This is a genomic window from Pseudomonas lundensis, from assembly GCF_001042985.1.
Classification (GTDB): Bacteria; Pseudomonadota; Gammaproteobacteria; order Pseudomonadales; family Pseudomonadaceae; genus Aquipseudomonas; species Aquipseudomonas lundensis.
In genome coordinates, this window is the sequence record NZ_JYKY01000019.1 from 1 (window position 1) to 104,525 (window position 104,525).

A 104,525-nucleotide genomic window follows, 5' to 3' on the forward strand; every position below is an offset into this window, starting at 1 on the left:
TTGGTTGGTCAATGAAGTCGCAGATGACCAGCGACGTAGCCATTGATGCACTGCTGATGGCGGTTTGGAGACGTAAGCCGAAGCAAGAGGTGATGATCCACTCGGATCAAGGCAGTCAGTACAGCAGTTCGGACTGGCGAAGCTTCTTGAAAGCTAACAACCTGGTGGCCAGCATGAGTCGTCGAGGTAACTGCCACGACAACGCTGTGGCGGAGAGCTTTTTCCAGTTGCTAAAGCGGGAACGGATCAAGCGTAAAATCTACACTACACGCCAGGATGCTCGGGATGATGTGTTCGATTACATCGAGATGTTTTACAACCCAAAACGACGCCACAGTTTCAACAATCAGCTGTCACCGGTAGAGTTTGAAAAGCGTTACGCAGCGAGCCTGGAGAGTGTCTAGAAAACCCGGGGCGATTCAATGCGTTGTTATAAGGCATAGGGTCAAGGCCGGGTTGTTGTCTGGCCATCTTACTTGCAAAGCTGAGATTACTTTGTAGAATTGCGCCACTTTTGATCTTCTTCAAGCCCACACCTGTTCAAAGAGGTTGGGTGTTGTTGCACGTCTGCTTAATATTGCCCCGTGCGTATTAAGTGTATGTGCGGTGAGCCTTGGGGTTGTTCTGTTCTTACATGGCGCGCCTGTGCGTGCTATCCACAGGTGGAGTTTTACCGTGCGCATTAACCTTCCCGTGACCGGTGTCGAACAAACATTTCCCGAGCATCAGCGGTTGATCTCAGCCACGGATGTCCACAGCCATATCACTTACTGCAATGCCGAATTCGCCGCCATGAGCGGTTTTACTCAGGATGAGTTGATCGGCAGTACGCACAATCTGGTTCGCCACCCCGACATGCCTGCCTCAGTTTTCGAATTGATGTGGCGCTACCTCAAGGCCGGTAAAAGCTGGATGGGGGTGGTCAAGAATCGCTGCAAGAACGGCAACTATTACTGGGTCAGCGCGTATGTCACGCCGATTCTGGAAGGCGGTCGTGTGGTCGGGTACGAGTCGGTGCGGGTCAAGCCCACCCGTGAGCAGGTGGCCCGCGCTGAGGCGCTCTATGCGCGCTTGCGTGAAGGCAAACCTGCGGTGTCGGCGTTGCACCGCGTCACTCAAGCCGCGGGCGCCCTGTTACTGCCGGTCACCGCGGCCATCGTGTCGGTTGCCAGTGCTTATGTGCTCCCGACGCTGGCCGCACAAAGTCTCACGGCCGCGCTGTTTATCGGGGTGGGGGTGTGGGGGCACCGGCGCGTGGGCCAGCAATTCCAGCACATCCTCAACGCTTCTGCGGATTCATTTTCGGACCCGATCAGCGCCAGGGTGTACAGCGACGCCGACGGTGCTGTCGCCCGGTTACACATGATTTTGATCAGCGAAGAAGCGCGTCTGAAGACCGCACTGACCCGCTTGCTGGATTTGGCCAACCAGATGGCCGAAGCGGCGGCGGACTCCAGTCAGTTGTCCAGCGACACGGAAAGCGCCTTGTTGCAACAGCGTGCCGAGACTGACATGACCGCGGCCGCCATGACCGAAATGGCCGCGTCGATCTCCGAAGTGGCGATGCATGTTCAGCACACGGCGGTAGAGGCCAAAACCGCGAACCAGTTGGCCCAAGAGGGCAGTCTGGTGGCCGGTACCACCCGTGATGCCATTCAATTGCTGGCCAATACGGTGAATCAAATCAATGGCGCGGTGGGCAATCTGGCCGGCCAAACCCAAGAAATCATGCTGGCTGCCAGCATGATTCGCGCGATTGCCGATCAAACCAACCTGTTGGCACTCAATGCTGCGATCGAGGCCGCACGCGCAGGCGAGCAAGGGCGCGGGTTTGCCGTGGTGGCGGATGAAGTGCGGGCGCTGGCGGGCAAGACCCGGGAGTCGACCGAGCAGATCCAGGGCATCATCGAAAACCTGCAAACGGGCGCCGAGGAGGCGGTCAATATTGCCAGTCTGGGCATTCAGGAGGCTGAGCAGGGCGTGCGTCAGGTACTGCAAGCGCAGGAAGCGCTGCAGGGCATTCGTCAGGCCGTAGAGCGCATCACTGACATGAGCCAGCAGATGGCCGCTGCGTCGCAAGAACAGTCCTCGGTGGCCGAAGATGTTTCACGCCAAATCAACAATGTTGCTCAAACCGTGCAAAATACCGCGCAAAACGCCAATGCGGCAGTCGTGCGTGGTGGCGAACTCAAACGAATCTCTACAGGGCTTCGGGCCCTGGTGGATCGTTTCAATCGGTAATTGGCAAGGCGTGAAGTGAATCATGGACGATATGTACCGCAAAGCTGTAGATGCTGCGGCGATCTTTTCTGAAACCGATTTAAGTGGGCGCATCACCTACGTCAACGAGCAGTTCTGTGACGTGTCGGGTTACCCGCGTGAGGAATTGTTGGGGGCCAACCATCGCATCCTGAACTCGGGTTTTCATCCGCCCGAGTTCTTTGTCGGCATGTGGCGCACCATTTCCCGGGGGCAGGTCTGGAAAGGCGAAATCTGCAACCGGGGTAAAGACGGCACGGTGTACTGGGTGGACAGCACCATGGTGCCGCTGGTGGATGAATCGACGGGGCAAGTGCGCAAGTATTTGTCGATCCGTTTTGATGTCAGCGAAAAGCGTCAGTTGCTGCACACCCTGCAATGGCGCGTGGGGCACGATGTGCTGACTGGCTTGCCAAACCGCGCCTACCTCTCCGACCTGTTGAATCAGGCCCTCGAATCTTCGCGCGCCGATGGCATTCCGCTGGCGGTGTGCATGCTCGATCTGGACGGCTTCAAGGCAGTCAATGACGGTTACGGCCATGCCAGCGGCGACTTGCTGCTGATCGAGGTGGCCAAGCGTTTAAAAAGCATCATGCGCGGTGAAGATGTCGTGGCGCGTCTGGCCGGGGACGAATTTGTCCTGATCCTGCGCCATGTGCGCGATGCGGATGAGCTGCACGGGGCCATGCAGCGGGTGTTGACCGCCATTTCCCGGCCCTACACGGTGGGTGAAAACAGCCTGAGTGTGTGTGCCAGCATTGGCGTCACGCTTTACCCGCTCGACAACGAAGATGCCGACACGCTGTTGCGCCATGCCGATCAGGCCATGTACGTGGCCAAGCAAAGCGGACGCAACCGCTATTACGTGTTCGATGTGCTCAAGGGGCGCGAGATCAAGGCCACCCACGAACAGGTCGAGCGTGTACGCCAGGCCTTGGCAGCGGGTGAGTTGTGTTTGCACTACCAGCCCAAGGTCAACATGCGTACCGGCGAGGTGTTGGGTTTTGAAGGCCTGTGGCGTTGGCATCATCCGAAGAAAGGGCTGATGGAACCCTGCGATTTTTTACCGGTGGTCGAGCAGACCGACTTGATTATCGACATCGGGGAATGGGTGATCGATCAGGCGATCCGGCAAATGCACGAATGGCAAAGGGCCGGGGCGCACTGGTCGATCAGTGTCAACATTGCGGCCCGGCACTTTCAGCGCGCGGATTTTGTGGCGCGGCTTAAGGTGTTGCTGGGGCGGTATGCGGAGGTGGCGCCCGAAAAGCTGGACCTCGAAATCATTGAGTCGGCGGCCATTGAGAACATGCAGCATGTCAGTCAATGCCTTAAAGCCTGTCAGGCTTTAGGCGTGCGTTTTTCGCTGGACGATTTCGGTACGGGCTATTCCTCGCTGAGCTACCTCAAACGCTTGCCGACTGAAACCATCAAGATCGACAAATCCTTTGTGCGTGACATCCTCCACGATCAGGATGACCTGGCCCTGACCACGGCGGTGGTCGGGTTGGCACGCGCGTTTGGGCGCAATGTGATTGCCGAGGGACTAGAGAGCGAAGCGCAGGGTTGCCTGCTGATGGAGCTGGGCTGCGAAGTGGCGCAGGGCTATTTCATTGCGCGGCCCATGCCGATTCGCGAAGTGGCCAATTGGGTGGCCGGTTTCGAACCGCCCGGGGCATGGTTGCAGGCCGCTTGCGCCTGAGCGGTCACAGCGGCGCGGGTGCGGTGTAACGCGAAATGATGCGCTCTATTTCCCCGGACTGGCGCATGGCAGACAGGGTGCTGAGGATTTTTCCCGTGGGCAGCTGCGGGTCGTTACGCACCATGCAGCTGAGCATTTGTTCCTGCACCAGCGCCACGTCGTGCAGTTGGTCTGCCGGTTCGAGGTCTTTATTGATCCAGTCCACTGCCCATTGATTACTGACCGCATAGTTGAAGCGTCCGATGATCAGCATTTGCAGGACTTGTTCCTGGCTGCGGGCGTCATCGCGCTGCAGCCTGCCCGCATCGAACAACGGTTGCAGGGAGGGATAGGTGTAGCTGAGCACTGTACCGACCGACTGTCGCTCCAGGGTTTGCAGATTCACCGGCGCCGGGCGCTGGCGTGTGCCGACCAGCACATCGCGTTGTGCGAGCAGCGGTTCGCTCCACAGGTACTGGTCGGCGTTCGGGCCGACCCAGGCAGGGGTGACAAAACAGCGCACATCCATTTCTCCATGGTCCATGGCGCTCTGAACCCGCGCCCGGGCCAGTACCTGAAAGTGCGCCGGATAGCCTATCTGGCGCGCCAGGCTTTGCATGACGTCAAACAGGATGCCTTCAGTGGGCTGGCCGTTCTCGTGCCGCACCATGGGCATCGCCCAACTGTCTGCAATGGCGAAACGCATAGGCGGCAGTTCCGCCAGACAGGGCGCGGCGGCCAGTATCAATAACAAGGGGGGCCAGCGCATAAGATCTCCGGCAGAGGGGGGCAAAACGATATAAATAGCCCGTCAGGCAGCAGCATAGCCAGATTAGGCGGCCACATCGGATGCAATTTTGCCCTTGCTCCGCTAGCATTAGCGCCTTCCGCTTTTCAGACGCGACGGTTATCAATGAGTTATCAGGTTCTTGCACGTAAATGGCGTCCGCGCTCGTTCCGCGAAATGGTCGGCCAGACCCATGTGCTCAAGGCTCTGATCAACGCCCTGGACAGTCAGCGCTTGCACCACGCCTACCTTTTCACCGGTACCCGTGGCGTGGGCAAGACCACCATTGCGCGGATCATCGCCAAATGCCTGAACTGTGAAACAGGTATCACCTCGACCCCGTGTGGCGAGTGTTCGGTGTGCCGCGAAATCGACGAAGGCCGTTTTGTCGACCTGATCGAAATCGACGCCGCCAGCCGCACCAAGGTCGAAGACACCCGCGAGCTGCTCGATAACGTGCAGTATGCGCCGAGCCGAGGGCGCTTCAAGGTCTACCTGATCGACGAAGTGCACATGCTCTCCAGCCATTCGTTCAATGCGCTGCTTAAAACCCTTGAAGAGCCGCCGCCCTACGTCAAGTTCATCCTGGCGACGACCGACCCGCAAAAGCTGCCGGCGACCATTTTGTCGCGCTGCCTGCAATTCTCGCTCAAGAACATGACCCCGGAGCGCGTGGTTGAACACCTGAGCCATGTGCTGAGTGTCGAAAACGTTCCTTTTGAAGACGATGCCCTGTGGCTGCTCGGGCGTGCTGCAGACGGGTCGATGCGCGATGCCATGAGCCTGACCGATCAGGCGATTGCGTTCGGTGAAGGCAAAGTGCTGGCTGCGGATGTGCGGGCCATGCTCGGTACGCTGGACCACGGCCAGGTGTTTGACCTGCTTCACGCCTTGATTCAGGGCGATGCAAAAGCCTTGCTTGAGGCTGTGCGCCATTTGGCCGAGCAGGGGCCGGACTGGAATGGCGTGCTGTCGGAAATCCTCAACGTGTTCCACCGCGTAGCGATTGCCCAGGCATTGCCTGAAGGCGTCGACAATGGTCACGGCGACCGGGATCGGGTGTTGGCGCTGGCGCAGGCGATGCCGGCCGAAGATGTGCAGTTTTATTACCAGATGGGCCTGATCGGTCGCCGCGATTTACCCCTCGCGCCCGACCCGCGGGGCGGGTTCGAAATGGTGCTGCTGCGCATGTTGGCCTTTCGTCCTGCCGACACCGGGGACGCACCGAGTCAGCCGCTAAAGCCGGTGGGGATCAGCCAGGCCACAGTTGATTCCGCTCAAGCCGTGGCGACGGCTGCTGCGCTAACGCCGGTCGCGACACCGGTGCCGGAACCCGTCGCGGCGCCTGAACCCCAGGTTGCCCCGCCCCCGACGCCTGCCCCGGCCCCGGTGGTTGAGCCACGGGCGCCTGTGGTCGCAGAAGTCGATCTGCCGTGGAACGAGCCCGCTGTGCCGGTCGTCGAGCAAGCGCCTGCCCCCGAGCCGGTGCTGGAGACCGTCAGTGAGCCCCCCGCGTTGCCGTCGATGCCATTGCCTACCCCGGACAGCGTGGTGCCCGACGCGCCGCAGTGGACGGCCGCACCGATCCCCGAGCCGACCGCCGAGCAAGTCGATGCGGCCCTCTCAGGCATGGACCGCGATGACGAGCCGCCGTTGGACGAAGACTACATTGAGCCGGACATGGACTCGGCGGCCTACAGTTATCTGGACGAGCTGGCCAGTGAGCATGCGGCCGAGCATGAGCCTGCGCCGGAGCCTGAACCGCAGCCCGCCGCGATGCCGGCGACCGGTCTGGCCCTTGAATGGCTGAACATGTTCCCCAAATTACCGGTGTCGGGGATGACAGCAAGCATTGGTGCCAACTGCACGCTGATCTCGGCCGAAGGGGATGAGTGGCTGCTGCACCTGGATCCGGCGCACAGTGCGTTGTTTAACGCGACCCAGCAGCGTCGTTTGAACGATGCCTTGAACCAACACTTGCAGCGCACACTTAAAGTCACCATCGAGCTGATCAAGCCCGAACAGGAAACCCCGGCGCAAGCGGCAGCCCGTCTGCGCGCCGAGCGTCAGCGACTGGCGGAGGAATCGATCTATGCCGACCCGTTGGTCCAACACATGATTGAACAGTTCGACGCCGCCGTGCGTGACGATACGATCCAGCCTGTCGACGTGGTCGAGCCCCAGGCGTCGTAGCGGCGGATAAAAAATTACAGCCCGTGGTCGAAGGCCATGGGCATATTGTGCATATACCGTTTGAGGTGATTCCCATGATGAAAGGTGGCATGGCCGGCCTGATGAAGCAGGCGCAGCAGATGCAGGAAAAAATGGCCAAGATGCAGGAAGAACTGGCCAACGCAGAAGTCACCGGCAAGGCAGGTGGCGATATGGTGAGCGTGGTGATGACCGGTCGTCACGACATCAAGCGCGTAAGCATCGACCCCAGCCTGCTGGAAGGCGTGAGCGATGATGACCGTGAAGTGCTGGAAGACTTGTTCGCCGCGGCCGTTAACGACGCCGTGCGCAAGATCGAAGCCAACAGCCAGGACAAAATGAGCGGCGTGACCGCCGGCATGCAATTGCCACCGGGCATGAAGCTGCCGTTCTAAGGTGCTGTGAGAAAGCCGGGCTCCGCGCCCGGCTTTTTTTTGCGCGTTTTTTGTCGTCGCTGTCGCGGGCTGTGGGGGTGACGAGAGCATTTGACGCTGCCTGACCGGGCGGGTATAAACCGCCTCTCGTTGTTTTGTCGGACTTTTCCCTATGAGCTTTAGCCCCCTGATTCGCCAACTGATTGATGCCTTGCGCACTTTGCCGGGCGTGGGTCAAAAGACCGCGCAGCGCATGGCCCTGCAGTTGCTTGAGCGTGACCGCAGTGGTGGCTCGCGTCTGGCGCTGGCGTTGAGTCAGGCGATGGAAGGGGTAGGGCATTGCCGGTTGTGTCGCACCCTGACCGAAGACGACCTGTGCCCGCAGTGCGCGGACCTGCGTCGCGATGACACCCTGCTGTGTGTGGTGGAAGGCCCGATGGACGTCTATGCCGTGGAGCAAACGGGGTATCGCGGGCGCTATTTCGTGCTCAAGGGGCATTTATCGCCGCTGGATGGCCTGGGGCCAGAGGCGATTGGCATTCCGCAGTTGATGGCGCGCATTGAATCGCAAGGCACCTTTACCGAGGTCATCCTTGCCACCAACCCGACGGTCGAAGGCGAGGCCACCGCGCATTACATTGCGCAGCTGCTGCACAGCAAAGGTTTGATCGCGTCACGCATCGCCCACGGCGTGCCGTTGGGTGGCGAGCTTGAATTGGTGGATGGCGGAACGCTGGCGCATTCGTTCGCTGGACGCAAACCCATCGCATTGTGAGACCCATCGCCCTTGCTGGCGAACGTGACAGCAAGGGCGATGCTTTATTCGGTCAGCGAAAACTCAGTCAGGCTGAAGGTCGCAATGCCGATGTCATTCAGGCGCTTTGAACCGCCCAGTTCCGGCAGGTCGATGATGGCCGCCGCTTCAAAGACCGTTGCCCCCATGCGCCGTGCCAGATTGGCCGCCGCAATCAGCGTGCCGCCTGTGGCAATCAGGTCATCCACGATCAGCAACGAATCCCCTTCGCACAGGCTGTCAGCGTGCGCCTCCAAAAACGCTTCGCCGTATTCGGTCTGATAGCCTTCAGCGATCACGTCCGCCGGCAGTTTGCCTTGCTTGCGAAACAGGATCAGGGGCTTGTTGAGCTGGTGTGCCAGAACCGATCCGATCAGGAACCCGCGTGCATCCATGGCGCCAATGTGGGTGAAGTCGGCTTCGACGTAGCGTTCGATAAACGAATCGGCAATCACGCGCATGGCGCGAGGGGACTGGTACAGCGGGGTGATGTCGCGAAAAATCACGCCCGGCTTGGGGAAGTCAATGACCGGGCGGATCAGCGATTTTAGGGAGAAGTCGTTCAAGACCATGATGTGGGTGTGTCCTGGCGTGCGTAAAGCGCGCCAGTATAGCGGCTTTAGCCTTCCAAAGACCCGCCTGCCAGTGCGCACAGCTTGATCGGGTCAAGGATGTTGACTTCCTTGCCTTCCGCGATCAGAAAATGGTCGTTCTGCAAGCGCGTGAACACCCGCGAGACCGTTTCAACGGCCAGGCCCAGGTAGTTGCCGATTTCATTGCGCGACATGCTGAGGCGGAACTGGTTGGCCGAGAAACCGCGGGCCCGGAAGCGGGCAGACAGGTTGACCAGGAACGTGGCAATACGCTCGTCAGCGGTCTTTTTCGACAGCAGCAGCATCATTTGTTGGTCGTCGCGGATTTCGCGGCTCATCACGCGCATCAACTGGCGACGCAGTTGCGGCAATTGCAGGGCCAGCTCGTCCAGGCGTTCAAACGGGATTTCGCACACCGACGTGGTTTCCAGCGCCTGTGCTGACACCGGGTAGGATTCTGTGTCCATGCCGGAGAGGCCGACCAGTTCGCTGGGCAAATGGAAGCCGGTAATTTGCTCTTCGCCGCTGTCACTCAGGCTGAAGGTCTTGAGCGCGCCAGAACGGACTGCGTACACCGAACCAAACGTATCGCCCTGGCGAAACAGGAACTCCCCTTTTTTCAGGGGGCGGCCTCGCTTGACGATCTCATCCAGCGCGTCCATATCTTCCAGATTCAATGAAAGTGGTAAACACAGAGGCGCCAGACTGCAGTCCTTGCAGTGTGCCTGGTTATGAGCGCGCAGTTTTACTGGCTCGGACATTTCTTTAATCCTTGTGGGAAAACACACATAAGTTACAAGGGTAACTCATCAAGGGAATCCAGACCAGTGCGCCTTCTCTGGGCGCAACGCTCAAGAAATGTAGGATTTGGCCGATAAACGGGTATCGCAGATAAACGGAGCAGGGAAGATGTCGTCGATGGGAGGGGTAACCCTGGGGCAAAGCGGGATGTTGCACATCCCGGCGCCCGTGCAGAACACGCAGGGTCAGAAAACAGCCGACAAAGACGCGAAACTTGACGTGGACGCCACGACTCCGGCTGAAGGCGTGTCGGTCACCATTTCGGGCGCCGCCCTGAAAGCGGCCGGGGCGCAGAAAGCTGACAACAGCGACATTGAAGACAGCGGTTTGCCCGACAACATTCAGAAACTGCTGAAGATGATTCGCGACGTCAAAAAGCAGATCGCCGAGAAGCAGCAGCAACTGCAACAAGTGTTGACCAACAGCAGCCTGAGCCCGGAACAGGCCAAGGCTCAAGCGTCGGCATTGCAGGGTGAGATTTCCAGCCTGACGGCCAGTCTGATCACGCTGAACGCGAGCCTGGCCAAGGCCATGAAAGACATGAGCAGCGACGACGCGCTCAAGGCCGCTTCGTTAGCCGCTAAATAACCCGCGAATAGCGCTGGCGGTTTTGTTGCTCCAGGTACGCATCAAACACCATACACACCGAGCGCACCAATAACCGCCCCGCCGGCAGAACGGTCAACTGGTCACTGTCCAGTGCGATCAGGCCGTCTTGCGCCATCGCTTCCAGTGCGGGCCACTGGGCCGCGAAATACCCCCTGAAGTCGATGTTGAACGCCTGCTCGATGCGCGCAAACGGCAAGTGCAGGTTGCAGATGATTTGCTGAATCACTTCGCGGCGGATCCGGTCGTCCTGGTTGCAGATCAGCCCGCGGCTGGTGGCCAGTTGGGCACTGGCCAGCGTGGTCTGGTACTGCGCCAGATCGCTGTTGTTCTGGCAGTACAAATCGCCGATCTGGCTGATGGCCGACACCCCGAGCCCGATCAGGTCGCAATGACCGTGGGTGGTGTAGCCCTGGAAATTGCGTTGCAGCGTGGCTTCTTCCTGGGCAATGGCCAGTTCGTCATCCGGCAGGGCGAAGTGGTCCATGCCGATGTAGCGGTAACCGGCTTTGGTCAGTTGCTCGATGGTGTTTTGCAGCATCTGCAGCTTGTCGGCAGGGGACGGCAAATCACTGGCATTGATCCGGCGCTGTGGCATGAAGCGTTCAGGCAAGTGCGCGTAATTGAACACCGACAAACGATCCGGCTGCAGGTTAATCACTTCGTCGACCGTGCGCGCAAATGCCTCGGGCGTCTGTTTCGGTAGCCCGTAGATCAGGTCGATATTGATCGAGCGAAATTGCAGGGTGCGCGCCGCGTCAATCACCGCGCGGGTTTCTTCCAGGCTTTGCAAGCGGTTCACGGCCCGTTGTACCTGCGGGTCGAGGTCTTGCAGGCCGATGCTGACCCGATTGAACCCCAGCTCGCGCAACAGCCCCATGGTCGACCAGTCGGCTTCGCGCGGGTCGATCTCGATGCCGTAGTCGCCGGAGTCATCGTCCAGCAGGTTGAAATGCTGGCGCAGCTTGGCCATTAACTGGCGCAGTTCGTCATGGCTGAGGAACGTCGGCGTGCCACCGCCAAAGTGCAACTGCTCGACCTTTTGATGGGGGTCGAGGTGGCAGGCGATCTGCTGGATTTCCTGCTCCAGGCGTTGCAAATAGGGCTGTGCGCGGCCCCGGTCCTTGGTCACGACTTTGTTGCAGGCGCAGTAATAGCAAATGTTGGCGCAGAACGGCACGTGCACATACAACGACAGAGGACGCAACGCCTTGCGGCTTTCTCGCAACGCATGCAACAGGTCAAACGGGCTGACCTGGCTGTTGAACTGCATGGCTGTGGGATACGAGGTATAGCGCGGTCCGGCCATGTCGTAACGGCGAATTAAATCTGAGTCCCAACGAATGGCGTCGAGCATGCGGGCATTCCCCCGGGATGGCTGGCAATGCTCGGCAGTCTAGGGGGTGGGTCACTGTTGCATCTTGATTTGCATCAAGAGCTGTGGTTGCAGCTTTGTAGCAGCCTGACACCGCACGGGGCGTCACGCTGCCCGACTCAATGCCCCATTAACCAATGCTGGTGCGGGCCGGGCAGGGTCCAGATGCCGAACAGGATCACCAGCATGCCGCCTGTCATGCGCACGCTGCGCTTGCGCAGCAGGGCCGTGACACGTTCGGCCGCCAGCCCCGTGGCCAGCAACACGGGCCACGTGCCAAGACCAAACGCCAGCATCAACAGCGCGCTGTCGGTCGCGCTGCCCTGGCTGGCTGACCAGATCAGGGTGCTGTACACCAGTCCGCACGGCAGCCAGCCCCAGAGTGCGCCCAGCAGCAAAGCGCGCGGCAGGCTCGATACCGGCAGCAGACGCGTCGCAATCGGCTGAATATGACGCCACAGGCCGCGCCCCAGGCTTTCAATGCGCGTCAGCCCGCTCCACCAGCCCGCCAGGTACAAGCCCATGCAAATCAGTAGCACGCCCGCGAGGATGCGCATGAACAGCGCCGCCGGGCTATTGGCCACGGCCCAGCCTGCGAGCCCAAGCAATAAACCGGCAGCGGCATAGCTGAGGATTCGACCGAGGTTGTAGGCCAGCAGCAACCTGAAGCGTCGGCTGCGTTGTTCTTTCGGAATCGCCAGGGTCAGGGCGCCCATCAACCCGCCGCACATGCCCAGGCAGTGGCCACCGCCCAACAGGCCGAGGATGACGGCTGAAACCAGCAGCGGCGCCAATTCAAGCATGGGGCGGCGCTGTTTGATCGTCGTCTTTGGGCGCGTCCGGGTGCAGGCCTTTGGCCTCGTCGACGGCGGCGGTGTGCTGCGGGTCCTGGTCGTCAAACAGAATGCTGTGGGCCGGGCTGTCCAGGTCGTCGTACTGGCCGCTGTCCACCGCCCAAAAGAAGATGTAAATGGCGACCCCGACAATCAGCAAGGCCGCGGGAATCATGACGTAAAGCGCTGGCATAAGAACTCCGGACGGCCGTTTCAGGCCGGCATCGGCTGAGGACCGAGGGTAGGTTGAAGGCTGGCGGGCTTCGGCATGCGCGTCAGGCGCAAGGCGTTCAACACCACGATCAGTGAACTGATGGACATGCCCACGGCGGCCCACACGGGGGTGATCCAGCCCAGCGCCGCAAAGGGCAGCATCAGGCCGTTGTACAGGCCTGCCCACAACAGGTTTTCGATGATAACCCGACGTGTGCGCCGGGCAAGGCCAAAGGCTTGCACCAATGCCTCGAGCCGATTGGACAGCAGCACGGCATCGGCGCTGGTTTTCGCCAGGTCAGTGGCCGATCCCATGGCCACGCTGATGTCGGCAGCGGCCAGCACCGGCACGTCGTTGACCCCGTCACCGAGCATCAGCACGGTGCGGCCCTGGGCATGCAACTGTTGCAGCACGTGCAGTTTGTCGTCGGGGCGCAGGCCGCCGCGCGCTTCATCAATCCCCAGCTCGGCCGCCACACTGTCGACCATCGGGGAGGTATCGCCCGACAGCAGCAGCGTGCGCCAGCCCCGGGCCTTGCAGGCCGCCAGCAGCGCCGGGGCGTCGGCGCGCAAGCGGTCATCGAGGACAAACCAGGCCAGCGGCCCCTGAGGGTCCCCCAGCAGCAGCCATTGGCCCGGCTCCTGCGGCATGTCCGGCACGGCCGTCCCGCTCAGTTCACAGACAAACCCCGGCTGGCCGATGCGCAAGCGCTGCGCACCCACGCGCCCTTCGAGACCCAGGCCGGGCGTGCTGTGCACTTCCTCTGCGGCGTGGGGCGCGCGACCGAAAGCGCGGGCAATCGGGTGTTCGGAGCGATTTTCCAGCGCAGCGGCCAGCCCCAGACAGTGGTCGCTGTCCAGATCACGCAGGGGGCGAATGGCCCGCAGCGCCAGACGGCCTTCGGTCAAGGTGCCGGTTTTGTCGAAAATCACGGTGTCGATCTGGTTCAAGCCTTCGATCACGTGCCCGCGTGTCAGCAGCAGGCCCAGCTTATGCAACGTGCCGGTGGCCGCCGTGAGCGCGGTGGGGGTCGCCAGCGAGAGGGCGCACGGGCAGGTTGCTACCAGCATGGCCAGCACAATCCAGAACGCGCGGGACGGGTCCAGTTGCCACCACACCACGCCGATGGCGGCCGCCGCGAGCAACGAGAACAGCAAAAACCATTGCGCGGCCTTGTCGGCTATTTCCGCCAGGCGCGGTTTTTCGCTTTGGGCGCGGTCGAGCAGGCGCACGATAGCCGACAGGCGTGTGTCCTGGCCCAGGGCCAGCACTTCAATGGTCAGGGCGCCTTCGACGTTCAGCGTGCCCGCCGTGACCGCGTCGCCGGGGCTGCGGGGCTGTGGCAGGTATTCGCCGGTCAGCAGTGATTCGTCGATGCTGGATTGCCCGTCGAGGATCTTGCCATCGGCGGGCAGGATCGAGCCGGGATGCACCAGTACTTGGTCACCGACCTTGAGTTCGGTCAGCAGGATGCGCTCGCTTTGCCCGTCAGGGCTCAGGCGCAGGCAAGAGGCGGGCAGCAGATTGACTAGCTGCGCAGTGGCGGCGGCGGTGCGCTCCCGGGCACGTCGTTCGAGGTAGCGCCCGGCCAGCAGGAACAGCGCAAACATGCCCACGGCGTCGAAATACAGTTCGCCAATGCCGGTAATGGCAGTCCAGATACCGGCGATGTAAGCACCGCCGATGGCCAGCGATACCGACACGTCCATGGTCAGGTGTCGGGTGCGCACGTCGCGCATGGCGCCTTTGAAAAAGGGCGCGCAGCTGTAAAACACGATCGGGGTGGTCAGAAACAGCGCGACCCAACGCAGGATGGTGTGCATCTCGGGGCTGAGGTCGATGTTGAATTCGGGCCAGGTGGCCATGGTTGCCATCATTGCCTGAAACCACAGCAGCCCGGCGACGCCCAATTGGCGCAGGGCCAGGCGGTTTTCGCTGGCCAGTTGTTCGGTGGCGCGGTCGGTCTGATACGGGTGGGCGGCATAGCCGATGTGGCGCAGTTCGCTGAGCACTTCGCTCAGCGGCAACTGGCTGTCGGCCCAGCGCACATGCAGGCGGTGATTGGACAGGTTCAGCCGTGCCTCGCTCACGGCCGGTAAGCGGCGCAGGTGTTTTTCAATCAGCCAGCCACAGGCCGCGCAACTGATGCCCTCAATCAGTAGGGTGGTTTCAGCCTGCTCGCCTTCATGCCGCACAAACGGTTGTTGCACGTCGGGGCGGTCATACAGGGCCAGTTCTTCGACCAACTGCACCGGCAGCGCTTCAGGGTTGGCGGAGGCTTCGCTGCGGTGCTGGTAATAGCTTTCCAGCCCGCCGGCGACGATGGCTTCGGCCACGGCCTGACAGCCGGGGCAGCAGAACTCGCGGGTTTCCCCGAGAACGACCGCAGTGAAGCGACTGCCCGGCGGAACGGGCAGGGCGCAGTGATAGCAGGGTACGGGAGTGGTCATGGCAGTCTGTCGCGAGGCTGTGCGCTGAACATACATCATTGCCCGCGAGGCCAGCGTGGCAGGGTTCGCGTTTCCCTGTCACGGCGGCCTTGCGGGCAACGTTGTTACTGTTTGGAGTGGACTTCAGCGCCTTGCAGGGGCTCGTCACCCAGCAACAGGTCTTTGTCGTGACCGACTTCTTCTTCTTCCTCAAACAGGCGCCAGGTCTTGCCATCTTCAACGCCCAGCAGCTCGACGAAACGGCGCCCTTCAACCTTGTCATCCAACTGGCCGATGTAACGGCGCGGCTCCGATTCACTCTGTGTCAGCGGCACCTTGCGGTCCTTTTCGGGCTGGGTCGGGGAAATCAGGTTCAGTTCAATCGTTTTCGGGTGGCTGTTGCCGTCGAGCAGCAGCACCACTTCACCGGTCATGCCATCCAGGTGCAACGTCGCCTTGAGGTTGAGCTGCTGACCCAGCAGTTCGCGGTCGAGCGAACGGTTGATGCCTTTGCCAGCCTCGTAGTAGTTGTCATTGACCAGATGATCGGGGTTGTTCACGGCGATGGTGACCATCGACAGCGTGAGCGTCACCGAGCAGGCCAGGATGGCAATGATGATCCACGGCCACAGGTGCTTGTACCAGGGGCTGTAGGGTTTTGGTGCTGGCATGGCAAGGCTCTCTTATCTGATTTGGGGGCCGATGAAGCGGCTCTTGGCTTTTACGTTGATGTCGCTGTTGTCCGCGTCCTTGAGAATGAAATACACCTCGTTGGTACTGGACGGCAGTGCTTCTGGGGCAATCGACAACTCGACCGGCATGCTGACGATATCGCCCGCCGCGACCTTGATCTCGCGCCTGCCTTGCAGTTTCAGGTCCGGCAGACCCGTGGCATCGAGCACGTAGGTGTGGTCGTGCTGGTCCTTGTTCATGATCTTCAGGCTGTAGACGTTTTCGATCCGGCCTTCAGCGTTTTCGCGGTACAGCACGCGGTCTTTGCTGACATCGAACCCGACCAGGCTGCGGGTGAAGAAGGCAGCAGCCAGCAGGCCCATCATCGTCAGCAGCACCAGCGCATAACCGATCAGGCGAGGGCGCAGCTTATGGGTTTTTTGCCCGGACAAGTTGTGCTCGGTGGTGTAGCTGATGAGGCCGCGCGGGTAGTTCATCTTGTCCATGATGCTGTCGCAGGCGTCGATGCAGGCCGCACAGCCGATGCATTCGATCTGCAGGCCGTCACGGATGTCGATCCCGGTCGGGCACACCTGCACGCACATGGTGCAGTCAATGCAGTCGCCCAGGCCTTGAGCTTTGTAGTCTGCGTCCTTTTTACGCGGGCCACGGACTTCACCGCGACGCGGGTCGTAGGAAACAATCAGCGTGTCTTTGTCGAACATCACGCTCTGGAAGCGCGCATACGGGCACATGTAAATGCACACTTGTTCGCGCAGCCACCCGGCGTTGCCGTAGGTGGCGAGGGTGAAGAAACCGACCCAGAAATACGCCCAGCCATCGGCCTGACCGGTGAAGAAATCGATCACCAGTTCGCGAATGGGGGAGAAGTAGCCGACAAAGGTCATACCAGTGACAAAGCCGATCAGCAGCCACAGGCTGTGCTTGCTGAGCTTGCGCACGAACTTGTTGGCGCTCATCGGCGCTTTGTCGAGTTTGATGCGCTGGTTGCGGTCACCTTCAGTGACTTTTTCGCACCACATGAAGACCCAGGTCCACACGCTCTGCGGGCAGGTATAGCCACACCACACCCGCCCGGCGTACACGGTAATGAAGAACAGGCCGAAGGCGGCGACGATCAGCAAGCCCGATAGCAGGATGAAATCCTGTGGCCAGAAGGTGGCGCCAAAAATGAAGAATTTACGTTCCGGAAGGTTCCACCAGACAGCCTGGTGGCCGCCCCAGTTGAGCCAGACAGTGCCGAAGTACAGCAAAAACAGCACGGCCCCCCCGACCATTCGCAAATTGCGGAACAAACCGGTGAATGCGCGGGTGTAGATTTTTTCCCGGGCAGCATAGAGGTTGACGCTTTCAGGTGCCTTCTTGGCAGGTGGCGTTACATCGTGTACTGGAATCTGATTGCTCATTAGTGCGTCCCACGGCAGTGGAAAAATGCCGCGACCAGTGCGTGCCGGCCGCAGTCAGAAGGTGTTGCAGTGGCGCAATGATACGCCTGTGACTCTAGCTCAAGGGTGCGACCTTTGGTCGCGTTCCGAAAAAACAGAACTTGGTATAGCAGTTGTAACAAGTCATGACACAGATCAATTGACTTCAGTGCCTGCCTACAGGCAGGAAAAGCCCGCAGCGTGCTTGGCCAGAGCGGTTTAGTTGGGTTACGTGCCGTTTCTGAGGGCGTAAAAAAGCCCCGCCAACACAGGGTGGCGGGGCTCTTTGTCAACGCGGTCAAACCACTGGGTTATTCAGCGGCCTTGGTGTCTTCACCGTGGGACAGGCTGTACACGTAAGCGGCCAGCAAGTGAACCTTGTCGTTCCCTTGCAGATCCGCTTGAGCAGGCATTTGGCCTTCACGGCCGTAACGGATGGTCTGCTGCAGTTGAGCGAAGCTCGAACCGTAAATGAACGCGCCCGGGTGAGTCAGGTTGGGGGCGCCCATCAGCGGGTTGCCTTTGCCTTCCGGGCCGTGACACACGGCGCAGTTGGTGGCGAACAGCTCTTTGCCTTTGGCCGGATCAGCCTTGGCGCCTTCTGGCAGCTTGCGGCCGTCCAGTTGGGTCAGCACGTAAGCGGCTACGTCGCTTACGCCCTGCTCGCCGATTACGTCTGCCCAAGCCGGCATCATCGCGTGGCGGCCGGCCATGATGGTGGCCTTGATCTCTTGCGGGCTACCACCCCAGCGCCAGTCGGCGTCGGTCAGGTTAGGGAAACCGTACGCGCCCTTGGCGTCGGAGCCGTGGCACACCGAGCAGTTGGACGCAAACAAACGGCCGCCCATTTTCAGTGCTTGCGGATCTTTAGCGACTTCTTCAATGGGCATGGCAGCGAATTTGGCGAAGATCGGACCAAACTTGGCGTCCGACTTGGCCATTTCCTTTTCCCATTCGTGAACCCCGGTCCAGCCCGTCTGGCCATTGGCGAACGGCGTTTCCTTTTGTAGGTCGAGGTACTGGTAGCCCGGCAGCAGGCCTTTCCAGTTACCCAGGCCCGGGTACAACACCAGGTAGCCCAAGGCAAAAATCACGGTGCCCACAAACAGCATGAACCACCATTTCGGCATCGGGTTGTCGTACTCTTCAATCCCGTCGTAAGAGTGCCCAACTGTCTCGTCAGTCTGTTCGCTGCGTTGCCCCTTGCGGGTGGCCAGCAACAACCAGGTCAAGGCGAAGATGGTACCCAGAGTGAGGACTGTAACGTACAGACTCCAGAACGTAGTCATTCTTTGTTACTCCTAGAAGCTTGCTCTTGCTCGACGTGCTTGATGGCTTCGGGATCATCCTTGAACGGCAACAGGGTTGCGTCTTCAAACTCCGACTTGCGCCGCGGGCTGAATACCCACAGCGCCAAACCGATAAAAGCCACCATCACGACGACAGTGCCCAGGCCACGAATCATCCCGATATCCATCTAGATCACCGTTTGCTTTTGATGATAGTGCCCAAGCCCTGGAGGTAAGCCACCAGTGCGTCCATTTCGGTTTTGCCCTTCACTGCATCCTTGGCACCGGCGATGTCTTCGTCGGTGTAAGGGACGCCGAGCGTGCGCAAGACTTCCATTTTTTTCGCGGTGTCCTTGCCGTCCAGCTTGCGTTCCACGAGGAACGGATACGCGGGCATGACCGATTCAGGCACCACGTTGCGCGGGTTGTACAAGTGCGCACGCTGCCAGTCATCGGAGTAACGGCCGCCGACGCGGGCCAGGTCCGGACCGGTACGCTTGGAACCCCACAGGAACGGGTGATCCCAGACGCTTTCACCGGCGACCGAGTAGTGGCCGTAACGTTCGGTTTCAGCACGGAACGGGCGGATCATTTGCGAGTGGCACTGAACACAACCGTTGGCGATGTAGATGTCGCGGCCTTCGAGTTCAAGTGCCGAGCGCGGCTTCATGCCTTCGACGGGCGTGTTGGTCACGTCCTGGAAGAACAGCGGAACGATTTGGGTCAAACCACCAATGCTCACGGCGATGACCATGAAGAAGGCCATCAGGCCGATGTTCTTCTCGACTGTTTCGTGCTTCATCAGTGGGCTCCAACGACAGCGATCTTGGTGGCTGCTTCAGCTTCTACCGGGTTCGAGGCGCGTACCGTGCGGAACACGTTGTACGCCATGAACAGCATGCCGCTGGCGAAGAAAGCACCGCCGATGGCGCGAACGATAAAGCCCGGGTGGCTGGCTTGCAGCGCTTCGACGAACGAGTACGTGAGGGTGCCGTCGTCGTTGATGGCGCGCCACATCAGGCCCTGGGTGATGCCGTTGACCCACATCGAGGCGATGTACAACACCGTACCGATAGTGGCCAGCCAGAAGTGGGTGTTGATCAGGCTGGTGCTGAACATGGCCTTTTGCCCGTAGAGGCGCGGGATCATGTGGTACAGGGCGCCGATCGAGATCATGGCCACCCAGCCCAGAGCGCCGGCGTGAACGTGGCCGATGGTCCAGTCAGTGTAGTGCGACAACGAGTTGACGGTCTTGATGGCCATCATCGGACCTTCAAAGGTCGACATGCCGTAGAACGCCAGCGAAACCACCAAAAAGCGCAGGATCGGGTCGGTGCGCAGCTTATGCCAGGCGCCCGACAGGGTCATCATGCCGTTGATCATGCCGCCCCAGCTGGGTGCCAGCAGGATGATCGACATGGCCATGCCCAGCGACTGAGCCCAGTCCGGCAGTGCGGTGTAGTGCAAGTGGTGCGGACCGGCCCAGATGTACAGGGTGATCAGTGCCCAGAAGTGCACGATCGACAGGCGGTACGAGTAGATCGGACGCTCGGCCTGCTTGGGAACGAAGTAATACATCATCCCCAGGAAGCCTGTGGTCAGGAAGAAACCCACGGCGTTGTGGCCATACCACCACTGGATCATGGCGTCGGTCGCACCGGCATAGGCCGAGTAGGACTTGAAGAACGTCACGGGCAGGGAGGCGTGGTTCACGATGTGCAGCATGGCCGTCACGATGATGAATGCACCGTAGAACCAGTTACCCACGTAGATATGCTTGGTTTTGCGCTTGGTAATGGTCCCGAAGAACACAATGCCGTAGACCACCCAAACGATGGCCAGCAGGATAGCCAAAGGCCATTCCAGCTCTGCGTATTCTTTGGTCGTGGTGTAACCCAGCGGCAACGTGATCAGGGCGCCGACGATCACCGCTTGCCAACCCCAGAAGGTGAAGGAGGCGAGGGTATCGGAGATCAGGCGCGTCTGGCAGGTGCGCTGCACGACGTAATAAGAGGTGGCGAACAATGCACAACCACCGAAGGCGAAAATCACCAGGTTGGTGTGCAAGGGACGCAGACGGCCGAAGGTCGTCCACTCAAGGCCAAGGTTTAATTCAGGCCACACAAGTTGTGAAGCGATGAAAACCCCGAGCCCCATGCCAAGGATCCCCCAGACCACCGTCATGATGGCGAACTGGCGGACTACCTTATAGTTATAAGCAGTCGGACTGATTGCTGTGCTCATTCTAAGGTTCCACGGTTTAGGTGTTTTATTAGGAGTAAAAATCGGGCGCAAGTATGTATAAAGCGTAGGGTTATTGCAACGCAGCATGACCTCGGTCAATGCTTTCCAACGCTGATTCTGCGCCCTTTCCACACGCTTCGTAGGGATAAATTCCGCCACGAAAATCAACCGCATGGAGCACGCAGACGAAGGGGGGTGGGACGGACAAAACCGGGCGGGAATAAGGCACGACGACATCATGGCGAAGACCGCAATCGACGATAGCCGGTATAAACCCAACCGTGTGGCCGGAAACACTGCCCTTCAACTGACCGATTTTTTTCGCTTGACCTGAACCCGGCGCACGCCGAATCGCAGAATTAAGAGCTTAGTCCTGAATGGCGAGAGAGCAATGAAGGACGGCTGAGAGGTGCGACACTTGGTCGCGCTTTGAGGCGGGAACTGCCGCACCAAAATGATGCGGCAGGAAATGTCCGGAAATTATTCCGCTGATTTTTCCTCTTGCTTACCGTGGGACAAGCTGAACACGTAGGCCGCCAGCAGTTGCACCTTGTCGTTGCCCAACAATTCGTTCTGCGCCGGCATGTGACCTTGACGGCCGTGACGGATGGTTTGCTGCAACTGTGCCAGGCTGGTGCCATAGATGAAGGCAGCCGGTTGGGTCAGGTCAGGCGCACCCATGATCGGTGTCCCTTTGCCGGTTGCCCCGTGGCACGCCACACACGTGGTGTCGAACGCTTGCTTGCCTGCGGCCAGATCCACCGTGGTGCCTTGCGGCAACGGCAGGCCTGCCAGGTCATGACGCACATAAGCCGCTACGTTCTTGACCCCGTCTTCGCCCAACACTTCGCCCCAGGCCGGCATGGCAGCCATGCGGCCACCCATGATGGTGGTCTTGATGGTGTCGGCATCGCCGCCCCAACGCCATGAGTTGTCGGCCAGGTTAGGGAAGCCGAACGCGCCTTTGGCATCCGAACCGTGGCATACCGAGCAGTTGGAGGCGAACAGGCGACCGCCCATTTTCAGGGCTTGCGGGTCCTGAGCGACTTGCTCCACAGGCATGGCGGCGTACTTGGCGAAAATCGGGCCGAACTTGGCATCGGCCTTGTCCATTTCCTTTTGCCATTCGTTGACGCCGGTCCAGCCGTTTTCATAACCCGGCAGCAGGCCTTTCCAGTTGCCCAGGCCGGGGTAGAGGATCAGGTAGCCGACGCCAAATACCAGCGTGCCGACAAACAACATGAACCACCATTGCGGTAGCGGGTTGTCGTATTCCTCGATGCCGTCAAAGGCATGGCCCATGGTCTCGACGGTTTCGCCCTTGGTTTCACCCTTGCGCGTACCGACCAGCAGCCAGGTCAGGCCAATCAACGTGCCGATCGTCAGCACGCTGATATAGATACTCCAGAAGGTGGTCATGCTTTGTTACTCCTAGACGCTTGTTCTTGCTCGACGTGTTTGATGGCTTGCGGATCGTCCTTGAATGGCAGCAAGGTCGCGTCTTCGAATTCCGACTTGCGACGCGGGCTGAACACCCACAACGCCAGGCCGATAAAGGCCACTGCCACCACGACCGTGCCCAGGCCGCGAATCATTCCACTACTCATCTCGAAGACCATGGCTCACCTCTTGCTCTTGATCGCAGTGCCGAGGCCCTGCAGGTAAGCCACCAAGGCGTCCATTTCCGTCTTGCCCTTGACCGCATCCTTGGCACCGGCGATGTCTTCGTCGGTGTACGGCACGCCCATCATGCGCATCACTTCAAGTTTCTTTTGGGTATGGCTGTCATCGACCGGTGTGGCCACCAGCCATGGGTAGGCAGGCATCTTCGACTCGGGCACGACGTTGCGCGGGTTGTACAAGTGCGCACGGTGCCAGTCATCGGAGTACCGGGCGCCGACGCGGGCCAGGTCCGGACCGGTACGCTTGGAACCCCACAGGAACGGGTGATCCCAGACGCTTTCACCGGCGACCGAGTAGTGACCGTAACGTTCGGTCTCGGCACGGAACGGACGAATCATCTGCGAGTGGCACTGAACGCAGCCTTCGCGGATGTAGATGTCCCGGCCTTCCAGTTGCAACGCGGTGTAAGGCTTCATGCCTTCCACCGGGGTGTTGGTCACGTCTTCGAAAAACAGCGGCACGATCTGCGTCAGGCCGCCGACACTCACACACAGAATCATCAGCAACAGCATCAGGCCAATGTTCTTCTCTACGACTTCATGTTTCATCACGAACTCCTCAGGCCATCTGCGCGGCGGCTACGACTTCAGCGGGCTCGGCGTTACGCACGGTGCGCCAAGTGTTGTAAGCCATCAGCAACATGCCGCTGAGGAAGATCGCACCACCGATCAGGCGGACGACAAACCCGGGGTGGCTGGCCACCAGTGTTTCGACGAAGGAGTAGGTCAGCGTGCCGTCTTCGTTGACGGCGCGCCACATCAGGCCTTGCGCGATGCCGTTGACCCACATCGAGGCGATGTACAACACGGTGCCGATGGTTGCCAGCCAGAAGTGGGCGTTGATCAGGCCCAGGCTGTACATCTGCGGGCGACCGAAGATTTTCGGGATCATGTGGTAGAGCGCGCCAATCGAGATCATGGCCACCCAGCCCAGAGCGCCGGCGTGAACGTGGCCGATGGTCCAGTCGGTGTAGTGAGAGAGGGCGTTGACGGTCTTGATTGCCATCATCGGGCCTTCGAAGGTCGACATGCCGTAGAACGCCAGCGACACGACCAAAAAGCGCAGGATCGGGTCGCTGCGCAGCTTATGCCAGGCGCCCGACAGGGTCATCATGCCGTTGATCATGCCGCCCCAGCTGGGTGCCAGCAGAATCAGCGACATCACCATGCCCAGCGACTGTGCCCAGTCCGGCAGCGCGGTGTAGTGCAAGTGGTGCGGACCGGCCCAGATGTACAGGGTGATCAGCGCCCAGAAGTGCACGATGGACAAACGATAGGAATAGATCGGACGTTCGGCCTGTTTCGGCACGAAGTAGTACATCATCCCCAGGAAGCCCGCTGTCAGGAAAAAGCCTACAGCGTTATGCCCGTACCACCACTGCACCATGGCGTCAGTGGCGCCACCGTAGAGGGAGTAGGACTTGGTGAAGCTGACCGGGATTTCCAGGTTGTTCACGATGTGCAAAATCGCCACGGTCACGATAAACGCGCCGAAGAACCAGTTGCCCACGTAGATGTGCTTGGTCTTGCGCTTCATGATCGTGCCGAAGAACACGATGGCGTACGCGACCCAGACAATGGTGATCAGGATGTCGATCGGCCATTCCAGCTCGGCGTATTCCTTGGAGCTGGTAAAGCCCAGTGGCAGGCTGATCGCCGCCAGCAAAATCACCAACTGCCAACCCCAAAAGGTAAACGCGGCGATTTTAGGCGCGAACAAGGTCGCCTGGCAGGTGCGTTGCACCGAATAGAACGACGATGCGAACAGTGCGCATCCGCCGAAGGCGAAGATCACAGCATTGGTGTGCAGTGGGCGCAGGCGCCCGAAACTTGTCCAAGGCAAATTGAAGTTAAGTTCTGGCCAGACCAACTGCGCGGCGAGAAAAACGCCGAGCCCCATACCGACGATGCCCCAAACCACCGTCATAATGGCAAATTGGCGGACCACCTTGTAGTTGTAGGCGGTACTTGTAGAAGTGTTCATGGTTCCCCATCCACGGATCAGGTGCGTGCAAACGCGCGCCTGGAGTTATAGGCAGACTAAAAGCGAGGCAAGCATGGGGGTAGCGGGTGATGTCGGTATTGACGGGGATCAATGGGCGCAGTGCGTGCAGCAACGCGGCTGGCTCTGGAATGGCGCTGTGCAAGGCGCCGGTTGGACCTTGATCCTGGCCCATGGTGCAGGCGCGCCGATGGACAGTCAGTGGATGGCTGAAATGGCTGAACGCCTTGCCGTTCGCGGGGTTAACGTACTTCGCTTCGAGTTCCCGTACATGGCGCAACGCAGGCGCGATGGTGGCAAAAGGCCTCCCAATCCGCAGCCGGTGTTACTCGAATGTTGGCGTGAGGTAGTGGGCGAGGTGCGACGGCATGTCGCTGGGCCAATTGCCATCGGTGGCAAGTCCATGGGCGGGCGCATGGCCAGCCTGCTGGCAGATGAGCTGGGCGTGGATGCGCTGGTGTGCCTGGGCTACCCGTTTTATGCGGCTGGCAAACCGGAAAAACCACGGGTGGCGCACCTGGCGCACGTCAAGACGCCGACCCTGATCGTGCAGGGCGAACGCGATGCGTTGGGCAACCGTGAAGCGGTGGAGGCGTATACGTTGTCACCGGCGATTGAGGTGCACTGGTTAGTGGCCGGTGACCATGACTTGAAGCCGCTTAAAGCATCGGGCTTTAGCCATGCACAGCATCTGGAGGCTGCGGCAGACAGGATTGTGAGCGGGTTGAAACCCGCCTAGTCGCGGCCGGGCAGCACGAGGCTGCGTTCGGCGGCGACACGGTATCGGCTTTAGCGGTTAAACCGCTCCACCAGCGAGTACTGCACGTTCACGGTCTGGGTCAGTTCTTCGCTCAATTGCGCCGAGCGCTGGGCCTGATCGGAGGTCTGGTCAGCCAGGTCAGCGATGGTGCTGATGTTGCGGCTGATTTCTTCTGCGACCGAGCTTTGCTCTTCGGTGGCGGCGGCAATTTGCGTGGTCATGTCGGTGATGTTGGCCACCGCTTCACTGATCCCCACCAGCGCCTGATCGGCTTCCAGGACCCGTGCTACGCCTTCTTCGGCCTGACGATGCCCGGCGTCCATGGTGTGCACGGCGCTGGCTGCCGTCTGTTGCAGTTTGGCAATCAGGCTGTGGATCTGGCCGGTCGAGGTGCTGGTGCGTTGCGCCAGTTGGCGCACTTCATCCGCCACCACGGCAAAGCCACGGCCCATTTCCCCGGCGCGGGCCGCTTCAATGGCGGCATTGAGGGCCAGCAGGTTGGTCTGGTCGGCAATGCCTTTGATCACGTCTACCACGCCGCCGATTTCATCGCTGTCCTTGGCTAGCTGGGTAACGGTCGCGCCGGTTTCACCGACCACTACCGACAGGCGCTCGATGGCTTCGCGGGTTTCCCCGGCGATGTCGCGGCCGCGACTGGTCAGGCGGTTGGCTTCCTGGGTGGCGTCCGCGGTGCGTTGCACGTGGCTGGCCACTTCTTGCGTGGTGGCCGCCATCTGGTTTACGGCGGTGGCCACTTGCTCGGTTTCCAGGCGCTGGCGCTCAAGCCCGCTGGAGCTTTGATGCGCCAGGGCGTCGGACTGACGGGCCTGATCGCTCAAGTGCTCGGCGGTGTCCTGCAAGCGCGTCAGGCAGGTTTTCAGGCGGGCTTCCTGGCTGAGAATGGACATCTCCAGACGCGCCTGCGGGCCACGGCTGTCGGTGTACATCTGCGCAATCAGCGGGTCAGACGTGGTCTGTTCCGCCAGGCGCAGTAAGCGTTTGATCCCGCGTTGCTGCCAGGTCAGGCCCAGCAGGCCCAGCGGAATGGACAACAATGCCGCCAGTGCAAACCCCCAGCTGGAGGTGAGCAGGGCGCCAATCATGAAGCTCAACTGGCTGACCAGAATGAACGGCAGCCAGTCCTGCACCACCGGCAGCCACTTGTCGCGCTGCGGAATCGCAGGCTTGCCGCGGTTGATCCGCGAATACAGGGCTTCGGCGCGACGAATTTGTTCGGCGGTCGGTTTGACCCGCACCGACTCGTACCCCACCACACGCTCGTTTTCAAACACCGGCGTGACATAGGCATTGACCCAATAATGGTCGCCGGTCTTGCAGCGGTTTTTAACGATGCCCATCCACGGCAGGCCCTTTTTCAGGGTGGTCCACATGTGGTCAAAGACCGCTGGCGGCACATCGGGATGGCGCACGAGGTTGTGCGGCGCGCGCATCAGCTCATCACGCGAGAAGCCGCTGATCTCGACAAAGGCGTCGTTGCAATACGTGATCACACCTTTGGCGTCGGTCGTGGAAATCAACCGTTGCTGAGCGGGGAATGTGCGTTCGCGTTGTGTGATGGGCTGGTTATTACGCATGTCGTTTCAATCCGCAAGGCTTTGAAAGGGTGTCGGCGTCGGGTGGGATTTGTTTAATTTATATTTCAGTCAACGGGCGCCATTGAGGGCGCCGCGCAGGCCGCGATTCGGTGCTCAGGGCATCAGCATCGGGTAGGTAAAAAAAACAAAGTGCAGCACGTTGAGTCCCAAATGGGTGGCAATCGCTGCCCCCAGGCCGCCAAAACGGTAGGCCAGACCATAGCCGAGCCCTGCGATTCCCGCCAACAGCATCCATTGCCAGCCTGCGGCAAAATGCGCCAGGCCAAACAACAGCGAGGCGATCACCAGCGCGAGGGTCTGGCCATAGGGCAGCTGTTTGAACCAGCGGCTCAGTCCGCCTTGCACATAGCCGCGAAACAGCGCTTCTTCGACCAGGGTCACCAGCAGCAGGTTGTTCAATAGCCACAGCCAACCCTGCGCTGGCCATTTCGGTGCCCAGGCGATCATACCCAGCAGTAAGGCGCCGCCCAGCGCACCCATTGCCGCCAGCGCCAGCCCCATCAAGGTCGCGCCCAGCGAGGCACGCCAGTTGAAGCGCGTGGCAATCCACGGGCACACCAGCAGCAACCAGAACCCGATCAGCGGTTTGTCCAGGTTCAGGTACATCGAGAAGGGCACCGCATCGGCGGTCAGCCGTTCGGGGGCGATGGCGCGGCCGTTGTGAAAACCCGGCAGCCAGTGCAGGGCCAGCGCCAGTGCCAGCAGCACAAACAGGCCGTGCCCGGCATAGCGCAGGTATGGAGTACGGGTTTGTAACACCGCGAGCCCGCTGATGATGAGCAATGACAAGGCGGTGATGACTTGCAGGCTTAATTGGCCGTAGCTCAGGGCCAGGCCGTAGCCCAAGGTTAAGAGGGCCAGATAAGGCCAAGGCTGTGCACGCATGAAAATCCCTTGAGTGATCGTTAAAAAAAACGCCCCGAAGGGCGTTCGGGGCGCGTCAGTATAACGATCAGGCTTTTACGGATTTATCAATAAACGTCGTAAGTGCCGCCCGGATGTCAGGAGGCAATCAGTTGACGCAGCACGTAATGCAGAATGCCTCCGGCTTTGAAGTACTCGACCTCGTTCAGGGTGTCGATGCGGCACAGCACCTCGACCTGTTCCTGGCTCCCGTCTTCACGGGTGATGACCAGGGTCAGGTTCATGCGCGGCTGCAACTGGGCGCCGGTCAGGCCGAGAATGTCGAGGGTTTCCTTGCCGGTCAGGTTCAGGCTTTTGCGGTTCTGGTCCAGCTTGAACTGCAACGGCAACACACCCATGCCCACCAGGTTGGAGCGGTGGATACGCTCGAAGCTTTCGGCAATCACCGCCTTGACCCCCAGCAGGTTGGTGCCTTTAGCGGCCCAGTCACGGCTGGAGCCAGTGCCGTATTCCTGACCGGCAATCACCACCAGCGGCGTGCCGGATGCCTGATAGCGCATGGCTGCGTCGTAGATCGACAGCTTCTCGCCAGTGGGGATGTAAAGCGTGTTGCCGCCTTCTTCACCGCCAAGCATTTCGTTGCGAATGCGGATGTTGGCGAATGTGCCGCGCATCATGACTTCATGGTTGCCGCGGCGTGAGCCATAGGAGTTGAAATCCCGGGGTTCGACGCCTTTTTCGCGCAGGTAGCGCCCGGCCGGGCTGTCCGCCTTGATATTACCGGCAGGGGAGATGTGGTCAGTGGTGACCGAATCCCCAAGCAAGGCCAGCACCCGGGCGGCCTTGACGTCGGTAATGACCGGCAAGGGTCCGCTGATGTCGTCGAAGAACGGCGGGTGTTGAATGTAGGTCGAGTCCTCTTGCCACACGTAAGTGGCCGCTTGCGGCACTTCAATGGCTTGCCACTGCTCGTCCCCGGCAAACACCTCGGCGTATTCCTTGTGGAACATCGCGGTGCTGACCTGCGCCACGGCATCGGCGATCTCTTTTTGGCTGGGCCAGATGTCGCGCAGGTAGACCGGTTGGCCATCCTTGCCCATGCCCAGCGGCTCGCTGCTGATGTCCGTGCGCACACTGCCAGCCAGCGCATAAGCCACCACCAGAGGGGGCGAGGCGAGCCAGTTGGTTTTCACCAACGGGTGAACACGGCCTTCGAAGTTGCGGTTGCCCGACAACACGGAAGCCACGGTCAGGTCGTTCTGGGTGATGGCTTTTTCAATGGGTTCAGGCAGCGGCCCGGAGTTGCCGATACACGTCGTGCAGCCGTAGCCCACCAGCGAGAAGCCCAGTTGATCCAGATAAGGCGTCAGCCCGGCAGCTTTGTAGTAATCGGTGACCACTTTGGAGCCGGGCGCAAGGGAGGTTTTGACCCAAGGCTGGGTCATCAGGCCTTTTTCCACGGCTTTCTTGGCCACCAGACCGGCCGCCATCATCACGCTCGGGTTGGAGGTGTTGGTGCAAGAGGTGATTGCGGCAATCACCACGGCGCCATTTTTCAGGCGATAGGTTTTGCCTTCCCAACTGTATTCAGCTTCGCCCACCAAATCGGCATTGCCCACCGCCACGCCACCACCGCCCTCGCTCTCAAGGCGGCCTTCTTCTTTATTGGTGGGTTTGAATTGCAGGCTCAGGAAGTCATCGAAGGCCTGACCCACGTTCGGCAGCGACACGCGGTCTTGCGGGCGCTTTGGCCCGGCCAGGCTGGCTTGCACGGTGCCCATGTCGAGGGACAAGGTGTCGGTGAACACCGGCTCCTGACCCGGCTCGCGCCACAGGCCCTGCGCTTTGCAATAGGCTTCGACCAGTTTTACCGTGGCCTCGGGGCGACCTGACAGGCGCAGGTAGTCCAGCGTGATGTCATCCACCGGGAAAAAGCCGCAGGTTGCGCCATATTCGGGCGCCATGTTGGCCAGTGTGGCGCGGTCGGCCAGTGGCAAATCGGCCAGGCCGTCGCCATAAAACTCGACAAATTTGCCGACCACGCCTTTGCTGCGCAGCATTTGCGTGACGGTCAGCACCAGGTCGGTGGCGGTAATGCCTTCTTTGAGCTTACCGCTGAGTTTGAAACCCACCACTTCCGGGATCAGCATCGACACCGGCTGGCCAAGCATCGCCGCTTCCGCTTCGATACCGCCCACGCCCCAGCCCAGTACGCCAAGGCCGTTAATCATGGTGGTGTGAGAGTCGGTCCCCACCAGCGTGTCGGGGAAGGCGTACGTGCGGCCGTCTTCTTCCTTGGTCCAGACCGTGCGGCCCAGGTACTCCAGGTTGACCTGATGGCAGATGCCGGTGCCCGGCGGTACGACGCTGAAATTGTCAAAAGCACTTTGGCCCCAGCGCAGAAACGCATAACGTTCGCCGTTGCGCTGCATCTCGATATCAACGTTCTGTTCAAAGGCACTGGGGCTGGCGAATTTATCGACCATCACTGAGTGGTCGATCACCAGGTCCACCGGCGACAGCGGGTTGATCCGCTGCGGGTCGCCACCGGCCTTGGCCATCGCGGCGCGCATGGCTGCCAGATCGACCACGGCGGGCACGCCGGTGAAGTCCTGCATCAACACCCGCGCCGGGCGGTACTGGATTTCGCGATCCGAACGGCGCTCTTTGAGCCAGGCGGCGAGCGCCTTGAGGTCGGACTCGGTGACGGTTTTATCGTCTTGCCAGCGCAGCAGGTTTTCCAGCAGCACCTTGAGCGACATGGGGAGCGTGCTCAAATCGCCAAGCGTATTGGCGGCCAATGGCAGGCTGAAATAGTGATAAGTCTTATCGTCGACTTTTAAGGTAGAGAGGGTCTTCAGGCTATCGAGGGAGGACATGAAATGACTCCTTAGATCCGCACGGTAACGGATCGTGTGGAACAAACTGAGCTTCTAACCTAGGGGCTGGTCGCGTGTCATTGCACGCCGCGCTCCGACGGGACGAAAGCCCACGGGGTATAGGGCGGCGGCTATGCAACGTGAACAGACCCTAGCCCTGATTCATCAAACTGGCTAATAACTGGACTGCCTAGGCAAGTTCAAGGTTCCAATCTCAGTTATCATGCCGGCCTTTTTGTGACAGTCCTTGCTCCAAAGCAGGGTTGTGCAGCGGACCAATCCTTGTCAGCTGCCCAGGAGTGATTCAATGAACACCGTTTTTATGCACTGCCGCCCCGGTTTTGAGGGTGAAGTCTGCTCGGAAATCGCCGAGCACGCCGCGCGCCTCAATGTGTCCGGCTACGCCAAAGCCAAACCGGCCAGTGCCTGCGCCGAATTTGTGTGCACCGAAGAAGGCGGCGCTGAGCGGCTGATGCGCGGTTTGCGTTTTGCCGAGTTGATTTTCCCCCGCCAGTGGGCGCGGGGCACGTTCGTCGACCTGCCCGAAACCGACCGTATCAGCGTGATCCTCGACCGCATGGACGGTTTTCCGGTATGCGGCAGTCTATGGCTGGAAATGGTCGACACCAATGACGGCAAAGAGCTGTCCAATTTCTGTAAAAAGTTTGACGCCCATTTACGCAAGGCGCTGATTAAAGCCGGCAAATTGGTGGAAGACGATGACAGCAAGCCGCGCCTGTTGCTGACGGTCAAAAGTGGCCGTGAGTTGTTTCTCGGTCTGGCTGAGTCCGACAACAGCGCAATGTGGCCTATGGGCATACCGCGCCTGAAGTTCCCCCGTGAAGCGCCGAGCCGCTCGACCTTGAAGCTTGAAGAGGCCTGGCACCATTTCATCCCTCGCGACCAGTGGGACGATCGCCTGCACAGCGACATGACCGGGGTTGACCTCGGCGCCGCGCCCGGCGGCTGGACGTGGCAGCTGGTCAATCGCGGCATGCTGGTCACGGCTATCGACAACGGCCCAATGGCCGAAAGCCTGATGGACACCGGCCTGGTCCAGCACTTGATGGCCGACGGTTTTACCTTCAAGCCGCGTCAACCGGTGGACTGGATGGTCTGCGATATCGTTGAAAAGCCCGCGCGCAATGCGGCGATGCTGGAAGAGTGGATCGGCGAAGGTCATTGCCGTGAGGCGGTGGTCAACCTCAAATTGCCGATGAAACAGCGCTATGCCGAAGTCCGGCGTTTGCTCGACCGTATCGCTGAGGGCTTCAAGGCGCGTGGCATCACGGTGGAGATCGGCTGCAAGCAGCTGTACCACGACCGTGAAGAAGTCACCTGCCATTTGCGTCGAATCGACGTCAAAAAACCCAAATCTCGCTGATTCAGGAGTTACTGATGATTCTTGCTGACCTGCCGGTTGACGGCACGCTGGACGCCACCGGGCTCAACTGCCCGGAGCCTGTCATGATGTTGCACCAACACATTCGGGACCTGATGCCGGGCGGCCTGTTGAAGGTGATCGCCACCGATCCGTCCACGCGCCGGGACATTCCAAAATTCTGTGCGTTTCTCGACCATGAACTGATCGGTCAGACAGAAGAAGCGGGGACTTACCTGTACTGGATCCGTAAGAAGCAGGGCTGAACCCCAAGGTGACCCGCAGCCGCTATCAAGGGCTGCGAAGGGTTGCACTGCAACCCCGCCAAGCAAGCGTTTGGTTGAAGCGCCAGCCGGTTATTTGCCGGCGGCGCGAATGCGTTTTTTCGCGCTGCTCACCAGGCGCACGCTGAGCATCAGCGCCGCGCAGGTCAGGCCCGCAATCAAGCCTTGCCACAACCCGCTCGGGCCGCTCGGCTCGCCCAGCCAGTCAGTCAGGCCCAGCGCATACCCCACGGGCAACCCCACGCCCCAGTACGCAAACAAGGTCATGATCATCGTCACCCGGGTGTCTTGATAGCCGCGCAAGGCGCCTGCCGCCGTGACCTGAATCACGTCCGAAAACTGAAACAGCGCCGCGAACACCAGCAACAACGTGGCGACTTCCAGCACCTGGGGGTCGGCGGTGTAAATACTGGCAATTGGCCCGCGCAGCAACAGAATCAAACTGGCCGAGATGAACGCCCAGATCAGCGCCGTGCCCATGCCCACGCCGGCCACAAATCGGGCTTCGCGCGGTTGCTGGCGGCCCAGTGCCTGACCGACGCGCACGGTAATGGCCATGCCCAGCGAATACGGGATCATGAACACCAGCGAACTGAAGTTAAGCGCAATCTGATGACCCGACACCACGGTGGCGCCGAGGCTGCCGATCAACAGGGCGATCACCGCGAAGATGCTGGATTCAGCGAACACGGCGATACCGATGGGCAGGCCGACACTGAGCAGTCGCTTGAGAATCGGCCACTTCGGCCATTCAAAATGGCTGTACACCTGACTCGACTGATAGATCGCACCGCGCATCGTCCAGACCACCATGCCCAGGGCCATGAACCACATCACGATCGCCGTGGCCCAGCCGCAACCCACGCCGCCCATGGCCGGCACGCCAAAATGGCCGTAGATGAAGATGTAGTTGAGCGGAATGTTCAGTGCCAGCGCGATCAGGCCCAGCACCATGCTCGGCCGGGTTTTGCCCAGCCCGTCACTGAACCCGCGCAAGACGCAGTAAATCGCCACCGCGGGCATGCCGCTGGCAATCCCGTACAAATAGCCCATGCACGGCTCGATCAAGTCGGGGGCGACCTTCATCCAGTGCAGCAACGGTTCGGCAACCATCAAGATCCCGGCCGCGCACAGCCCGGTGATGAACGCCAGCCACAGGGCCTGGCGGACAATCGGGCCGATTTCGCCATGGGTGTTGGCGCCATAACGCTGGGCGACTTTCGGGGTGGTGGCCAGCAGAATCCCAGACATCAACAGAAACACCGGCACCCACACCGAGTTGCCCAGCGCCACCGCTGCCAGATCGCGCGGCCCGACGCGCCCGGCCATCACGGCGTCGACAAACCCCATGGCCGTCGTGGCCACTTGGGAAATGATGATGGGAAGCGCCAGGGCAAGCAGGGCGCGCACTTCTGTGCGCACCCGCGCAGGGCGGCTGACAGGGGGGGTAGCAAAATCAGGAGAAACAGCGTTCACAAGTGTGCATCCAGCGTGTAGTAGGCGCAAAAGCGGGGATTGTACGCGCCCGGCACCGCCGGGCAACTGTGCAGTTGTAGTGCGTTTGTAAGCACCGGGGCTGAAGCGGTGTGACACCTTGCTGGCTCATTGTGTACAACAACGCCTACACTGCTGCTCCGCCAAAGGAGCCTGCCATGTTGATTGTTGCTGATGAAAATATTCCGCTGATCGAAGAATTCTTTGCCTCATTCGGTGAAATACGCCGTTTGCCGGGGCGTCAGATCACCCGCGCCGACGTGCATGACGCCGATGTGCTGCTGGTTCGCTCGGTCACCCGGGTCGACCGCGAACTGCTGGAAGGCAGCGCCGTGAAGTTTGTCGGCACGTGCACCATCGGTACCGATCACCTGGCGTTGGACGACTTCGAACACGCCGGCATTCAGTGGGCCAGCGCCCCCGGTTGCAACGCCCGCGGCGTGGTGGATTACGTGCTTGGCAGCCTGCTGACACTGGCCGACATCGAAGGTGCCGACCTTGCGCAGCGCACCTATGGCGTGATTGGCGCGGGTGAGGTGGGCGGTCGGCTGGTCCGGGTGTTGCGTGATCTGGGCTGGAAGGTCCAGGTGTGTGACCCTCTGCGTCAGGCGGCTGAAGGCGGAGATTACGTCAGCGTGGAGCAGATCATCGAGCAGTGTGACGTCATCAGCTTGCACACCCCGTTGAGTAAAAGCGGTGATTTCGCGACATGGCATTTATTGGATGAGGCCCGGTTGAACCGGCTCAAACCCGGCACCTGGCTGATCAACGCCAGCCGTGGCCCGGTGGTGGACAACGCTGCGCTGCGCAACGTGCTGAATGCCCGTGAAGACCTGCAAGCCGTATTGGATGTGTGGGAAGGCGAGCCGCAGGTTGACGTGGAACTGGCCGACTTGTGCGTCTTGGCCACACCGCACATCGCCGGTTACAGCCTGGATGGCAAGCAGCGCGGCACCGCGCAGATCTATCAGGCGCTGTGCGCGTTCCTCGGTCAGACGCCGCAGGTGCAACTGGCGGATTTACTGCCGGCGCCCTGGCTGGCCAAGGTTGAATTGAGCGCCAACAGCGATCAAGCGTGGGCCTTGGCCATGGTGTGCCGTGGCGTCTATGACCCGCGTCGGGATGACGCTGATTTTCGACGTACCCTGACTGGCCCGGTCGATCAGCAAAAGCAGGCGTTCGATGGTTTGCGCAAGCACTACCCGGTGCGGCGTGAAATTGAAGGGCTGACCGTGCACATCAAAGGACACAACCCCGCGTTGACTAAAATGGCCGCCGCCCTCGGCTGCGTGGTGGTTTAACCGCGTATAAAAAAACCGGCCACTTGGGCCGGTTTTCAAAAGACGGGGGTCTGTCAGTTCTTGTGCTTGGGTGTGACCAGGCGTTTATCCAGCTCTTCGCACGCCTGTTGAATCATCGCTTCGGTGATCTCGACTTCTTTGCCTTGCGCATCAATGATTGCGCACCCCACAGACTGGTTGGGCTGGGTACGAATCACCGGTACTGATTGAACATTGTGTTGCAAATCCATGGCCTGTCTCCTCATCAGGGTGTAGCGCTAATGTAGTTCCATTTAGTGACCAAGCTGTGACAACCCTTGGCGGCCATTTACTCAAACAGAAATATCCTGAAACTTCCAGTCTCACCTTAGAACAATCCGACCTAGGGTTGGCATGAGCCGGTCATATTCAAACCGAGTGAGAAAGGTTTACATCGAAGCCTGTTTTTTCGTTGTAGGCTGTCCACTGCCCATGTGGGGCATTTCTTGTTTATTCGGGTGTTCTGGATGCTTTCTTCTCGTCATCGCCGGGCGCTTCGTCTGGCGACTCATTTTGTAGCGCCTTATCGCTGGCACACCGCAGGCGCCTTGCTGGCACTGATTGTGACGGCCGGCATCACGCTGTCGATGGGGCAGGGCATTCGTCTGCTGGTGGACAAGGGCTTTATGACTCAGTCCCCGCACCTGCTCAATCAGTCCATCGGCGTGTTCCTGCTCCTGGTGCTGGCGCTGTCCGTGGGGACGTTCGTGCGCTTTTATCTGGTGTCGTGGATCGGTGAGCGGGTGGTGGCCGACATCCGGCGTCAGGTGTTTAACCACCTGATTGACTTGCACCCCGGTTTTTATGAAAACAACCGCAGCTCGGAAATCCAGTCGCGGCTGACGGCGGACACCACGTTGCTGCAATCGGTGATCGGTTCTTCGCTGTCATTGTTCTTGCGCAACAGCCTGATGGTGATCGGGGGCATCGTGCTGTTGTTCATCACCAACCCCAAGCTCACCAGCATCGTGGTGGTGGCCTTGCCGCTGGTGCTGGCGCCGATCCTGATTTTTGGCCGCCGGGTGCGCAGCCTGTCGCGTCAAAGCCAGGACCGGATTGCCGATGTCGGGAGCTATGTGTCCGAAGCCCTGGGGCAAATCAAAACCGTCCAGGCCTACAACCACCAACAGCAGGACCGGCAGCGCTTTGCCCACACCGTTGAACAGGCTTTCGCCACCGCGCGCAAGCGTATCGTGCAGCGTGCCTGGCTGATTACCCTGGTGATCCTGCTGGTGCTGGGCGCGGTCGGGGTGATGTTGTGGGTGGGCGGCATGGACGTGATTGCCGGGCGCATTACCGGTGGCGAACTGGCAGCCTTTGTGTTTTACAGCCTGATTGTCGGCAGCGCGTTTGGCACCTTGAGTGAGGTCATTGGTGAGTTGCAGCGGGCGGCCGGGGCCGCAGAGCGGATCGCCGAGTTGTTGCAATCCAAAAGCCTGATCTCGGCGCCAGCCAGCGGGTTGCTGGCACTGCCCGAACAGGTGGCGGGCACTCTGCACCTGCAAGGTGTGTCGTTTGCCTACCCCTCGCGCCCGGAACGCTTTGCCCTGGAAGACCTCACCCTGACCGTCCATGCAGGCGAGACGCTGGCGCTGGTCGGGCCGTCGGGGGCGGGCAAGTCGACGTTGTTCGATTTGCTGTTGCGCTTTTACGACCCGCAGCACGGTCAGATCCTGCTGGACGGGCTGCCCATCACGCAACTGGACCCGCAGGACGTGCGCCGCTGCTTCGCGTTGGTGTCACAAAGCCCGGCGCTGTTCTTTGGTTCGGTGGAGGACAACATCCGCTACGGCAATCCCGATGCCACGCTGGAACAGGTGCAAGCGGCGGCGCGCATTGCCCATGCCCATGACTTCATTTTGCAAATGCCCGAGGGTTACAGCACCCATTTGGGGGAGGGCGGGCTGGGATTGTCCGGCGGCCAGCGTCAGCGCCTGGCGATTGCCCGCGCGCTGTTGGTGGACGCGCCGATCCTGTTGCTCGATGAAGCCACCAGTGCGCTGGATGCCCAGAGCGAACACTTGATTCAGCAAGCCTTGCCCAGCCTGATGTCAGGCCGTACCACGCTGGTCATCGCCCATCGCCTGGCCACCGTGCAGAATGCGGACCGCATTGCGGTGATGGATCAGGGCAAGTTGATAGCAATCGGCACCCACGCGCAGCTCATTGCCACTAACCCGCTGTATGCGCGGTTGGCAGCGTTGCAGTTCAATGTGCAGGGGTAAACGGATAGCGATCAGGTCGGGAGAGCGGAGTGTGTTGACATCCTTCGCCGCCCTCGCCAGCGATCACCGCGGCGGGATGCCGGGTCATCGCTGGCGAGGGGGGGCGCTTCAACCGCTGGTTAGCGGTATTCGCACAGGTAGGCGGTTTCAACCACGACCTTGAGCTGGAACTTGCTATTGGCCGGTACGTTGAACTGGCTACCGGTCTTGAACGTTTCGAAGACCTTGCTGCCCTGCAATTTGACGTTCAGCTCGCCCGACACCACGTGCATGATTTCACGCTCGGCAGTGCCGAATTCGTATTCACCCGGGGCCATGACGCCGATAGTGGCCTTGCCTTCGGCTTGCGTGAAGGCAATCGACTTGACGGTGCCGTCGAAGTATTCGTTGACTTTAAACATGGCGATTCCTCGGTAGGGGCTTAAAAAGGCTGGCCAGTATGCAGAAGCCGTTTTATCCCGTCACGCCCTTTTAAGGGTGCTAATCGGCCAGAATCAGCGGCAGTAAACGTGCGGTATTTCGCGCGTCTTCCAGTGCCCGGTGCTGCTGGCCGTGAAACTGCAGGCCCGCCAGTTGCAGCGCGCTGTTGAGCCCCAAGGCCTGCTTCAAGTGACGTGCCTGTGCGAACTGTTGTTTAAGGTTGTGATGCGCCAGATGCGCCAATGCACTGTTGAGCTGTTTTTGCTGCCATTCCTGCTGCAGTTGCTTACGGTCGTAGTCGCCCCAGCTGGCCCAGGCTTCAAGGTGGGGCAAGTGCTGGCGCAGCCAGCGTTCAAACTGCTCCCAGACCTGCGTCATCGGCATGGCGCAGTCGATATTGGCTTGGGTAATGCGCGTCAGTTGGCGGCAGAAGGGCGTCAGTAAAGGGCGGCGCACGGGCCGTATAAACCGTTGAAAATGGTCAACCTCACGGCCCGAACGGGTGACGATGCTGGCACCGATTTCAATCACCTCCATTTCCTCTAGAGGCCAGCCGCCGTCGTCGGTGGTGGCTTCCAGATCAATTACCAGCCAGTGCGGCATGTGCGGCTTCCTTAAACAGCATCGGTGTTGAGCAGTGGAGCGTAGCCAAAGCAGTGAGATCCGCCTAGGCTCTTTTTTGTGTGGGCCAGTCAAGGGCTTCCTTGGTAGGCTACGCGGGTTTGAATGGCCATCGCGCCCGATGTAAGGTCGTGCACAGAACAATAAGTTCCAGCCAAAGGCGTAACCAGAGGTATACGGTTTGAAGTGTTTGCCAGTCCGGATGGCTCACAGCATGTTGCTGGTCTTTGGCATGACGTTGCTGACGCCCGTGTGGGCCGTGCAGGAAGTCAGGGTCGGCGCTGCTCACTTTCCCCCCTACACAGTGCGCCCCGAAAGCGGCGTCGACACTGGCTTGTTGCCGCAATTGCTCGATGCCCTCAACCAACTGCAAAACGACTTCCGTTTTGTTCCGGTGCCCAGTTCCATTCCCCGTCGCTTCCGTGATTTCGATCAGGGGCGAGTCGATGTAGTGATGTTCGAGAACCCGGCCTGGGGCTGGCAGGACATTGCCTACAGCGCGGTCGACATGGGCCTTGAAGATGCCGAGGTGTTCGTTGCCAGGCAACAGCCAGACCGCCAACAGGATTACTTCGACGATTTGAGCAATAAACGGCTGGCGCTGTTTAGCGGCTATCACTACGCGTTTGCCGGGTTCAACCCTTCACCCCGTTACCTGGCGCAGCACTTTAATGCCACGCTCACGTACTCCCACGAAAGTAACCTGCTGATGGTGCTGCGTGGCCGGGTCGATGTGGCGTTGATTACCCGTTCCAATCTCACCGAGCTGCTCGCCCGCAACCCGAAGATCAAGCCCCAGGTGCTGGTGTCTCAGCGCATTGACCAGATCTACCACCACTACGCCTTGCTGCGGCCACAGGCGCCGATTGCCGCCCCGCAGTTGGCGGCCCTGTTGCAACAGCTGCGTGACAACGGCCAGATCAAGTCGATCTTCGAGCCGTTTCAAGTGGCCGTGGTGCCCATGCGTCGGCCACTGGCTGAGGTGCTGCCCTAAATTCTGCGGGTCGGCTAACGTCAAACAGCCTGACTGTTGACGATAATCGTGAGCCCAAGCCATGACTGCTGTTTTCCCGTTTCAACCCCGCTGGCGCGATCTGAGTGCCGACTTGACCGACACCCGCCTGAGCCTGACTGAGGGGCAACACCCGCTGATCGACCTGCGCCTTGAGCGTGGCGACACCCTTGAACTGCACCTGCAAGACGGTCACCCCGGCGCCTCGCTGCAAGGCGTGTGGGCGGCTTGTTACTGGTTGTTTGCCAGTGATCCTGCGTGTCAGCAATTGACCTGGCATCTCGATCCGCCCCCGCCCGCGGCATTGCGCAGCGGGCTGTTGCGTGCCACCGAGGTTGCCGGGCACTACCAATGCCTGCGCAGTCTGTTTTGGCAACAGCCCCGTCCATGGACCGGCGATGCGCCCGTGGCGGCGTACCCGCAGCACATGGTCATCAGCGGGGGTAAACGTCATCCGCTGCGCGCGCCCCAACCGGTGGGCGAGGTGTACCGGCGTTTTGATGCCCGGCTGGGCAGTTGGATATCCCTGCGCACCCTGGATATCGAAGCCGACCTTGAACGCTTCAACCGCTGGCAGAACACGCCCCGGGTCATGGATTTCTGGGAGGAGGGCGGCACCCTTGAGCGCCACCGCCAATTCCTCGAGACCTTGGCCGCTGACCCGCACACCGTCACCTTGATTGGCTGCATCGATGACCAGCCGTTTGCGTATTTCGAAGTGTACTGGGCGAAAGAAGACCGCATCGCGCCGTTTTATGACGTGGACGATTACGACCGCGGCATTCACATGCTAGTGGGGGAGCAGGCGCATCGCGGGCCGCACAAAGTCGCCAGTTGGCTGTCGGCGCTGACGCACTACGTGTTTCTGGACGACCCGCGTACTCAGCGCGTGGTGGCTGAGCCGCGCGCCGATAACGCGAAAATGATCGGCTACATGCAGTCTCACGGGTTTCACTGCGAGAAAGAGTTCAACTTCCCGCACAAGCGTGCGGCGCTGATGATGCAAAGCCGCGAGCGTTTCTTCGAAGGGTGTGAGCTGGTCTAGCGGCTGGCCGGGGCTTGCAGGGGCGGGCGCGCTCCTGCAAGTGGCGTTGACGCTCAGCGGCGCGCGAAGGTATCGCGTGGGGTGCCCGAGACCTTGCGGCAGTGGATCAGGGCGTCGCGGATCATGAAATTCACCAGCGTCGGCGACACCCCCAATTGCTTGGCAATGTCCTTTTGCTGAACCCCGTGCAGGCGATACATCTCGAAGGCATAGCGCGTCCGGCTGGGCAGTTCGGTCAGTGCGTCGGCAATGTTTTCCAGGGTTGAAAAGTTGATGTGCGAGGTTTCGGGCGATGCGCCGTGGATGACCACATTCAAGCCTTCCTCTTCCGGGCCGGAGTATTTCTGCTCCAGCGCCTGCTTGCGGTAATGATCGATCGCCAGGTTACGCACGATCTGAAACAGGTAGCTCAATTGCGCCTTGAACGATGAGGTGATCTGCGGCGCAGCGTGCAAACGGAAGAAGGCGTCCTGCACCACATCTTCAGCTCTGGACCGACACCCGGTGATGCGTGCTGCAATCTTGACCAGGATGAGCCGGTTTTCAACAAAGGCTTGAAGTAAGGGTGAATCGCACCTGCTTGTGGACACTTGTTCCGTCATGGAAATCACCTGTTGCAATTGAAAAAGTGTGGGCGTCTGGACAAGCCACGGCCTACACAGCTCGCAACAAATTAGGTTGAATGATAATGATTGTCAATTGAGAAAGAGAATTAATGAAGTCGATTACCTCACTTTGAGAAACGCCTCACATCACGCACCGTCCGCTCAAAATCACCCCCTCTCGCGGGACTAATTATTTGCGTCGGCCAACCGTTCTCAATGGACATGGGCCGGTATCAGAGCTGGCCAAGTAATGGCTCGGAAAGGAGGGCGAGATGGGAAAGGACCGTAAACACGCAGCGAGTTTAGAGGGGGCACCCACGCACCTTGCGCAGATCCATCCGGCGTCAGGCAGTGGCGTCGGGCGATGAGTGAGGTGATCAACATGCGCCTGTTTTGCCTGCCCCACTCGGGCGCCAGTGCCATGGCCTACAACCGCTGGCGGCGTTCATTGCCTGAGTGGCTGCACGTGCGTGCGCTGGAGCTGCCGGGGCGCGGGATGCGCATGGACGAACCGCTGCAATGCGACATCAAACGCCTGGCCCATCAACTGGCGGACGAAATCAGCCCCGAGCTGGATCGACCCTTCGCCATTTTCGGCCACAGCCTCGGCGGCTTGCTGGCCTTCGAGCTGGTGCATGCCTTGCGTGAGCGCGGCCTGCCAGCGCCACTGGCGTTGTTTGCGTCGGCCACGGCGGGCCCGGCCCGGCGCGATGTCAGCGAATACGCCGTGGCCAAGTCCGATGGGCAACTGCTCGCCCGCCTGCGCGAGTTGAAAGGCACCGACGATGCCGTGCTGGCCAATACCGAACTGATGCAATTGATGCTGCCCATCCTGCGCGCCGACTTTTTGCTGTGTGGCAATTTCACCTATGGCCAGCGCACGCCGCTGGCGCTGCCGATTCACGTCTTTGGCGGCAAGCAGGACAGCGTTCGCGCCGATCAACTGCTCGACTGGCAGGCCGACACTTGCTGCAGGTTTTCCCTCGACATGTTCGAGGGGCATCACTTCTTTCTGGTGGAGCAGGAGCAACCCTTGCTGCGTTGCCTGCGCCGCTACGCCGAAGAACATCTGGCGCGCTGGCGCAACCATCAGGCCCGGCCAATGGCCAGCCCCCACGTGTAAAGCGCAGCCCCGGCTTCTCGTACTTCAAGCAGACCGATTTTTTTCAAGCCTGGAGCCTGTTGGCGTTTCGCCGTCACCGCGAAACCCCGTCGGCCCTCTACAGGAAACCCCAAGATGGACGCGTTCGAACTCCCCGGTACATTGGCTCAAGCCCTGCAACACCGCGCAGCCCGCACCCCGGACCGCCTGGCTTTACGCTTTCTTGCTGACGATCCGCAGGGTGGGCAGGTGCTGAGCTATGGCGACCTGGACCAGCGCGCGCGGACCATCGCGGCGGCCTTGCAGGCCACGGCCGGGCCGGGCGACCGCGCCGTATTGTTGTTCCCCAGCGGGCCGGACTACGTGGCGGCGTTTTTTGGTTGCCTGTATGCGGGCGTGATTGCGGTTCCGGCGTATCCGCCTGAATCGGCGCGCCGTCATCATCAGGAGCGTTTGCTGTCGATTCTGGCCGACGCCCAACCCCGCGTCCTGCTGACCCACAGCAACCTGCGCCCGCCGCTGATGCAGCTGGACGCGTTGACCGCTGCCGACGCGCCGCCGTTGCTGTGTGTGGATGCGCTTGAGCCCGGCCTGGCCCGACAGTGGCAGCCCGTGGCGGTGCAGGCCGATGACATTGCCTTTTTGCAATACACCTCAGGCTCCACGGCCTTGCCCAAAGGTGTGCAAGTGACCCACGGCAACCTGGTGGCCAACGAAGTGCTGATCCGTCGCGGCTTCGGCATCGACCTCAACCCCGACGATGTGATCGTCAGCTGGTTGCCGCTGTACCACGACATGGGCCTGATCGGCGGCCTGTTGCAGCCAATCTTCAGCGGCGTGCCGTGCGTGCTCATGTCGCCGGCGTATTTTTTGACCCGTCCGCTGCGCTGGCTGGAAGCCATCAGCGAGTACGGCGGCACCATCAGCGGCGGCCCTGATTTCGCCTATCGACTGTGCAGCGAGCGAGTCAGCGACAGTGCGCTGGCCGGTCTCGACTTGAGCCGTTGGCGCGTCGCGTACTCGGGTTCCGAGCCGATCCGTCAGGACACCCTGGAGCGCTTCGCTGAAAAATTCGCGCCCTGTGGGTTCAGTGCCAACAGCTATTTCGCCTCGTATGGCCTGGCCGAGGCCACGCTGTTTGTGGCAGGCGGCCAGCGCGGGCAGGGCATTCCTGCGTTGTGTCTGGACGAACTGGCGCTGGCTGACAACCGCATCGTGGCCGGTGACGGCAGCGCGGTCATGAGCTGCGGCACCCATCAGCCGGAACACGCAGTCATGATCGTGGAGCCCAACCGTCTGTGCGTATTGGCAGACGATTGCGTGGGCGAAGTTTGGGCCAGCGGCCCAAGCATTGCGCACGGCTATTGGCGCAACCCTGAAGCCAGCGCCACCACCTTCGTTCAATTCGAAGGTCAGACCTGGCTGCGCACCGGCGATCTGGGCTTTCTGCATGACGGTGAACTGTTTATCACCGGACGCCTGAAAGACCTGCTGATCGTGCGCGGGCAAAACCTCTACCCGCAAGACATTGAAAAAACCATCGAGCGCGAAGTGGAGGTGGTGCGCAAAGGTCGCGTGGCGGCGTTCGCGGTGAATGTCAAAGGCGAAGAGGGGATTGGCATTGCGGCCGAGATCAGCCGCAGCGTGCAAAAAATCCTGCCGCCCGATGCGCTGATCAACGCCATTCGCCAGGCCGTGGCTGAGGCCTGCCAGCAGGCGCCGAGTGTGGTGGTGTTGCTCAACCCCGGCGCCTTGCCCAAAACCTCCAGCGGCAAATTGCAACGTTCTGCCTGCCGCAATCGTCTGGCCGATGGCAGCCTCGACGGTTATGCGCAGTTCCCCTCTCACGGCCCTGCGCAGGCGGACGAAGCGGACGCCGGGCGCGGCAGCGAGCTGGAAGCGTTGATCGCGTGGGTGTGGTGCGAACATTTGCAGGTCGAGCAAGTGGCCGCCGACGACCACTTTTTCCTGTTGGGCGGCAACTCGATTCTGGCCACGCAGGTGATCGCTCACCTGCAAGCAGAACTCAAGCTGGAGCTGAGCCTGCGTGTGCTGTTCGAAGCGCCGACGCTGGGGACGTTCGCGGCGCAGGTTGCCGTATTGCAACAGGCAGGCGGCCCGGCGCAGGGCGCCATACGTGCGTTGCCGCGTGAAGAGGGCTTGCCGCAATCCTTGGCGCAACACCGCCTGTGGTTCTTGTGGCAACTGGACCCGACCAGCCGCGCGTACACCATCCCCGGTGCATTGCGGTTGCGCGGTGAGCTGGATCAGGCCGCGCTGTGCAGCAGTTTTGCGCAGTTGATCGAGCGCCACGAGGCATTGCGAACGCGCTTTTACGAACGGGACGGGCAGGCGATGCAGCGCGTCGACGAAGCGGCCGGCTTCGACCTGCACCTCATTGACATCAGCGATCTGCCAGCCGATCAGCGGGAGGCCCGTGCGCGGCAGATCCGCGAGCAGGAAGCCTGCACCCTGTTCGACCTGGAGCAGGGGCCGTTGTATCGGGTCATGCTGGTCAAGCTCGATGAACACGAGCACCACCTGCTGCTGACCCTGCACCACATCATTGCCGACGGTTGGTCGCTGAACCTGTTGGTCGACGAGTTCTCCCGGCTGTACGCGGCGGCTTGCCTGGGTCAGTCGCTGCAACTTGCCCCTTTGGCCTTGCAATATGCCGACTACGGCAGTTGGCAGCGTCAATGGCTGGCGCAAGGCGAGGCGGGGCGCCAGCTCGATTACTGGACCCGGCAATTGGGCGATGAACACCCGGTGTTGCGTCTGGCCACCGATCACCCGCGTTCGGCCCTTAAACGGTCCAGCGCGGCCCGTCACACCCTCAAGCTGGATGCCGCCTTGAGCGACGCGGTGCGCACCGCGGCACATGCGCACAACGCCACGTCTTTCATGTGGCTGCTGGCGACGTTTCAAACGCTGCTCTACCGCTACAGCGGCCAGCGCGACATTCGCATTGGGGTGCCCAGCGCCAACCGTGCGCGCCAGGAAACCCACGGCCTGATCGGTTTCTTCATCAACACCCTGGTGCTGCGGGCCGGACTGGACGGGCGTTTGCCGTTCACTGAACTGTTGGCGCAAACCCGGCAGGTCACCCTGGAGGCACAGGCGCATCAGGACGTGCCGTTTGAACAACTGATCGAGGCACTGCCGCAGGCCCGCGAACAGGGGTTGTTTCAGGTCATGTTTAACCACCAGCAACGCGATCCGGCGGCCTTGCGCCGGCTGCCGGGGTTGCTGGCCGAAGAGCTGGACTGGCACAGCCGCGAAGCCAAGTTCGATCTGCAATTGCACAGTGAAGAAGATCGCCAGGGGCGGCTGACACTGTCGTTTGATTACGCCGATGAACTGTTCGAAGCCAGCACCATTGCGCGCCTGGCCGAGCATTACGTCAGCCTGCTGCACCAAGTCAGCAAAGCCCCGGAACAGGCAGTGGGCGACCTGCACCTCGTGACGCCCGGGCAATCCGCCGAACAACAGGCCTGGGGCGCCGCGCCTTGCGCTCCGGCGTCTGAGTGGTTGCCGCAACTGCTGGAGCAACAGGCCCAGCACACGCCCGACGCCGTGGCATTACAGTGGGACGGCGGCAGCCTCGACTTTGCCGGGCTGCATGCCCAGGCCAACCGCTTGGCCCAGTACCTGCGTGACAAAGGGGTGGGGCCGGACGTGCCGGTGGCGATTGCGGCCGAGCGATCCCCGCAACTGTTAATCGGCCTGTTGGCAATCATCAAGGCGGGCGGCGCCTATGTGCCGCTGGACCCGGATTACCCTGCAGAGCGTCTGGCCTACATGCTGGAGGACTGCGGCGCGGCGTTGCTGCTGACCCAGAGCCCGCTACTGCAAGCCTTGCCGGCGGTGCAAGGCGTGAGCGTGATTGCGATGGACCTGCTCAAGCTCGACACCTGGCCCAGCCATGCGCCGGGCCTGCACCTGCACGGCGATAACCTGGCGTATGTGATTTACACCTCCGGCTCCACTGGCTTGCCCAAAGGCGTGGGCAATACCCATGCCGCGCTGAGTGAGCGTCTGCACTGGATGCAGGCCACCTATGGGCTGCAGGCCGATGACGTGCTGCTGCAAAAAGCGCCGATCAGTTTTGACGTGTCGGTGTGGGAATGTTTTTGGCCGCTGATGATCGGTTGCCCGCTGGTACTGGCCGGGCCTGGCGAACACCGCGACCCGCAGCGCATTGCGCAAGTGGTGCAGCAATTTGGCGTGACCACGCTGCACTTTGTGCCGCCACTGCTGCGTGTGTTTGTCGACGAGCCGCAAACCGTGCACTGCCACAGCCTGCGTCGCCTGTTTTCCGGCGGCGAAGCGTTGCCTGCCGCGTTGCGTGACCGGGTGCTGGCGCAGTTGCCGAACGTGCAATTGCACAACCGTTACGGGCCGACTGAAACCGCGATCAACGTCACCCATTGGGCGTGCAGCCCGGCCGACGGCGAACGCTCGCCCATCGGTCGGCCGCTGGGCAACGTGCTGTGCCGCGTGCTCGACAGCGAACTCAACCCGCTGCCCGCCGGGGTGCCGGGTGAGCTGTGCATCGGCGGCATCGGTCTGGCGCGGGGTTACCAGCAGCGTCCGGGGCTGACCGCCGAACGGTTCATCGCTGACCCGCTGGGCGAGCCCGGCTCACGCCTGTACCGCACCGGTGATCGGGTGCGCTGGGGCGCTGAGGGGGCGCTGGAATACCTCGGTCGGCTCGATCAGCAGGTCAAGTTGCGCGGGTTCCGGGTAGAACCGCAGGAGATCGAAGCACGCTTGCTGGCGCAGCCGGGCGTGGCACACGCCGCCGTGGTGATTCGCGACACGGCCGCCGGGCCGCAGTTGATCGGTTACTACACCTGCGTTGAAAACCACGCGCTCGACAGCCAGTCACTGAGTGCCGCATTGGTACGGGAACTGCCGGAGTACATGGTGCCCGCGCAGCTCATGCAACTGGCGGCCATGCCCTTGAGCCCCAGCGGCAAGCTGGATCCGCACGCCTTGCCGTCACCGCAATGGTGCGTGCGTGAACACGTCGAGCCCGTCACCGCGCTGCAACAGCAAATTGCCGCCATCTGGCGCGAAGTGCTGGGGCAGGCGCGCATCGGGCTGCGCGATGATTTCTTTGCCCTGGGCGGGCACTCGCTGCTAGCCACGCAGATCGTGTCGCGGGTCCGGCAGGCCTGTGACGTCGAATTGGCGTTGCGCACACTGTTTGAAGCCAGTGAGCTGGGGGCGTTCGTGGACGCCGTGGCGCTGATTCAGGCAACCGGCACGCACAACACGCACTTGCCGATTGAAACGGTCGATCGCAGCCAGCCCGTACCCTTGTCGTACTCCCAGCAGCGCATGTGGTTCCTCTGGCAGATGGAACCCGACAGCCCGGCTTACAACGTCGGCGGAATGGCGCGACTTAAAGGTGTGCTGGATGTAGACCGTTTCGAGGCAGCCTTGCAGGCGCTGATCCTGCGTCACGAAACCCTGCGCACCACGTTCCCGAGCGTGGACGGGGTGGCTTGTCAGAAGGTTCACCGTGAAACCGGCCTGCACATGGCCTGGCTCGACCTCAGCGCCCTGGACCCAACCACCCGCCAGCAGCGTTTGCAGGCGCTGGCCGACACCGAAGCGCATCGCCCGTTCGATCTGGAAACCGGCCCGTTATTGCGGGCGTGCATGGTCAAGGCCGGGGAGCGCGAGCACTACTTCGTGCTGACCTTGCACCACATCGTCACCGAAGGCTGGGCGATGGATATTTTCGCCCGCGAGCTGGGTCAGCTCTATGAAGCCTTTCTCGATGACCGACTATCGCCGCTGGCGCCGTTGGCCGTGCAGTACCTGGATTACAGCGTGTGGCAGCGCCAGTGGCTGGAATCGGGCGAGCGTCAGCGCCAGCTCGATTACTGGACCGCCCAATTGGGGCATGAGCACCCGCTGCTGGAGTTGCCGAGTGATCGCCCACGGCCCCCGGTGCAGAGCCATCAGGGTGGGTTGTTTCGCTTTGACCTGAGTGATGAGCTGGCGGCCCGCGTGCGCCGTTTCAATGCCGAGCACGGTTTGACGCTGTTCATGACCATGACCGCCACCCTGGCCGTATTGCTCTATCGCTACAGCGGCCAGACCGACGTGCGCATCGGCGCGCCGGTGGCCAACCGCATTCGGCCCGAAAGTGAAGGGCTGATCGGCGCCTTCCTCAACACCCAGGTGCTGCGCTGCCAGCTCGATGCGCACATGAGTGTCGGCGCGTTGCTCGAACAGGTGCGTCACACGGTGATTGAAGGTCAGTCCCATCAGGACTTGCCGTTCGATCACGTGGTCGAAGCGCTGCAACCGCCTCGCAGCGCGGCCTACAACCCGCTGTTTCAAGTGATGTGCAACGTCCAGCGCTGGGAATTCCAGCAGCGCCGGGAGCTGGCGGGCATGACCGTCGAGTACCTGGCCAACGACGCGCGGGCCACCAAGTTTGACCTGAATCTGGAAGTCACCGACCTCGACCATCGGCTGGGGTGCTGCCTGACGTACAGCACGGACCTGTTTGATGAGCCGCGCATCGCCCGCATGGCCACGCATTGGCGCACGCTGTTGGAGGGGTTGCTGGGTGATCCGCAACAACGCCTGAGCGACTTGCCGCTGATGCACGCCGACGAACGACAGCAACAGGTTGAGGCCATGGCCGCCCCGGCAGGTGATTACGCCCCGGACCTGTGTATTCACACGCTGTTTGCCGAACAGGCGCTGGCGCGGCCCGAAGCCATTGCCTTGACCTTTGCCGGGCAACACCTGAGTTACGGCGAGCTGGACAGCCGCGCCAACCGTCTGGCGTGGATGCTGCGTGAACGCGGCGTGGGCCCGCAGGTGCGGGTGGGGCTGGCGCTGGAGCGCTCGCTGGAGATGGTGGTCGGCCTGCTGGCCATTCTCAAGGCCGGGGGCGCTTACGTGCCGCTGGACCCGGAATACCCGCTCGAACGCCTGCATTACATGATTGAAGACAGCGGCATCGGCTTGCTGCTCAGCCACCGCGCTTTGTTTGAGGCCCTGGGGCCATTGCCGCAAGGCGTGGCGCGCTGGTGTGCCGAGCAAGACGGCGCGCAACTGGCCGCCTACCCGACTGCCGAGTTGCCGTTTATCAGCCTGGCGCAGCATCAGGCCTACCTCATTTACACCTCGGGTTCCACCGGACAGCCCAAAGGGGTGGTGGTGGCCCACGGCGAAATCGCCATGCATTGCCGTGCGGTGATCGATAGCTTCGGCATGCGCCCGGACGACTGTGAACTGCATTTTTACTCCATCAACTTCGATGCGGCGACCGAGCGGTTGCTGGTGCCGTTGCTGTGCGGCGCACGGGTGGTGTTGCGCGCTCAGGGGCAATGGGACGCGCAAGAGATCTGCCAGCTGATTAGTGAACAGCAGGTCAACATTCTGGGGTTCACCCCAAGCTACGGCAGCCAACTGGCGCAGTGGCTGGCCACGCAACAGCAGACCCTGCCGGTGCGCCTGTGCATCACGGGCGGCGAAGCCCTGACCGGTGAGCATGTGCAACGGATTCGGGCCGCGTTCCGGCCGCAACAGTTTTTCAACGCCTATGGCCCGACAGAGACCGTGGTCATGCCGCTGGCTAGCTTGGCGCCCGAGCAACTGGAGGAGGGCGCGGGCAGCGTGGCCATCGGCCGCGTGATCGGTGCCCGCGTGGCGTACATTCTCGATGCCGGGCTGGCACAGGTGCCGCAGGGCGCCATCGGCGAACTGTACGTGGGCGGCGCCGGTCTGGCGCAGGGCTATCACCAACGCCCGGGCATGACCGCCGAACGCTTTGTGGCTGACCCGTTTTCTGACGTGGGCGGACGGCTCTACCGAACCGGCGATCGGGTGCGCCAACGCGCTGACGGGCAGGTCGAATACGTGGGCCGGGTCGACCATCAGGTCAAAATCCGAGGCTTTCGCATCGAGCTGGGGGAAATCGAAAGTCGCCTGCTGGAACACCCGGCTGTGCGCGAAGCCGTGGTGCTGGCGCTGGACCTGCCCGGCGGCAAACAACTGGCGGCGTACCTGGTGTGCGACCCGGCGCAGCAGGACGAGGCCCGGCAAGCGGCCTTGCGTGAAGCGCTGAAGGCCCGGCTCAAGGTGCAGTTGCCCGATTACATGGTGCCGACCCACCTGATGCTGTTGGCCAGCATGCCGCTGACGGCCAACGGCAAGCTGGATCGGCGTGCTTTGCCCAGCCCGGACCCCGAGCTGAACCGTCAGCACTACGTGGCCCCCAGCAACCCGCTGGAACAGCACCTGGCGCAGGTCTGGTGTGACGTGCTGAACCTGGCGCAGGTTGGGCTCAACGACAACTTCTTTGAGTTGGGCGGCGACTCGATCCTGTCGATTCAGGTGGTCAGCCGCGCCCGGCAACTGGGCATCCATTTCAGCCCGCGGGATTTGTTCCGGCATCAAACCGTGCAAGCGTTGGCGAGCGTGGCCACGCGCACCGAGCAGACCACGGCCGAACAAGGGCCACTTACGGGCGAATCGGCGTTGACCCCGATCCAGCACTGGTTCTTCGACACCGACATGCCGCACCGCGCGCACTGGAACCAGTCGGTGCTGTTGCAGCCGACCTTGCGCCTTGAGCCCGAGCTGCTGGAACAGACGCTGGTGGCATTGCGGGCGCATCACGATGCCTTGCGCCTTGGTTTTGAGTGCCACGCCGGGCAATGGCGTGCCCAATACCGGAGCGATGCCGATCAGGCGCTGCTGTGGCAGGCCCAGGTGAATGACTGGCACGCCTGCGAGGCCCTGTTTGATGAGGCCCAGCGCAGCCTCAACCTGGACCGCGGGCCGTTGCTGCGGGCGCTATTGATCGACGGGCCGCAGGGTGAGCAACGCCTGCTGTTGGTGATTCACCATCTGGTCGTTGACGGTGTGTCCTGGCGGGTGCTGCTGGACGATCTGCAAACCGCTTATCGCCAACGGGCGGCGCAGGCGCCGCTGAACCTGCCCGCCAAAACCAGCGCCCTGCGTGACTGGGCCGAACGTTTGCAGGCCTATGCCGGCAGCGACGCCTTGCGCGAAGAACTGAGCCAGTGGCAAGCGCAACTCAACGGGCCACAGGTCGTGTTGCCTTGCGACCGGCCGCAGGGCAGCCGGCAAAACCTGCACGCGCAGACGGTCAGCGTGCGTCTGGATGCCGAGCGTACCCGTCAATTGCTGCAACAGGCGCCGAGCGCGTACCGCACACAGGTCAATGACCTGTTGCTGACTGCGTTGGCGCGGGTCATGTGCCGCTGGACGGGGCAACCCTCGGCGTTGGTGCAACTGGAAGGCCACGGCCGGGAAACGCTGTTCGACGGCATCGACCTGAGCCGCAGCGTGGGGTGGTTCACCAGTGCCTATCCGGTGCGCCTGACCCCGCCGCTGAGCGACGATCAGGGCACTTCGATCAAAGCCATCAAGGAACACCTGCGCAGCGTGCCGCACAAGGGCCTGGGCTATGGCGTGCTGCGTTACCTCACCGACAACGCAACCCGCCAGGCACTGGCCGCATTGCCCGAAGCGGCGGTCACGTTCAATTACCTGGGTCAGTTCGACCAGAGTTTTGCCAGCGATGCGTTATTCCGGCCGCTGGATGAACCGGTGGGGGCGGCCCATGACCCGCAGGCGTCGTTGCCCAACGAGTTGAGCATCGACAGTCAGGTCTACGGTGGCGAGTTGCTGCTGCGCTGGACCTTCAGCGCTGACCGATATGAAACGACCACCGTGCAGTTGCTGGCGCAGGACTACCTGCGCGAGCTTGAGGCGCTGATTGCGCATTGTGTGAGCGACGGTGCCGGTGGCCTGACGCCGTCGGACTTCCCGCTGGCCGCGCTCACTCAGGCGCAGCTGGACGCGCTGCCGGTGCCCGCCGAGTGCATCGAAGACGTGTACCCGCTGACCCCCATGCAGGAAGGCATGCTGTTGCACACCTTGCTGGAGCCGGGCACCGGGTTGTATTACATGCAGGACCGCTACCGCATCAACAGCGCGCTGGACCCGCAACGTTTTGCTCAGGCCTGGCAAGCCGTGGTCGCACGGCATGAAGCGTTGCGTGCCTCGTTCTGCTGGAACGCCGGTGAGCACATGCTACAAATCATTCATCGCCCCGGCGCCACCGCCGTGGATTATCAGGACTGGAGCGATGCGCCGCAGGAAGGCCACGAAGCGCGGCTGCAAGCGTTGCTCAAGCAGGAACGTGAAGCCGGTTTCGACTTGCTCAACCAGGCGCCGTTCCACCTGCGGCTGATCCGGGTGGGGGAGGCGCGCTACTGGTTCATGATGAGCAACCACCACATCCTGATCGATGCGTGGTGCCGCTCACTGCTCATGAGTGATTTCTTTGAAATCTACAGCGCGCTGGGCGAGGGTCGTGCGCCGCAGTTGGCGCTGGCGCCGCGCTACCGTGACTACATCGGCTGGTTGCAACAGCAAAACCTGCAACAGGCCAACCAGTGGTGGCAACGCAACCTGCAAGGCTTTGAACACACCACCTACATCCCGAGCGACCGTCCGTTCCTGCGCGAGCATGCGGGCGACAGCGGCGGCATGCTGGTGGGCGATTGCTACACCCGCCTTGAGGTGCAGGACGGCGTGCGGCTGCGGGAACTGGCGCAACAGCATCAGTTGACCATCAACACCTTTGCTCAGGCAGCGTGGGCGTTGGTGCTGCGCCGATTCAGCGGCGAGCGTGACGTGTTGTTCGGCGTGACCGTGGCCGGTCGTCCGGTGGAGCTGCCACAGATGCAACACACGGTCGGGTTGTTCATCAACAGCGTGGCCCTGCGGGTACAGATGCCGGAGGACGGTCAGGCGCTGGGCGTGCGTCAATGGTTGAGTCAACTGCTGGCGCACAACATGGAACTGCGCGAGTACGAATACCTGCCGCTGGTGACGATTCAGGAGCGCAGTGAGTTGCCAAAAGGCCAACCGCTGTTCGACAGCTTGTTCGTGTTCGAGAACGCGCCCGTGGACATGTCGGTCATGGACCGGGCCCAGCACCTGAAGGCCACCTCGGACTCGGGCCGTACCCATACCAACTTCCCGCTGACGGCTGTGTGCTACCCCGGTGATGACCTGGGCCTGCACCTGTCTTATGACCAGCGTTACTTCGAGTGCAGCAGCGTCGAACGGCTGTTGTCGGAATTCAAGCGCCTGCTGCTGGCGTTAATGGACGGGCTGGAGGGTGACATGGCGCAGTTGCCTTTGCTGGGCGACCGTGAGCGTGACTTCTTGATCGACGGTTGCAACCAGAGCCAGCGCGACTACCCGCTGGAGCACAGTTATGTCCAGTTGTTCGAAGCGCAGGTGGCGGCGCACCCCGAGCGGATTGTGGCCAGTTGCCTCGATCAGCAATGGTGCTACCGCGAGCTCAATACGGTCAGCAACCGCCTGGGGCATGCCCTGATCAACGCCGGTGTGCGCCCGGACCAACCTGTGGCGTTGCTGGCGGAGCGCGGTTTGCCGTTGCTGGGCATGATGATTGGCAGCTTCAAGGCCGGGGCCGGTTATTTGCCGCTGGACCCGGGGCTGCCGGGCGCGCGCCTGAGCCGACTCCTCGACCTCAGCCGCGCGCCGTTACTGGTGTGCACTGAAGCGTGCCGGGAACAGGCCCAAGGGTTGATCGACGACGCCGGGTGCCCGATCCGTCCGCGCCTGCTGGTCTGGGAAGAGGTGCAGGCAGCAGCGCTCGCCGAGGATAATCCGCAGGTCTACAGCCAGCCCGACCAGCTTGCGTACGTGATTTACACCTCGGGCTCAACCGGTTTGCCCAAAGGCGTGATGGTGGAACAGCGCGGCATGCTCAACAACCAGTTGAGCAAAGTGCCGTACCTGCAACTGACCGAGCGGGACGTGATTGCCCAGACGGCCTCGCAAAGCTTTGACATCTCGGTCTGGCAGTTCCTGGCGGCCCCGTTGTTCGGGGCGCGGGTGGCGATCGTGCCGAACACCCTTGCCCATGACCCGCAGGCGTTGTTGGCGCAGGTCACTGCGCAGCGCATCAGCGTGCTGGAAAGCGTGCCGTCGCTGATTCAAGGGATGCTGGCGCAGGCGCCTGTGCCCCTCGACGGCTTGCGCTGGATGTTGCCGACAGGTGAGGCGATGTCGCCGGAACTGGCCCAGCAATGGCTGGCGCGGTACCCGGAGATCGGGCTGGTCAACGCCTATGGCCCGGCGGAATGTTCGGACGACGTGGCGTTTTTCCGTGTCGATCAGGCGTCGACCCAGGGCAGCTATTTGCCGATCGGCACCCCGACCGACAACAACCGGTTGTTTGTGCTGGACAGCGCCCTGCAACTGGTACCGCTGGGCGCCGTGGGCGAGTTGTGTGTGGCGGGCACCGGGGTAGGGCGCGGCTACGTGAGTGATCCGCTGCGCACCGCCATCGCCTTTGTGCCGAACCCGTACGGCGCGCCGGGTGAGCGTTTATACCGCACCGGCGACCTGGCCCGACGTCGCCTGGACGGGGTGCTGGAATACGTGGGGCGCATCGACCATCAGGTGAAAATTCGCGGTTACCGCATCGAGCTGGGGGAAATCGAAGCGCGTCTGCATGAACAGCCGCCGCTGCGTGACGCGGCGGTTGGCGTGCAGGAGGGCGCCAATGGCAAGTACCTGGTGGGGTATTTGGTGGCCGCACCGTCGGCGCTGAGCCATGGCGAGGCGCTGCAGCGCATCCAGCAGCGTCTGCGGGCCGAACTGCCGGAGTACATGGTGCCGCTGCACTGGACGTGGCTGGGGCGGCTGCCGCTCAATGCCAACGGCAAACTGGACCGCAAGGCGTTGCCGGCACTCGAGATCGGCCAACAGCCGCGCGAAGATTACCTGGCGCCGCGCACGGAGCTGGAGCAGACCCTGGCCGATATTTGGGCCGAGGTGTTGCAGGTGGACCGGGTGGGAGTCACTGACAATTTCTTCGCGTTGGGCGGGCATTCGTTACTGGCCACGCAAATCGCCTCACGGGTGCAGAAGGTGTTGCAACGTAACGTACCGCTGCGGGCGATGTTTGAGTGCAGTTGCGTACAAGCGTTGGCGCAGTACATCCAGGGGCTGGACGACAGCGAGATCAACGAAGAGAAGGTCGACCGTCTCAGTGACTTGATGGCGGAACTGGAGGGGCTGTAATCCACGTTCAGGCCCGTGCGTGATTCCGGCACGGGCCTGACGGAGGCGTTATTTCGGGCCGAGGATTTTCTCCAGTTTTTCCGGCGATGGTGCGCCTTGCTGTTGTTGCAGGTTGCCGTGTTCGTCGAGGTAGAAAATCGCCGGGGTGGCGGCGACGTCCAGTTCGGACATCAACTGCATATTGGCGTCGAGCTTGGCCTGCACGTCAGCCGGGATGCTGCCCAGTGCCTTGAGGGTGCTGGCCTTGCCGGCCTTTTCGTGGTCGTGCAGGGCTTGTTGCGGGTTTTTCGCCGCCAGCAGTGCGGCCGACTTGCCGGGGCTGTCTTCACGGATGATGCCAACCATGATGTGGCGTAACTGCACCTTGCCTGCGTCCACCCACGGGCGGGCCTGTTCCCAGAACATGTTGCAGTAGGGGCAGTTGGGGTCACTGAACAAGTACACGATGCGCGGGGCATCTTTTTTGCCGTCGGCAATCCAGTGGGTCTTTTCCATGTTGGCCCAGACTTGCTTGGCCATCGGTTCGTAGACCATCTTTTGCAGCGGCGCCAGGCTCAGGTCATTGCCGTTGGCGTCATACAAATTGCCCACCAACACGTTGCCGTCCTTCGTCAGGTACAGCGCCATGCCGCGGTTTTCATACTGCGCGGCATACCCGCGCAGGCCGCTCGGGGCATCAAAGCTGCCGATGATTTTCGCGCCCTTGGCTTCGATCTTCTTGATCGCCGGTGGCAGTTCTTCGGCGTGCAACAACGGGGATTGCAGCAGGGCTGCGCCCAGCAGGGTGCTCATGCTCAGGTTTAACAGTGTGCGGTTACGCATTGGGTATTCCTTGCAGGGTCGCCCTGGCGGGCTGACGGTGAAATGTTCGGGTCAAAACGTTCGAGGGCTCGTGCCAGGCTGGCTTCGGACAACTCACCCAGATGGCTGGCCAGCAGACGGCCGTCCGCGTTGTAGAACAGGGTGGTGGGCAGGGCCATGGAGCCGACTTTCTGCCCCAACTTGCCGCCGCTGTCGAACAGCACGTTGCTGAGGTTCAAGCCTTGGGTTTCAAGGAAGGTGCTGACACTCTGCATGCTCTCGCCCTGATTGACGAACAGAAAGGTCACGTTCTCGTGCTGATGCTGGGCGTTCTGCAAAACGGGCATTTCGCGTCGGCAAGGCGGGCACCAGGTGGCCCACAGATTGATCACCAGCGGGCCGCCTTTGTAGCTGCCCAGTTGTACCGATTCGCCATTGGCATTGCGCAGCACCATGTCGGGCAACTGCGTGCCTTTTTCGTACAGGTTGGAAGACAAGCTCGCCAGCAGCCAGAACGCCAGGCCGCTGCACAGCCCCCAGCCCAGCGGGCGTCGCAGTCCGGCGCGGCGCCAGCCCCAGATCACGGCGCCCACCACCACAGCCAAGAGCCCCGCCCACACTACAAAGCCGCCGTCGCGCAGGTCGAGCATTTGCAACGGGTCTTGATGGAAGTAACGCCAGTAAGCGATGACAAAACCGATACGCGCCGCCAGTAGACCCAACAGGAACAGGCTGAACAGGACTGACTCCGGGTTTTCGCCACCGCGTTTGGCCACCCGCCACCCCACCAGCGTCGCCAGAGCGAGGGCCAGGATCAGCAGCAGGTGGTTGATTGCCAGCGCAAACGAACCGATGGTCAGGGTCAGCATTTAGAGGAGTTCCCGGGTGGCTTGCCAGTTATTCAAAAAGGTTTCGGCATTCACTTCGCCAGTGATGCGCTGTGCGCGACGCTCAATCCCGTTCGGTCCGATCCAGATAAACGTGGGTGGACCGGGTACTTGATAGCGGCTGAGCAGGTCGCGGCTGGCGACAGTATCGTCGGTCACGTCCAGGCGCAACAAACGTACACCGTTGAGGGCTTGCATGACCTGCGGTTGGCCGAAGACTTTTTTCTCCATCACTTTGCAGGACACGCACCAGTCAGCGTAGTAGTCAAGCATCACCCATTGACCTTGCGCCTTGGCGGCTGCCAGTTCGCGCTCAAGATCGGCCGGGTTGTTAACCGTTATGAACGCGTCGTGGGCCGTTTGCGAAGGGCTGCCGGCCACGGTTTTCGCGGTGTACACCTGCAAGGGTTGCCATGGGTCGGTGCTGCCGCCCGCGGCGCCGATCAGCATCAGGCTGCCCCACAGACCGGCCAGCAGGCCCAGGGGGGCAAACAGCGCTTTGACGCGCAGAAACTGTTGCGCCTGTTGCCACAGGCTGCCGGCCACAATCAGCAACAGCACGCCCCACAAGGCCAGCCACAGCGATTCATCCAGCACCGGACGCACCAGCAGCAGCGCGGTCCCCAGGAACAGGAAGCCAAACAGCCCCTTCATCAGGTTCATCCAGGCCCCCGGCTTGGGCAGGAAACGACTGCCGACCGTGACCAGCAGCAACAGCGGCATGCCAATACCGACGCCCAGGGTGAACAGCACCAGGCCACCTTGCACGGCATTGCCGCTTTGCGCGATGTAGAGCAGCGCGCCCGCCAGCGGAGCGGTCATGCACGGCCCGACCAGCAAGCCGGAAAGGGCGCCCAGGACCCCGGCCCCGATCAGGCTGCCGCCTTTGCGTCCGCGTCCGGCGCTTTCCAGCCGGTCACGCAAGGCGCCAGGCAATTGCAGTTCGAAAAAGCCGAACATCGGTAAAGCGAGCAGGACAAACAGCGCGGCAAAACTGCCCAGTAGCCAGGGTTGTTGCAACAGCGCCTGCAAATTGGCCCCCAAGAGCGCGGCCAGTACGCCGAGGCTGGCATACACCAGCGCCATGCTGATCACATAACTGCCGGCAACCGCAAAGCCGCGGCCGGGGCTGGCGCCGCTGCCGACCACCAGACCGGCGAGAATCGGCAGCATGGGCAAGGAACACGGGGTGAACGCCAGCAGCAGGCCGAGCCCGAAAAACAGCAATAAGCTCCAGCCCAAAGAACGCTGCTGCAAGCTGGACGCCAGTGATTGGTCTTGAGCTTGCCCCTGCTCGGCAGCGGGCTGTGTGCCGCCCAGGTCCACGGTCTGGCTTTGTGGCGGGTAGCACAGACCGGCATCGGCACAGCCTTGCCAACTGACTTTGACCTGACCGCTGGCCCCTGCCGGGATCAGCAGTTCAAGGCTGTCGCGGTACACCTGGGTGGCGCCGAAAAACTCGTCGCTGTGTTCCTGCCCTTCAGGAAGCACGGGCGTCTGCGCGGCGTCCAGCCCGTCGAATTTGAAGCGTTTTTTGTACAAGTAGTACTGATCGGTGATTTGCCAGTGCAGTCGGGTTTCGCCTGAAGGCAACGGCTCGGAAGTGAACACGAAGGCTTTGTTGGCCGGTAGGAAATCGGCTTTTTGTTCAAACGGGTTGTCACTGGCGTGCGCCTGACTCAAGCCCGTCAGCAGCAGGAAAAAAAACACGATCAAACGAGACATGCGCCAAACCCTGGATATTCGAATTGAGGCTACCTTGGCGACACTTGATTAACCGAGTGTTAAAAACGGCATAATCGGCCCTTAATCCCAGCGCCCTTAAATCGGCCTCTTTACGCGGGTACCTGCATGCACGTATTGGTTTGCGAAGACGATGAACTGATTGCCAGCGGAATTGTGGCCGGGCTGACGGCCCAGGGCATGACGGTGGAGCACGTCAACACCGCTGGTAAAGCGCGCGCGATGCTCAAGGCCGCCACGTTCGATGCCATGGTGCTGGACCTCGGGTTACCGGATGAAGACGGGCTCAAGCTGTTGCAGCAACTGCGCCAGCAGGGCTTTGATCTGCCGGTACTGGTTTTGACTGCGCGGGATGCAGTGACCGACCGCGTGGACGGCCTGCAAGCGGGCGCCGATGACTACCTGCTCAAGCCGTTTGACCTGCGCGAGCTGGCAGCGCGCCTGCACACGCTGTTGCGCCGAGTGGCCGGACGTAGCGTCAACCTCATCGAGCACGGGCGCCTGACTTACGACCCCAGCAGCCGCGCCACATTGTTGGGGGGCAAGCCCGTGGACCTGTCCCGTCGCGAGCAGGCCTTGTTGCAGGCCCTGCTGCATAATCGGGGCCGGGTGCTGTCGACCGAGCAGCTCAAAGACAGCATTTACGGTTTCAGTGACGAACTGGAGAGCAACGCCTTGAACGTTCATATCCACCACCTGCGCCGCAAATTGGGCAATGGCATCGTTGAAACCGTGCGCGGCCTGGGCTATCGCCTGGGCCCGGCGGATGGCAACGAGCCCGAGGCATGATGAGCCTGCGTCTGCGGTTGAGCCTGACCATCGGTTCGGCGTTCATTGTGATCTGGATGCTGGCGGCGGCCTGGATGCTCAGTGACTTGCGCCAGCAGATGATGTTTTCCCTCGACCAGCGGCTGGTGGCCTCTGCGCGGATGGTCGCCGGGCTGTTGGAGCAATTGCCGCAATTGCCGGTAAAAGGCGAGGGCACCCATTTCAGCGCGGAACAACTGACCATCCCCGGTGGGATGGCCTGCCAGGTCAGTTCGCTGCGGGGCGAAATTCTGGCACGCAGCCATAACAACCCGGATCAGCCCATGCAGTCTGAATCCACCGGCTTTCGCGATCAGATCATTGACGGTGCCGCCTGGCGCACCTTCACCCTGGACCGTGGCGACCTGCGCATCACCACGGCCGACCGTCAGGTGGAGCGGGAAGCGTTGAACCTGTCGGTGTTGCTGGCGGCTTCGGTGCCGGTGGGCATGGCGCTGGTGGGCTGTTTATTGTTGCTGTGGCTGGGCATCGGGCAGGGTTTGGCGCCGCTCAAACGCATGCGCGATGCCCTGATGCGCCGCGATGCCGATTCGTTGCAGCCTTTACAGATCAGCCCGTTGCCCAGCGAATTGCAACCGTTGCTCGATTCACAGAACCAGTTACTGGCCCGTATCGCCAAGGCCATTGAGCGCGAGCGGCGCTTGACCGGCGATGCTGCCCACGAGCTGCGCAGCCCGCTGACGGCCATCAAGACTCACCTGCAAGTGGCGCGCATGACCGAGGGCGCGGCCCGCGAGCAATCGCTGGCCCACGCTGAAGCCGGGGCCGACCGCTTGCACCGCACGCTTGAGCAATTGTTGCTGCTGGCCCGGGTCGAAGGCAGTTTGTCGTTTGACGACGGTGTGCAGTGCTCGCCCGAGCAGGTGGCGCGCCTGGCCATTCATGATGCCGTCAGCGGGGCGGCCGATCGCATTGTGCTGAATGTGCCGGCGAATCTGCCCGACACCCCGCTGAAAGTCCCGTCCGTACTGGCCATTGCGGCCTTGCGCAACTTGCTGGAAAACGCCTTGCGCCATACACCGGCCGATACCCGCGTCGAATTGACACTTCGCGTCGTGGCCGCCGATGTGTATTTTGTCGTCCGCGATCACGGCCCCGGCATCGCGCCTGACACCTTGCAGCACATGACCCAGCGTTTTTGGCGCAACGACAACAGCAACGGCTGCGGGTTGGGGCTGGCCATTGTGCAGGCCATTGTCGAGCGCTGCGCCGGTGGGTTGAGCTTTGACAGTCAGCCCGACGGGTTGCGGGTTGAGCTGCGCATGCCCTTGCAAGCTGAGAGCGGCCAATAAGGCCGCTTTTTCATGATCCTTCCTGTCTGTAGGACAGTCCGGCAAGCACTGATGCAGCTCAGTGTTTTGCGTGCGCGTCGCCTTTAAAGTACCCCTCGATTTATAAGGGGGTTAAGTCAACTCCACCGATAAGAAAAATCCACTTGCAAGGTAAAAGAACATTGAAGGATTCAGCGTTTGATCAGCCGCCTGTCGGTGAACCTCACGAACTCCAGCGCAGTTTGTCCAACCGTCACATTCAACTGATTGCCATTGGCGGCGCCATCGGCACCGGCCTGTTCATGGGCTCGGGCAAGACCATCAGCCTGGCGGGCCCCTCGATCATTTTTGTGTACATGATCATTGGCTTCATGCTGTTTTTTGTCATGCGCGCCATGGGTGAGTTGCTGTTATCCAACCTTAAGTACAAGTCGTTCATTGATTTCTCGGCCGACTTGCTGGGGCCGATGGCCGGTTACTTCATGGGCTGGACCTACTGGTTTTGCTGGATTGTCACCGGGATTGCGGATGTGATCGCGATTTCCGGGTACACGCAGTTCTGGTTTCCGGACGTCCCCTTATGGATGCCGGCGGTCGGGTGCGTGGCGCTGTTGCTGTCGCTGAACCTGATCACCGTGAAGATGTTCGGTGAGCTGGAGTTCTGGTTTGCCATGATCAAGATCGTCGCCATTTGTGCGTTGGTTTGCACCGGGTTGTACATGGTGGTCACGGCCTATCAGTCCCCCGCGGGCCACGCTGCAACGCTGAGCAACCTGTGGAATGACGGCGGGATGTTCCCCCATGGGCTGATGGGCTTTTTTGCCGGGTTCCAGATCGCTGTATTTGCGTTTGTCGGGATCGAGTTGGCTGGCACCACCGCCGCTGAGACCAAAGACCCGGAGCGTAATTTGCCCCGCGCGATCAACTCGATTCCGCTGCGCATCATCATGTTCTACGTGTTCGCGCTGATTGCGATTCTGGCCGTCACGCCGTGGCGCGACGTGGTCGCGGACAAAAGTCCTTTTGTTGAGTTGTTCATGCTGGCGGGGCTTCCGGCGGCGGCAGGCATCATCAACTTCGTGGTGCTGACCTCGGCCGCTTCATCGGCCAACAGCGGCGTTTTCTCTACCAGCCGCATGCTCTACGGCCTGGCCCTGGAAGGGGATGCGCCGCAGACATTCAAGCACCTGTCGCAGCGCGCCGTGCCTTCCAACGGGCTGATCTTTTCGTGCATTTGCCTGCTGGCCGGAGCGCTGGTGATTTACCTGATCCCCAACCTGATGCACGCCTTCACCCTGATCACCACGGTGTCTGCGACCCTGTTCATGTTTGTCTGGTCGATGATTCTGTTGTCCTACCTGGCCTACCGCAAGCAGCGCGCGCACTTGCATCAGGCATCGCGTTACAAGATGCCGGGCGGCAAAGTGATGGTCTGGGTGTGTCTGGCGTTCTTTGCCTTCATTCTGGTGTTGCTGGCGCTGGAGGACGACACGCGGCAGGCGTTGTACGTGGTACCGGGCTGGTTCCTGCTGTTGGGGCTGGCCTACCGGTCCATTGTGCGCAACAAGCTGCAGGCGGCTAAAGGACTGCAATAAAGCGTGTATTGACGTGGTGTATCACAAGGGGATGGCCTGCAAGGTGCCATCCCCTTTGTCGTTCTGGCGATCCGTGGCGCGTGGATTGTGTGATTCGCCTCTAAATCCGGGCACCGCCAATGCGTTTCCAAAGCAGGAAAACCTGCAGCGCTCTTTCGCGCATCGAAAGTCCTCGCAGGTCTGCGGTTTTGGTCAATCTCATCAGCGCATTGAGGGTCCCAGAAATGTCAGTCGCTACCAGTCTTGTCGACGATCAGCCGGGTCGGGTCTGTACGACCGAAACGCTGTATGAATTTGAAGAATCTCCCTTGTTGGCCCGTCAGAGCCGCCAAGAATCCAACGCGCGCAGTTATCCGCGGCGCATTCCGCTGGCGTTGAAGCGCGCCAAGGGGCTGTACGTCGAGGACGTTGAAGGCCGGCGCTTTATCGACTGCCTGGCAGGCGCGGGCACCTTGGCGCTCGGGCATAACCACCCGGTTGTGATTGAGGCGATCCGCAAGGTGCTGGACGACGGTCTGCCTTTGCATACGCTGGACCTGACCACGCCGGTCAAGGATCAGTTTGTACAGGACCTGTTTGGCCTGTTGCCAGACGCCTTGGCCCAAGAAGCGAAAATCCAGTTTTGTGGCCCCACCGGCACCGACGCGGTAGAAGCGGCGTTGAAGCTGGTACGCACGGCAACCGGGCGCAACACGGTGATTTCGTTCCAGGGCGGTTATCACGGGATGAGCCAAGGGGCGTTGAGCCTGATGGGCAGCCTTGGCCCGAAAAAACCCATGGCCGCCTTGCTGGGCAATGGGGTGCAATTTATGCCGTACCCGTACGATTACCGTTGCCCGTTTGGCCTCGGCGGGGAGCAAGGGGTGAAGGCCAACTTGCATTACCTGCACACGCTGTTCAGTGATCCAGAGGCCGGCGTGCAATTGCCTGCCGCCGTGATCGTTGAAGTGGTACAGGGCGAGGGGGGTGTGATCCCGGCGGACCTGGACTGGCTGCGGGGGCTGCGGCGCCTCACGGAGCAGGCCGGGGTGGCGTTGATCGTGGATGAAATCCAGAGCGGTTTTGCCCGCACCGGCAAGATGTTCGCCTTTGAACACGCGGGGATCGTGCCTGATGTGGTGGTGCTGTCCAAAGCCATTGGTGGCAGTTTGCCGTTGGCGGTGGTGGTCTATCGCGAGTGGCTCGACACGTGGCTGCCCGGTGCCCATGCCGGTACTTTCCGCGGTAATCAGATGGCCATGGCCGCGGGCAGTGCCGTGATGCGCTACCTCAAGGAGCACAATGTTGCGGCGCACGCGGCAGCCATGGGTGAGCGCTTGAGTGAGCACTTGCACATCCTGCAGCGCGACTTCCCGCAATTGGGTGATATCCGGGGGCGCGGGCTGATGCTGGGCGTTGAATTGGTTGACCCGTCTGGCCTGCCTGACGCGCTGGGCCACCCCCCAGCCTTTGGCCGACTGGCGCCGCTGGTACAGCGCGAATGCCTCAAGCGCGGATTGATTCTGGAACTGGGGGGGCGGCACGGCAGTGTGGTGCGGTTCCTGCCACCGCTGATCATCACCGGCGCCGAGATCGATCACGTGGCGGCCATGTTCGGCAATGCCTTGGCGGCGGCCATCGGCCGGCTCTAATTCCTGGCGTTGATCGCTCGTTTGTTCTATGACCCCGGCTGCGCGTGTTGGCGCAGCGGCTTAATGCGATGGAGACCCGCACATGAGTTCAGTATTTGACCGCGACGATATTCTTTTTCAGGTGGTGGTGAACCACGAAGACCAGTACTCGATCTGGCCTGATTACAAAGCCATTCCGAACGGCTGGCGTGCGGTGGGCAAGAGCGGCCTGAAGCCCGAATGCCTGGCCTACATCGAGGAGGTGTGGACGGACATGCGCCCGCTGAGCCTGCGCCAGAAGATGGATGCCGTGGCAACGCACTGAATCGCGCACTCACAAAAAAGCCAACTGACATGAACGTGTCAGTTGGCTTTTTTAATGCTCAAACGCCAGGGCGTCCGCTTGACTCAGTATTCCCAGAAAATCCGCTGCAGCTCTTTGCTGTCCTGGGTTTTGGTCAGGGCGACCATGGCCAGAATGCGGGCTTTTTGTGGGTTCAGGTCGTGTGCAACCACCCAGTCGTTTTTGTCGTCAGGTTGTTCTGCGTTACGCAGTACGAAACCACCGGCATTCACGTGGGAAGAACGGATGATCTGTACGCCGTCTTTACGCAAGGCCTGCAGGGTCGGCACCACGCGGGATGAAACCGAGCCGTTGCCGGTGCCTACGTGAATGATGGCTTTGGCGCCGGATTGAGCCAGTGCTTTATAGGCCGTGTCATCAACGTTGCCGTACGAGTAGGCGATGCCTACGTTTGGCAGGCTCTTGATGTTTTTGATGTCGAACTCAGAGTCCATGGTGTGACGCTTGGCAGGCAAACGGAACCAGTAGGACTTGCCTTCAACGACCATGCCCAGTGGGCCCCACGGGCTTTTGAACGCTTCGGTCTTGATGTTCATCATTTTGCTGACATCGCGGCCCGACTGGATTTCGTCGTTCATGGTGACCAGAACGCCTTTACCGCGTGCCTCCTTGCTGCCTGCAACGGCGACGGCGTTGTACAGGTTCAGCATGCCGTCAGCCGACATGGCTGTGCCCGGACGCATCGAGCCGACGACCACGATTGGCTTGTCGGTTTTTTCAACCAGATCCAGGAAGTACGCGGTCTCTTCCAGCGTGTCGGTGCCGTGGGTGATCACGATACCGTCGACGTCTTTGCTGTCGGCCAGCTCGGCAACGCGGCGGCCCAATTGCAGTAGGTTGTCGTTGGTGATGCTTTCAGAGGCGATCTGCATCACTTGTTCGCCACGCACATTGGCCAATTGGCTCAACTCGGGTACACCGGCGATCAGTTGATCGATACCCACTTTGGCGGCGGTGTAGGTTGCGCTGTTGGCAGCGCTGGCACCTGCACCGGCGATGGTGCCGCCGGTTGCCAGAATGATGACGTTCGGTTTGGCAGGGGCTTCTTGTGCCTGAACGCTTGGCATAACCAGCAGAAGGGCCAATGCGCCCGGAACAATCGATTTCAAGACAGCTTTTTTCATTATGTTCTCTCTTAATGATGAGAGTGCTGATGCACATACACCTAGCACGGCACGTACCATCCACTGGCCACGGGCTGGCCATATAAAGGCATGTTTTGTGCCATTTTTTCCAAGTGTTTATAAATTACGTAACTGTTTGATTATTAAGGATAAAAAATAATTTTAGGGTGTTTAATCAAATTGACTGAAGACGGTTATCCGAATTTCGCTGTAACTTTCCGTACGGAAAGGCGTCCGTTCGTCGGTTTAATGGCGCCATTTTTTGTCGTTGACAAATATAAGTCGGGTTTCCATAGTGAGGTTCAAGCAAACGTTTGCGCGCAGGTGTCCCGTTCTTTGTGAGTGCCTTTCGGCGCTTCAAACCGGGCGCTTTTGCAATGGCTGCCAGCCCGCGCAAACAGGATGTCGCTCACAATAATCATAAGATCGGAGTACTCCCATGAAGCTGCCCTTTGCTGGACGCTTGCTCGCCGTCGCCCTGTTCACAGCGGCCTCGTTTTCCCTTCCTCTTGCCCATGCCGACGTCTCCACACCCAAAGTCGGTCTGGTGATGAAGTCATTGGCCAATGAGTTTTTTGTCACCATGACCAAGGGGGCCGAGGACTATCAAAAACAGCACCCGGCTGATTTCGAGTTGATTTCCAACGGCATCAAGAACGAAACCGATACTCAGGGGCAGATAGACATCATCAACCAGATGATCATTGCCAAAGTCGATGGTCTGGTGATCGCGCCGGCTGACTCCAAGGCGTTGATCCGCGCTATTCAAAAGGCTCGGGATGCCGGGATTGTCGTGGTGAACATCGATAACCAGCTCGACCCGAAAGTACTGAAAAAAAAGCAGCTGGATGTCCCGTTTGTAGGGCCTGATAACCGGGCTGGCGCGCGTAAAGTGGGTGAGTACCTGGCGCGCAAGCTGAACGCCGGCGACGAGGTGGCCATCATTGAAGGTGTGTCGACCACCACCAACGCGCAGCAACGCACGGCGGGCTTCAAAGACGCCATGAAAGCGGCGCACATCAAGGTGGTGTCCGTGCAGTCCGGTAATTGGGAAATTGAAGGCGGCAACAAGCAGGCCGCTGCGATTCTCAGCGAGTACCCCAATGTGAAGGCTCTGTTGGCGGGCAACGACAGCATGGCGATTGGCGCAGTATCGGCCATCCGTGCCGCCGGTAAGGCCGGTAAGGTGCAGGTGGTCGGCTACGACAACATCGATGCCATCAAGCCGATGCTGAAGAACGGCCGCGTGCTGGCTACCGCAGACCAGGCCGCCGCCCAGCAGGCCGTCTTCGGTATTCAGACCGCGCTCAAACTGATCAAGAACGAGCCGGTCGACGCACTGAAAGACGGGGTTATCGCGACGCCGGTTGAGCTGATCACCACCCCCTGATCCGTCCATACCCTTGGCACCTGCGTGTTTGACCGGGTGCCTGGAGACATTTGATGCCAACTTCAGAGGCTGACGTGGTGCTTTCAGTGTGCGGCGTAGGTAAAACCTATGCGCAACCCGTCTTGAGCGCGATTGACCTGACCCTTTATCGCGGCGAGGTGTTGGCGCTGACGGGTGAAAACGGGGCCGGCAAAAGCACTTTGTCGAAAATCATCGGCGGGCTGGAAGCCGCTTCCACCGGTCAGATGCACTACAACGGTCTGCCTTATGCGCCCGGTAGCCGCGCAGAGGCCGAGCGGTTGGGGGTGCGCATGGTGATGCAAGAACTCAATCTGTTACCGACGCTGACCGTGGCGGAAAATCTGTTTCTCGACCATCTGCCCGCCCGCGTCGGGTGGATCAATCGCAAGCGCTTGCGTCAGGCAGCGATCGACGCCATGGCGCAAGTCGGCCTTGACGCCATTGACCCCGACACGCTGGTGGGCGAGTTGGGGGTAGGCCACCAGCAGATGGTGGAAATCGCCCGCAACCTGATTGGCGACTGCCAGGTGCTGATTCTCGACGAGCCGACGGCCATGCTCACGGCCCGCGAAGTCGAGTTGCTGTTTATCCAGATCACCCGGTTACAGGCGCGGGGCGTCGCGATTGTTTACATCTCTCACCGACTCGAAGAGCTGGCGCGGGTAGCCCGGCGCATTGCGGTCCTGCGGGACGGGCATCTGGTGTGTGTCGAACCCATTGCCAATCATGACAGCCAGCAATGGGTCAACCTGATGGTCGGGCGCGAGGTGGGCGATCACTTGCCGATGGGCGAGCGTCCTCTGGGCGAGCCTGTGCTGAGGGTTTCAGGGCTAGGCCGCGGCACTAAAGTGATGGATGTTTCGTTTGAGGTGCGCCGGGGTGAAATTTTCGGGATATCCGGCCTGATCGGGGCAGGGCGCACAGAATTGTTGCGTCTGATTTATGGTGCAGACCTCGCTGACAGTGGCACGGTCGCCGTGGGCACCCCCCTGAAGGCCGTGTCGATTCGCAGCCCGATGGACGCTGTCAGGCACGGTATCGCCTTGATTACCGAGGACCGCAAGGGCGAAGGTTTGCTGATGAGCCAATCCATCAGCAGCAATATCGGCCTGGGCAATATGGAACAGTTGTCGCGGGCAGGTTTCATCAAGGGTGAGCAAGAGCGGGCGCTGGCCCGGCGCCAGATTGACGCAATGGGCATTCGCTGTTCCGGGCCCGAGCAGGTTGTCTCGCAACTGTCGGGTGGCAACCAGCAGAAAGTCGTGATTGGCCGCTGGCTTGAGCGCGACTGCGGCGTACTGCTGTTTGATGAGCCTACTCGCGGCATTGATATCGGGGCCAAATTCGATATCTATCGCCTGCTTGCCGACTTGACCCGAGAGGGCAAGGCATTGGTCGTGGTGTCCAGCGACTTGCGCGAATTGATGCTGATTTGTGACCGCATCGGGGTGATGTCGGCAGGGCGCCTGACCGATACCTTCGAGCGCGACAGCTGGCGGCAGGAACAACTGCTGGCGGCTGCGTTTGCCGGTTATCACACACACGATGCACCACTGGCGTCAGTGGCGCCCAAGGACATTGCATGAACGCCAGTTCCTCGCCGCGCAACGCTGCGCACAATTTCTACGGCATGGGCACCTATGTGGGATTGGCTGGCGCGTTGCTTGCCATGATCGTGCTCTTTTCCAGTTTGAGTGATCACTTTTTTTCCTATGACACGTTGAGCACCTTGGCCAATCAGATTCCAGACCTGATGGTGCTCGCGGTGGGCATGACGTTTGTCTTGATCATCGGCGGCATTGATCTGTCCGTTGGCTCCGTGCTGGCGCTGGCGGCTTCGGTGGTGAGCGTCGCGATCCTTGGATGGGGCTGGAGCGTATTGCCCGCCGCGTTGCTGGGCATGGGCTGTGCGGCTGCGGTGGGTACCTTTACGGGTTCGATCACCGTTGCCTGGCGCATTCCTTCATTCATCGTGTCGCTAGGGGTGCTTGAAATGGCCCGCGGCGCTGCGTACCAAATGACCGGGTCGCGTACCGCTTACATTGGCGATGAGTTCGCGTGGTTGTCCGATCCGATTGCCTTTGGTATCGCACCGTCTTTCATTATTGCGTTGCTGGTGATTCTGGTTGCGCAGGTGATATTGACCCGTACGGTTTTCGGACGCTATCTGATCGGGATCGGCACCAATGAAGAGGCAGTCCGTCTGGCGGGCATCAACCCCAAACCTTACAAGGTGCTGGTATTCAGCCTGATGGGCTTGCTCGCCGGGGTGGCGGCCTTGTTCCAGATATCGCGTCTGGAGGCCGCAGACCCTAATGCCGGTGCGGGTCTGGAGCTGCAAGTGATCGCCGCCGTGGTGATTGGCGGGACGAGTCTGATGGGTGGCCGCGGTTCGGTGATCAGCACGTTTTTCGGGGTGCTGATTATTTCGGTATTGGCCGCCGGGTTAGCGCAGATCGGCGCGACAGATCCGACCAAGCGTATCATCACCGGTGCTGTCATTGTGATGGCAGTGATTTTGGATACTTATCGCAGTCAACGGGCACGGCGACGGAACTAAGCAATGGCAACGATCAAAGATGTTGCGGCAATGGCGGGGATTTCCTACACAACGGTGTCCCATGTCGTGAACAAAACCCGCCCGGTGAGCGAGCCGGTGCGGTTGAAAGTGGAAGAGGCCATTGCGCGCCTGGATTACGTACCGAGCGCGGTGGCGCGCTCTCTCAAAGCCAAGAGCACGGCGACCATCGGTTTGCTGGTGGCTAATAGCCTCAACCCTTATTTCGCTGAGTTGGCACGGGGCATCGAGGATTACTGTGAGCGTAACAACTACTGCGTGATCCTCTGCAATTGCGACGACGATCCGGACAAGCAGCGCAACTACGTGCGGGTGCTGCTGGAAAAGCGGGTGGACGGCCTGGTGGTGGCTTCGGCGGGCGGTGATTTAGGGCTGGCCAGCGGTTTGACGGGGGTGCGCACCCCGATGGTGATTGTTGACCGCAGCCTGGAGGGCATCGACGCCGATCTGGTGCGAATCGATCATGAGCAGGGGGCCTATCTGGCGACCCGGCATTTGCTTGATTTGGGCCATCGTGCGGTTGCTTGCATCGGGGGGCCGGCCATTACCAGCGTGGCGCAGCTGCGGCTGGCGGGTTATCTGCGTGCCCTGAGTGAGGCCGGGATAACGCCGCAAGCGCACTGGATGGTTGAAAGTGATTTCAGTTGTACAGGGGGCTATGAGGCCGCTAACCGGTTATTGGCCGCCGACCCGCCTTCGGCCGTGTTCGCGTGTAACGACATGATGGGCATTGGTGTGTTGCGCGCGGCCGCGGAACGCCAGATTCGAGTGCCCGAGCAACTGTCGGTGATCGGCTTTGATGATGTGCAGATGAGCCGGTATGTGTACCCGGCGTTGACGACAGTCGGGCAGTCAATCCTGCAATTGGGTGAAACAGCCGCTCAGGTTTTGTTACGGCGCATCGCAACACCCGGGCGATCCGTCGAGCAGTTGATCGTCGCTCCCAGTCTCGTGCTGCGAGAATCCACCGGGCCGCACGGGGCTATTGCCCTGCACGGTCTCCAGCAATCCATCGGTTGAGTGTCGAGCATGCAAGCAAATGTGGTCGTGGTGGGCAGTTTGAATATGGATTTGGTGACGCGCACGCAGCGGTTACCGCAGCCAGGTGAGACGCTGTTTGGGGATGCGCTGCAAACGGTGCATGGCGGTAAAGGCGCTAATCAGGCGGTGGCCGCTGCACGGCTGGGCGCGCGCGTTGCGATGCTGGGGCGTGTGGGCAGTGACGCCTATGGCGCGCAACTGCGAGCGGGCCTGCTGGAGGAGCAAATTGAGTGCTCGGGGGTGTGCAGTGTGCCGGGCGGTGTCAGTGGCGTTGCCTTGATTGTTGTGGATGCCCACAGTCAAAACACCATCGTGGTAGTCCCGGGCGCCAATGCCGCCCTGACCCCTGGCGATATTGAGTCCTGTGACGCGATGTTGCAGGGGGCTGAGGTGATCGTCTGCCAACTCGAAGTGCCCTATGACACCGTCGCCCATACGCTGAAGCGGGGTCGGGCGCTCAATAAGACCGTTATCCTCAACCCGGCGCCGGTCAACGGGCCGTTGCCCTCGCAGTGGCTTGAGGCGATTGATTACTTGATCCCCAATGAAAGTGAGGCGCAGGCGCTCAGTGGCGTGGTGGTTGATTCGTTGGCGTCTGCACAGCGCGCTGCTTTCAAGCTGATTGAGGCGGGCGCGCGCAATGTGATTGTGACGCTGGGGGCTAAAGGCGCGCTGTTCGTCAGCGGGCAGAAGGCCTTGCACTTTGCGGCACCGAGCGTGGAAGCGGTCGATGCTACAGCCGCGGGTGACACTTTTGTCGGTGCGTTTTCTGCAGCGCTTGCGCAGGGTAAAAACGAAGATCAAGCAATCCGTTTTGCACAAATTGCGGCAGCCTTGTCTGTTACGCGTCCGGGTGCGCAACCGTCAATTCCGGGCCTGGCTGATGTTTCAGCCTTTGCACCGTCATGAAAAAGACACCACTGCTGAACATCCAGCTCTCACGGCTGATTGCTTCGTTGGGGCATGGCGACGTTGTCGTGATTGCCGATGCAGGTTTGCCGGTGCCCAAGGGGGTGGCGCTGATTGATTTGGCCTTGACCCAGGGGGTGCCGGACCTGGCCACCACCTTGCGCATTGTCTTGAGTGAAATGCAGGTCGAAAGCCATATTCTGGCCAATGAGTTATTCCTGCACCCGTGCGCTGTGCTCACTGTCATTGAGGCTCACACCGAGCTTGGGCTACTGGGGACCAGGCGGCTGCTGGCCCACGATGCATTCAAAACGTTGTGCCTGAGCGCAAAGGCGATTGTGCGCACGGGGGAGTGCCATCCGTACTGCAATATTGCGCTCATCGCGGGCGTTACGTTTTAACGCGATGCGGTTCGCTCATCGAGTGTCTTCGGCAGCGTGACGAGCTTGGTCGCTCGGGTTCAACGGTTAAGTGAGTGAGCGCGCGGCATGGAGACTGATGCGAAAGGAGCGGGAGGGTTGAGTCTCTGAATCCTCAGGTTGTCTTTACAGGCAGGCCATATTTTTCGAAGACCTGATCGGTAAAGGCCTTTGCCGCTTCCGTGCCGAGTTCTTTTACCAGCAGGTCTATGCCGATAATGGCCAACTCTTCGGGGCTGCCCGGGCTGTAAGAACACTGTCCCTGTTGCCATTTCGCCTTGATGTCGGCGTCAATACTGACGTTGCTCATGGTTGGACTCGTTGCGTTAAAACGCTGGATCTTAGCAAAATGCCATTGAGATGCCATCAGTGTGGCAGCAGCCATGCGCGCCAGACAGCCCGTTGGCGTGTCACACTGACCATTTGAGGGAGTGGGCATTACAATGCATATCGATTTGAATAATCCAGAGGGGTTGACGCCGGAGGCTGTCAGGCAGCTATTGGCTTCGGCCAGTGATGATGTGCACACGCAGTTGCGCGTATCCAAAGACGGGCGCGCGTACCTCTCTTCAGGCGTGGTGGGCGGTACAGACATTGACGGGCTGCTGTTCAGGCTGGAAACCTGGGCAGCGGGTTCCGGGTATGTGGGCAACGTTGCAGCCAGTGATGAGGTTTGGGTCATGCAAATCTTCAATGCCTTGAAGGAGAATTGGCCCAATCCACCGTTCGATTACATCGATGTGTATTGATGCAGCACACATTCCGTGACGATTAAGTAAAGGCGATACACTGCTTGTCGTCCAAAATCACGCGCCTGCGGTCACGCGTAATTCTTGCCTGGCGCTGTGCAACCTCTTTGCGCAAAAGCTGTCGCAAAGGTCTCGACTATTTACTGTTAAGGAGGCTCCATGTCCTGGAAGCTAGTGTCATTGGGTTCATTGCTGGCCGTGCTGGCGTTGTCTGGGTGCAGTACGCCGAGTTCTGACCAGGAACCTGCGACCACCCCCACCGCACACACGCGTTGTGACGCTCAAGCCGCAGCCTTTGCGGTCGGGAAAAAAGCGTCGGCGCAGCTCCTTGAGCAAGCCCGCGTCAAAGCCGGTGCGCAGACCGCTCGTATCCTCGGGCCCAACGATGTCATGACGCTTGAGTACCGCTCAGATCGCTTGAACCTCAATGCCGATGGCAATGCCGTCATTACGCGCGTGAACTGCGGGTAAGCAGTTCGCGTTTGTAGCAGGCACAAAAAACCCCGTCACCTGGACGGGGTTTTTTTGTTCGAAGGAGATTTACTCCGGACGAACCTGTGCAGCTTGCATACCCTTTTGGCCTTTCTCAGCCACGAAGGAAACGGTCTGGCCTTCTTTCAGGCTTTTGAAACCGTCGCTTTCGATAGCTTTGAAGTGTACGAACAGGTCGTCACCGCCACCTTGAGGAGTGATGAAGCCGAAGCCTTTTTCATCGTTGAACCATTTTACGGTGCCGGTTTGGCGATTAGACATGGTGTATCTCCAAGAAACTTATATTTTCAGTAGTACTGTGCTGCTCAGGCCAACTGGGCACACTTGGCTATCATAGTCGAAATGTGAGATTTGGGAGCCCCCCTGCGTCACTGTTTGATGCTTTATCAGCGTGTTCGAGCTGCGATGAAGGCCTGAAAGCCCCGTCTTATGGGGCTTTGACAATTAAAATGGCGCTTAAAAAAAGCATTATTTCTTACGTTTTTTTATACGGATGGCCACTTCTCATGCCTTTTGTGCTCGGTCAGGGCATAGGCAACCGCATCTTCGGGGTGTTTATTTCTTGGGTTTGGCGGGGACGGCCGCTGTAGCACGGCAAGACTGAATAGCATCCAGAGCTTGTGTGCGCAGTTCAGCGCTAGGTTGTACCGTTTTGCTCATCAACTGCTTGATCTGTGCTGTTGAAAAATTGGCCGACAATTTATCAGCGCCGCATGCACAATATTCTTCAGCCTTTTTTTTGTCGATGTTTTGGCTGGCAGCAGCGACGCAGTCCTTCATGTAGTCTTTTTTAAGGGCTGCAGGCCAATTGCCCGCGTGAGCGCTCAGTGGCAGAAGCAGTGCCAATGGGGTTGCGAGAGCCAAAAAACGTTTCATGGACATGTGATGTTCCTTACAGAATGTGAGGCTAAATGTGATTCACGCAGTATTTGAGGGGCCAAGTGCAGCTCAAGTTCACCATTTTGCAACGCGGGCAGTATTTTGGCTGCCTCAAGCTGAGCCCGCCATCATGTCGTCATGTGTGTTAGCATGCCGCCCTTGGTTTGTCGTGGTGATGTTCTGCATCCCGCGAAACAGAGCCATACACTTTTGATTTGAACTCCAGTCACTCTGGTTCGGTTAACGGTTGGCCGCAAGGCTCCTGCCACTGTGAGGCAGGCTCACCACCGAATCGCGTACTGGCTCATCCCAACCCACGTGACCTTTGGTAGGGGTCACCACTAGGAGAGGAGGCGCCATGCCAACTATTACTCTTCCCGACGGCAGTCAACGTTCTTTCGATCATGCAGTTTCAGTCGCCGAAGTTGCCGCTTCGATTGGCGCAGGTCTGGCGAAAGCCACTGTAGCCGGTAAAGTCAACGGCAAGCTGGTTGATGCCTCTGACCTGATTGAAAATGACGCCACGCTGCAAATCATCACGCCCAAGGATGAAGAGGGGCTGGAGATCATTCGTCACTCTTGCGCCCACCTCGTTGGCCATGCAGTGAAGCAGTTGTATCCAACGGCCAAAATGGTCATTGGTCCTGTCATTCAGGAAGGCTTCTACTACGACATTTTCTACGATCGTCCTTTCACCCCTGAGGACATGGCTGCTATCGAGCAGCGCATGCAGCAGTTGATCGAGAAAGATTACGACGTCATCAAGAAAGTCACGCCGCGTGCCGAAGTGATCCAGCTGTTTTCCGAGCGCGGCGAAGATTACAAGTTGCGCCTGATTGAAGATATGCCTGACGAGCAGGCCATGGGTCTGTACTTCCATGAAGAATACGTCGACATGTGCCGTGGTCCTCACGTGCCTAACACGCGTTTCTTGAAATCGTTCAAGTTGACAAAATTGTCGGGCGCCTACTGGCGTGGCGATGCTAAGAATGAGCAGTTGCAGCGTATTTACGGCACTGCGTGGGCTGACAAGAAGCAATTGGCTGCCTACATTCAGCGCATCGAAGAAGCCGAGAAGCGCGATCACCGCAAAATCGGTAAGCGTCTGGGGCTTTTCCATACTCAGGAAGAAGCGCCCGGGATGGTGTTTTGGCATCCAAACGGCTGGACCCTTTACCAGGTTCTTGAGCAGTACATGCGCAAGGTGCAGCGTGAGAACGGGTATCTTGAGATCAAGACCCCTCAGGTTGTGGACCGCAGCTTGTGGGAAAAGTCTGGTCACTGGGCCAACTACGCTGAAAACATGTTCACGACTGAGTCGGAGAGCCGCGATTACGCGATCAAGCCAATGAACTGCCCGTGCCACGTGCAGGTCTTTAATCAGGGTTTGAAAAGCTACCGTGAGTTGCCAATGCGGCTGGCCGAATTCGGTGCTTGCCACCGTAACGAGCCGTCGGGTGCTCTGCACGGCATCATGCGGGTTCGTGCATTCACTCAAGACGATGCGCATATCTTTTGTACTGAGGAGCAGATGCAGGCCGAATCGGCGGCATTCATCAAGCTCACCCTCGATGTCTATGCTGACTTCGGTTTCAAGGATATCGAGCTGAAACTGTCTACTCGCCCTGAAAAGCGCGTGGGTTCGGATGAGTTGTGGGATCGCGCCGAAAGCGCATTGGCCTCGGCGCTTGACAGTGCTGGCCTGGCGTATGATCTGCAGCCGGGTGAAGGCGCCTTTTACGGTCCGAAGATTGAGTTTTCTTTGAAAGATTGTCTGGGTCGTGTCTGGCAGTGTGGTACCTTGCAGCTCGATTTCAATCTGCCGATTCGTCTTGGTGCTGAATATGTCTCCGAAGACAACAGCCGCAAGCATCCGGTTATGCTGCACCGCGCGATCCTTGGGTCGTTCGAGCGTTTCGTCGGTATTCTGATTGAACACTACGAAGGTGCGTTCCCTGCGTGGTTGGCGCCAACCCAGGCAGTGATCATGAATATCACTGATAAACAGGCCGATTTTGCTGCTGAAGTTGAAAAAACTCTCAATCAGAGCGGATTTCGTGCCAAGTCAGACTTGAGAAATGAAAAGATCGGCTTTAAAATCCGCGAGCATACTTTGCTCAAGGTTCCTTATCTCTTGGTTATCGGAGATCGGGAAGTCGAGATGCAGACTGTCGCTGTGCGTACACGTGAAGGTGCTGACCTGGGCTCGATGCCCGTCGCGCAATTCGCTGAATTCCTCGCACAAGCGGTTTCCCGGCGTGGTCGCCATGATTCGGAGTAATTATTATTAAGCGTGAAATGAGACAAGATAAACGAGCTGCACCGAAAGCCCCGATCAACGAGAATATCTCGGCACGCGAGGTTCGGTTAATCGGAGCTGAGGGCGAGCAACTTGGCATTGTCCCGATCGAAGAAGCGCTTCTTAAGGCTGAAGAAGCCAAACTGGATTTGGTGGAAATTTCCGCTGATGCAGTACCACCTGTTTGCAAGCTGATGGATTACGGCAAGTCGATCTTCGAAAAGAAGAAGCAGATTGCCGCAGCGAAGAAAAACCAGAAACAAATCCAGGTTAAAGAAATCAAGTTTCGTCCAGGGACGGAGGAAGGGGATTACCAGGTAAAACTGCGCAACCTGGTACGTTTCCTGAGTGATGGGGACAGGGCCAAGGTGTCGTTAAGATTCCGTGGTCGTGAGATGGCCCACCAGGAGCTGGGTATGGAACTGTTGAAGCGGGTTGAAGCTGACCTCGTCGAATACGGGACCGTCGAACAGCATCCTAAGATGGAAGGACGCCAGCTGATCATGGTCATCGCCCCGAAAAAGAAGAAGTAACCACCAGGGCACGGCAGGCCTTGCGGTTATGTTTATCAACTGAATGCGGAGTATCCGAACATGCCAAAGATGAAGACTAAAAGTGGTGCTGCTAAGCGGTTTCTGAAAACTGCTAACGGTATCAAGCACAAACACGCTTTCAAGAGCCACATCCTGACCAAAATGTCGACCAAGCGTAAGCGTCAATTGCGCGGTAGCAGCTTGCTGCATCCGTCTGACGTGGCAAAAGTCGAGCGCATGCTGCGCCTTCGTTAATTTTTGGTTAAGACTAGAGGAAGTAACTCATGGCTCGTGTAAAGCGTGGCGTTGTCGCCCGTAAACGTCACAAAAAAATTCTGAAACTGGCTAAAGGCTACTACGGTGCACGCTCGCGCGTATTCCGTGTTGCCAAGCAAGCGGTAATCAAGGCAGGCCAATACGCCTACCGTGACCGTCGTCAGAAAAAACGTCAGTTCCGCGCTCTGTGGATCGCTCGTATCAACGCTGGTGCACGTATCAACGGCCTGTCTTACAGCCGTTTCATCGCCGGCCTGAAAAAAGCGTCCATCGAGATCGACCGTAAGGTTCTGGCTGATCTGGCAGTGAACGAAAAAGCGGCGTTTGCTGCGATTGTCGAGAAAGCTAAAGCCACTCTGGCTTAAGTACCCCCGACAGTCACTTGGGCTTGCCTATGTAAGCTTGGGTGTTAAACGTCATAAACAGGGGAAGAGCCTTCAAGCTCTTCCCCTGTTTTGTATCTGGAGTCTGTACATGGAAAACCTGGATGCGCTGGTCTCTAAAGCACTAGAGGCTGTTGAGAGCGCTGAAGATATCAATGCCCTGGAGCAAATCCGGGTTCTTTACCTTGGTAAAAAAGGCGAATTGACTCAGGTGATGAAGACCTTGGGGAATTTGCCGGCAGAGGAGCGCCCACAAGTAGGCGCGTTCATCAATGATGCCAAGGAGCGTGTCACAGTGGTTCTCAATGCGCGCAAGGCTCAGTTTGAGGAGGCCGAGCTGGCCGCCAAACTGTCTGCCGAATCCATTGATGTGACCCTGCCTGGTCGCGGCCAGACCTCCGGCGGTCTGCATCCGGTAACCCGGACTCTGGAACGTATTGAGCAGTTCTTCACCCACATTGGCTACGGCATTGCCGAAGGCCCTGAAGTTGAAGACGATTACCACAATTTCGAGGCGCTCAACATTCCGGGTCACCACCCGGCGCGCTCTATGCACGACACCTTTTATTTCAATGCGAACATGCTGCTGCGTACCCATACCTCGCCGGTCCAGGTCCGTACCATGGAGTCAAAACAACCGCCGATCCGCATTGTCTGCCCGGGGCGTGTTTATCGCAGTGACTCGGATATCACCCATTCGCCTATGTTTCATCAGGTTGAAGGCCTGCTGATTGATCGCGATATCAACTTTGCTGATCTCAAAGGCACGATCGAAGAATTCCTTCGGGTGTTCTTTGAAAAAGAATTGGCCGTTCGTTTTCGCCCTTCTTACTTCCCCTTCACCGAACCCTCGGCAGAAGTCGATATGGAGTGCGTGATGTGCAGCGGCAAGGGTTGTCGCGTCTGCAAACAGACGGGCTGGCTCGAGGTGATGGGGTGCGGAATGGTTCATCCTAATGTTCTGCGCATGTCCGGCATCGACCCTGAAGAGTTCTCGGGTTTTGCTTTCGGCATGGGCGTAGAGCGTTTGGCCATGCTGCGTTACGGTGTGAACGACTTGCGTCTGTTCTTCGATAACGACTTGCGGTTCCTCGGACAATTTCGCTAGTCGTAACGCATTTTTAGGAGAGCAGGATGAAATTCAGTGAACAGTGGCTGCGTGGTTGGGTTAACCCGCAGGTAGAACGCGATGAGCTGGTTGCTCGTCTGTCGATGGCTGGCCTGGAAGTGGACAGTGTTGCACCGGTTGCCGGTGCATTTAGCGGTGTTGTTGTGGGCGAGGTATTGACCACTGAGCAACACCCGGACGCTGACAAGCTTCGTGTTTGCCAAGTAACCAATGGTATCGAAACTTTTCAAGTTGTCTGCGGGGCACCGAATGTGCGTCCGGGTCTGAAGATTCCGTTTGCGATGATCGGTGCTCAGTTGCCGGGCGACTTCAAGATCAAAAAGGCTAAGCTGCGCGGTGTTGAGTCCAATGGCATGTTGTGCTCTCAAGCCGAGCTGCACATTGGCGAGGGTAATGACGGTCTGATGGAGCTTCCTGCGGATGCTCCGGTAGGCGAAGATATTCGCGTTTATCTGAACCTCGAAGACGCGAGTATTGAGGTCGATTTGACCCCGAACCGTGGCGATTGCTTGTCATTGGCCGGTCTGGCTCGTGAAGTGGGGGCTTTGTACGCAGCAGAAGTGACACGCCCGGTGATTGAGCCTGTCCCTGCCGTACATGACGAAGTCCGCTCTGTAGAGGTGTTGGCGCCATCGGCCTGCCCTCGTTATCTGGGACGTATCATTCGCAATGTGGACTTAACCCGCCCTACACCCTTGTGGATGGTGGAGCGCTTGCGCCGCGCCGATGTGCGCAGCATCGATGCTGCGGTCGACATCACCAATTATGTGATGCTGGAGCTGGGGCAGCCTCTTCATGCATTTGATCTCGCCGAAATCAACGGCGGTATTCGTGTACGTATGGCGGAAGAGGGCGAAAAGCTGGTCTTGCTTGATGGCCAGGAAGTGACCTTGCGCAGTGACACATTGGTGATTGCAGATCATCACCGTGCGCTGGCTATTGCTGGTGTGATGGGGGGTGAGCACAGCGGCGTATCGGCGACCACGCGAGATGTATTTCTTGAGAGCGCCTTTTTCGATCAGATTGCCGTAGCAGGCAAAGCACGTTCTTACGGCTTGCACACGGATGCCTCCCACCGCTATGAGCGTGGAGTGGACTGGAACCTGGCCCGCGAAGCCATGGAGCGCGCCACTGGCTTATTGCTGGAGATTACAGGCGGGGAAGCAGGTCCGATTATTGAAACTGTCGCCCAGCAATTCCTGCCTTCGATTGCGCCCATCACCTTGCGTGCCGCGCGTATCAGTCAGATGCTGGGAATGGAGATGGACGGCAGCGAGGTCGAGCGTTTGCTCTGCGCCTTGGGACTGACAGTCACTGCAATTGGCGAAGGGCAGTGGCGCGTAGAGGTCCCAAGTCATCGTTTCGATATCAGTCTGGAAGTGGATCTGATAGAAGAGCTGGCTCGCTTGTATGGCTATAACCGTCTTCCAGTCCGTTATCCGCAAGCTCGCCTGGCGCCTCAGGCCAAGGCCGAAGCTCGCAGTGATTTGCCAGAACTGCGCCGTTTGCTGGTAGCGCGCGGATATCAAGAAGCTATCACCTACAGTTTCATTGACCCTAAACAGTTTGAGCTTTTCAGTCCTTACCTCGAGCCTTTGCTGTTAGCCAATCCTATATCCAATGATATGGCTGCAATGCGTGCTTCCTTGTGGCCTGGCCTGGTCAAGGCATTGCAACACAACTTAAACCGTCAACAGGATCGAGTTCGTCTTTTTGAAAGCGGACTGCGCTTTGTCGGGCAGCTTGAAGGTCTCAAGCAAGAGTCCATGCTGGCGGGCGTAGTGTGCGGCACTCGCTTGCCTGAAGGTTGGGCGCAGGGTCGTGAAACAGTCGACTTTTTTGACATAAAAGCTGATGTAGAAGCTGTGCTGGGCTTTGCGGGTGCTTTGGATTCTTTTGAATTTGTCCCTGGTCAGCATCCGGCGCTCCATCCAGGACAGACTGCACGCATTGAGCGAGATGGTCGTCTGGTAGGTTTTGTAGGCGCGCTTCACCCGGAACTAAACAAAAAACTGGGTCTGGACAGGCCGGTTTTTGTTTTTGAGCTGGTGTTGGCTGAAGTGGCATTGGGCAAAATGCCGAAATTCTCGGAGCTTTCGCGCTTTCCGGAAGTCCGTCGCGATTTGGCATTGATTGCCGATAAAGACGTGGCTGCCCGTGATGTGTTGAATGTCATCCGTGAAAATGCGGGCGAATGGTTGACAGACTTGAGGCTTTTCGACGTTTACCAAGGTAAAGGTATTGATCCCAATAGAAAAAGCCTTGCAGTCGGCTTGACCTGGCAGCATCCATCGCGCACTCTTAATGACGATGAGGTGAATACCACGACGCAGAACATCCTCACCTCGCTCGAACAAAGGTTGAACGCCACGTTAAGGAAGTGACGTATGGGGGCTCTGACGAAAGCTGAAATGGCGGAACGTCTTTATGAAGAGCTGGGCCTGAATAAACGTGAAGCCAAAGAATTGGTGGAGCTTTTTTTCGAAGAGATCAGGCACGCTCTTGAAGACAACGAACAGGTCAAGTTGTCCGGTTTTGGCAACTTTGACTTGCGTGACAAGCGACAGCGGCCTGGCCGCAATCCGAAAACGGGAGAGGAAATCCCGATCACGGCACGCCGTGTGGTCACCTTTCGTCCAGGGCAGAAGTTGAAGGCCCGAGTAGAGGCTTATGCTGGAACCAAGTCATAACGACGAGCTCCCGCCCATTCCAGGCAAACGCTACTTCGCCATAGGCGAAGTTAGCGAATTGTGTGCGGTCAAACCGCATGTGCTGCGATATTGGGAGCAAGAGTTTCCTCAACTGAATCCCGTAAAACGGCGCGGAAATCGCCGGTATTATCAACGCCAGGACGTGTTGATGATCCGGCAAATTCGCGCCTTGTTGTATGACCAAGGCTTCACAATTGGAGGTGCACGACTGCGCCTTTCAGGCGATGAGGCTAAAGATGATACAACTCAGTACAAGCAATTGATCCGCCAAACCATTTCAGAGCTTGAAGATGTTTTGCTGATCCTTCGCAAATAACTTGGCGAATACTACTTCCTCTTTTCCAAAGCTTAGGGTATATTTGCCGCGTTATTTCAATTAGTTCTAACGCCTAGTCGGGGCGTAGCGCAGTCCGGTAGCGCACTAGCATGGGGTGCTAGGGGTCGAGTGTTCGAATCACTCCGTCCCGACCATATAATTCAAGGGGTTGCGAGATTTTGTCTCGCGACCCCTTTTTTATTTTTGTCGTTTTTACCCCTACAAAACGACTGGCTCTGGGTGGAATCTTCGGCTGATACAAAGGCCAGAGTTTGTCCCGGAAGGCACAAGCAGCACGTCAATGCGTCCAGTCAGACCTTCAGGCCGAACGGACGTTTACGCAGAGCTGTCCGTTCTTGATCAGCTAATCGTTGCTCTGAAAATCGCGAACAATACTCTCGCTTGGACTGATAGGGCTGAGTGCGCAGACAGAAGTGTTCGAGAGATGTTGAATGGGGGCTGAGCTCGACTTCACGTGATTCGCGCCCTGGGCATGAGGATCCTCAGAGTCGGATTGTCGTTTTCATGTGCTTAACTAAGCGACACGCTTGGTCGGCTGACGTTCGCATATGGCTTTGCCGTACGGAGGGATGAAGCGTATCGTGCTGGCAAAAGGACATGAATAGATATTTGCCTCGCAAGGATGACGTTTCTTCTCTGAGCGCCCATCTCTACGCTGCATATCCTTAGCATCCTGCTTAAGGATCAGGCATCCAGACATTCCTAAAAAACATCGTTGGAACAAGCTTGCCGGGATGTCCTGCGTTTCTTCCTGCGTAAGCGTTGATAGCTCATAAAAGCTAACTTGAAGGCTGAAATGTGGATTTTTCGACATTATTAAAATTTTGGGATGACGCCAGCACTGCTCAGCTAATGGCTCCGCGTGTAGTCATGGTGGCCGTGGCGGCTTTATGCCTTTGGTATATCGAAGATATTTCATCCCATCGTTCGTGTTGAGCCGAAGGCTCAAGTCGCTTACCCCACATCACTCAAGTGGCTCCGCTTGAGATGCGCTGGAAAATTTTCTTGACGGGATGTGGGGGATATAACGGGCCAGCTTCAAACAAGGGAATGCAATGCAGTTAAACCGGTTTCTGACTGAATACGATGACGAGCTGAGCGGCGACAGCTATATCGACCCTCTAGGCGTGCTGGTGATCTGGTCGGCCTTTGGCCAGCAGATCTTCCGCAACCGGGTCAATTCCATTTCCAACGACGTGCGCAATTACACCCTCAACCTGCTGCACCATACGTTGATTCGCGACTTGTGCGACGACGATGCCGTGCAACCCAGCAAGGCGCTGGTCGAGGAGGTAGGCGATAAACACAGTCTGGCGTTACGTCAAGCTTGTTTGGTCTACCTGGAAAACCTTTTTACTTATGCAATGGTCGCTGCACCTGCCAATGCAGGGGTGGAAAGCCTGGGTATTCTGGGGGCCAGTAAGGCCCGTGCCCGGCTAGAGGCACAAGGCAATCCAAAGCTTCAATTTACCCACAAAAAAGCAGGCTACCTACTCGTACGCCAGTTGGGGCTAGGCGTGAGTGGGCGTTACAAGACCCCCTTTATGGAAATGGGCTTTTTTAACGCGACCTACAACTACCACCATCAGCCCGAAGCGGCCAAGCTGTGGGACAAAAGCCACCTGCTGATCCAAGGCTGTGAACGACTGGCAGCTTTGTACAAGGAAGCCAAGGCGCATCTGATGGAGTTGCTGCAAGGCTATCGGCGCAAGTCTACGTTCTCCTTCGATGACTTGCCGGCCAGCCTGCTGGATGCCTACCGCAAGGCGCTACCAAGCCCAAGCCAAGTGGGTGCGGATACCCGTGATTTCTGGCTGGATATTACCGGCTTGGCTAGCGGCGCTGCGGGTGCTCTGTTGAGTGTGCTCGATAAACAGGCGCAGCAGTCGCCCGAGTTACCTTTGCCCATACAACAATTGTTTTCTTTGGGTCGTCAGCACTGTTGCGATCCCGTGGAGCAGCGAAAACTGCTTCACGTACAAACTCTGGAGCCTCTGCTGGCGGAAGCCGATTTGATGTTTACCTTGGCGCGTCATGCCAAGAATCAGAGTATTTCGCAGATCGAGGCCCACTGGCAGGCGCTTGGTCGTAATGCCAATACCCTGGCAACCGCTGCTAGCCAGATAGAAGAACTGCCGTCGCTGACTTCCGTGTTGACCGGCACCGGCCAAAAACGCCTGGGATATTTACTGAAGCTGTCCCGTACAGGAAGTTTTGCCGAGCAATTGCGCGGGTTGCTCGATTATCACGCAGGGGTGATGCGTGGTCGTGGGCAGCAGCCTTGGGTGCAAGCGCAGGATTTTGAGCGGATTAAAGTCAATGCCCGCACTACGACTTTACCGACCGCTGAAAAATGGCCAGCCGGGCGTTGGGTGAATAATTATTACATCCCGCAGTTCCGAAATCTGGTGGCTGGTTACCGGGGGGGGCAGCCATGAAACTGCTGAATGCCTTTGCCGAACAGATCAAAGTCTGCGGCAAGCTGAAGCGGGTGTGGCTGACAAGCTTCAATATTGATATCGAATTTATCGAAACCTACCTGCTGCCCACAATACTGGGGGCAGAGATCCCACGCACGCGTATGGATTATGAGGCCTTGCAGTTGGTGCTGAATGATAGCGGCATTGACTTTCGGGTGTTTTGCGATCGGCGCTTTATTGGTGCCGATCAGAACAAGCGCACTTCGATATCGGTATATGGAGTATCGCCGGGCAACAAGGTTGAGCTGACTCGCCTGGGGATCACCGAAGACAGCCTTTTCCATGCCAAAGTGATTTATCTGGAGGGGGAATATGGCCGCGTGTTGGGTGCGGGCAGTGCCAACCTGACGCTCAGTGGCTGGGGGCGCAATCAGGAAGTCTTTCATTTTGTATCGGTGGAAACCCTGGCGCTTTACCAGTCGTTGAAAGCGTTTTTTCAGGTTGTTTTTGCCAATGTGGGCGAGGAGTGCCCCTTAGAAAAACGTAGAGTTTTTGCTCGAAGCGAGTCTCCCGTGCATTTCTGCCACAGCTTCCAGAGTGAGGCATTCATCAGCCAACTATTCGGTGGTAAATCGTTGCAGCGTCTGGCGGTGTGGTCGCCGTATTTTCCCAAAGACCTTGCAGGGTTTATTCGTGATCTGAAACAGAACTTCAACCAGCCCCAGCTGAAGGTCAGCTTGGTGGCGGACCGAGTGGATGGGCAGTACCTGCGGACCCAGTGGAGTGACGCGCTGGGGCAACTGTTCAAGGACAAAGAACTGATTCTGTGCCAGAACCCGCGCGCGCTGGATGAGCGGATGTCCATGTGCCACGCCAAACTCTGGAAGACTTCCAGGCACCTGGCGATCGGTTCCTGGAACTTTACCCATGCGGGGGCCAATGCACGAGTCGGCGGGCAGGCTGACGGGCGCCACAACAACATCGAAGCGGGCTTTATTATTGCTGACAACAGTCCGATTGATCCGCTGTTGGGTAAGGTGCTGGATGCACATGACGGCCTGTTTGCTACGGATGAACAATTGGCAGCCGAGGCGCTTGTGGCGCCTGAACCCCTGCCGTTTGATATTGCCGTAACGTTTGACTGGGCCAGCCAGACCTACTGTTTTAAAGGTCAGTGGCATGCAGCTTGCTCGCCGGAGCAGGACTTTACCCTGCGCTTGCCTGACCATGAAAAGCCACTTCCTCTGCACTGGATGCCGCAGAAAAAAGCCCTCCAGATCTCTGATCTGCCCATAGGTACAGTGCGCGCACTACTCACCGACCACTGCTTCAGAGTGTTTAGGGGGGACAAGCTTTGCCACGTTGGCATGCTGATCGAAACCCACACGCAGCATCGACGCGCCCAGCAGTACGATGATTTGAAAAGTCTGTTTGACGCCATGACGTATGCCGGTAACGAACCTTCGCTGGAAGATGCAAGCTACCGGGTGCGAGAAACCGAGAGCGGCGAGCTGCTTTTGGACGGGGCGACCTGGGATGGGAGCAATACGATGCAAGCTGTGGGAGATTCAGGCGAGATCAGCTACTTCCGGCTGTTTTCTGCCAGCTACCAGTATGCCGCGCGACTTCATGAGATTGAGCACATTCATACGCTCGAACGCTGGGTCTTTAGTCGGCCGGGCTGCCTGGAGGAGTTGGTAGGGAAAGCGGCTGAACGTATCGGAAAAAACGGCGCCGATGTGTTCAGCTGGTTTCTGGCTCAGGAAGTTAATGGCCTGTGTGAATTGGCAGTTCGTATTCGTCAACGCTTACCCAAAAATGGGCAGTCCGTGCCGCTGTCGCGATGGCGGGCATTGTTTATTACGGAGCCTGAATTACCGGCTGGCGCCAACGATGCTTATCGTCAGCGCTTGCAGCAGGAGTATCAGCTAATCAGTGGCAAGTGGGGCACACAATGAGTTCGCCAACCTGGGGCGGGTTAGACCCGCAGCGTGTCTCGCACTGGATCAACTTTGAGCGCAATGACCCCGCTTGGCATTATGCGCCGGATAATCGTGAATCGATGGCGGCCAAACAAACCGAAGGCGTGGCTTACCTATGGAACTTGCTTGCTGCCAATGGCGTTGCACTGCTGGCCGATGAGGTCGGCATGGGTAAGACCTTTCAGGCGCTTGGTGTGGCGGCTTTGTTGTGGAAGTTGAAGCCGCAAGCGCGTGTGTTGGTCATGGCCCCAAGCCGGGATATTTGCCGGCATTGGCGACGTGAATTCGAAACTTTTGTACGTGAGCATTACCGCGAGGCCGACCACAGTGTGAAAAGCAGTGTCGACGGTAGACCGGTGCCCTCGGTACAAGAATGTTATCGACTGGATGATCTGGTGAATGAGGTTGAGCGGGGAACCGGGCATTTATACCTGACGACTATTCATTCCCTCAGTGGGCTGGTGGCGAAAAAGGACAAGTCCGATGGAGCGGGTGCGGCCAAAGCTGCAGCCGGGATCATTCATCAGCGGCTCAAAAACAAGCTGGGTGAGTCCGGCTTCGATCTGATCATCGTCGATGAGGCGCATTACCTGCGGAATTTGAATGGTGGGTCCCAGCGGGTCAGTGCTGCGCGTGCACTTTTTGGTGCTGAAGGACATCGACTGGGGGCGAAGAATTTACTGCTGACGGCAACTCCGAGTCACTCTCGGTTGATCGATGTGCAGAGTATTCTCAGCTACTTCACTGAGATTGACCCCGAAGGCGAGCTGGCAGCGCTCAGTGGCTCGGCTAGAACCAAAGCATTGTTGGAGAAGTATGCCCTTAGACGACTGCGGCTGATGGAAGGCGCTGGGGGGTTGTACAGTAAGCGCCACTATCGGCATGAGAAAGCCATACCCGCTGGCTTTGAGGGGCGGCCGAATGCGGAGATGTTCTTCGCGCTTTATCAGAAAAGGCTGGTGGCGGATCTGCGCAAGCAGAAAGAAAACAAGAGCCTTATGTATGGTTATCTTGAGGGCTTTGAGTCGATGGGCCATCTCCCGGTTTTGGCTCAGAGCAGCGATGATGACGAGGTTATAGAAATTGTGGACAAAGCTGCCGAGGACTTTTCCACGGCCAGTGATACAGAGCTTCTACGCGAGCTGACGGGGGATTACCGCAAGCAGTTTGGTACCTTTCCCGACCACCCCAAATACGGTGCATTGATTGATCAGTGTGTGCCCGAGGACCTGTATGGTCAGGACAAGATGCTGCATGACCATAAGCATTTGATTTTTGTGCGGCGTATTCCCTCGGTCCGCGAACTGACTCAACGGGTCAATGAGCGTTATGACGAGTTACTGGCAGGCATAATTGTTCAGGCCTGGGGCATACCCTTAAATGACCCTCGGGTGGGCGTTTGGCGCAAGACTGGCTGGTCGCGGGCGTCTTATGATCAGCTCATTTCCGGACTTGATCATGCGTTTGTCACGGACGAGGCTGCGGACATTGTTGGCGACGACGAGGACAGCGACGAGCATGGCGGCCAACTGGCATCGCGTATTGCTGAACTGTTCGTGGTTAAAAAGGAGCTGGGTGGCCAGATCGACTGTGTCAATTCACGTTTGCGCTTCAGCAAGCCAGAAAGTGTATTTTCATTGTTTCTGGAGCCTGCATCTGACTACCTGGAGGCGGGTTATACCGGCTATTACACTCAGGCAGATGCGAAGAGGGCGGACTATGCCAATGCCGCTAAATTCGCTCGTTTTCAACATTGGGGCAATCAGGAACAGCTAAAGCTGGCGATCGGTGATCGTGTACAGCCGGACGGCAAGTTCGATCAACCCATGTTTAGCGTTTGGTCGCTTCTGGTACCCCGGTTACCCGATTTGCTTCGACAAAAACTCAAGTGTTGGGCTGAGTCGGATAAGGCGGTTGCGGAAAATTTTGGCAATTATCTCAAAGCTGGCTTCCTGCATGCGAGCCCGGTGATTGTCGAGCTTTATGGGTGGTTTGTTGAGTTCCGACGCGGTAGGCGCGACAGGAATGTGCATGGCAATTACCGGAGTTTTTATCAGTGGGTGAGCGGCAGGATTGACGGGTCGTTGATGCTGCGCTACTTCATTGCTGCGCTTGAAACCTTCGATCAGCTGTGCGGCAAGATCATTGATCACGGTCTCAATCACTGGGATCATGAGTGGCGAATTCTTAAAGGTCTCACCAGCCCGGGCTTGTATGCCAGTGGAGAGAATAGTCATAGTCGGCAGCGGTTGATCCTTGGCTTCAACAGTCCGTTCTATCCCAATGTGCTGGTGTCTACTTCTGTGCTCCAGGAGGGAGTCAATCTGCACATGCAGTGTCATCAGATTCATCACTACGGGCTGGCTGGGTCACCCGGTGACAATGAGCAGCGGGTCGGGCGCCTTGATCGATTGTTCGGTTGCGTCAACCAGCGTCTGAAACATGCCGGTAATACTGATCTGAGCATCTATTATCCCTTTCTGCAGGGGTCCGTTGATGAGGACCAGGTCGCTTCGTTCATCGCGCGCAAACATCAAGTTGAAAAGCAGATGGATGCCTGCGTTCAGGCCACTTTTGACAAGCAGGTGCGGTTGAGCAATACGCAGGAGTGGAAGCAGTTCTTGCAGACGCCGGTTGATCGAGGGCGCACATTAATCAATGACCCCTACGGAGCCAGTTTTACGCAGGGCGATCTGTCCACAAACTATGAGCCTTATTTCGAATCTATCCTCGAGGTGTTGCCGCTGACCGAAAACTGACCCAGTGAAGACTTCGATTTCCTGCATCAGCTGGATCCGGTCGTGGGTATTACCGGTAACAGCCAAGGTCATAAACGTCCGATCCAGCAATTCAATACTCCCGGATTGCCTTACATCATGATTGGCACCGATACCATTCGGGAAGTCGATAATCTGCACCTGTGATCGGGCCATGTACTATGGCGTGGCGTGGACGTCTGGCGATCTTGAACAGCGCATTGGCCGGGTCAACCGCTATTTCAGCAGATAGAACGCCGTCTGATACAGACGGGCAACGGCGCGCAAGCGCCACCGTGGCTGGAAGTCCACTATCCACATTTAAGCAACATGTTGGAGCGCCAGCAGATCGAAATATTCATGGCGCGTAAACGCGAGGCTGATGCCGTTGTTGATCCACTGTTTGCCGTTGACCTGAGGAAGACGGCGAGTGGTGAGATTCAGCAGGGAATCCCAGCGGACTGGGAAGCGGCGGAGCTCATCCCGGACGTTGCCGGTTATTTTGGAACCCGCAAGCATCTTCCCGCGTAGGGGGGAGTGCCTGCGGGGTAACCCAGGCACCACTCTTTTTCATGTGCATGACTCAAATGAACATACGTTAGATCCCACTCCGTGTATGGCGTAAAGTCTTGCCGGGGCGGGTGGGATCGGAGGCGCTTGATGTCGGATCCCTGTTGCTCATTCCTCAAGGTTATCGGAGATGCTGGTGATGTGGATCGCGTTTGCGCCATCGTCGCCAGTGAGATAGAGCCGCAGGGCGAAAAGCAGGTCAGGGGTGTGGTCACCGTCGGGCTTCTCGATGTTGATCTGCACCCGGGAAAAGAGACCGACCCTTGACTGCGCGACTAACTCCGTCACCCGTTCGACCTTATTAGCCAGTTCCTTGGTAATCCTCTGATGCGGCTGAAGGAGCATCTTGATTTCAGCGTCTGAGGAATCACGAACGCGAAGCAAACCCAGTAGAAGCTCGAGTAATTCTGCTGTAGCGCGAGTCCAGTTGACGGTAACCCGTTTGTCATTTTCGCCTTGCCTTGGTGGGCACGATCTGATTTGACTCAGCTTCGCGCTCAGCAAATCAAGCATTGACCTGAGCTGTGCCAAATCAAACTTCTCAATGAAGTGCTGGTCTCGCCAAACCGCATAAGCAAAAGCCCGGAGAGCGCTTTCCGTGGCGTGCTCCATAAGCTTCGACAATAATTGTTTCTGCCACGGCTCGGATACACTGCCCAGCGAAAAACCAAGTGCTCGTGGGTTGAAAACATTCTCCCTGGCGACCTGTTCGTTTAGCCACTGAACACACTCGTCGGGTGCGTCCTTGCCCATGCAACACATTAAAAAAAATATTTCGTTTTTTATAGGCTCTGGAAGAGCTCTTTCATTCAGTAACGCAACGAGATACCGAATATCGTCTCGGGTTGACTCGGAAAACTCTTTCGGACATTCCGGGTCGTCGATCGAACGTCCGTCGCACCAGATTTGTATGACGGGATAATAGAGTCCGCTGCGTATTTTTTTGACCATGCTTCTGGTTGATGCTTCGTCTAAATCCTTCAGACGCTCTGTTTCTGTATGATTTTGCGCGGCCACTTTACGACCGTAGTGTTTTCCCTCTTTTTCTTGAAGTTCAAATGAAATGCTATCTCCCTGGGTAAAGTCAGCATGATTCAGTCCGTGAATGAAATTATTCTGATGAATAAAGACCTGACCCTCGGTGGTGTCCCTATCGGCAAAGGTGAAATGCCCTCCTTTTTTATCAAGACACCAGTCCATTTTTATTACGCCGATCGTCCTGGCTTTGGGGCGGGTGTAAAAATCCTGGTCTAGTCGGCCGATTGCGTTTGTTACCCATTTAGGCAAATCAGATGTCTCATTGCTGTTGGGTTTTGGGACGCGGCGCAAGTCCGCCCATGTTACGGGAGCAGGGTACTCCGGAGCAGGAGCGTTATCAGTGATGCTGACCTCTTGCGTACGCTGCCATGTGGCACGGACCGGTTGGAAAGTGTCGTCGTGGGGTATGAAGAGTAGTTTGTAGGGGTCGTCCACACCGTATTCAAAAGTTAGGTGAAGTTTGCAAACGGTGTTTTCTCTCAATGGAAATGCAGTGGAGTCGAGGCGGGCCGAGTAACCGAGATCTTCGGAACTCTCACCCAGGAAAAGCGGGAATTGATAGAACGGTTTTCCGGCCGGAAGCGTGAAATCTTCGCCAACGTGGATGATGACCGGCCGGCCACGAATTGGTTTGACGGTTGTACCCCGCGACACGAGATGGAATCGCTGGTGGCGTCCATCTTTCAGTACTTTGATCGACAGCTCGGGAACCTGGTCGCGCCAGAGGGCAATTGCTCCGGCGCGTTGTTGCAGATTGTGGAGGCGAATGCCTCCGGTCACCGGGCTTTCCGTCAAGTTGATCGCGAATGCAAATGGCCCTATGCGTGAATCACGTTTCAGGGTCGATGCATCAATGACAGGTGGTCTCACTGCTCGAGTCGCATCGCACCACTTCCCTTGCGCGTCAACGGAAGCAATATCGGAATTTTTTTGTTCAGGTATCTCCGATTCCGCGCTTGCGATGACTATCGGGGGGTGCCGTTCCCAATAAAAGCCACCGGTTTCGGGCAGGCTTCTTTTAATGTCGGGGTCGAACTTGGCAAGAAGTTTGGTGACACACGTTTTGCCGCCTACGGTATCAATGACCACGATGGGGAAACCATCTTTTACTTTTGAGTAATCAACTCGTTCAAAGGCGGCAGCAACGCTGCGGGGGAGAGGTTCAGCGTCCGGGAAGCGTGCGTTGAGATTGCGGCGCACGACATCGAGTTCGAAGTCGTTGAGTGCGTCGGGAACCAACCAGACAAGCGTATTGCTCCTGAACACGGCGTGTAGCCTGGAGGCAAATGCGCGTGCGGCACGGTCCAGATGCTCGGAGGTGGTTTTGGAGAAAAAAAGGTCTGGAACGGAAAGCGTTGACACATGGGGATGATGGTAGGCGGCATCGGCGTTGAAGAGTTCGATAGCCACTGCATCGTCATCGTTTTTCCACTGTTGCCAAAGGAAAGTATCGGGCAGGGATTTGGCGGTTGTAGCAGCGGCATAGCGTGGACGCAACAGGGTGAGATCCACGCAAACCGGAGTGGAGATTCCTTGAACGCCGACGTTCCGATGGATTTTTTCTGGCGTTTGCTGAACCGCAACATTTGGCAGCCACGGACGAATTTCGAATGTTTCGAAATCGAAAAAAATGGGCATGTCCGCGAAGCGGTGCGCTCCTTCGGTCCACATTTTCGCGTATGTGGTCCAGGTGCGCAGCGTCTGGTTGCGCTCCTTCAGTTTTGACAGGTCACCAGCGGTGTCGTCATCCAGAGTCGATAGCCAGCGCCACGCATCCCATACGCGACGGTAATCACGGTGCGATAGGAGGGTGTTGTTAGGCGGCAGGTTGTCCCATCGCGCAATATTCCGCGCTTCGTCGCAGCGCAGCCACATGTGGATTGTTGGGAGCAAGTCGTCCTCGTGACCGAGGCAATCTCTGCGCAACTCGAGCAGTTGCGCAAGGCGAACAACAAACGCTTTTAGAAGGCGGTTCTCCGGCAGGTCGACGGATTGGAACCTACGGACGGCCTGCAGATAAGGGTTCCCTGAGAGCTTTTCCCGGAGAGTGCGTCCCGGGCGATTGCTAAGCTTGATGAAACTGGTTGCGTCGAGTTCTCGCACTGCGTGAACAGGCAGCATCGCCTGTTCACGACGTGGTGTTTCGTTAAGTGCACGGAAAAGCCGCTCTACTGAAGCGCGACTATGTTCAGTGATGCGCCAGAGGCGATCGCGTACCAGTGCGCCTGTTTCTGGTGACGCGTACCTGGCAATCTTCGAAAGCACTGAGGATAGCGATTGAGGCAACGCCTGTCCGCTTTTGGGATCAAAGTCGACGGCACAGCAAAACCAGTCTGATTGCTCGAACAATATCCGCGCTACGTCACTATATTCTCCAACGCCTCGGTAGTTGGCATAGAGATCTGGCAGCTTGATTTTCACCCATTGGGAAGGGTCAGATATCATGGTCGACAATTTTTCCAGCCCTCGCATTTTCGTCCAGTTGCTTGCGTAGTTCATTCCGTTTATTAGCGGGCTTCATGTTCCATGCTTTTTGGCGTTTATTCTGGTCCTGCTCGTTTATTTGAAATAACGGATGGGGTTCTTCGTCATTGTCAGAGGTCGTGTTTGCGAGCGCCTCGGTACTGAGAACTGTTATTTTGGTGTCGGCACTGTTCAAATAGTTTGCGGACTGCCAGATGAACTGGCCGTAGCCCAGTTCGCAGGCAAGGTCGAAATCTTCGGAAAGATTGAAGCTCTGGCCGCCAATGCCGGCAACGATCTGGCCCCTGATTTTGTCGAGGCATTCAGTCTGGCTTTTTCCTCGCGTATCGATGCCGCGAAGCTTGGGCATGACCTTTTGCACCAGTTGATCTTCAAAAGCGATATGCATCGCTTTCGCCAGCAGGTGCTTGTCTTTTGCCCTCTGAGCAGCCCGAACATCCGGGTAGTTTGCCATGTAATATTCAATGGACTGCCAGACTCGGTGGCCAAGCGCGCGGCCGGAAACCGACAGCGCGTCATTCATTTTTTCAATGAACTCCTTGAATGGCTTGATCTCTTCTTCCGAGAAACTGCTGCCCTGAACCACCCAGCTCTGCCAAGATGTTTTATGTAACGCAGGGCCACGATTGGAGTCATCAAGTGGCATTAGTTTCAGGCGACGTTTAAGTTCGGTAGGACGCGGGAAATTAATAATGATGGAGCGATCGATGACCTTGTCGGAGAGTGACTTGGTTGTTTCATCCTGGTTCATCGTTCCTGCCCACAGGACATTACGGCCGAGAGGGAGCTTGTAGGGTTGCATTCCAGCACCGACTTTTACGGGCAGGAACGGTACATCCTCGCCTTTCCTGCCGCGCCGCAGCTCAAGCTTGCTCAGGAATTCGGCAAAATAAAGTTCAGGGTGGGCAAGGTTCATCTCGTCAAGAAGAACGAGGCAGACGGCATCTGACAACCCCGGATAATCATCACTCCAGCGTTTCTGGCTTTGCGCCAGAAAATGCAACACCGCCTGGGCGTCGAATTTGTTGTCAATCGAATTGAAGAAGCCAAGCATGGACTCCTGCGAGTCCCAGTTTGGCTGGACTGAAAGCGGCTCGTAGAAAATACCGCCGAAGTGTGAGTAGAGGCGAGGCAATTCGGATTTGCCGGTGCCGGAAACGCCCGAGAGCACGGTAAGGGGAGACCATTCGGCCGTTTTTAGCGCTGTATGGAATGCTTTCAGGATACGGGGATTGAAGTGCAAACCATATGTGTTGCAGGCACCGCCAATACCTGTGAGCCATGTCATTTCGTCAATTTCGGCTTTGACTGGCGGCTTGGCTTTTTCCGCGCTGAAGTGCGGGATCTCGATTTCCTTGTGCCGCGCCTGGACTTCAGCGGGACGTTCATAAGCAGCACGCAGGCGATTGAGTTCGGCTTGTGCCTCGTTGGCCGATCCCTCAAAGATGGAAGCCTGCTGCGTCAGAGACTTAATTGCCGCGCCAAGTTCGGAATTTTTGTGGCGTAGATCGCCAGCTTCCGCGGCAGCGGCTCTATTGTTTTCTAATTGCCGTGAAGCCTCGTCTGCACGGGCCTTCTGATGTTTAGTTTCCAGCTCAAGTGCCTGATGCCGCTCGCGCATCTCTTCGGTGGGCCGCGTCGCCAGTTCTTCACGCAAGCGCTTCAGCTCATCGGTTTGACTGTTCAGGTCGCGCAGGATCTCGACCGGTTCTTTGCCACCGAGTTGCCGCTTCAACTGCTCAAATGCGCCAAGCAGGCCGGTTTGTGCTGCAAGGCTTTGTCGCAGGCGGTTGTTTTCCTCCACATACGACTGTTTTTGCGCATCCAGTGATTTACGTGCTTCTTCCAGGCGCAAACCGAGTTCTTCATCAAGTTGCTCGATACGCCTCTGCGATTGCTGCTCCAGCCGCTGATCCTTGCGCTCCAGAGCCCGTTCGGAGTTTTCAAGCTCCAGTTTTCGCCCTTCGATTTCGCCTTGCAGGGCCGACAGCGCTCCTTTTTGCCTTGCAAGTTCGGAGTGTTTAGCGTCGAGCAATTGTCGTGCCTCGTCCTGGCGCTTGTCCCATGCTTCGCGCTCTCTGGATATATCGGCACGGATGCGATCGCGCTCAATGTTTTCAGCGCTGGAAATATCTGCCAGGCGTTTGGCTCTTAGCCTGGCGACTTCATCGTCAAGGGCGGCAAGCTTCTGCTCGCGGCTATCTGCAATCTCGCGCTCGGTATCGATGCGTTTATCGCGCAATTCGGCATTCAGGATGGCACGCTCGTCGGCGAAGCCCCCGTCGCGCTTTTGTTCGTCGCCGATAAGCGCTTGTTCACGCTGGGTGAGCTGGGTCTTTTTTTCTACAAGCGCGCGACTTTCCTCGACAATGCGCTGTTCGCGTTCAAACATGGATCGTTCAAGCCCGGCGAGAACCTGCTCCCGAAGTGCTATGTCGGTTTCGCGCACCGCATGGTTCGTAGCATCCTGCTTCATGGCATCTTCCAATTCGCCAACGTGTTCCATTCCCTATACCTCAATGAGTGTTTTGATAGTTTTGTAGGATTCTTTACGGAGCTTTGCGATTTCCGCCTTTGGCAGCGGCAGCGGCTCATTACCGTGCCCTCGCCGGGTAATGACATCCGTCACATCGTCCACAAACGACGGCTGCGAGCCCGCGATTGAGTCGAGGGTGTCGGCATCGGACATAAGCAGAAATGCCAGCACACAGGCCCCGAGCGATTGTCCGGTACCCTGCAGCGTTTGCCGGACAGCTGAAGCTTTGACGGTGCGCAGGCCCTCAGGCAGTTCATTGCAGAAACCGGCGCAGATGGCTCTGCTTCCAGCGGACTCGACAAGCTGCGCATCGTTGACATCCGGCGGTAATTTGCTGGCCAGTGACATCTCGAACACCGATTGCAGCGCTGCATACAGATCGCGAACGAAAGCGAGTGCGTCATCCCCGTCTTTGCAGAACAGAAAGAAGCGTTCTGCATGAATGAGGCGCTCTTTCAAGTTCGTACCGAGGCGGTTGAATGTCTTGAAGCCAAATTCGCTCTGGATACTTGTGCGGCCATCCAGCAGGGAGTCGGCATGGGCATCGCTGTCAGGCGTCGAGACGGCTATGTCGGAAAACAAGATTTCCGGAAGCAGTGCGTGGACCAATTCGCGCATGAAAGGGGCATCCGACAACTCCACGTCCGGTGCGTCAACGCTGCCTTTTCCATGTCCCTTCTCATCGCGCGTTTTCTTGATACGAAATAAATGGCTGATGAGCGTCGGGTGCAAAACCGCGATGCGTTGCAAGGGATGGGATGCATCGGTTTGTGCTTGCAAAATTGCAATGGACAGAAGCGTCTCCAGCTCCGCTTTTCCGTTCTGGAAATCCAGCAGCTTTCCTTCTCGAATTGGCCGCAATCCAAAGTGCGGCAAGGTTAGCCCTACATCATTCGAGGCATTCGCAAGTAGCGCGGAATGTTCTGCTTGCGCGATGAATCTCAGTCTTGTAATTGCATCCTCAAAGGGGCGTCTGCCGCAAGCGTAGAACAGTGCCCATTCAACTGAGGCGTAAACCTGAGCGATGGAGTGAAAGGCGGCATTCGACTGCAGGCGCAGACTGGAGATGAGTTTCGGGTAGTGCCCCCAATTGATGTCGGTGTCGAACGGCTCTTTGGGCTTTGCTTCCAGGTTTTTTGCGCGCGGATTGCTCAGTGAGACTTTCCACTGTTCCAGCCATTCGCACAGCTTTTCGTCCTGTTCAAGCAAGTGCTCGAATGCTCCTTCGAGGATCAACGAAAATCCAGTGCCAAACGGATCCGCGATGCGGAACTCACCATCGCTTTTCTGTATTGCAATCGGGCAGTCAAGGTAATGCATCTCAGGTTGCTCAACGATCATGACCTTTTGGACGCTGAGCGTTGGTTCGTCCCTCCCGAAGGCCGCCGACCTTCTCTGCATCATCCGCAATATACTGATGACATCTCGCTGAGTGGGTGGGTTGTTTTTGTGGGCATTGTTCCAACGAATCGTTCGAAATTGCCCCTCCTGACCCTGTTTTTTTTGCAATGGATTCGCGTCGTCCAGCCAATGCATGAACGGGAGGATTTTGCCGGTGACGAGTTCACGAAACAAAAGCGCGGTGACATACACAGGCGTTTTTTCAACATCACTGCCGCCGTTGTCGCGTTCTTGCTCAATGATGGCTTTGGACTCGTCAATGAGAGCCTTGTCCTGCAAACGCAAGAGAATACTTTCGACCAAGTCGATCGGAATGCAGGTTTCATCTGCCAGCGCCTGAGCTTCCATCGCGCCTGATGCATCGAGCAGTTTGAGGATGACATGCTCGAACGGGTTCAGGCTCTCGCCGTCCTCGGATGGTCTGGGCAGGGTTACGCGATAGGTGCTGACGGGCCAGGAAAGATTGCGTGGCCTGCCAATGGTTGCACCGAAGGGGTTTGGTTTACCGTAATCTAGGAGATTCAACATTTCAGCATGACTCCGTGTTCCTGGCAGAGTTTGTGGAAATCAACCAGACCCGGAACAAAATCCGCGGCAAGCTCTCCATTCAGCAAACCTGAATCGCCCACCACCACCAGCAGTTTTTTCTGGCGGCTCATCGAAACATTCAGGCGGTTATAGAGGCAGAGGTGACCAAACAGCGTTCGTGCCTGTTTCTCGCGGTCATCGTCTTCGGGCTTCCAGTGCTGTGGCAATGTCCTCACCGTTGACAGAAAGACGACATCGAATTCCATGCCCTGGAAGGAGTCCACCGTGCCGATACGAATTTTCTTGTCGTTGTCCGCGATCGCGCCGAGTTGCTTGCTGATGAGCTCAGACTGCGCCTTGTAAAACGAAATGACGCCGAACGTCAGATCCTTGCCGGCTTCGCAATCCATCCACTTCTTTAACTGGCGAACGATGACGGTCGCCTCCGCAGGCCGTATCCAACTGGTTCCGCTACGTTGATGCTTGCCTTTGTCGACAGGTACCTCCAGCCAGGCAGCGTGTTTGCCATCCGTGTCAGGGAGATTATGAACAAAATCGCTTGCGGGCCGACCAGAGCCAAATCTCTCCGATGGGGCGAAACGTTCATAGAAGTTACGGCTGATGAAGTCGCCCAGCAGTTCATGCATGCGGTATTGCTTGTCCAGCGTAACGCGGCGGGTAATGCCGTCGTTGTCCTCAAGCGTTTTCAAACGCTCTGAAAACAGATACTGGAACATCGACTTTTTGAGCCAGTCCGACTCTTGCAGCTCTGTTTCGCCTGCCTCCATCTGACGAGCAACTTCGTCGTCAATAATGTGAGGTAATTGACGGTGGTCGCCGACGAGGATAATGCGCTTGCCTTGGGCCATCGGTACCATGAGGTCGCGAGGCGAGACACGCGCGGCCTCATCGACAATCACATACTCGTATTCCATCCTTTGCTGGTTCTGATTGGCATCACCCCCTTTGATGCCTTTCTGGATCTGCATCCCTCGATTCACGCTTTGCTGGCAGGTGGCAGCGAACGCGAAACTGTACTCAGACACCGCGTTCAACATAGCGAAAGGGTTGCTTTCAAGTTCGGCCAGAAACTCGGCAAGCGCGACAGACTTCTTGTCCCTGGCGGAGTGACCTGCAGCCTTGATGCGTTCGATAGCGCGCATTGCCAGCGTTACGACTTCATCGTTTTGCTTCTCTACACGAAAGACCGGAGGAGCGGTGAAACGGGCAAGAAGTGTCTTCTTCAGTACCGTCAACTCCTTCAGGAATGACGGGGGCCCATCTTCGTTGCGCCACAGGCTGGCGTTGTCCAGTAAATCGCGGTCCTTCTTTTCAAGTAGCTCATGCAGATCATTCAGTGCATCAGCCGCTCGCTCAGCCCCGTCATCTGCGAAGCTTTGCGCATGACAACGCAGACGACGCACGGCGCCGAGCAACTGGTTGGTGTCGTCATTGAGCTTTTCTTCAAGGCACATCTTGTTTTTGAGATTTACGGCACGTCGCGCGTACTCTTCACCGATAATCGCTACGCCAAGTGATGCGATTTCCCCGGCGAGACGCGCGCCCAGCGCGCGCGTCGGGGTCTGAATGTATTGCAGGCACAGATGCTTGATTTCCATTTCCTGCTCAATGTCGACAATCCGCGGATTTCGCTCGCGCAATTCAGTCGCGAGTGTTGCGCACCATTCGTCCAGCCGCTTCTCAAAGAGGCTGGAGCCGTCTACCTGCGTGTTGGAGCGCTTGCCAAACTTCGGAACGGGAATACTGTTGAGCGACAATCGCTCAATCATGTTTTCGACCGCATCATGCTGGAAACCTGTCAGCAGAACCTGGCCTTTGACGTTCGCGCCACGCTTATCTGCCATCTCGTTCAGCCGTTCGAGAATCGCCGCGATGACTGTGGTCTTGCCCGTGCCGGGTGGGCCCTGGATAAGTGCAATATCCGGTGTTTCCAATGCGTACTTGATCGCGTCCAGCTGTTTCTCCGTCGGCTGATTTTTGAACACTTTATTACGAACAAATGCTGTCAGTGGCGCGATTTCCGGTGGCTTGCGTGTTGGTGCGATTGTCGCTTTTTCTTCAATCAGCAGCCCAAGCTGGGGGTTGGCTGCGCGGCCTTCCAGGATCGAGCGGCGAGCGGATAACCGGCGCTTGATCTGAGCAATTTCGCCTGCCAACGAAAGAATGAGCGTGCCTGATTCCCCCGGCAATGTTTCAGCCTTGAGCGTGAGCGTCCTTGATTCCTTGTCAAAATCAGATACCTCGAAATTCGTCTTCACCTTCACCTTCACCTTCGCCTTCGCGTCTTGTCGCTCATTGCGTTGGGCAGGTTTTTCGTTCTCCATGGCTCGTTCGATTCCGCTCGCGAAATCCTTGAAACGCAGGGATTCGTCTCTCAGGTAATCGGGTAGTTCGTCAATCATCTTGACTTCGGGCACCACCCCCCCTGCCAATGCACTCAAGGCAGCATCGCTGGCTTGGGAAATACGAACAGAAACTGTTCCATCTCTTTTTGGAGCCATATTGGAAAACTGCAAGGCACCGACGACCCGGGCTCTTTTGAGCAGTAACTCGCCTTCCAGATCACCAAACTCGTCCCATTTTTTCAGATAACTGACATCGTCCTGGGTCAGCGCGGTCAGTTGTGCTTGTGCGAGGATTCGAATCTGGCCGGCCTGCGTCCAGTCAGTAAAGCGCAGTGTGCCCTTCACCAAGCGCAATGCACGATCGGTTCGACGTCTGATTTCGGTCAGGCGTGAGGTCATGAAGATGGATTTGCCCTCTGGCAACGAGGTCTCAGTGGCGACAAAGCGAATGCCCGCGCCGGTGATGCAGAAGGAGTTGTTGCGGGTCGGCCGTATGTTTGCGGTGTGCGTTACATTGTTAGGAACCGCATTCGACTCGGCATCAATTGCCGTTTCCTGGGTTTCGGTTCCGTCGTCATGGTCTTCAGCCTGCTTTCGGGCTTTTTCTGGCGTCAATGCTTCATCAATTGCCGGGCCGGCAGTCAGAAAGAAGAATTCGCTCTCGTCTTGTCGGAAACAGCAATATTCAACAAGCCGCTCGTAAAGACGCGTTCCCTTTAGTTCACCCCTGCGAGGCTCAATCTTCGAAATCTTGATTTCCACATGTTCGTCCACGCCGATTTCGACTTCACCCATCTCAAGGCACTCGCCCGTGAAGAAGGCGATTTGCAGTTCCATGCTGCCGTCAGCTGCGAAATTGACCAGTTGAGCAAGCATGGCGCGACCGCTGGCGAGTTCTGCGTTGAGGCGACGGGTGTCAATGGCATGCACGGTTCGAACGCAGATAAGCGCCTGTTTGAGGCGAAGTTCAAATTCCTCGGGTCGCAACGGACTGCTCTCAATCGAAAAGACAGGTTGCTCTGGCAAGGTATCCGTTGTGTTGTCAGTCCGCTTGATGCGGATGGTGAAGATATCGGCCGGGATTTCTTGAAACTTCATTTCGTTCCTCCTACAAACTCGAAAGCCAGCGTGTCGGGGAACGTCTTCGTGCCTCGTGCGGGGAATGCGGTTTTCGCTTTAAAGTCCAGAACTGCTTCGTATTCTTGCGCGTCGTCATGCTCGAATGAAAACGGGTGAAAAAGCCGGTTTGGGAGCGCGAACTCTGTGGCACTGCCGGGAATCACCATATTCCCGCGCGGAGTTATGGCGCGGATGAAGGAAGCGCGTGCGACATGGCAGTAAGGGCATTGAGTATGGTCATCGACAAAGTAGCTCATGCTGCACGCATGGCATTGCAGCGATAGGTCGAATGCCTTCTTCAATTCCAGTGCCCAGAACGCCATCGCCGGACGGCGGTGCGGCTGCTCTTTTCCGCCGCAGAAAGTTTCCTGGAAAAGCCGGCGCAGACCCGGCGTCGTTACCAACACGCGGGGCAGGCCACCAACGCCCTGGTTTGAATCGTCATCGTCGTCATCAATAAAAGGCAAATAACCGGCGTAGGCCTTCTCGTCCAAATCGGCGGGGGAGGCGTCTGCAACCGGCTCGGTGTCCCAGCCACCTTCGTCTTCGTCTGGCTCCAGCACTTTCTTGCCGATAAATGGGTGGCACAGAGCTAATGTCTTGAATGCCATCACTGTAAAGGCCCAGCAATCCGAGCGCGGGCGCGAGGAGTCAGTTTCACGCACCACTTCTGGCGCGCCGTAGCCTGGCGTATAGACAGAAGTGCCGCCGTCGGGCATTTCAAAGCGCATATTGTCGGCGTCAATGAGCCAGACATCGCTTAAGCCGTCTGCGATAAACGCATTGTTCGTCGAAATGTCGCCATACACTAACCCTGCGCTGTGGAGGCGGGCGAGGATGGATGCGCATTTGGAGAGAGCGAACAAGCGGCGGCGGGTTGAGCCCGTTTTGGCATAATGCAAGAGCCGCAACGCCATCTCTTTGTCCGTAATTTTTGCAAGCCACTCGGGGAGTACAGGATTGCAATCTTCCTGCGGCTTCTTCGTCCTGCCATCGTGTTCGAAAACGCCAAACGGTTGCATCCCGTTCAAAAGGCGCATCACATAACCCGGCTCGTCGCGCAGAATGGCTAGCGGCAGGGAAACAGGAATGCGCGAAGGCATGGGCAGCAGGCGGATGTTCTTGAAGCGTTCAAGCAGGTTGGCATCTTTGTCCAGGCCGCCCGATTTATCGATTGGCTGCTTGATCGCCAAATCAGCATCCCTGGTGCGAAACACTACGCCCTGTCCGCCTCTGGCGAGCTCTTCGGCCAGGTAGTGCTGATTGCCGTATTCATCGCAAAGCGGCTTTGAATGCTTCAGTTCTTCGGATTTATCCATTCGTGATCTCCTCGCGGCAAAGGCAGGCGATAGTCTTGTCGTCGCTGTGCTTTGGCGTCGGCCAGTTTTCGAGCATCTCGTGGATACGTCGGTTGGCGCTTATGGCGGCAAGGGGCCGGTGTGCTTCGATAACGCCCCTCACGAACCCGTCGACATCCTCCAGATCGTCCGCCACGCCATCGGTGCAGAGCAGGATGGCCGCGCAGTCTTCCTCTGGCAGCGATGCATGCCGCCAGTCTTTCGCGCAAACATTCGGCGAGAGTGCAGCAGTGATGTTTGAAAAACCCTGTGATTTATCCTCGGACAGAGACACGACAGAGCCATTGGATCTGACTGCGGCAACCAGGCCATCGCCGAGCATTCCCAGGTGGATTACGCCATTTCCAAGCCGGAACGCGAACAGGCAAGTGGCTGCGCAATCGCGTGGTGCAAGTGGCCTGACAAGGGTTAACCAATTGGATGTGATGCGCTGGAACAGGAGGTCGTGGTCCATTTCAGATTTGTCACGACAGGCGCGAGCCGCATACTTCACTGCCAGACAGGCGGCATCGCTTCCGAAGTTGGAAAACGGCTTTGAGCCGAGACCGTCGGAAACAACAATGCCGTCCCCCCATGCGTGGTGGAACGATCCCCATGCGTCCTGGTTGGTGGTACCTGTAACTACATGCCCTGGGCCTTGGACACTTGCGCCAAAACTCTTCCAAAGCGTCATGCTGAATTGGCTTCCAGCCAACCGTCCAGTACGGCGAATAAATCTTCAGCTGCAAAAACATCCGGCCCTTTGAGTTGTGGATTGGCATCGGCGCCCGTTTTGACAATGCGCAGTGCATCCGGCGGCAGGAACTCCTTCCATTGCTTGAATAACCTCGCATCGGCCCGCGACCAAAACCCATCAGAAAACAGCAAAACCTTGCCGTCGGGCTGTTCCCCAAGCAACTGAATCAAGGCCTTCCAATTTGAAGTTCCTTGGCAATCGAGCAGTTGTGCCGGGTACTCTTGCTTTTCGCTCCAATCAGGGACGAGGCATGCTTCGGATGCCCACGCGCACAACCTGATTTGTGCGTTTCCATATCCCAAGCGCACCCATTGGGCGATAGCCATGACGGTTGTTCTCATGATGAACGGCTTGCCCCCGTCCCTCATGCTGCCGGAGGTATCACAAACCAGGTAGAGCCTCATAGGGACTCCCCGATTGATTTGGTGCGTGCTTCGATGCCATTCATCAACGCACGCAACTGTTCGGAAAATGCTCCTGCGCAACAGAGCGTCAATCGTGCGTCCTTGATTTTTTTTCGAACCGACTCCGAATTTGGTGAGAAGCAGCAAGCGACAATGCCACGGCCCTCGACGCCACCGTAGAAACGAACCAGGTTCTGCAACTTCATGACTTGCTCCTGCGTTACATTTCCTGCCTTGCATTCCACGATGTAGAGAGAGTGGCCATCCGTGAACGTGACATCGAGTTCGTTATGCTGGGCATCCCCAGTGGATGATCCTGCCTGGCTTTCACCATCAAGTTGCAGCGTGAGATTGATACGCAAATCTTTGATGATTCCCCTGTCTTCGTATGGTTTGCATTGCAAATATACGTATTCCTCAAACCATCCGCCGGAAAGGTATTTTGCGAAATCAACCCAATTCTTGAAACGCAGATCCAGTCCGTAGCCAACGACCGATGCGACATTGTCTTGTCCAAACTCGAAAAGGAAGCCGTTGCATTCAACGGAGAACGGCGTGAGTTCTGCTCCTCTTTTGCGCAGCTTTTCGTGGTTGTTATTGAGTTCGCATAGTTTTTTGTAGCAACTTGCGATCTTGCTTCGATACTTCCAGAGCGTTTCGGTCAGACGGCGGCGATTTGACGATATCCCTTCCATCGCGCCAGTCGTCGATAACTTCAGCCCATCCCCATTGAGGAGCAAAAATGCTTCGACCGAATCAATGGGTCTAATGGCTTCGCGGCGAAGACTGTCCACAAACGTCACGCGCTGATTGCGACTGTCAAAGTAAAAGGGAACAGCGCCCAGCGCCCGGGCTGCCGAGAGCGCACCGGCAAACATCAATTTTGTTCCGCCAGTCAGGTTGACGCCAATTCGCGCGTTTGCCGGCAGGCTCCTGGCATGACCGATGATTTTTTCATGAGCGTCGTGGGCATCCCAGGGATCAACGGCGAGTTCCTCCAGGTTTCCATCGTGAATGAATGCCTGCATGCAGGCTGCGGGGAAATCATTCGAGTTCACGAAAATATGCCGGGTTGATGAAAACTGCCTGATGCCTAGCAACGCCGGCATGCGCTGCTCGCCAAACAGATGGTATGTCACATCAAATCCGTCTACCGCGTTGCGTGTCGCTCTCTGGCTTGCACCATGCCGTTCAAGCCATTCCACGGGTAAGGTGATGGCTTCGGGTGGTTTTCCAACAACAGGTGATACGAGGAGTCTCTTTTTGAGATTCGGATGTCCTAGGCTCTGTACGTAAACCCAAGAAATACGATTTTCTGTAAAATACACCGCCATTAAAGCCAGGAGGCCAAGATGGCAAAGCGGTATGAACTCCCCGACGCAGCCTGGGATCTGGTTGCAGATATCT

At 58.7% G+C, this 104,525-nt stretch carries 81 protein-coding genes, 1 tRNA gene and 1 pseudogene; 42 read left to right on the forward strand and 41 right to left on the reverse strand.

The window, feature by feature from the left end; all coding sequences use genetic code 11:
- The 4 genes and pseudogenes from TU74_RS15380 to TU74_RS15390 form a co-directional block, all read left to right on the forward strand.
- The coding region (locus TU74_RS15380) for an IS3 family transposase (RefSeq protein WP_048375663.1) at positions 1-404 on the forward strand (404 nt) is incomplete at its 5' end.
- Positions 405-693: 289 nt separating this feature from the next.
- Positions 694-957: pseudogene (locus TU74_RS25110) on the forward strand (PAS domain-containing protein); the annotation flags it as partial.
- A 222-nt stretch (positions 958-1,179) separates the two neighbouring features.
- On the forward strand, positions 1,180-2,241 hold the full coding sequence (locus tag TU74_RS15385) for a methyl-accepting chemotaxis protein (protein ID WP_371058065.1): 1,062 nt from the start codon (positions 1,180-1,182) through the stop codon (positions 2,239-2,241).
- A gap of 22 nt (positions 2,242-2,263) precedes the next feature.
- Positions 2,264-3,961, forward strand: coding sequence for a putative bifunctional diguanylate cyclase/phosphodiesterase (locus TU74_RS15390; RefSeq protein WP_048377002.1), 1,698 nt, complete (start codon positions 2,264-2,266; stop codon positions 3,959-3,961).
- A 4-nt stretch (positions 3,962-3,965) separates the two neighbouring features.
- Here TU74_RS15390 and TU74_RS15395 read toward each other — a convergent pair whose 3' ends face one another.
- Entirely contained in the window at positions 3,966-4,709 is a 744-nt protein-coding gene (locus tag TU74_RS15395; RefSeq protein WP_048377003.1) for a substrate-binding periplasmic protein, read from the reverse strand.
- A 144-nt stretch (positions 4,710-4,853) separates the two neighbouring features.
- Between TU74_RS15395 and dnaX the strand changes: the two genes are divergently transcribed.
- The 3 genes from dnaX to recR all read left to right on the forward strand — a co-directional run bounded on the left by dnaX (position 4,854) and on the right by recR (position 8,087).
- Positions 4,854-6,920 (forward strand): DNA polymerase III subunit gamma/tau, encoded by a 2,067-nt coding sequence (dnaX, locus tag TU74_RS15400; RefSeq protein WP_048377004.1) that lies wholly within the window; start codon positions 4,854-4,856, stop codon positions 6,918-6,920.
- Positions 6,921-6,994: 74 nt separating this feature from the next.
- Positions 6,995-7,333 carry a YbaB/EbfC family nucleoid-associated protein gene (locus tag TU74_RS15405; RefSeq protein WP_017527493.1) on the forward strand — a complete coding sequence of 113 codons (339 nt, stop codon included), beginning with the start codon at positions 6,995-6,997 and terminating at the stop codon, positions 7,331-7,333.
- A 151-nt stretch (positions 7,334-7,484) separates the two neighbouring features.
- Positions 7,485-8,087 (forward strand): recombination mediator RecR, encoded by a 603-nt coding sequence (recR, locus tag TU74_RS15410; protein WP_047275252.1) that lies wholly within the window; start codon positions 7,485-7,487, stop codon positions 8,085-8,087.
- 44 nt (positions 8,088-8,131) lie between these two features.
- Here recR and TU74_RS15415 read toward each other — a convergent pair whose 3' ends face one another.
- Positions 8,132-8,677, reverse strand: a complete 546-nt coding sequence (locus tag TU74_RS15415) for an adenine phosphoribosyltransferase (RefSeq protein ID WP_048377005.1) — start codon at positions 8,675-8,677, stop codon at positions 8,132-8,134.
- A gap of 47 nt (positions 8,678-8,724) precedes the next feature.
- The gene (gene fnr, locus TU74_RS15420; protein ID WP_047275248.1) at positions 8,725-9,459 is read right to left on the reverse strand and encodes a fumarate/nitrate reduction transcriptional regulator Fnr; all 735 of its coding nucleotides are present in this window, start codon (positions 9,457-9,459) and stop codon (positions 8,725-8,727) included.
- Positions 9,460-9,646: 187 nt separating this feature from the next.
- Between fnr and TU74_RS15425 the strand changes: the two genes are divergently transcribed.
- Complete coding sequence (locus TU74_RS15425; RefSeq protein ID WP_047275380.1) at positions 9,647-10,087, forward strand: hypothetical protein; 441 nt, start codon at positions 9,647-9,649, stop codon at positions 10,085-10,087.
- On the opposite strand, the gene hemN is transcribed toward TU74_RS15425, so the two are convergent.
- The 14 genes from hemN to ccoN (TU74_RS15495) form a co-directional block, all read right to left on the reverse strand.
- Complete coding sequence (gene hemN / locus TU74_RS15430) at positions 10,080-11,462, reverse strand: oxygen-independent coproporphyrinogen III oxidase (RefSeq protein ID WP_047277668.1); 1,383 nt, start codon at positions 11,460-11,462, stop codon at positions 10,080-10,082. The genes TU74_RS15425 and hemN overlap by 8 nt on opposite strands.
- Before the next feature lie 137 nt (positions 11,463-11,599).
- Positions 11,600-12,283 (reverse strand): sulfite exporter TauE/SafE family protein, encoded by a 684-nt coding sequence (locus TU74_RS15435; RefSeq protein WP_047282560.1) that lies wholly within the window; start codon positions 12,281-12,283, stop codon positions 11,600-11,602.
- Complete coding sequence (ccoS, locus tag TU74_RS15440) at positions 12,276-12,506, reverse strand: cbb3-type cytochrome oxidase assembly protein CcoS (protein ID WP_047275241.1); 231 nt, start codon at positions 12,504-12,506, stop codon at positions 12,276-12,278. Before ccoS ends, TU74_RS15435 begins: the two co-directional genes overlap by 8 nt.
- Positions 12,507-12,526: 20 nt before the next feature.
- Positions 12,527-14,977, reverse strand: coding sequence for a heavy metal translocating P-type ATPase (locus TU74_RS15445; protein ID WP_048377006.1), 2,451 nt, complete (start codon positions 14,975-14,977; stop codon positions 12,527-12,529).
- A 104-nt stretch (positions 14,978-15,081) separates the two neighbouring features.
- Positions 15,082-15,627, reverse strand: coding sequence for a FixH family protein (locus tag TU74_RS15450; protein WP_047280410.1), 546 nt, complete (start codon positions 15,625-15,627; stop codon positions 15,082-15,084).
- A 12-nt stretch (positions 15,628-15,639) separates the two neighbouring features.
- Positions 15,640-17,055, reverse strand: a complete 1,416-nt coding sequence (gene ccoG, locus TU74_RS15455) for a cytochrome c oxidase accessory protein CcoG (RefSeq protein ID WP_047275235.1) — start codon at positions 17,053-17,055, stop codon at positions 15,640-15,642.
- A gap of 329 nt (positions 17,056-17,384) precedes the next feature.
- Positions 17,385-18,362: a cytochrome-c oxidase, cbb3-type subunit III gene (gene ccoP, locus TU74_RS15460; RefSeq protein WP_048377007.1), complete on the reverse strand. Its 978-nt coding sequence runs from the start codon at positions 18,360-18,362 to the stop codon at positions 17,385-17,387.
- Positions 18,359-18,550: a cbb3-type cytochrome oxidase subunit 3 gene (locus TU74_RS15465; protein ID WP_080960189.1), complete on the reverse strand. Its 192-nt coding sequence runs from the start codon at positions 18,548-18,550 to the stop codon at positions 18,359-18,361. Before TU74_RS15465 ends, ccoP (TU74_RS15460) begins: the two co-directional genes overlap by 4 nt.
- A 5-nt stretch (positions 18,551-18,555) precedes the next feature.
- Positions 18,556-19,164, reverse strand: a complete 609-nt coding sequence (gene ccoO / locus TU74_RS15470; RefSeq protein ID WP_047275230.1) for a cytochrome-c oxidase, cbb3-type subunit II — start codon at positions 19,162-19,164, stop codon at positions 18,556-18,558.
- On the reverse strand, positions 19,164-20,606 hold the full coding sequence (gene ccoN, locus TU74_RS15475; protein ID WP_047275228.1) for a cytochrome-c oxidase, cbb3-type subunit I: 1,443 nt from the start codon (positions 20,604-20,606) through the stop codon (positions 19,164-19,166). The genes ccoO (TU74_RS15470) and ccoN (TU74_RS15475) overlap by 1 nt, the downstream gene beginning before the upstream one ends.
- 480 nt (positions 20,607-21,086) lie before the next feature.
- Complete coding sequence (gene ccoP / locus TU74_RS15480; protein WP_047275226.1) at positions 21,087-22,025, reverse strand: cytochrome-c oxidase, cbb3-type subunit III; 939 nt, start codon at positions 22,023-22,025, stop codon at positions 21,087-21,089.
- Positions 22,022-22,213, reverse strand: coding sequence for a cbb3-type cytochrome oxidase subunit 3 (locus TU74_RS15485; protein ID WP_080960194.1), 192 nt, complete (start codon positions 22,211-22,213; stop codon positions 22,022-22,024). The genes ccoP (TU74_RS15480) and TU74_RS15485 overlap by 4 nt, the downstream gene beginning before the upstream one ends.
- A 15-nt stretch (positions 22,214-22,228) precedes the next feature.
- Complete coding sequence (ccoO, locus tag TU74_RS15490; protein ID WP_047275222.1) at positions 22,229-22,837, reverse strand: cytochrome-c oxidase, cbb3-type subunit II; 609 nt, start codon at positions 22,835-22,837, stop codon at positions 22,229-22,231.
- A gap of 10 nt (positions 22,838-22,847) precedes the next feature.
- On the reverse strand, positions 22,848-24,272 hold the full coding sequence (gene ccoN / locus TU74_RS15495; protein ID WP_047275220.1) for a cytochrome-c oxidase, cbb3-type subunit I: 1,425 nt from the start codon (positions 24,270-24,272) through the stop codon (positions 22,848-22,850).
- Positions 24,273-24,345: 73 nt separating this feature from the next.
- Here ccoN (TU74_RS15495) and TU74_RS15500 point away from each other — a divergent pair, with 73 nt between their 5' ends.
- Positions 24,346-25,029, forward strand: coding sequence for an alpha/beta family hydrolase (locus TU74_RS15500; RefSeq protein WP_048377008.1), 684 nt, complete (start codon positions 24,346-24,348; stop codon positions 25,027-25,029).
- 50 nt (positions 25,030-25,079) lie between these two features.
- Here TU74_RS15500 and TU74_RS15505 read toward each other — a convergent pair whose 3' ends face one another.
- The 3 genes from TU74_RS15505 to acnA all read right to left on the reverse strand — a co-directional run bounded on the left by TU74_RS15505 (position 25,080) and on the right by acnA (position 30,409).
- Complete coding sequence (locus TU74_RS15505; protein WP_048377009.1) at positions 25,080-26,645, reverse strand: methyl-accepting chemotaxis protein; 1,566 nt, start codon at positions 26,643-26,645, stop codon at positions 25,080-25,082.
- Positions 26,646-26,759: 114 nt separating this feature from the next.
- Complete coding sequence (locus tag TU74_RS15510; protein WP_048377010.1) at positions 26,760-27,551, reverse strand: CPBP family intramembrane glutamic endopeptidase; 792 nt, start codon at positions 27,549-27,551, stop codon at positions 26,760-26,762.
- A gap of 116 nt (positions 27,552-27,667) precedes the next feature.
- Complete coding sequence (acnA, locus tag TU74_RS15515; RefSeq protein ID WP_047275212.1) at positions 27,668-30,409, reverse strand: aconitate hydratase AcnA; 2,742 nt, start codon at positions 30,407-30,409, stop codon at positions 27,668-27,670.
- Between the two features lie 307 nt (positions 30,410-30,716).
- On the opposite strand from acnA, the gene rlmM reads away from it, so the two are divergent.
- Both rlmM and tusA read left to right on the forward strand, forming a co-directional pair.
- Positions 30,717-31,793 (forward strand): 23S rRNA (cytidine(2498)-2'-O)-methyltransferase RlmM, encoded by a 1,077-nt coding sequence (gene rlmM, locus TU74_RS15520; protein ID WP_048377011.1) that lies wholly within the window; start codon positions 30,717-30,719, stop codon positions 31,791-31,793.
- A 14-nt stretch (positions 31,794-31,807) separates the two neighbouring features.
- A complete protein-coding gene (gene tusA, locus TU74_RS15525; protein ID WP_048377012.1) occupies positions 31,808-32,056 on the forward strand; it encodes a sulfurtransferase TusA in 249 nt (82 codons plus the stop codon).
- Positions 32,057-32,146: 90 nt separating this feature from the next.
- Here tusA and TU74_RS15530 read toward each other — a convergent pair whose 3' ends face one another.
- Positions 32,147-33,550 carry an MATE family efflux transporter gene (locus TU74_RS15530; RefSeq protein WP_048377013.1) on the reverse strand — a complete coding sequence of 468 codons (1,404 nt, stop codon included), beginning with the start codon at positions 33,548-33,550 and terminating at the stop codon, positions 32,147-32,149.
- Between the two features lie 176 nt (positions 33,551-33,726).
- Here TU74_RS15530 and pdxB point away from each other — a divergent pair, with 176 nt between their 5' ends.
- Positions 33,727-34,869: a 4-phosphoerythronate dehydrogenase PdxB gene (pdxB, locus tag TU74_RS15535; protein ID WP_048377014.1), complete on the forward strand. Its 1,143-nt coding sequence runs from the start codon at positions 33,727-33,729 to the stop codon at positions 34,867-34,869.
- A 53-nt stretch (positions 34,870-34,922) separates the two neighbouring features.
- On the opposite strand, the gene TU74_RS24485 is transcribed toward pdxB, so the two are convergent.
- Entirely contained in the window at positions 34,923-35,099 is a 177-nt protein-coding gene (locus tag TU74_RS24485; RefSeq protein WP_047275201.1) for a PA1571 family protein, read from the reverse strand.
- A 255-nt stretch (positions 35,100-35,354) separates the two neighbouring features.
- Between TU74_RS24485 and TU74_RS15545 the strand changes: the two genes are divergently transcribed.
- Positions 35,355-37,112 (forward strand): ABC transporter transmembrane domain-containing protein, encoded by a 1,758-nt coding sequence (locus tag TU74_RS15545; protein WP_047292883.1) that lies wholly within the window; start codon positions 35,355-35,357, stop codon positions 37,110-37,112.
- 119 nt (positions 37,113-37,231) lie between these two features.
- Here TU74_RS15545 and ppnP read toward each other — a convergent pair whose 3' ends face one another.
- Positions 37,232-37,513: a pyrimidine/purine nucleoside phosphorylase gene (ppnP, locus tag TU74_RS15550; protein ID WP_048377015.1), complete on the reverse strand. Its 282-nt coding sequence runs from the start codon at positions 37,511-37,513 to the stop codon at positions 37,232-37,234.
- Between the two features lie 79 nt (positions 37,514-37,592).
- The gene (locus TU74_RS15555; protein ID WP_048377016.1) at positions 37,593-38,135 is read right to left on the reverse strand and encodes a 3'-5' exonuclease; all 543 of its coding nucleotides are present in this window, start codon (positions 38,133-38,135) and stop codon (positions 37,593-37,595) included.
- A gap of 232 nt (positions 38,136-38,367) precedes the next feature.
- Here TU74_RS15555 and TU74_RS15560 point away from each other — a divergent pair, with 232 nt between their 5' ends.
- Together TU74_RS15560 and TU74_RS15565 are read left to right on the forward strand one after the other, a co-directional pair.
- Positions 38,368-39,147 (forward strand): substrate-binding periplasmic protein, encoded by a 780-nt coding sequence (locus TU74_RS15560; RefSeq protein WP_226942068.1) that lies wholly within the window; start codon positions 38,368-38,370, stop codon positions 39,145-39,147.
- Between the two features lie 61 nt (positions 39,148-39,208).
- Positions 39,209-40,210, forward strand: a complete 1,002-nt coding sequence (locus TU74_RS15565; RefSeq protein ID WP_048377018.1) for a GNAT family N-acetyltransferase — start codon at positions 39,209-39,211, stop codon at positions 40,208-40,210.
- 53 nt (positions 40,211-40,263) lie between these two features.
- Here TU74_RS15565 and TU74_RS15570 read toward each other — a convergent pair whose 3' ends face one another.
- The gene (locus tag TU74_RS15570) at positions 40,264-40,812 is read right to left on the reverse strand and encodes an RNA polymerase factor sigma-70 (protein ID WP_048377019.1); all 549 of its coding nucleotides are present in this window, start codon (positions 40,810-40,812) and stop codon (positions 40,264-40,266) included.
- A gap of 367 nt (positions 40,813-41,179) precedes the next feature.
- Here TU74_RS15570 and TU74_RS15575 point away from each other — a divergent pair, with 367 nt between their 5' ends.
- Both TU74_RS15575 and TU74_RS15580 read left to right on the forward strand, forming a co-directional pair.
- Positions 41,180-41,938 carry a thioesterase II family protein gene (locus TU74_RS15575; RefSeq protein WP_048377020.1) on the forward strand — a complete coding sequence of 253 codons (759 nt, stop codon included), beginning with the start codon at positions 41,180-41,182 and terminating at the stop codon, positions 41,936-41,938.
- Positions 41,939-42,052: 114 nt separating this feature from the next.
- On the forward strand, positions 42,053-55,051 hold the full coding sequence (locus TU74_RS15580) for a non-ribosomal peptide synthetase (protein ID WP_048377021.1): 12,999 nt from the start codon (positions 42,053-42,055) through the stop codon (positions 55,049-55,051).
- Positions 55,052-55,099: 48 nt separating this feature from the next.
- On the opposite strand, the gene dsbG is transcribed toward TU74_RS15580, so the two are convergent.
- From dsbG to dsbD, 3 genes are read right to left on the reverse strand one after another with little or no spacing between them, the layout of a single operon-like run.
- Positions 55,100-55,873 (reverse strand): thiol:disulfide interchange protein DsbG, encoded by a 774-nt coding sequence (gene dsbG / locus TU74_RS15585; protein WP_048377022.1) that lies wholly within the window; start codon positions 55,871-55,873, stop codon positions 55,100-55,102.
- Positions 55,852-56,721, reverse strand: a complete 870-nt coding sequence (locus tag TU74_RS15590) for a TlpA disulfide reductase family protein (protein ID WP_048377023.1) — start codon at positions 56,719-56,721, stop codon at positions 55,852-55,854. The genes dsbG and TU74_RS15590 overlap by 22 nt, the downstream gene beginning before the upstream one ends.
- A complete protein-coding gene (gene dsbD, locus TU74_RS15595) occupies positions 56,722-58,464 on the reverse strand; it encodes a protein-disulfide reductase DsbD (RefSeq protein ID WP_048377024.1) in 1,743 nt (580 codons plus the stop codon). It abuts the gene before it with no gap.
- A gap of 126 nt (positions 58,465-58,590) precedes the next feature.
- On the opposite strand from dsbD, the gene TU74_RS15600 reads away from it, so the two are divergent.
- The 5 genes from TU74_RS15600 (at position 58,591) to TU74_RS15620 (ending at position 64,111) form a co-directional block, all read left to right on the forward strand.
- Positions 58,591-59,271 (forward strand): response regulator, encoded by a 681-nt coding sequence (locus tag TU74_RS15600; RefSeq protein ID WP_047275179.1) that lies wholly within the window; start codon positions 58,591-58,593, stop codon positions 59,269-59,271.
- Entirely contained in the window at positions 59,268-60,602 is a 1,335-nt protein-coding gene (locus TU74_RS15605; RefSeq protein WP_048377025.1) for an ATP-binding protein, read from the forward strand. The genes TU74_RS15600 and TU74_RS15605 overlap by 4 nt, the downstream gene beginning before the upstream one ends.
- Before the next feature lie 161 nt (positions 60,603-60,763).
- The gene (cycA, locus tag TU74_RS15610; RefSeq protein WP_048377026.1) at positions 60,764-62,176 is read left to right on the forward strand and encodes a D-serine/D-alanine/glycine transporter; all 1,413 of its coding nucleotides are present in this window, start codon (positions 60,764-60,766) and stop codon (positions 62,174-62,176) included.
- A gap of 224 nt (positions 62,177-62,400) precedes the next feature.
- Positions 62,401-63,807 (forward strand): aspartate aminotransferase family protein, encoded by a 1,407-nt coding sequence (locus tag TU74_RS15615; protein ID WP_048377027.1) that lies wholly within the window; start codon positions 62,401-62,403, stop codon positions 63,805-63,807.
- A gap of 82 nt (positions 63,808-63,889) precedes the next feature.
- On the forward strand, positions 63,890-64,111 hold the full coding sequence (locus TU74_RS15620; RefSeq protein ID WP_047275172.1) for an MbtH family protein: 222 nt from the start codon (positions 63,890-63,892) through the stop codon (positions 64,109-64,111).
- Positions 64,112-64,194: 83 nt separating this feature from the next.
- On the opposite strand, the gene TU74_RS15625 is transcribed toward TU74_RS15620, so the two are convergent.
- On the reverse strand, positions 64,195-65,274 hold the full coding sequence (locus TU74_RS15625; RefSeq protein WP_047275170.1) for an asparaginase: 1,080 nt from the start codon (positions 65,272-65,274) through the stop codon (positions 64,195-64,197).
- 439 nt (positions 65,275-65,713) lie between these two features.
- Here TU74_RS15625 and TU74_RS15630 point away from each other — a divergent pair, with 439 nt between their 5' ends.
- From TU74_RS15630 to rbsD, 6 genes are read left to right on the forward strand one after another with little or no spacing between them, the layout of a single operon-like run.
- Complete coding sequence (locus tag TU74_RS15630) at positions 65,714-66,664, forward strand: sugar ABC transporter substrate-binding protein (RefSeq protein WP_048377028.1); 951 nt, start codon at positions 65,714-65,716, stop codon at positions 66,662-66,664.
- 53 nt (positions 66,665-66,717) lie between these two features.
- The gene (locus TU74_RS15635) at positions 66,718-68,271 is read left to right on the forward strand and encodes a sugar ABC transporter ATP-binding protein (RefSeq protein WP_048377029.1); all 1,554 of its coding nucleotides are present in this window, start codon (positions 66,718-66,720) and stop codon (positions 68,269-68,271) included.
- Positions 68,268-69,245, forward strand: coding sequence for an ABC transporter permease (locus TU74_RS15640; RefSeq protein WP_047275164.1), 978 nt, complete (start codon positions 68,268-68,270; stop codon positions 69,243-69,245). Before TU74_RS15635 ends, TU74_RS15640 begins: the two co-directional genes overlap by 4 nt.
- A gap of 3 nt (positions 69,246-69,248) precedes the next feature.
- Positions 69,249-70,283: a LacI family DNA-binding transcriptional regulator gene (locus TU74_RS15645; protein ID WP_048377030.1), complete on the forward strand. Its 1,035-nt coding sequence runs from the start codon at positions 69,249-69,251 to the stop codon at positions 70,281-70,283.
- 9 nt (positions 70,284-70,292) lie between these two features.
- Positions 70,293-71,213, forward strand: coding sequence for a ribokinase (rbsK, locus tag TU74_RS15650; protein ID WP_047292918.1), 921 nt, complete (start codon positions 70,293-70,295; stop codon positions 71,211-71,213).
- Entirely contained in the window at positions 71,210-71,614 is a 405-nt protein-coding gene (gene rbsD / locus TU74_RS15655; protein ID WP_048377031.1) for a D-ribose pyranase, read from the forward strand. The genes rbsK and rbsD overlap by 4 nt, the downstream gene beginning before the upstream one ends.
- A 133-nt stretch (positions 71,615-71,747) precedes the next feature.
- Here the strand turns inward: rbsD and TU74_RS15660 are convergent, their stop codons facing one another.
- A complete protein-coding gene (locus TU74_RS15660; protein ID WP_047277613.1) occupies positions 71,748-71,942 on the reverse strand; it encodes a hypothetical protein in 195 nt (64 codons plus the stop codon).
- A 133-nt stretch (positions 71,943-72,075) separates the two neighbouring features.
- Between TU74_RS15660 and TU74_RS15665 the strand changes: the two genes are divergently transcribed.
- Entirely contained in the window at positions 72,076-72,381 is a 306-nt protein-coding gene (locus TU74_RS15665; protein WP_047275155.1) for a hypothetical protein, read from the forward strand.
- Positions 72,382-72,540: 159 nt separating this feature from the next.
- Positions 72,541-72,852, forward strand: a complete 312-nt coding sequence (locus tag TU74_RS15670) for an I78 family peptidase inhibitor (RefSeq protein ID WP_048377032.1) — start codon at positions 72,541-72,543, stop codon at positions 72,850-72,852.
- Between the two features lie 69 nt (positions 72,853-72,921).
- Here the strand turns inward: TU74_RS15670 and TU74_RS15675 are convergent, their stop codons facing one another.
- Positions 72,922-73,134, reverse strand: coding sequence for a cold-shock protein (locus TU74_RS15675; protein ID WP_003179963.1), 213 nt, complete (start codon positions 73,132-73,134; stop codon positions 72,922-72,924).
- A 294-nt stretch (positions 73,135-73,428) separates the two neighbouring features.
- A complete protein-coding gene (locus TU74_RS15680; protein WP_047292931.1) occupies positions 73,429-73,755 on the reverse strand; it encodes a hypothetical protein in 327 nt (108 codons plus the stop codon).
- A gap of 355 nt (positions 73,756-74,110) precedes the next feature.
- Between TU74_RS15680 and thrS the strand changes: the two genes are divergently transcribed.
- The 12 genes from thrS to TU74_RS15740 all read left to right on the forward strand — a co-directional run bounded on the left by thrS (position 74,111) and on the right by TU74_RS15740 (position 88,581).
- On the forward strand, positions 74,111-76,033 hold the full coding sequence (thrS, locus tag TU74_RS15685; RefSeq protein WP_048377033.1) for a threonine--tRNA ligase: 1,923 nt from the start codon (positions 74,111-74,113) through the stop codon (positions 76,031-76,033).
- Positions 76,033-76,584, forward strand: a complete 552-nt coding sequence (gene infC, locus TU74_RS15690; RefSeq protein WP_169835808.1) for a translation initiation factor IF-3 — start codon at positions 76,033-76,035, stop codon at positions 76,582-76,584. The genes thrS and infC overlap by 1 nt, the downstream gene beginning before the upstream one ends.
- A 60-nt stretch (positions 76,585-76,644) precedes the next feature.
- On the forward strand, positions 76,645-76,839 hold the full coding sequence (gene rpmI, locus TU74_RS15695; protein WP_002553160.1) for a 50S ribosomal protein L35: 195 nt from the start codon (positions 76,645-76,647) through the stop codon (positions 76,837-76,839).
- Between the two features lie 29 nt (positions 76,840-76,868).
- Positions 76,869-77,225, forward strand: coding sequence for a 50S ribosomal protein L20 (gene rplT, locus TU74_RS15700; protein ID WP_047275143.1), 357 nt, complete (start codon positions 76,869-76,871; stop codon positions 77,223-77,225).
- A gap of 109 nt (positions 77,226-77,334) precedes the next feature.
- Positions 77,335-78,351 carry a phenylalanine--tRNA ligase subunit alpha gene (gene pheS, locus TU74_RS15705; RefSeq protein WP_048377034.1) on the forward strand — a complete coding sequence of 339 codons (1,017 nt, stop codon included), beginning with the start codon at positions 77,335-77,337 and terminating at the stop codon, positions 78,349-78,351.
- Between the two features lie 26 nt (positions 78,352-78,377).
- Entirely contained in the window at positions 78,378-80,756 is a 2,379-nt protein-coding gene (gene pheT, locus TU74_RS15710; protein ID WP_048377035.1) for a phenylalanine--tRNA ligase subunit beta, read from the forward strand.
- A gap of 3 nt (positions 80,757-80,759) precedes the next feature.
- Positions 80,760-81,062 carry an integration host factor subunit alpha gene (gene ihfA / locus TU74_RS15715; protein WP_002553164.1) on the forward strand — a complete coding sequence of 101 codons (303 nt, stop codon included), beginning with the start codon at positions 80,760-80,762 and terminating at the stop codon, positions 81,060-81,062.
- On the forward strand, positions 81,043-81,399 hold the full coding sequence (locus TU74_RS15720) for a MerR family transcriptional regulator (RefSeq protein ID WP_047275136.1): 357 nt from the start codon (positions 81,043-81,045) through the stop codon (positions 81,397-81,399). Before ihfA ends, TU74_RS15720 begins: the two co-directional genes overlap by 20 nt.
- A gap of 78 nt (positions 81,400-81,477) precedes the next feature.
- Positions 81,478-81,554, forward strand: a tRNA-Pro gene (locus tag TU74_RS15725).
- Between the two features lie 921 nt (positions 81,555-82,475).
- A complete protein-coding gene (locus tag TU74_RS15730; protein WP_048377036.1) occupies positions 82,476-83,858 on the forward strand; it encodes a hypothetical protein in 1,383 nt (460 codons plus the stop codon).
- A complete protein-coding gene (locus tag TU74_RS15735) occupies positions 83,855-85,798 on the forward strand; it encodes a phospholipase D-like domain-containing protein (RefSeq protein WP_048377037.1) in 1,944 nt (647 codons plus the stop codon). Before TU74_RS15730 ends, TU74_RS15735 begins: the two co-directional genes overlap by 4 nt.
- Positions 85,795-88,581, forward strand: a complete 2,787-nt coding sequence (locus TU74_RS15740) for a DEAD/DEAH box helicase (RefSeq protein ID WP_048377038.1) — start codon at positions 85,795-85,797, stop codon at positions 88,579-88,581. The genes TU74_RS15735 and TU74_RS15740 overlap by 4 nt, the downstream gene beginning before the upstream one ends.
- A 318-nt stretch (positions 88,582-88,899) precedes the next feature.
- On the opposite strand, the gene TU74_RS24200 is transcribed toward TU74_RS15740, so the two are convergent.
- The 9 genes from TU74_RS24200 to TU74_RS15785 form a co-directional block, all read right to left on the reverse strand.
- Positions 88,900-89,097: a hypothetical protein gene (locus tag TU74_RS24200; protein ID WP_157315178.1), complete on the reverse strand. Its 198-nt coding sequence runs from the start codon at positions 89,095-89,097 to the stop codon at positions 88,900-88,902.
- A gap of 159 nt (positions 89,098-89,256) precedes the next feature.
- A complete protein-coding gene (locus tag TU74_RS15750) occupies positions 89,257-92,685 on the reverse strand; it encodes a DNA-binding protein (protein ID WP_241485575.1) in 3,429 nt (1,142 codons plus the stop codon).
- Positions 92,621-95,176 (reverse strand): chromosome partitioning protein ParA, encoded by a 2,556-nt coding sequence (locus TU74_RS15755; RefSeq protein WP_241485576.1) that lies wholly within the window; start codon positions 95,174-95,176, stop codon positions 92,621-92,623. The genes TU74_RS15750 and TU74_RS15755 overlap by 65 nt, the downstream gene beginning before the upstream one ends.
- Positions 95,177-95,179: 3 nt before the next feature.
- A complete protein-coding gene (locus TU74_RS15760; protein WP_169895982.1) occupies positions 95,180-97,135 on the reverse strand; it encodes a hypothetical protein in 1,956 nt (651 codons plus the stop codon).
- Complete coding sequence (locus TU74_RS15765; protein WP_048377041.1) at positions 97,129-100,599, reverse strand: DEAD/DEAH box helicase; 3,471 nt, start codon at positions 100,597-100,599, stop codon at positions 97,129-97,131. The genes TU74_RS15760 and TU74_RS15765 overlap by 7 nt, the downstream gene beginning before the upstream one ends.
- A complete protein-coding gene (locus tag TU74_RS15770; RefSeq protein ID WP_048377042.1) occupies positions 100,596-101,939 on the reverse strand; it encodes a protein kinase domain-containing protein in 1,344 nt (447 codons plus the stop codon). Before TU74_RS15770 ends, TU74_RS15765 begins: the two co-directional genes overlap by 4 nt.
- A complete protein-coding gene (locus TU74_RS15775; RefSeq protein WP_048377043.1) occupies positions 101,932-102,651 on the reverse strand; it encodes a PP2C family serine/threonine-protein phosphatase in 720 nt (239 codons plus the stop codon). Before TU74_RS15775 ends, TU74_RS15770 begins: the two co-directional genes overlap by 8 nt.
- Positions 102,648-103,118 carry a VWA domain-containing protein gene (locus TU74_RS15780; RefSeq protein ID WP_048377044.1) on the reverse strand — a complete coding sequence of 157 codons (471 nt, stop codon included), beginning with the start codon at positions 103,116-103,118 and terminating at the stop codon, positions 102,648-102,650. The genes TU74_RS15775 and TU74_RS15780 overlap by 4 nt, the downstream gene beginning before the upstream one ends.
- Positions 103,115-104,525, reverse strand: a 1,411-nt coding sequence (locus tag TU74_RS15785; protein WP_157315180.1) for a Card1-like endonuclease domain-containing protein, incomplete at its 5' end; no start/stop codon positions are given. The genes TU74_RS15780 and TU74_RS15785, both read right to left, overlap by 4 nt.

Bases quoted from the DNA above. Each gene is read 5' to 3' on its own strand.
- TU74_RS15390 (WP_048377002.1), top strand. From the start codon at position 2,264: ATGGACGATATGTACCGCAAAGCTGTAGATGCTGCGGCGATCTTTTCT.
- TU74_RS15395 (WP_048377003.1), bottom strand. From the start codon at position 4,709: ATGCGCTGGCCCCCCTTGTTATTGATACTGGCCGCCGCGCCCTGTCTG.
- dnaX (WP_048377004.1), top strand. From the start codon at position 4,854: ATGAGTTATCAGGTTCTTGCACGTAAATGGCGTCCGCGCTCGTTCCGC.
- TU74_RS15405 (WP_017527493.1), top strand. From the start codon at position 6,995: ATGATGAAAGGTGGCATGGCCGGCCTGATGAAGCAGGCGCAGCAGATG.
- recR (WP_047275252.1), top strand. From the start codon at position 7,485: ATGAGCTTTAGCCCCCTGATTCGCCAACTGATTGATGCCTTGCGCACT.
- TU74_RS15415 (WP_048377005.1), bottom strand. From the start codon at position 8,677: ATGGTCTTGAACGACTTCTCCCTAAAATCGCTGATCCGCCCGGTCATT.
- fnr (WP_047275248.1), bottom strand. From the start codon at position 9,459: ATGTCCGAGCCAGTAAAACTGCGCGCTCATAACCAGGCACACTGCAAG.
- TU74_RS15425 (WP_047275380.1), top strand. From the start codon at position 9,647: ATGTTGCACATCCCGGCGCCCGTGCAGAACACGCAGGGTCAGAAAACA.
- hemN (WP_047277668.1), bottom strand. From the start codon at position 11,462: ATGCTCGACGCCATTCGTTGGGACTCAGATTTAATTCGCCGTTACGAC.
- TU74_RS15435 (WP_047282560.1), bottom strand. From the start codon at position 12,283: ATGCTTGAATTGGCGCCGCTGCTGGTTTCAGCCGTCATCCTCGGCCTG.
- ccoS (WP_047275241.1), bottom strand. From the start codon at position 12,506: ATGCCAGCGCTTTACGTCATGATTCCCGCGGCCTTGCTGATTGTCGGG.
- TU74_RS15445 (WP_048377006.1), bottom strand. From the start codon at position 14,977: ATGACCACTCCCGTACCCTGCTATCACTGCGCCCTGCCCGTTCCGCCG.
- TU74_RS15450 (WP_047280410.1), bottom strand. From the start codon at position 15,627: ATGCCAGCACCAAAACCCTACAGCCCCTGGTACAAGCACCTGTGGCCG.
- ccoG (WP_047275235.1), bottom strand. From the start codon at position 17,055: ATGAGCAATCAGATTCCAGTACACGATGTAACGCCACCTGCCAAGAAG.
- ccoP (WP_048377007.1), bottom strand. From the start codon at position 18,362: ATGACTACGTTCTGGAGTCTGTACGTTACAGTCCTCACTCTGGGTACC.
- TU74_RS15465 (WP_080960189.1), bottom strand. From the start codon at position 18,550: ATGGATATCGGGATGATTCGTGGCCTGGGCACTGTCGTCGTGATGGTG.
- ccoO (WP_047275230.1), bottom strand. From the start codon at position 19,164: ATGAAGCACGAAACAGTCGAGAAGAACATCGGCCTGATGGCCTTCTTC.
- ccoN (WP_047275228.1), bottom strand. From the start codon at position 20,606: ATGAGCACAGCAATCAGTCCGACTGCTTATAACTATAAGGTAGTCCGC.
- ccoP (WP_047275226.1), bottom strand. From the start codon at position 22,025: ATGACCACCTTCTGGAGTATCTATATCAGCGTGCTGACGATCGGCACG.
- TU74_RS15485 (WP_080960194.1), bottom strand. From the start codon at position 22,213: ATGAGTAGTGGAATGATTCGCGGCCTGGGCACGGTCGTGGTGGCAGTG.
- ccoO (WP_047275222.1), bottom strand. From the start codon at position 22,837: ATGAAACATGAAGTCGTAGAGAAGAACATTGGCCTGATGCTGTTGCTG.
- ccoN (WP_047275220.1), bottom strand. From the start codon at position 24,272: ATGAACACTTCTACAAGTACCGCCTACAACTACAAGGTGGTCCGCCAA.
- TU74_RS15500 (WP_048377008.1), top strand. From the start codon at position 24,346: ATGGGGGTAGCGGGTGATGTCGGTATTGACGGGGATCAATGGGCGCAG.
- TU74_RS15505 (WP_048377009.1), bottom strand. From the start codon at position 26,645: ATGCGTAATAACCAGCCCATCACACAACGCGAACGCACATTCCCCGCT.
- TU74_RS15510 (WP_048377010.1), bottom strand. From the start codon at position 27,551: ATGCGTGCACAGCCTTGGCCTTATCTGGCCCTCTTAACCTTGGGCTAC.
- acnA (WP_047275212.1), bottom strand. From the start codon at position 30,409: ATGTCCTCCCTCGATAGCCTGAAGACCCTCTCTACCTTAAAAGTCGAC.
- rlmM (WP_048377011.1), top strand. From the start codon at position 30,717: ATGAACACCGTTTTTATGCACTGCCGCCCCGGTTTTGAGGGTGAAGTC.
- tusA (WP_048377012.1), top strand. From the start codon at position 31,808: ATGATTCTTGCTGACCTGCCGGTTGACGGCACGCTGGACGCCACCGGG.
- pdxB (WP_048377014.1), top strand. From the start codon at position 33,727: ATGTTGATTGTTGCTGATGAAAATATTCCGCTGATCGAAGAATTCTTT.
- TU74_RS24485 (WP_047275201.1), bottom strand. From the start codon at position 35,099: ATGGATTTGCAACACAATGTTCAATCAGTACCGGTGATTCGTACCCAG.
- TU74_RS15545 (WP_047292883.1), top strand. From the start codon at position 35,355: ATGCTTTCTTCTCGTCATCGCCGGGCGCTTCGTCTGGCGACTCATTTT.
- ppnP (WP_048377015.1), bottom strand. From the start codon at position 37,513: ATGTTTAAAGTCAACGAATACTTCGACGGCACCGTCAAGTCGATTGCC.
- TU74_RS15555 (WP_048377016.1), bottom strand. From the start codon at position 38,135: ATGCCGCACTGGCTGGTAATTGATCTGGAAGCCACCACCGACGACGGC.
- TU74_RS15560 (WP_226942068.1), top strand. From the start codon at position 38,368: ATGTTGCTGGTCTTTGGCATGACGTTGCTGACGCCCGTGTGGGCCGTG.
- TU74_RS15565 (WP_048377018.1), top strand. From the start codon at position 39,209: ATGACTGCTGTTTTCCCGTTTCAACCCCGCTGGCGCGATCTGAGTGCC.
- TU74_RS15570 (WP_048377019.1), bottom strand. From the start codon at position 40,812: ATGACGGAACAAGTGTCCACAAGCAGGTGCGATTCACCCTTACTTCAA.
- TU74_RS15575 (WP_048377020.1), top strand. From the start codon at position 41,180: ATGAGTGAGGTGATCAACATGCGCCTGTTTTGCCTGCCCCACTCGGGC.
- TU74_RS15580 (WP_048377021.1), top strand. From the start codon at position 42,053: ATGGACGCGTTCGAACTCCCCGGTACATTGGCTCAAGCCCTGCAACAC.
- dsbG (WP_048377022.1), bottom strand. From the start codon at position 55,873: ATGCGTAACCGCACACTGTTAAACCTGAGCATGAGCACCCTGCTGGGC.
- TU74_RS15590 (WP_048377023.1), bottom strand. From the start codon at position 56,721: ATGCTGACCCTGACCATCGGTTCGTTTGCGCTGGCAATCAACCACCTG.
- dsbD (WP_048377024.1), bottom strand. From the start codon at position 58,464: ATGTCTCGTTTGATCGTGTTTTTTTTCCTGCTGCTGACGGGCTTGAGT.
- TU74_RS15600 (WP_047275179.1), top strand. From the start codon at position 58,591: ATGCACGTATTGGTTTGCGAAGACGATGAACTGATTGCCAGCGGAATT.
- TU74_RS15605 (WP_048377025.1), top strand. From the start codon at position 59,268: ATGATGAGCCTGCGTCTGCGGTTGAGCCTGACCATCGGTTCGGCGTTC.
- TU74_RS15615 (WP_048377027.1), top strand. From the start codon at position 62,401: ATGTCAGTCGCTACCAGTCTTGTCGACGATCAGCCGGGTCGGGTCTGT.
- TU74_RS15620 (WP_047275172.1), top strand. From the start codon at position 63,890: ATGAGTTCAGTATTTGACCGCGACGATATTCTTTTTCAGGTGGTGGTG.
- TU74_RS15625 (WP_047275170.1), bottom strand. From the start codon at position 65,274: ATGAAAAAAGCTGTCTTGAAATCGATTGTTCCGGGCGCATTGGCCCTT.
- TU74_RS15630 (WP_048377028.1), top strand. From the start codon at position 65,714: ATGAAGCTGCCCTTTGCTGGACGCTTGCTCGCCGTCGCCCTGTTCACA.
- TU74_RS15635 (WP_048377029.1), top strand. From the start codon at position 66,718: ATGCCAACTTCAGAGGCTGACGTGGTGCTTTCAGTGTGCGGCGTAGGT.
- TU74_RS15640 (WP_047275164.1), top strand. From the start codon at position 68,268: ATGAACGCCAGTTCCTCGCCGCGCAACGCTGCGCACAATTTCTACGGC.
- TU74_RS15645 (WP_048377030.1), top strand. From the start codon at position 69,249: ATGGCAACGATCAAAGATGTTGCGGCAATGGCGGGGATTTCCTACACA.
- rbsK (WP_047292918.1), top strand. From the start codon at position 70,293: ATGCAAGCAAATGTGGTCGTGGTGGGCAGTTTGAATATGGATTTGGTG.
- rbsD (WP_048377031.1), top strand. From the start codon at position 71,210: ATGAAAAAGACACCACTGCTGAACATCCAGCTCTCACGGCTGATTGCT.
- TU74_RS15660 (WP_047277613.1), bottom strand. From the start codon at position 71,942: ATGAGCAACGTCAGTATTGACGCCGACATCAAGGCGAAATGGCAACAG.
- TU74_RS15665 (WP_047275155.1), top strand. From the start codon at position 72,076: ATGCATATCGATTTGAATAATCCAGAGGGGTTGACGCCGGAGGCTGTC.
- TU74_RS15670 (WP_048377032.1), top strand. From the start codon at position 72,541: ATGTCCTGGAAGCTAGTGTCATTGGGTTCATTGCTGGCCGTGCTGGCG.
- TU74_RS15675 (WP_003179963.1), bottom strand. From the start codon at position 73,134: ATGTCTAATCGCCAAACCGGCACCGTAAAATGGTTCAACGATGAAAAA.
- TU74_RS15680 (WP_047292931.1), bottom strand. From the start codon at position 73,755: ATGTCCATGAAACGTTTTTTGGCTCTCGCAACCCCATTGGCACTGCTT.
- thrS (WP_048377033.1), top strand. From the start codon at position 74,111: ATGCCAACTATTACTCTTCCCGACGGCAGTCAACGTTCTTTCGATCAT.
- rpmI (WP_002553160.1), top strand. From the start codon at position 76,645: ATGCCAAAGATGAAGACTAAAAGTGGTGCTGCTAAGCGGTTTCTGAAA.
- rplT (WP_047275143.1), top strand. From the start codon at position 76,869: ATGGCTCGTGTAAAGCGTGGCGTTGTCGCCCGTAAACGTCACAAAAAA.
- pheS (WP_048377034.1), top strand. From the start codon at position 77,335: ATGGAAAACCTGGATGCGCTGGTCTCTAAAGCACTAGAGGCTGTTGAG.
- pheT (WP_048377035.1), top strand. From the start codon at position 78,378: ATGAAATTCAGTGAACAGTGGCTGCGTGGTTGGGTTAACCCGCAGGTA.
- ihfA (WP_002553164.1), top strand. From the start codon at position 80,760: ATGGGGGCTCTGACGAAAGCTGAAATGGCGGAACGTCTTTATGAAGAG.
- TU74_RS15720 (WP_047275136.1), top strand. From the start codon at position 81,043: ATGCTGGAACCAAGTCATAACGACGAGCTCCCGCCCATTCCAGGCAAA.
- TU74_RS15730 (WP_048377036.1), top strand. From the start codon at position 82,476: ATGCAGTTAAACCGGTTTCTGACTGAATACGATGACGAGCTGAGCGGC.
- TU74_RS15735 (WP_048377037.1), top strand. From the start codon at position 83,855: ATGAAACTGCTGAATGCCTTTGCCGAACAGATCAAAGTCTGCGGCAAG.
- TU74_RS15740 (WP_048377038.1), top strand. From the start codon at position 85,795: ATGAGTTCGCCAACCTGGGGCGGGTTAGACCCGCAGCGTGTCTCGCAC.
- TU74_RS24200 (WP_157315178.1), bottom strand. From the start codon at position 89,097: ATGCTTGCGGGTTCCAAAATAACCGGCAACGTCCGGGATGAGCTCCGC.
- TU74_RS15750 (WP_241485575.1), bottom strand. From the start codon at position 92,685: ATGAACTACGCAAGCAACTGGACGAAAATGCGAGGGCTGGAAAAATTG.
- TU74_RS15755 (WP_241485576.1), bottom strand. From the start codon at position 95,176: ATGGAACACGTTGGCGAATTGGAAGATGCCATGAAGCAGGATGCTACG.
- TU74_RS15760 (WP_169895982.1), bottom strand. From the start codon at position 97,135: ATGTTGAATCTCCTAGATTACGGTAAACCAAACCCCTTCGGTGCAACC.
- TU74_RS15765 (WP_048377041.1), bottom strand. From the start codon at position 100,599: ATGAAGTTTCAAGAAATCCCGGCCGATATCTTCACCATCCGCATCAAG.
- TU74_RS15770 (WP_048377042.1), bottom strand. From the start codon at position 101,939: ATGGATAAATCCGAAGAACTGAAGCATTCAAAGCCGCTTTGCGATGAA.
- TU74_RS15775 (WP_048377043.1), bottom strand. From the start codon at position 102,651: ATGACGCTTTGGAAGAGTTTTGGCGCAAGTGTCCAAGGCCCAGGGCAT.
- TU74_RS15780 (WP_048377044.1), bottom strand. From the start codon at position 103,118: ATGAGGCTCTACCTGGTTTGTGATACCTCCGGCAGCATGAGGGACGGG.